We start from the raw sequence: 115,343 nt of genomic DNA, 5'->3' as shown, positions 1-115,343 counted from the left end.
AGGGATACCTGAAGTGGAAGAAACAAGGATCGAATTTTATGGCAGGTACATATTCCTTAAATCCCGGCGTGTCATACGATGAGATAATTAATAAGCTGAATAACGGTGAAGTTGTGCCAGAATCCATGGTCAAGTTTACTATTCCTGAGGGATATACCGTATTACAAATGGCAGACAAGCTGTCTGCTGAGGGCATTGTGGATCGTGAGGAATTTATCAAGCTTGCGAATGATCCGTCTGCTTTTGATATCGACATCATCAAGGACATTCCAGTGGATGAAGAACTGCGATATGTGCTGGAGGGATATCTGTTCCCAGAGACGTATGAGCTGAAAGAGGGTAGTTCTACGCAAGAGGTCATGCAGCGAATGCTTGAGGAATTCCAGAGCAAGGTTGATTCTATCCCTGATTTGGCGTCCAAGCTCAAGGAGAGAAATCTGTCTTTGCATGAAGTGTTAACGATCGCATCGCTTGTGGAGAGAGAAGTCGTGGTGGATCAGGAACGCGCACTTGTGGCAGGCGTAATCTATAATCGGATCAAGCAGGATATGAAACTGGAGATTGACGCTACAGTACAATATTTACTGGATAAGCCGAAGGCCAGATTGCTTTACAAGGATCTGAAGGTACAGAGTCCCTATAATACGTATCTGAACAAAGGGCTGCCACCGGGACCGATTGCGAGTCCAAGTCTGGCATCCATTGAAGCAGCGTTGAATCCGGAAGCTTCGGATTACCTGTTCTATGTCACCAAAAAGGACGGTACATTCGGACATCTGTTTGCCAAAACGTATAAGGAACATCAGCAAAATATAGCCAAAAGTAAGGCTGCGCAATAAGCGGAGGGGATGTATATGAGTACGAAACATGAACTGCTCGTTACGGCGGCAAATGTGAAAGAGGCAGAGGTGCTGCTTCAGGCAGGAGCAGATGCTTTGTTAATTGGGGACAATCGCTTCGGCATGCGTCTTCCCGGCAGCTTCAGTGTGGAGGAGACAGCAGAGGTGGTTGCCATTGCAGCCAAACATCAGGCGCGTGTATACGTGTCCATGAATAATCTGATGTCCAACGAGCTGCTAAAGGAAGTGGCTGAATATGTTCAGGCACTGGGTAAAATCGGTGTTCATGGAGTGGAGTTCAACGACCCGTCTGTGCTAGCCGCAATTAAGGAGCATGCTCCTCATATCCAGCTGCACTGGAATGCTGAGATGACATCAACCAACTATGCAACGGCCAACTACTGGGGAAGCAAAGGCGCGAGTCGTGTCGTGCTTGCGCGGGAGCTGAATATGGACGAGCTGACGGAGATGGTGGCATTTCTGAAGGTGGAAGCCCAGGTCCAGGTGCATGGCATGACGAATATTTATCATTCCAAACGGAGTCTGGTGCAAAGTTATATGTCCCATCAGGGGCGTCCAGTAGAGGGGCATTTGGGTAAAGAGCGAGGTTTGTTTCTGATTGAGGCTGAACGTCGGGATGAGAAGTTCCCGATCTATGAAGATGTGAACGGAACTCACATCATGAGTTCGGAAGATATCTGTATTCTTGAGGATCTTCATCTGTTGATGGAGGCCGGGGTACACAGCTTCAAAATCGAAGGCATGTTAAAACCGCTTGCGTATAACGAAGCTGTTGTACGTGCATACCGTATAGCTCTGGATAGCTATGCGGCTGATGCCGATGCTTATGCATTTTGTGAAGAATGGCTGGACGAGGTTCGTCAATTGCAGGACCCTGAACGAGAGTTGTCGTTTGGATTTTTCTATAAAGAACAGGTGTATTAATAGACGAGGTGAACGAAATGGAAACAGTGGCGGTAAAGCGGAAGTTCTCGGGTAAACGTAACCGTCTGGACAAACCGGAGCTGCTTGCTCCGGCTGGTAATCTGGAAAAGCTTAAATTTGCAATCCATTATGGAGCAGATGCTGTGTATATCGGTGGACAGGCATACGGATTGCGTTCTAACGCGGATAACTTTACCTTTGAAGAAATGCGCGAAGGCGTGGAATTTGCCAAAAAATACGGAGCCAAAGTCTTCGTTGCCACCAATATATATGCACATAATGAAGATATCGAAGGTATCCAAGCGTATTTGCAAAACTTGTATGATGCAGGAATTGCAGCCATTATCGTGGCAGATCCAGCGATTATTGAAGTAGCTCAGCGTGCAGTACCGGGTTTGGAAGTGCATTTGAGTACTCAGCAATCGACCCTGAACTGGCAAGCAGTAAAGTTTTGGAAGGATGAAGGCCTTCCACGCGTCGTTCTCGGACGTGAGACAAGCTTTGAGGAAATTGAAGAAATCAAGGCCAATGTGGATATCGAGATCGAAGCTTTTATTCATGGAGCTATGTGCTCGTCCTATTCCGGACGGTGTGTGTTGTCCAACCATTTTACGGATCGGGATTCCAACCGGGGCGGCTGCTGCCAGTCCTGCCGTTGGAAGTATGATTTGTTTGAAGATGCCCGAGAAGGCACTGTATGGGTCAGTGAAGAAGAAATGCAAATGCAGGCACCTGCACCATTCAAATTGGGAGAGAACCAGCTGCCGTTATTCCAGGAGCAGGACAATTCTTTTTCCATGGGTTCAAAGGATCTGTGCATGATTGTGCATATTCCTGAGCTGATTGATGTCGGTGTGGATAGTTTCAAAATTGAAGGACGTATGAAGTCGATCCACTATGTGGCTACCGTAGTTAACGTGTATCGTCAGGCAATTGACTCCTACATGGCTGACCCGGAGAATTATGTATTGAAGCCTGAATGGGTAGAGGAAATGAACAAGGCGGCAAATCGTCCACTGAATACCGGCTTTTTCTATGATACACCGGATCATGAGGATCACATCTATGAACCGGAAGAAAAAGCGGTGCCTTACGACTTTGCCGGATTGGTTTTCGACTATGATGCAACTACAGGGATGGCGACCATTCAACAGCGCAATCATTTCAAACCAGGACAGGAAATCGAATTTTTCGGTCCGGGGGGCCACTTTTTCAAACAGGTTGTAGGGGAATTGCAGGATGAAGAGGGCAATGTGCTCGATGCAGCTCGTCACCCGTTACAGCGTGTGAAAATGAAGGTGGATCAACCTGTTTCCTACTTTGATATGATGAGAAAAAAGAAGTAGGTTTAAATACCTAGTTTTTAACAAAATAATGCTATGTTTTAACAAAATAGTGTTATAAAATTTACAATTTGGACCTCCGTATATCGGTATATGGGGGTCTTTTTATTATAGAAAAATAGGAAAAAAGTTGTAAAAAATTTTAAAAAAACAAAAGGGGAAAGGGGAATGCTGTCGAATACTACATATTTATAGGGGAGAGAAAGAAAAATCCAACAAGTAAATTACTGGCAGGTGAATGGGATTGGTTCAAAAGAAGCAGAAAGACAGTGGGGAAGAATTGACAACACCCGAGAAAGTTAAGCCCGAGAAGGTACAGAAAGTAAAAAAAGAGAAGGTAGCAAAAAGGAAGACCGGGGATGCTCCAGACCAACAATCTTTTAAATTGGATCGGAGTAAGCTGAAGTTGGGATGGATTAAAACAAAAGCCCAATTGAAAAAGCAGAACTGGAAAAATGTTGGGGGAACAACGTTTACACAGATTAAGAAGGCCAATCCGATTAAATCGGTAGGTGTTAAACTGTTTCTGATTTTTTTTGCGGGTATCATGATTTTTGTCGTTAGCTTGGGTCTCTTATCCTATGTTAAGGCCAAAAGTACGATTGAGCAGAATGCATCCCGGTCCAATCAGGAGACGATTGAACAAACCAAGCAAAAAATGGACATTATTCTGGAGCGGTTTGTAGATACATCCACACAAATCTTCTTTGATCCGGAAATGCAGTCCTTGCTTCAAAAAATGTCTGATAAAAACTTGTCGGCATACGATACGTTTGTAAATTCAAGCTCCATCAACAAACAATTATCAAACATTGCTTTTACGAATAAATCTATGGAAGCGATTTATCTTGTGCCGACGGATGAAACAAGATCCACTATGGGTACAGGAAGCAGCAGTTCTTCTATGGGTGATATTCGTAAAGAGGCCTGGTATGACGAGTTGGTTCAAGCTGGTGGATACCGCTGGCTCCCAACGGAAACCAAAGAAGATGGCGGTACACCCACGTTCCGGATTGCACGTTCAATGAAGAATCTGCAAGGGACAACCCAGTCCTATGTATTAATCATTGAGTTGAAACTGGAAGTTCTGGAGCAGCAGTTGAAATCGCTCGATTTGGGTGAGGGAGCTGTACTTCAACTGATCGCTCCGGACAATAAAGTTGTAGCTTCAACGATAGCTGATCGTACAGGAAAAGATACTGATTTGGCTTTTGTAAAAGATTTGAAAGAAAAAGCCGGCAGCACGAATACAGAGTATACGGTGGATGGAAATTCAACCAATATGCTGGCGTCATACAGCACCATGGATACATCCGAATGGAAACTGATCGGGATGGTTCCAACTTCTGTCTTGGTGAAAGATGCCAAGGGTATTCTGACGCTTACCTTGTGGATGGCATTGATTGATGCCGCTATTGCGGTACTAATCGGTATTTGGATGGTTCGCATGATTGCCCGTCCATTGGGCAAATTGAAAGATCTGATGCAGGAAGGGTCAGAAGGTAACCTCAAGGTGCGTACACCGTATACCTCCCAGGATGAAATTGGTCAATTATCGGCCGCATTCAATCTGATGATGGAGCAAATTACAAAGCTGGTGGAGCAAACCAACCGTTCTGCACAGGAAGTATTGGATACCGCTTCTGAGCTGAGCAGTGCATCCAAGAAAACAGCAGTTTCTGCTTCCGAGATTGCCGTAGCCACTGAAGAAATTGCGGGTGGAGCAAGCAGTCTGGCAACAGAAGCGGAGCGTGGAAACGAATTGACCGACAATATCTCCCGTCAGATGGAGAGTGTGGTCGCCGCGAATGAACAAATGGGTGATTCAGCCCGTCATGTAGAGAAATCCAGTCAGACAGGTACACAGCATCTGAATCAGTTGATGACCAAAACGCAGAAGACAGAAGAAATGATCGGTGCGTTGGTCAACAAGGTAGATTCATTGAAAGAGAGTACTTCGTCTGTTCTGAAGGTGCTTGACGTCATGCAGAATATTACCAAACAAACGAATATCCTTTCTTTGAATGCAACAATTGAAGCCGCTCGTGCCGGTACAGCTGGACGTGGATTCATGGTGGTAGCGAATGAGGTTCGCCAGTTAGCTGAACAATCCAGACAGTCCATTGATATGGTCGGCGACATTACGGACAAGATTATGACCGAAATGAATGAGACCGTAGATCAATTGTCTGCAGCTTATCCGTTGTTCAAAGAACAGATGGATGCCGTGAAAGATACCAACGTTATATTTGCTTCAGTACAGCAGCAAATGGGTGCATTTGTTGAGAGCCTGAGCATGGTCACTGGCTCAATCGGAGATTTAAATCAGTCTCAAGGTACGTTGTCTGAAGCGATGAGTAATGTCAGCGCCGTAGCTGAACAATCATCTGCGACGTCTCAGGAAGTTGCTTCCTTGAGCAGTGAACAGCAAAATATCAGCAACCAGCTGGTGAATTTGTCTGCAAAACTGGAGAATGTGTCGACAGAATTGAAAGATACATTGTCTCGCTTCACAGTCTAACCCAACCATTAATGGATCTATCGAGAAACCTGTCCCTTCTAGGGGGCAGGTTTTCTTGGTGTTTACCGGATAATTCCAATATGAATAACGCATACTATGCCAAAACGTTGAACGGGGGTGGCCCAATGCATGTACAACTGAAACGGCGCATTTATATTACATGTATTCTCCTGACAAGTGTGTTTGGTTTGCTTATGTTTCGGTTGGCCTGGGTTCAGATGGTTCAGGTGAATCGCACGATGCCAGGGTTTCAACGCACCGTTCGCGAAATGTCTGTTTTGCAGCGTGAACGAGGTGTTATGCTAGACACGGGGCGAGGGCAGTTAACGGATTACAAGGGGGTGCCATTAACAGGCAAGCTGGAATGGGGGGTGGTACTTTTCCCGCATACGGATCAATCCAATCATTCATACCCATCTTCTGAAGCGCATTCGGGTATTAAGGAACTGGCAGCATTACTAGATACAGATGTGAAGTCATTACAAAAGGAATGGAATCAAGGAAATGCACCCCATTTCTGGACAGACGGTACAGACCAGCCGAGCACGTTGACCGATTCTCAGCTTACTCGACTGCGTGAATTGAAGGCAGACGGAGCGAGTGTGTATCCCATAATGACACGTTATGCACAAGGCGCTACGGGCATGCAATGGTTAGGTTATCTTGCTGAACAGCCTGAATCTATCCATGGGCATCCGCGTCACAAAAATGAGGTGAAGCAGCCTTTTGCCATGAAATCTGGAGCAGCAGGGCTGGAAAAAACATTGGAACCTTTATTAATGGGAATAGGCCCTACCCTCGTTTCCCGTATGGTTACAGGCTCAGGAGAGGTTATCCCCAGTATCCAGCCACGCGTCATCGCACCCTCCAATACACATTATCCATTGCATGCAGAGACAACGATCAATATCGATGTGCAGCAAGGGATAGAGCAGATTGTGAAGAAGTCCGGAATGAAGGAAGGGGCTATCGTTGTGCTGGATGCGGCCAATGCAGATGTGCGTGCAATGGTTTCCGCGCCGTTCTATAATCCACAGCATGTAGATCCCCAACAAACAGCTTGGGCGAATCGTGCCGTGCAGGGGGCTGTACCGGGTTCCATATTCAAAATCGTTACAGCCGCGGCCGCGCTTGAATATCACGCTGTATCCAAAGGAGAGACTTTTCATTGTGGTGGAGAATGGGGAAAATATGGCCTGTCCTGCTGGAAGGAACATGGGCATGGCACACTGAATCTGGAGCAAGGGTTTGCTGAGTCCTGCAATATTGTATTTGCTGAAACCGCCCGTCGGCTAAGTATGGAGCAGTTGGAGCGTACGGCGGATGCTTTGGGATTGGCACGTCCGATTGGCTGGGAGGAAAAACAGGTCGCCGGAATGCCCGTGCTGCATCATTTTGATCACGAGGATGCAGGACGAGTGAGACTGCCATCCGTCCCCCCTCAAGATGAGGGAGCAAAAGTACAGACAGCTATCGGTCAGCGCGACGTCCTGGTGACCCCGCTGCAAGCAGCCAATCTGATCGTTACGCTATTGCATGAGGGTAAGGTGACTGCTCCACGCCTCGTTCAGCGAATCCGGTATGCGGACGGTGATACGATGTTGGACATGCCGATGCATGATTCACCTTCTTCAGCAGGACGGATCTCTCCAGCTACGGCGCATCAGCTGTTGTCCTGGATGAAGAAGGTAGTCAGTGACGGAACGGGAAAATCCCTGCAACATGCGCGGTGGCAAGTGGCAGGGAAGTCAGGTACAGCACAGGTACAGCAGCACGGTGAGAAACGTAACCATCAATGGTTCATTGGATATGGACCTACGGAAAAACCCCAATATGCTGTAGCTGTCCTTGTCCAAAATGTGGCTCCAAGCAGCCGCCATCAAGCAACGGCGATATTCAAGAAAGTGATGGACTATTTGGCTGAATCCTCATGATCCCCGGAAGAAGCAGGTTCCTGCACCGAAGGCTCAGCGTTCATTCCAGCGGTGGCGCTAACCGGTGTGTCCATCACTAACGGGGATGACTCGAACTCATCCTTCGGCAAGTGAATCCATTGCTGGAGATATCCTTGTTGCAGCAATTCTTTGAGCAGTATCAGCAGCACCGGAGACAACACCACACCGGCCAGACCAAAGACAGAGAGCGAGATCAGCATAAAGGAAAGCATCAAATATGCGGAAGAGACCCCGATTGAATTACCCGATATTTTCGGCTCCAGCAGTTGGCGTGTCAGCATGGTTACAGCAAGGACTACTATTAAGCCAATCGCAAGGCTGCTATTCCCCACAATGAACAGATACACAATCCACGGAATGAATATGACAGGAACACCCAACAAAGGCACAAGGTCAAAAACGGCACAGATGGCTGCGATGGTGAAGGCATTGGCAGTTCCCAGAATCAACAAGCCTGCATAAATCAATACAAAAGTAATCAGCATCATCATCATCTGGGCCTTCAAATACGAACGGATCGTCTTAAATACATGATTTCGCATAAATTCAAGAGCAAGCTTCAACGTTTTTGGCGTTTTGGCCCGGGCAAATTTACGCCAGGATTCAATCTCGATACTGAGAAAGAACGCGAGAATAATGGCAATCCCGAAGTTGGTAATAAAGGAAGAAAACGAACTGAGAAAACCGATGACGAATTGTGCACCACTGGTTACCCATTTGGACAGGAATCCGGTCAGTGTAGCAAAATAGTCATTGACCTTCTCGGTTATTCCGTCAGGTAAAGCATCGGACTTGTCCTGAATGAAATAAACCAGATTGGTGAATTCACGCTGAATCATCTCGATATAATAAGGGAAGTTATCCTGCAAATTAGAAATTTGGGATACGATAATTAATCCCAATCCAAAAAAGGCAGCAACAATAACCGCAAGAAACAATAAAACCGAAATGGCAGCGCCCAGCGTTTTGGGCAATCCTTTGCGATGCAGGAATCTTGCCAGGGGTTCGATCATCCAATACACTATAAATGAAAGAAAAACTGGCGCAGCCAATTGATATAATCGACTGAAACCGTACATGATAAAGTACACGGTTAATACGAGCAGCGCAATGTCAAAGACGGTGCGCCCGTACTTTTTGTAAAGCGGCAGCATGGGCAGGGCTCCTTTGTAGTCGTTAAGGTAAAAATTAGGATGCATTTATTGTACACGATAGCTATCTTTTTGGGAAAAGAGGATTCAAGAAAAGGCTGAATTATGATAAAATTAAAGGCGGTTTATTTTGGTTAGTGCTATATTCTGGCACGGTAATTCAGCATGAGAAGCGGGGAGTTTGTAGCATGACAAATTTACTTCAGAGCATATTACTGTGGTTATTGTACATTTCATCGTTTTACGCCTTTATTCCGAGTTTAGTTAGCAGACTTTTCGGTTTTCGTGTGTTCAGGCGAGGAAGAAGTGAGAAGGAGTTTTCCTTAACTTTTGATGATGGGCCGGATCCGGAATACACACCTAGATTGCTTGATTTATTGCGTCAGTATGAGGCGAAGGCAACGTTTTTTGTAGTCGGGGAGCATGCTGCCCGTCATCCCGAACTGATTCAGCGCATACATGAGGAAGGTCATCTTCTCGGAATTCATAATTATATTCACAAAACCAATTGGTTAATGCGTCCGCGTACGGTTCGAGATCAGATTCAACGAACAGGGCAGATTATTCAGGAGGTAACGGGGGTAAGAACTTGTTATTATCGTCCACCATGGGGGATTATGAACCTGTTTGATTTTTTCAGTAAAAAAGATCGCCGAATTATCCTCTGGTCATCCATGTTTGAGGATTGGAGAAGCAGTGTGGGCGTTGAGAAATTGACGGAACGAATGTTGAAGGAGCTAAGGGGCGGAGAGGTCATGCTCCTGCATGATCGAGGGACTACCCTCGGCGCTGATGCACACGCGCCGGAGCAGATGCTCCAGGCGCTCGAAGTCGTATTGCAGGAGGCCGACAGGCAGCGATTGCATAGTGTACGCATCGATACGTTGATGGGAGGCGTTACGGTGAGCGAACCTAAAAGTACAAGTCAGCCACAAACGCATTTATCCTTTTGGAAACGGATGGTTGTTGCCCTATGGCTAGGCTGGGAGAAGTTGTTTCATTGGGTATACCATCTGCGAACAGCTTCGCCGGAAGACCCTTTGCTGCACTATCGTTCCCGTGTATACCATGGAGCATTGGTTGAAATGAACGACGGCCATGTGATTCGGAACGGAGATCCGGTAATTGAACTTCATTTTGATAATAAAAAATTATTCGATTTGGGTATGACTTCACGCTCAAGCATGCATTTGGCCATTCGTATGATTCGGGCTATGGAGCAGCAGCTTCCTGATTTGGCCCGACAGGTAATACTTGAACCTGAACTCCGTTCAGCCAAGGCTCTATACGGTGTAAGTATGATTAACCGAGGGCCGGAGAAATTTGGGTTTACGGTTCGGGAACTGGCTCCTGGGCCGTTCAGTTCTGCATCCAAAGTGTATCTGAAACTTCTGCTAAGTGTCATTCATCCGGCTGGAACGAAGCGTTTGAAGCAGCGCTCCGAACAATTGGTTCCCAAAATGATTGCCATGCCGCTTGATGTGCTGCTGGATCGATATGGACAGCACGCACTGGTGGCTGCGACGGCGGAACAGTCCTCTGAGGAATTGTTGGTTCCTGAACAGGATCTTGTACCTGAACACAACTAAAAGCGAAACGAATAAAGAAAAGGATTGCTCTCCGCCGAAGTCGGCTGAAGAGCAACCCTTTATTTATGTTCCCGATAAGGCAATTCATCGGATATCCTTACACTTGAATTAGATACTCAGTACGCCACCGTTGCTTGCATTCGTTACCAGTTTGGAGTAACGAGCGAGGTAACCGGTTTTTACTTTTGGTTCAAAGCCTTTCCAACCTGCACGACGACGTTCGAATTCTTCGTCACTGATATGCAATTCGATGATACGGTTATTCAGATCCAGTTCAATGATGTCTCCTTCTTCGACAAAAGCGATTGGACCGCCTTCAGCAGCTTCCGGAGAGATGTGTCCGATACTGATTCCGCGAGATGCGCCAGAGAAGCGTCCGTCGGTGATCAGACCGACTTTGGCACCAAGGCCCATACCTACGATCTGGGAAGTAGGCGCAAGCATCTCAGGCATACCTGGACCGCCTTTTGGTCCTTCATAACGGATAACGACAACGTGTCCTTCTTTTACTTTGCCATTCGCAATGCCTTCAAGCGCTTGTTCTTGGGAATCAAAGCAGATAGCAGGACCTTTATGATATCCGCCAACCGATGCGTCAACAGCACCGACTTTGATGATAGCTCCTTGTGGTGCAAGGTTACCAAACAATACAGCCAAGCCGCCTTTTTCGGAATGCGGGTTGTCCAGATGGTGGATGACATTCGTATCCTGGATTTCTTGTCCTTCAACGTTCTCACGGATCGTTTTACCGGTTACAGTAATGCAGTCACCGTGAATCGCACCTGGTTTCTTAAGCAATTCGTTCAGAACTGCACTTACGCCACCCGCATTGTGCACGTCTTCAATGTGAAGATCGGAAGCAGGTGCAAGTTTCGCCAGATGAGGAACGCGGTTAGCAACTTCGTTGATGCGCTCGATTGGGTATTCGATACCTGCTTCATGAGCCAATGCCAGCGTATGAAGTACCGTATTCGTAGATCCGCCCATAGCCATATCCAGTGCAAAAGCGTTGTCGATAGCTTCTACAGTAACGATATCACGTGGTTTCAGATCCATTTTGATGAGTTCCATCAGTTGCTTAGCAGATTGTTTAACAAACTCACGACGCTCAGGAGCAACAGCCAGGATGGTTCCGTTGCCTGGCATAGCCAGCCCCATCGCTTCAGCCAGACAGTTCATGGAGTTCGCTGTGAACATACCGGAACATGATCCACATGTCGGACAACCGAATTGTTCAAGCTCAAGAAGGCTCTTGTCATCGATTTTACCTGCTTGATAAGCACCTACGCCTTCAAATACGGAGGTCAGGGACAGAGCTTTACCATTGCTGTCACGACCTGCCTTCATAGGTCCACCGCTGACGAACACGGTTGGGATATTACAGCGAAGCGCACCCATCATCATACCTGGTGTGATTTTGTCACAGTTCGGGATACATACCATGCCGTCGAACCAGTGTGCAGATACAACCGTTTCCACGGAATCCGCGATAATGTCACGGCTTGGCAGCGAGTAACGCATACCAATGTGTCCCATGGCAATTCCGTCGTCAACTCCAATGGTGTTGAATTCGAATGGAACGCCACCGGCTTCACGAATAGCATCCTTAACAATTTTACCGAATTCCTGTAGGTGAACATGGCCGGGCACGATATCAATATAAGAGTTACATACGGCAATAAATGGTTTGCCAAAGTCCTCTTCTTTAACGCCCGCTGCGCGGAGCAAACTGCGGTGCGGTGCACGGTCAAAACCTTTTTTGATCATATCGGAACGCATCTTCTTGGCTGACATGGTGTATTTCCCCCCAAATTTATAATATTGAGCAACATGAATGGAAATATAAATGGCAGTGCATCTGTCGTTTAATTTCATCCGTACTCTTAAAAATAGACCAGTGATACTGGCTTCGAGCTTCCCGTAGTTTATGAAACTCTTTGCTGCTTTAAACCCGTGAACAACCCGGTTTTTCTATAGAGTCTATCACAACCGTCGTTATATTTCTACAATGAATAGAAAGAAGCTTCAATCCATTAGTGGAATGAAGCTTTCTTGATTTGAAGCACTCTCTCGGGTGTTCTTTCGCCGCTGCCCATGGGGATAGGCTAACTGCTTCCGCCTTTGCGTCCAATCTCCCGGTAGAATTCTTTATTATGTGTTTCGGAAGTTGCTTCTCCACCTTTGCGTCCAATTTCCTTATAGAACTGAGAATCGTGCGCATCTGAAGTCGCTTCTCCACCTTTTTTACCTATCATTTGGTAGAAGCTGCGATCATGATTTTTGGAGGTGGCCTTGCCACCTAATCTACCCGCTTCCTCGCGACTCATTTTGTGTTCAGACGTCTGTGGGCGTGCCATTACAAATCACTCCTTATATCATAAGTAGATTGTTGTAGCGCGTATTCCTACTTACCACAACATTTCCAGTATGAAACAAGTTGAATCTGATGGAGAGGGCAGGATTTTAGCTCATCTGAACCAGGATGCTGAGCGTTTCAATCCCCCCTGACGATTGAGGTGAAAGCGGGAAATATCGGGCTCTATGAGAGGCCGAAACGCATGACGGACGGCTGGATGAGCCAGCGTTATAGCGAACATTAACGCAATGGAGACTATCACCGGAATGTACAAACTGGTTTCCATATAATTGTAAACCCCGGACCAGATGGCCAGACGAACGAGAAATCCATGTAAAAGGAACACATAAAGAGTGCGCCGTCCCAGATCGGTCAATCTGGATGTTAATGAAGGGACCCAGGCGAGAAATAATGCTCCCGATCCGATCTCAAGGGCATAGATTCCGAGTCGGTAAATTCCGGCAAACCACTCATGGTGTCCAAGCTCTGCGTAAGTCATGCTACCCAGTAACCACCCTGGTGCAATGCTGAGTCCTCCCAGTCCGATCCAACCAAGAAGAGCAGCAGACAACGCAGCTGCAATTTTGCGGCCCCAGCCGGATCGCAAACGGGAGCGGATGGACGCTCCGTAGTCATACCCAATAACAAAGAAAGGAAGAAATACAAACGTGCGGCTGAAGCTCAGCCAGAAACCGTCAATGGGTAAATATCCGGCACATACCCCTAGCATCACGGCACCGAGCAGTCTGTATATCGGTTTCCATGAGAGTGTAAGACGAAGCAGCAGCCGCCAGCAGAAATGACTTGCCAGAAACCAGAGCAATAAATAAGGTGCAAAGAAAGACAAACGCATATGCGGTGTGTGGAATATGGTGAAATCCGTTATTGCATACAGGGACTGAAACAGAAAGTACTGTAATGCAATCTGCTTAAGCACATTACGGCCAGATGCACCTTGGAGTGAATGTCTGGCAAAGTAGCCGGTTACCCATACAAACAGCGGCATGTGAAACGTATATATCCACAGAAACAGAGCCTCTGCTCCTGCAAATCGTGTAATGATCGGTTCGAGAGCATTGCCCGCAAGTACACAGACAATGAGCATAAAGCGCAAGTTGTAAAAAAAAGAATCCTGATCTTCGTGAATTATGGTCGGTTTGTTCATGGTGTAACCCCCTTGATAACCCTTGGCAATTGCAATCTGGTTCTGTAATAAGGGTAATATGGATGTGCATCATTTATTGTGATATATTTCACAATAGAAAGCGCTATCCTTTCTCAAAACTGTGACAACAAAATGAACGCTCCGGGATTGACAACGGTTGCATAGAGGCTGACAATGGGGAAAGAAGATGAGAAATTGTAAATATAAGGAGGGGAGAATTCATGTCGACGAATACCCGCCGAAGCCCTGAAATTGTTACGTTTGGCGAAAGTATGGGTTTGCTGACGGCTAAGGATACACGAGGTCTCGAATATGCGGCGACATTAGATAAGTCATTTGGCGGAGCGGAAAGTAATCTGGCGATTGGTGTATCCCGGCTTGGGCATACCAGCGGCTGGTTTGGCCGCCTGGGCAATGATCCGATGGGTAACATGATCATGAAGGCTATTCGTGGTGAAGGTGTGGATGTATCCCGAGCAAGGATGAGCGACAAAGAGCCCACCGGTTTGATGATTCGTGAGAACGCTTCCGGGAAAGCCTCGGTACACTATTATAGGAAGCTATCCGCTGCAAGCGCGATTACTCCTGAAGATCTGGACTCGGATTATATTGCGGGTGCGCAAATCCTTCACGTGACAGGCATCACCGCAGCAATAAGCGCGTCGGGACTTGCTACGGTTGAAGCTGCTATACATATAGCCAAGCAGGCTGGTGTGAAAGTGAGTTTTGATCCGAATCTGCGTCTTAAACTGTGGTCAGCTGAAGAAGCACGACCTGTTCTGCTTCGTCTCGCTGAGCAGGCGGATTATTTCTTGCCGGGTCTGGATGAGATGAAGCTTCTGTATAACGAAGAAGATGATCAAAAAGTTCTTGAGCGTTTGTCCGCCATGAATGCAGTCTGTATCGTAAAGGGCGGCCCTGATTTGACCTATGTATTGGTGAATGGTACCCTAACGGAAGTTCCGTACTTCAAGGCAGATCATGTCCTGGATACCGTTGGGGCAGGAGATGGATTCTGTGCGGGCTTTTTGTCCGGTCTTATTAAAGGATATTCCCCACAGGAGGCGACCCGTCTCGGGAATTTGACTGGTTCCATGGTTATACAGGTTGTTGGCGATTGGGAAGCGCTCCCGACGTGGGAGCAGGTCGAGGCTAAGCTGAACAATGTAGCTCATGTTGAGCGCTAGTCGCTGCTGATATCATATATGTCTCATCTTCGTTCATTAATGTAAGGCTTGTAATACACAACCACATTGACAAGGGAGAGAATGAAATGAAGAAGCTTCAGCTGCTGCAAAAAATAACGGATAGTGGGGTTGTTGCGGTTTTGCGTGCGGATTCTGCGGACCAGGTTATCGCCATGGCCGAGCAAGCCATCGCGGGAGGCATCAAGATTATTGAGATTACCATGACCGTGCCTAGTGCCCTCAAAGCTATCGAGAAATTAAGCCGTGTATATCATTGGAACACCCAAGATCCAGAGAAGTTTGCCATTATTGGAGCCGGAACCGTGCTTGAACCCCAGACAGCGCGTGCCGCGATCATGTCAGGTGCCGAGTTTGTTGTAGGGCCTTCGCTGAATCCGGACACGGTAAAAATCTGCAACCTGTACCGGATTCCGATTCTCCCAGGGGTGATGACCATTGCCGATGTACAACGTGCATTGGAACTTGGCGTGGATATTGTGAAGTTGTTCCCGGGTAATCTCTACGATCCGTCCATTATTAAAACGATGAAGGGACCTATGCCACAAGCGAATTTTATGCCGACCGGTGGGGTGTCCTTATCCAATCTGGGTGACTGGATTAAGGGAGGCGCCGTTGCTGTAGGGATCGGTTCGGACCTCACAGCGGAAGCCGTGAAGACGGGGGACTTGAGTCATGTTCGCCGCAAAGCGGAACAATATATGGATGCTTACCGCAAGGCCAAGGCCGAATAGCGATGAATAATGGAGAAGGGGAGCCTCAGGAATGAAGGCTCCCGTTCTGCAAGCCGCGGCACCTGCGGAAGTACAGAAAGGTGATGAACGTTGAGAAATCGATATAATACAGGGCGCAAGAAGAGGGGCATTGGGAAGTTCCTGCTCGTTCTTCTGGCGCTCATTGTTATTGGGTGTGGGTTTGTGGCATGGAAGCTGTTCACGCCTTATGGACCACAGGAGATGGCTCAGACAGCCATGGAAACTGCAGATCAGGTGACTGTAACTGAAAAAGACAACTGGATTGATTTTGTACCGGACAAATCTGCTGGGGTGAGTGTTATTTTTTATCCAGGTGGATTGGTTAAACCGGAAAGTTATGCACCTCTTGCCCATGAACTTGCTGCAGCAGGACATCATACCATTGTTGCAAAAATGCCGGTCAATTTGGCGGTGCTCAAACAAAATCTCGCCGATGATATTATTAAAGCCTATCCGAATGAACCATTTGTTATGGGAGGGCATTCTCTTGGTGGATCGATGGCGGCACGTTATGCGGCTTCCCATCCGGATGCACTTCAGGGCATTTTCTTTCTCGCATCCTATCCGGATGAAAAAGGCAGTGTGAAGTCATTGGGGATACCAGCGTTGTCCATACTGGGCACGAATGATGAAGTGGTGAATGCAACAAAGTATCAGAATGGTCGGGCATATTTGCCGGAAGATACGGTGTATTACACCATTGAAGGTGGTAACCATTCGCAGTTCGGTGACTATGGCCACCAGAGCGGTGACGGCGAAGCTGGGGTCAGTGAAGAGGAACAATTGTCCCAAACGGTTAAAACGATTGTAGGCTGGCTGGATACAATCAAATAAGCTGTCAGTTCAAAGTTGAATGGGACGAATGCATAGCAGTCAGTAACTGGAGGTGATCGGGATGTCCATGCTTCAAATCCATGGTAAGCAAGTTGCCTGCCGAGGTATTCTATTTGATAAGGATGGAACGCTGCTGGATTTCTTGCAATTATGGGGGCCGTGGGCAGAGTCTCTACTGAATCAGCTGGAATTACAACTGTCAGAGCTTGGGGCCTCGTTCACGGTCGAGCGTGAGCAGGTTCTGGGTACGGTCCGCAATCGTGAAGGTCATCTAATCGGATATGATGTTCAAGGGCCTTTGGCAATTGCCACGGTGGACGAGAGTAACGGACTGCTTGCTGGGCAGTTGTATGCAGCAGGCATGCCATGGAATGAAGCAATCACTACGGTCCGCCGCTTTTCCAGTGTGGCCATGCGTGAGATAAAGCAGAGAAAAATGGCCGAACCGATGCCTGGATTAAGAGCATTTTTGCAGAGCTGCCAGGAGGCATCTATCCCCATGGCAGTCGTCACTTCGGACAACACAGCTGCTGCGGAGGAACATATGGAATGGATGGGAATTCGGTCGTATTTTACATCAATTGTAGGCAGTGACCGGGTAACCAAAGGAAAACCGGATGGAGAGGCTGCGGTTCTAGCTTGCCGGGAGTTACATATTCTTCCTGAGGAAGCTGTTGTGATCGGTGACAGCAATGGGGATATGCAGATGGGACGTAACGCAGGGGCATCCTATATGATTGGTTTCTGTCCCGAAGTCGGGGGAAGTGACTATTTGCATGAAGCTGATGACGTCATTCAGGGTTATAATGAGTTAAAGATCATCTCTGAACGTTCTTTCCAGGGATGATCTCGTAAAAGGAGGAGAGAGGATGAACGCAACAGAACAACTGGCTGCCTGGATTAAGGAAAGCTCGAACATTGTTTTTTTCGGAGGGGCCGGAACTTCAACGGAAAGCGGGATTCCCGACTTCCGCTCTGCCGCTGGCCTGTACCAGACAGAGCAGCATTCACCCTATCCACCGGAAGAGCTGCTAAGCAGACGTTTCTTCGACCAGCATGCTGATATTTTTTATGATTTTTATCGAGGCAAAATGCTTCACCCCGATGCGGTGCCCAACGGCTGCCACCGACTTCTCGCCAGATTAGAGCAGGAAGGAAGACTTCAGGCGGTCATAACGCAGAATATCGATGGGTTGCACCAGAAAGCTGGCAGCAGCAATGTCCTGGAGCTTCATGGTTCAATCCATCGAAACGCTTGTATGGATTGCAAGAGGTTCTACGCGCTGGATGACATTATTACAGCCAAAGATACGGTTCCTCGTTGTCATGCGTGCGGTGGCGTAATCAAGCCCTATGTCGTGTTATATGAAGAGGAACTGGATCAGACGATATTATATCGTTCGGTAGACGCTCTGTCTGCAGCGGATTTATTGCTGGTAGGTGGAACTTCACTGACCGTGTATCCTGCTGCACAATTGATTACGTATTTTCAGGGAAAACATACGGTCTTGCTTAACGCTACACCTACGGCTTACGACCGGCAGGCTGATTTGCTGATTACTGATCCGATTGGTGAGGTAATGAATAGGGTGGACCAGCTTCTTGGTTAAACATAAGTCAACATTGTCCGAATAACCGCATTCTCCGGCATACGGACCGGGTACAAGAGGCGGAACCTGGGGAAAGAAGGGATTCATGATGGTCTACGTAGCCAGCGATGCACGCTACGAAACAATGAAATACAACCGCGTTGGACGTTCAGGTTTGAAACTGCCAGCGATTTCACTTGGGTTATGGCATAATTTTGGTGGCATTAATAATGCGGAGAACGGCCGAAATATGATTACCCGTTCGTTTGATCTGGGCATTACGCATTTTGACCTTGCCAACAATTATGGTCCGCCGGCAGGTTCGGCAGAGCAGTTATTCGGTCAGGTATTGGCACAGGATCTGAAGCCATATCGAGATGAACTCGTTATCTCCACCAAGGCCGGGTACTATATGTGGCCTGGACCTTACGGTGAATGGGGTTCTCGTAAAAACCTTGTTTCTAGTCTCAATCAGAGCTTGAAGCGCATGGGTCTTGATTACGTAGACATCTTTTATTCTCATCGTTATGATCCCGAAACACCTCTGGAAGAAACGATGATGGCGCTGGACCATATTGTTCGTTCCGGTAAAGCACTGTATGTCGGCATTTCCAATTATCCTGCAGAGCAGACGAAGCAAGCGGCCGAGATTCTCAAAGGCTTGGGTACCCCTCTGTTGATTCATCAACCTAAATATTCGATGCTGGATCGCTGGATTGAGGATGGGCTGCAGGATGTACTTCATGAGAACGGAACGGGCAGTATTGCATTCTGTCCATTAGCGCAGGGGGTTCTTACGAATAAATATCTGAATGGTATCCCGGAAGATTCACGTGCCAAGGGACCATCTGTATTCCTGAATGAGAACAATATCTCGCCAGAGACATTGCGCAAAGTACGTGCTCTGAACCAGATTGCAGCATCTCGTGGTCAGAGTCTGGCTCAATTTGCACTCGCTTGGGTATTACGTGATGGCAAGGTAACTTCTGCACTGATTGGTGCCAGTCGTCCTTCGCAGATTGAAGAGAATGTGGCTGCACTCAGTCAGTTGGAATTCTCCACAGAGGAATTAGAGCGTATTGAATCGATTCTTCGTCCCGAACCGGATCATAAATAAAGTTCAAAAGGTGCATCTTAGCCATAATGGCGGGATGCACCTTTTTTATCATTTCTTTTCTGTATGTATGCAAGATGCAAGAAAGCATCCTTTTCGGTATAAAGAATCATCGATTGTTAGGCGGTGCTTGGCGTGTCCCTTGCGTCTGCGGCCTCTTAAGAATGTTCTCCCTGTACAGGCTGGGAGCTTCACCGTGGAATCGTTTGAACTGTTTGGAGAAATACAGCGCATCTGGCAGCCCTACAGAGGCAGATACCTGTTCAATGGACAGATCAGGACGTTCCCGCAGTAGCTGGCGCGATTTGTCGATCCGCAGTTTAAGCAGGTAGGTAACTGGTGATAGCCCGGTTTCCTGTTTGAATATGCGGGACAGGTACGCACGGTTATAGCCAAGACTTGATGACATTTGCTCAATCGAGACAGGGTAGGCATATTGGGTAGACATATATTGAATCATCTGTTTTACCGTTCGACGTATTGAAGATTCACCCGGTATTAAGGTTTGGCCTTGAGAAAGGTGATTTTGTGCTTCGGCTAGAATCATATATAACGTACCCAGCGATGTAAAATGAGAGCTTTCTTTCCGCTCGGCAAAAGCCATCTGCATGACAGATAACCAATCCGAAATTCCACAAGATGGTCCGGCATGAAAGACGGATTTCTCAGGACGGAATCCTGCTTCCTCTGTATGCTTCGCAGCCTGGCTGCCAGTAAAGGCCATCCACCGGTATTGCCAGGGTTGACGTGCATGGGATTGGTAGCTCACAAGCTGCCCCGGATGAATGAGGAAACAATCTCCTGCGGATAGTTCGTAGGTGTGCAGTTCAGTACGGAACGTACCGGACCCTTTTTCTACATAGTGCAATAGATAATAATCGTATAGCTTTGGTCCAAGGGCGTGACCGGGGAGGGTTTGGCTTGCACCTGCAAAGAGGACATGTAATGCCCCTTTTTCATAATAGACAGGATTGGAGGCAACTGAATAGCTGAGTGCTCCGCTTTTACCCGAGGGCTCCGGCGTGGTGCGTTCGGCTGGTGAACCCGTTACATCTTCCATACGTTGTTCAGTCATGATGACATTCCTTTCCTTCCTTGATGTTCCATTCATTATACGTCGAAAGGTCACATTTATCCATATGGAACACACATGGTTGCATTTCAAGTGGGACCGCCTTCTTGTATAATAACATTAAGAAAACCAACAACATTGAGATGGGGTGCAGCAGCAATGAACATAAATGAATTGAAACAAAAGTTTATTGACAAGTACGGAGAGAGTGGAGCGGACATCCGTGTATTCCATGCCCCTGGGCGGGTGAATCTGATCGGTGAGCACATTGACTATAACGGTGGATACGTGCTTCCGGCAGCGCTTGAATTCGGCACCACTTTGATTATCCGCGAGCGTGAGGACAACAAGTTGCAGTTGGCTTCCACCAATATGCCCTATGAAGGAACGCTGGATACGTCTACTATTGGCAAAGAGAAAACAGGGGAATGGACGGATTATCCGGTCGGCGTCATAGTTGAACTTCAAGGCAAAGGCGTGAAAGTAACCAAAGGTTATGACTTCCTCTACCATGGAGAAATTCCGAACGGCGCAGGACTTTCCTCTTCCGCATCGCTGGAGGTTCTCACCGGGTATGCCATCCAGTCCCTCGAAGGTGTAAAGGATATCGATACGGTTCAGCTGGCGCTTCTGTCCCAAAAGGCGGAGAACGAATTCGTCGGTGTTAACTGCGGCATCATGGATCAGTTCGCTGTAGCGAATGGCGCAGAGGATCATGCAATCCTGCTGATGTGTGACACCCTTGAGTATGAAAAAGTTCCATTCCGTACCGGCGCCTATAAGCTGGTCATTGGTAACACGAACAAACGCCGCGGTTTGGTGGACTCGGCTTACAATGAACGGCGTTCTCAATGTGAGCAGGCACTTGCCATTTTGAAAGAACAGCTGCCTACGCTGAACTACCTGGCGCAACTTACACCAGAACAGTTCATCACACTCCAGGATCATATCAAGGATGAGAAGGTAAGACAGCGTGCCCAGCACGTGGTGGAAGAGAATGCACGTGTACTTGCATCGGTGGATGCACTCCGTGATAACAATCTCGAAACCTTCGGCAAGCTGATGAATGCTTCTCATGAATCGCTTCGTTATCTCTATGAAGTGAGCTGCGAAGAGCTGGATGTGATGGTAGAGGAAGCACAACGAATTCCGGGAACTCTTGGTGCACGCATGACCGGAGCCGGATTCGGCGGATGTACGGTATCCCTTGTCCATGAGGACGATGTGGAGCGTTTTGTAACTGAAGTTGGAGCAGCCTATGAAGCACGCACCAATCTCAAAGGCGAGTTCTATGTATGCGGAGTGGGCGACGGCGTTAAAGAATTGAAGGAGGCGAAGTAAGATGGCGATTTTGGTGACAGGTGGAGCAGGATATATTGGTTCTCATACGGTAGCGGCTTTGTTGGAGCGTGGCGAAGAGGTTGTTGTTGTGGATAACTTGCAGTCAGGGCATCGTGAAGCTCTGCTGGGTGGGAAATTATATGAAGGAGATCTGCGTGACAAGGAACTTCTGGCGAAGCTGTTCGCTGAGAATTCCATTGATGCAGTCATTCACTTTGCAGCCAACTCACTGGTCGGCGAGAGCATGAAAGATCCTGTTAAATACTATGATAACAACGTGTTTGGCACACTGTGTCTGCTGGAAGCAATGAATGCAGCAAATGTACGTCGCATCGTCTTCTCCTCCACAGCTGCCACTTACGGTGAGCCGGAGAAAGTGCCGATCGAAGAGAGTGACCGCACAGAGCCTACGAACGTATACGGTGAAACCAAGCTCATGATGGAGCGCATGATGTCGTGGTTCGACAAAGTACAGGAAATCAAATACGTATCCCTGCGTTACTTCAATGCAGCCGGAGCCCATGACAGTGGCAAAATTGGTGAAGATCATCAGCCAGAGAGTCATCTCATTCCACTCGTGCTGCAAACGGCTTTAAAACAACGTCCTCACATCGCCGTGTTTGGTGACGACTACGCGACTGAAGATGGAACCTGTGTACGTGATTACATCCACGTAAGTGATCTGGCGGATGCGCATCTGCGGGCCGTAGACTATCTCCGTAAAGGCGAGAACAGCAACGTGTTCAACTTGGGTAACGGTCAAGGCTTCTCAGTTAAACAGGTTATCGAGACGGCCAAGAAAGTGACCGGTTTGGATATTCCGGTTGTTCAGGAACCACGTCGTGCGGGTGATCCGGCTGTATTGGTGGCATCGTCTGCCAAAGCTAGATCCGTACTGGGCTGGAACCCGAAATGGACGAATCTTGAAGATGTCATTCAAAGCGCATGGAGCTGGCACCAGTCTCATCCTGAAGGCTACGGAAAAAACTAGGAGGCGAATATTGATATGTCACAGACTCATATTGCAGCAGGTGCCACAGAGCGGACCCCGGAGCAGCAGGAAGCACTGCATGCCATTGAACGTCTGGTAGCATTTGCCTTGCAGAACAAACTGATTGAAGAAGCGGATCTGGATTACAGTCGTAATCTGCTGCTGGAGCAGTTCGGGTTCTCTGAGCCGTATGCCGGAGTATTAAACGAGACGGTGTTGGATGGACCACAACCGTTGCTGGATACACTGATTGACTACGGATTTGAAATTGGACTTATACCCGAAAATACGGACACGTACCGTGATTTGCTCGATGCCAAAATTATGGGTCAATTAATGGCCCGTCCATCCGAGGTGGTGCGCGCATTCCGCCATACGGAGCAGACCGAAGGCATTGAGGCGGCTACTTCCCAATTTTATGAGCTCTCGATTCACTCCAACTACATTCGGATGGACCGCATCTCCAAAAATGTGTACTGGACACAGGATACAGCTTATGGCGATATGGAGATTACAATTAACCTGTCCAAGCCGGAGAAAAGCCCGAAGGAAATCGCGATGGCAAAGCTGCTTCCGCCTCCGGTGTATCCGAAGTGCCAGCTCTGTCGTGAAAATGTGGGCTATGCCGGTCGGGTCAACCACCCGGCTCGTCAAAACCTGCGTGTCATACCATTGGAATTAAACGGTGAACCTTGGTTCTTCCAGTACTCTCCATACGTGTACTACAACGAGCACTGCATTATTTTCCATCACGATCATGTGCCGATGAAATTGACCAAGGATACACTGCGCAGGCTGCTGGCCTTCGTGGGAGAGTATCCGCATTACTTCATCGGTTCCAATGCCGATCTGCCCATCGTTGGCGGCTCCATTCTGACCCATGACCATTTCCAGGGTGGACGTCATACCTTTGCCATTCAAAATGCGAAGCCAGAGGCGGTATTCCGCCATCCAGGTTCGCCGGGACTTACGCTTAGTCTTGTGAAATGGCCAATGTCCGTACTGCGACTGGCTTCACATGATCCGGCTGAGCTGCTCGAAGCGGGCAATGCCGTTTATGAAGCGTGGAAGGTGTACAGTGATTCTACTGTGGAGATCGAGGCATTCAGTGAGGTTGACGGAGAGCTGATTCCGCACAACACGGTTACTCCGATCGTTCGCCGCAGTGCAGACGGTGGATATGAGATGGACCTCGTTCTGCGGAACAATCGCACAAATGATGAACATCCCGAAGGGATTTTCCACCCGCACCGCGAGATGCATCATCTGAAGAAGGAGAACATTGGACTCATTGAAGTGATGGGGCTTGCCATCCTGCCAGGTCGTTTGAAAGAAGAGCTGGACAGCATTGCGGATATTCTCGCTGGGGATATCAAGCTTGCCGAGGCAGCCCAAGCTTCCGATCATGTATTGAACAAGCATCTGGGCTGGGCTGAGGAATTGATTGAACGTTTCGGTCCCAACCTGAACAAGGAGCAAGCCGTTGCGCTTGTACAACAGGAAGTCGGCTTGAAATTCGCCGAAATTCTGGAACATGCAGGCGTCTACAAATATGATGAGGCAGGGCGTCAAGCCTTCCGTCGTTTTGTAAGCAGCATGGGATACATTGAATAACAACAGGTATAACAAGGAACACCAGCTCATACAAGGGCTGGTGTTTTGATTTGTTTGACTTGTGAAAATGGAAGAATACTTCTTTTCTATGCACACATGTATAATGTTAGAAGAAAAGTAATGGATACTCCTTATCATTTTGAAGAAAAGGGGATATGAAAATGGAAAAAAAGGCTTTGAATGTACCATTGGTTACCGATGTAGAGGAATTGCAGAACATGGTAGGCGAACCAAGCGAGCAAGTGCGCAACAAGGTCATTTCCTTTGTGGATTCACATGTCCAGCACTTTCTGTCCATGTCGCCATTATTTTTCCTGTCCACTTCAGACCGTTCAAGTAAAAGTGATGTATCCCCTCGCGGTGATGAAGCAGGCTTTGTGAAAGTTCTCGATCAATATCGGCTTGTTTATCCCGAACGTCCGGGTAATCGCCGAATCGACTCGCTGCTGAATATTCTGTCCAACCCAGGAGTTGGCATGATCTTTCTAATTCCAGGTATGAATGAAGTGCTGCGTATCAATGGGAGGGCTTCGATTACCAAGGATGAGGAATTTATCGCCAGTATGGGCTGGAGCGGTAAAACCATTGGGGCGGCTGTCATTGTGGATGTGGAAGAATGTTTCATTCATTGTCCACGAGCGTTTAAACAGGCGGGATTATGGTCGTCTGAGACATGGGTGGATAAGGAAAGCCTGCCTTCAACCAGCGAAATGTTCCGTGCACATTTGCAAATCAACGGGTTGATATAAAGTGAGTGGCTATCGATTTGTTTTTATATAATCGGGGTACTATAATTGGAGTTGCACTAAAAATTCTAAACTCCATTGGAGGCGACATAGATATGAGATCATTTCAATTTTATAATCCAACCCGATTGATATTCGGTAAAGGTCAGCTGGAAGCACTGAAAACCGAAGTACCGAAATACGGCAAACGGGTTCTGCTTGTATATGGTGGCGGCAGTATCAAACGCAGCGGTTTGTACGATCAGGTGATCGGATTGCTCAAGGAAGCTGGAGCTGAAGTTACGGAGCTGGCTGGTGTGGAACCAAACCCGCGTCTTTCGACTGTTCACCAAGGTGTAGACCTCTGCAAAACGAACAACATCGACCTGATCCTCGCTGTAGGCGGCGGCAGTGTACTGGATTGTGCCAAGGCAATTGCCGTAGGTGCCAAGTATGATGGCGACATGTGGGACTTTGCTCAGCGCAAAGCCGTTGCACAGGATGCTCTACCACTCGGTACCGTGCTCACAATGGCTGCAACGGGTTCGGAAATGAACTCCGGTTCGGTGATTACGAATCAGGATACACAGGAGAAATTGGGCTGGGGCAGTGCGTATTCATTCCCTGCGTTCTCGATCCTTGATCCGGTAAATACATATACCGTTCCTCTGGACCAAACGGTTTATGGTATGGTGGATATGATGTCCCACGTACTGGAGCATTACTTCCATCTAGATGCAAACACACCAGTTCAGCTTGGTTTCTGTGAGACGATTCTGCGCACCGTCATGGATGCAGCCCCTCGTCTGGTTGAAGACCTGGATAATTATGAGCTGCGTGAAACGATCCTGTACTGCGGAACGATGGCGTTAAACGGCGTACTGAACATGGGTCTCGCTGGTGACTGGGCTACTCACAATATTGAACACGCGGTATCCGCAGTATATGATATTCCGCATGGCGGAGGATTGGCGATTCTGTTCCCGCATTGGATGAAGCATAATGTGGACGTGAATGTGGATCGTTTCAAACGTCTGGCGATCAATGTGTTCGAAGTTAACCCTGAAGGTAAATCGGACAAACAGATTGCAGAAGAAGGCATCGAAGCATTGAGCAAATTCTGGACATCCATTGGTGCGCCTAATCGCCTGGCTGATTATGATATCGATGATAGCCAAATCGAAGTTATGGCTGATAAAGCTATGCTCTTCGGCCCATTTGGTAACTTCAAAAAATTGCAACGTGAAGATGTTGTATCCATCTACAAGGCTTCTCTGTAAAAACAAAACATTAAGGCACAGTAATGTGTTCTGGAACCGCATGTCTCCTTTAACGGAGATTTGCGGTTTTTTGATGTGAATAAGAGCAAATCTGAGAATGCTCAAGCAAGTGGGTCTTAGCACGATGAGAATAACCATTATCGGGTCTTGGAACCAAATGAGGAAAGATTTTGAAACATAACGGCACCTTGCTACGTATTTATTTACATGAGGAATGCCCAGTGAGTATGGAATTGCGGCAGAAGAGAGGAGGAACGGGATATGGAGTCCATCTATTGGGGGTGTCTAATCGGAGGTGCGATATTTGCGGTCGTCAGCCTTGTGCTAGGTGACTTGATTGATGGCTTGCTGGACGGGGCCTTTGAATTGCCAGGCCTTGATTTTTTCAAACCTGTTGTGCTGGCAGGTTCCATAACAACGTTTGGCGGAGCTGGTATTATGCTGACACGTTATAGCTCGATAAGTGCGATTTCGGCATTGATACTATCCCTGCTTATAGGTATTGCTGCAGCCATGCTGGTATTCTTTGCATACATCAAGCCAATGCGTAACAGTGACGTTTCCATTGCGTTTTCCATGAAAGAGCTATCCGGGAAAATTGGAGAAATTACCATTCCGGTACCGGAAAAAGGTTTTGGTGAAGTCATGATCAAGATTGCTGCCGGTAATACAGTGCACACCGCATCCAGCTTTGAACATCGTCCCATTGCGGCGGGAGCGCGTGTTGTTGTTGTGGATGTAACCGAAGGTGTGCTGCGTGTGTCAGAATGGGATGAAGATGTACTTAAAGACGTTTAAGGAAGTTTAACAGTAAGCAGTTTAAGCACTCATGAATGAATAAGGGGAGAGATGTGGAATGAATTTGAATTTGGATTGGGATGTGTTGTTAATTCCTGCAATTGTTGTCGGTGTAATTCTGATTCTTGGTTTGGCCTTCTGGGCAAGGTACAAAACGGTTGGACCGGATGAAGCGATGATCGTTACGGGATCGTTCCTTGGCAGCAAAAACATTTCTGACGATGATTCCGGTCGAAAAATTAAAATTGTTCGTGGAGGCGGCGCATTTATTTTGCCGGTGTTCCAGCAGTCGGAGTTTATCTCGCTATTGTCCCATAAGCTCGACGTCTCCACACCGGAAGTATACACGGAACAGGGTGTACCGGTCATTGCCGATGGTGTTGCGATTATCAAGGTGGGAAGCGCTGTAGAAGACGTGGCTACCGCAGCCGAGCAATTCATTGGTAAGCCCGTGGAATCGTTAAGAGGCGAAGCACAGGAGGTTCTGGAGGGGCATTTGCGGGCCATCCTCGGAACAATGACGGTGGAGGAAGTATACCGTAACCGTGATCGATTTGCGCAAGAGGTTCAAGGCGTAGCTGCCAGAGATCTGAAAAAAATGGGATTACAGATCGTCTCGTTTACGATCAAAGACGTTCGTGACAAACAAGGTTATCTGGATGCCCTCGGTAAACCGAGAATAGCAGCCGTTAAGCGGGATGCTGAAATTGCGGAAGCAGAAGCGATGCGGGATGCACGTATTCAGAAGGCTAATGCGGAAGAACAGGGCCAAAAAGCCGAGTTGCTGCGTGATACGAATATTGCTGAAGCTGCAAAAGAGAAGGAACTGAAGGTAGCAACGTTTAAGCGGGATCAGGATACAGCAAAAGCGGAAGCCGATCAGGCGTACCATATCCATGAAGCCCGTGCGAGACAGACCGTGGTGGAAGAAGAGATGAAGGTTGAGCTCGTTCGTAAAGAACGTGAGATCGATCTGCAAGAGAAAGAAATTATCGTACGTGAGAAGCAATATGATGCTGAAGTGAAGAAAAAAGCAGAAGCCGATCGTTACGCGGTGGAGCAGGCTGCCGAAGCGGATAAAGCCAAAAGAATGCGTGAAGCCGACGCGATACAGTATTCCATCGAAACGCATGCCAAGGCAACAGCGGAGCAAAAGCGGCTTGAAGGGCAAGCTATGGCGGATGCAGAACTTGCCAAAGGTACAGCGGATTCAGAGGTTATTCGTCTGAGAGGTCTTGCAGAAGCAGAAGCGAAGGAAAAGCTGGCCGAAGCGTTCCAAAAATTTGGCGAAGCTGCCGTGCTCGATATCATTGTCAAAATGCTGCCTGAACTTGCTGGTAAAATTGCGGAGCCGATCTCCGCGATTGATAAGCTGACCGTTGTGGATACAGGTAAGGGTGAAGGCGCTGCCCGTGTAAGCAATTATGTAACAGAGCTCATGGCGACGGCTCCCGAGATGCTCAAAAGTGTCTCCGGCATTGATGTGGAGCAGTTAATTAAAGGTTTCACGAAGCCTAAAACAGCAGCACCGGTTGCCATTCAACAGAGTGAGCCTGTAACGACTCCGTCTATAATTGACAAGATTGTGGAAAAAGCTGGTGTTGATGAGTAACACAACGAGTTGTAAAGCATTCATGCTCTATTGACCTTAAGGCGAATTTTTGTTACTTTTTAAGCGAGACGTCCGGCGCGGTTTGCCCGCTTTCGGATGTCTTTTCGTTCTTACTAGGGTGTGACTGAATCACACCTAAGCTGGTGTGAAAAAGAGGTGCAAACATTGAGTAGCCTGCAAGTAGCCAAAGCGCTAAATAATAATGTGATTATTGCACAGCATCCTGAACATGGAGAAGTTGTCGTGATTGGTAAAGGCATCGGCTTCAATCGGAAAACGAATGATATTATTCCTCTGATGGCTGTGGAGAAGATGTTCATTCTGAGAAACCAGCAGGAGCAAGAGCAGTATAAACAGCTTCTTCCACAAGTGGATGAAGCATTGATCGAAATCATTAACGAAGTCATTACGTATATTGCAGAACATACGGACGTTCCTTTAAACGAACATATTCATATCGCATTGACCGATCATATTTCTTTTGCATTAAAACGGAAAGAACAAGGCATTGTCATACAGAATCCTTTTTTATATGAAACCCGTGAAATTTATCCTGACGAATATCGCATGGGTGATTATGCGGTGCGTTTGATAAAGGAAAAATTGGGCGTAGATTTGGGAATGGATGAGATCGGTTTTATTGCGCTTCACATTTACAGTGCCATGACCAACCAAAATATTTCTCAAGTTCGGGAGCATTCCCAACTGATTACCGATTTGGTGAGCCTGGTGTCCACCCAACTGGATTATTCGTTTGAGACGGAGTCATTGGATTACTCCAGGTTGCTGACCCATCTTCGATTCGCCTTGGAGCGTGTCCGTCGGGGGGACAAAGTGGAAGAACTTCATAAATTGGATTCCCTATTGAAGTTGGAGTATCCTGAAATGTACTCGCTTGCATGGAAGCTAACAAAGGTGATGGAAAAAAGGTTGAATCTCCCTGTATATCCTGCTGAAGTAGGCTATCTGACCATTCATTTGCAGCGCTTGAATCAAAGGAAAGAAGAAGATAACAAGTGAATATTTTCCACAGGTGGAATCTCAATTTGATAATTTTCTTGTAAAGGCTTGCACTGATTATGAAGTGGTGCTACAATGATTTCCGTAATCAAGCAACTGAATAAACACAAACGACGTGTTACTGATTCGATCAGGCATGAGTTATATAGAGCGTGATTGTTCTTACCTTATACCGGGTATGCTATACCCGAAGGTTGGATCAATTTCCTTTATTAACTCATGCCTTTTTTGTTTTCCCTTGCTTGCTTCACAACATACAAATTTAAAAGAAAGGGTGATACGACGCAATGTTTAAAAAGCTTTTTGGTGTATTGCAAAGAGTAGGTAAAGCTCTTATGCTACCAGTGGCGATTTTGCCAGCGGCAGGTTTGCTGCTAGGAATCGGTAACATGCTTGTGAATCCTGATTTCCTTCAGTATGCTACCGTGCTAGATACCCCATGGGTGAGTTCAATCGCGACGATTATGATGAATGCGGGGCAGATCGTATTCGATAATCTGGCATTGCTGTTCGCTGTCGGGGTAGCCGTCGGGCTGGCCGGAGGTGAAGGTGTCGCAGGTCTTGCGGCCATCATCGGTTACTTGGTCATGAACGTGACTCTGGGTACGGCTGTTGGTGTTACGCCAGCGATGATCGGTGAAGTACCAGGCTATGCCAGCATCCTGGGTATCCCAACATTGAGTACGGGCGTGTTCGGAGGTATTATCATAGGTATTACCGCCGCGCTATGTTACAATCGATTTTTCAAAATCGAACTACCGTCTTACCTTGGTTTCTTTGCAGGTAAACGCTTTGTTCCGATTATCACTTCAGTCGTTTCCCTCTTAATCGGGTTGCTTCTGGTGGTCATCTGGCCTCCGATTCAAAATGGGCTGAACGCTGTATCTCACTTCATGGTAGATACAAGTCCGACATTATCAGCATTCATTTTCGGAGTCGTAGAACGGTCACTTATTCCGTTCGGTCTGCATCACATTTTCTACTCGCCATTCTGGTTTGAGTTCGGTGAATATGTGAACAAAGCTGGAGATGTCATTCGTGGCGACCAGCAAATTTTCTTCAATCAATTGCGTGATGGTGTGAACCTTACCGCGGGAACGTTCCAAGTAGGTAAATTCCCGTTCATGATGTTCGGTTTGCCAGCTGCGGCGCTTGCGATGTACCATGAAGCAAGACCGGAACACAAAAAGTATGTTGCAGGGATCATGGGATCAGCTGCGCTGACTTCGTTCCTCACAGGGATTACAGAGCCACTTGAGTTCTCATTCCTGTTTGTAGCACCCATCCTGTTTGCAGTACACTGTATCTTCGCAGGTTTGTCTTTCATGACGATGCAAATTCTTGGAGTCAAAATCGGGATGACGTTCTCCGGTGGATTTATTGACTTCCTGATCTTCGGGATTATCCCGAATCGCACACCTTGGTGGGATGTTATCATCGTAGGTTTGATTCTTGCAGTGATTTATTATTTCGGATTCCGATTCATCATTCGCAAATTCAACCTCAAAACACCGGGACGTGAAGAAGCGACTCCTGAAACAGCTTCGGGCGGTGGCTCCGGATCAACGGATGATCTGCCTCACAACATTCTTGCTGCATTCGGTGGACAAGAGAATATCAAGCATCTGGATGCCTGTATTACTCGTTTGCGGATTGAAGTAAATGAGAAATCCAGTGTAAATAAAGATCGTTTGAAACAATTGGGTGCATCTGGTGTGCTTGAGGTGGGTAATAATGTACAGGCCATCTTCGGTACACGCTCAGATACGATTAAATCCCAGATGCAGGATATCATTGCAGGACGTGTACCGGCACCAACGCCAGCAGCTGAGGTCAAACCAACTCCTGAAAAGGAGAAGGAACAGGGAGCAGAGGGCGAACGTATTGTTGCCGAGGACATCGTTATGCCTGTGAATGGTGAACTGATGGACATCACAAACGTTCCTGATCCGGTCTTTGCCGAGAAAATGACAGGTGACGGCTTTGCTGTTCTGCCTCATGATGGCAAGATTACATCGCCTGTATATGGCAAAGTGTTTAACGTATTTCCAAGCAAACATGCCGTGGGCATTATGTCTGACGGAGGCAAGGAAGTGCTTGTTCATATAGGTGTCAACACGGTGAAGCTGAAAGGTCAGGGCTTTAACGTGCTTGTGCAGGAAGGCGATCTGGTATCGGCGGGTCAACCGATCATGGAAGTCGATCTGGAGTATGTAAAAGCTAACGCTCCTTCGATCATTTCACCAGTCATCTTCACCAACCTGCCAGAAGGATCAACAGTCACCCTCAAGAAGAGTGGCGTGCTCAAAGTTGGCGATCAGCCAATTATTGAGATAAAATAAGAAGTGTTATCCCAATGGCAAGCAAGTGTAAATAGATGCAATGCCTAAACTAAATTATTGAAAGTGAGATGATTGTAATGCAACAAACATTCAGAATTACAGACGAAGATGGTATCCACGCACGTCCGGCGACAGCCCTGGTTAATACAGCAAACAAATTCAAAGGTGCAGAATCCTTTGCAGAAGCTAACGGTAAAAAAGTAACTTTGAAATCCATCCTGGGCGTACTTTCCCTTGGTCTGGAACAAGGCGACACCATCAACATCATCGTTGAAGGTGAAGGCGAAGCAGAAGCTCTTCAAGCTCTGACAGACGTTATGGTTAACGAAGGGCTGGGCGAAATTAATGCTTAATGTTTCTGGGATCGCGGCTTCGGCGGGTATTGCTATCGCCAAGGCGTTTATCTTGGAGCATCCCAACTACTCTGTAGAAAAACGCGAAATCAACGACGTTGACGCAGAGATCGCCAAACTCGACTCGGCTCTGGGCAAGTCCCAGGGCGAGCTTGAGGCGATCAAAGAGCGCACTTTACAAGAGCTTGGCGAGAAAAAAGCTGAGATTTTTGCTTCGCATTTGCTCATTTTGAATGACCCGGAACTGATTGATCCGGTTAAAGCGAAAATTGCAGATGATAAGGTTAATGCGGAATTCGCATTGAACGAAACAGCAACGCAATTTATCGAAATGTTTGAAAACATGAAGAGTGCTTACCTGCAGGAACGTGCTGCGGATATGCGTGACGTTACCAAACGTGTGCTGAATCACTTGCTTGGTATCGAATTCATGAGTCCAGCTGAGATCAGTGAAGAAGTGATCGTGCTTGCGGAGGATCTTACGCCTTCCGACACGGCTCAATTGAACCGTCAATATGTAAAAGGTTTTGCAACCAATATTGGTGGACGTACTTCGCACTCCGCAATTATGGCTCGTTCGCTTGAAATCCCGGCTGTCGTTGGAACCAAGGACATTCTGGCTCAAGCAAAACAAGGCGATATGATTATCGTTGACGGATTGGATGGTCACGTACTGGTTAATCCAACGGACGATGTTATTGCTGAGTATCGTTCCAAACAGGAGCAATACGATGCACAACGTGCAGAGTGGAGAAAACTGCGTGACGAGCCAACCGTAACGGTGGACAACGTTCATGTAGAGTTGGCTGCCAACATTGGTACGCCTAATGATGTTACTGGCGTTCTGGAGAACGGTGGCGAAGCTGTAGGCTTGTATCGTACCGAGTTCCTGTATATGGGCAGAGACAAGCTTCCTTCCGAGGACATTCAGTATAATGCTTACAAGGCTGTACTGGAGAAAATGGAAGGCAAACCTGTTGTCGTTCGTACACTCGACATTGGCGGAGACAAAGAGCTTCCATATCTGGATCTGCCAAAAGAAATGAATCCATTCCTCGGCTTCCGCGCAGTTCGTCTGTGTCTGGACCGTCTGGATATTTTCCGTACACAATTGCGCGCATTGCTGCGCGCCAGCGTACATGGTAACCTGCGTGTCATGTTCCCGATGATCGCAACACTGGGTGAATTCCGTGAAGCGAAGGCTGTCCTGCTCGAAGAGAAGGAGAAGCTGGTTACTGAAGGAATTGCTGTTTCAGACAGCATTCAACTCGGAATCATGGTTGAAATTCCTTCGACTGCAGTCCTGGCGGATCAATTTGCCAAAGAAGTGGATTTCTTCAGTATCGGAACGAACGATCTGATTCAATACACCATGGCTGCTGACCGTATGAACGAGCGTGTGGCTTATCTGTATCAACCATACAACCCTGCCATCTTGCGTTTGGTTAAAATGGTAATTGATGCAGCGCACCGTGAAGGCAAATGGGTTGGCATGTGTGGAGAGATGGCCGGAGATGAAACAGCAATTCCATTGCTGCTCGGTCTCGGACTGGATGAGTTCAGCATGAGCGCAACATCCATTCTGCCAGCTCGCAGTCAGATCACCAAGCTGTCCCGTGCAGATATGCAAGAGCTTGCTGCCAAAGCACTGGATATGCAAACGGCTGAACAAGTTGTTGAATTGGTTCAAAGCATTCAAGCGTAATGTAATTTTAAGGGGTCTCCACCCGATTTTAAGGGTTTCTTTTTCCGATAAAAAAGCTGCAGTCGTGCAGCGATTTTGCCGGTATCTGTTGTTACAGCAGATACCGGCTTTTTTTGTTGTCGATATTTCTACTAAGCATCAGGTAGTGACTTGAACATAAAGGAATAGACCCTCACTTGTTGGAAAACTTGGCGCTGGATAAACAAAAGACAGACAGACGCACGGACGGGACCAATAAAAGAAGACACCGCAGCAGACGTGTAAAGTGCGTCTGCTGCGGTGTCTTTATGAACGACTGTATTGTTTCCAAATAAGGAGTAGTACTGTTATTGTCATTACGATTCGGCTGCAGTCAGGTTAACTGCAAGCGCAGTTCAATACAGGCTTACGGGCGGCTGTTGTTTCATCCAGACGGGTAACCGGTGTGCCATAAGGGGCATTGAGTACCAGTTCAGGGGTCTCTTCTGCTTCCTTGGCAATGCGAATCATCGTATCGATGAACCCATCAAGTGTTTCTTTGCTCTCGGTTTCCGTCGGCTCGATCATGATGCATTCCTCCACGTTCAGCGGGAAGTACACGGTTGGCGGGTGATATCCAAAATCAAGCAATCGTTTGGCAACATCCAGTGTGCGTACCCCATACTGTTTCAGCCCGCGGCCAGACATTACGAATTCATGTTTGCACACGCCTGGATACGGAATCTCGTAGTAAGGCGCGAGACGGGCCATCATGTAGTTGGCGTTAAGCACCGCACATTCGGATACCCGGCGCAAGCCTTCAGGTCCATAGGTACGAATGTAGGCATAGGCACGGACTAGAATACCAAAGTTGCCGTAATACGCTTTGACCCGGCCAATGGATTGATCACCTTCGCGATCCAATGCATATATGCCCTCATCATTTTTGATAACCATCGGTTTCGGCAGAAACGGAATCAAGCGGCTCTTCACGCCAACCGGGCCGGCTCCAGGTCCACCTCCGCCGTGCGGAGTGCTCATCGTTTTATGCAAGTTTAGATGTACTACGTCGAAGCCCATATCGCCAGGCCGGGTAATGCCCATGATGGCATTGGAGTTGGCACCATCGTAGTACAGCAAACCACCTGCCTCATGCACGATGGAGGCAATCTCCTGAATGTCTTTTTCAAAAAGTCCGAGTGTGTTCGGATTGGTCAGCATCAACGCTGCGGTATCCGACCCTACAGCAGCGCGGAGTACGTCCAGATCTACCAGACCGTCTGCGCGGGAAGGGATCGTTACCGTTTCGAAACCTGCAACGGTTGCACTTGCCGGGTTGGTGCCATGAGAAGAATCCGGTACGATGACTTTGGTGCGCTGTTCACCACGACCTTCGTGGTAGGCCCGGATCATCATGAGTCCGGTCCATTCGCCGTGTGCGCCAGCGGCAGGTTGCAGTGTAACGGCATCCATACCGGTTAGGCCAGCAAGGTCATTTTGTAACGTGTAGAGCAGTTCAAGTGCACCTTGAATGCTGGATTCGTGCTGATATGGATGAATTTTGGCGAATCCGTTGTAACGGGCCACATCCTCATTAATCTTCGGATTATATTTCATCGTACAAGAACCTAGCGGATAGAATCCGTTATCTATTCCGAAATTACGACGAGACAGAGCAGTGTAGTGGCGAATGACGTCAACTTCAAAAACCTCAGGCAATGCTGCTGCTTCCGATCGAAGCATTTCCCGGGGAATCAGGGAATCGGCAGCTTGCCGGGGAACGTCGCATTCTGGCAAGGAGTACGCAACCCGACCCGGGCTGCTGAGTTCAAAAATCAATGATTGCTCCCGTGCTGAAGAGGCAGCTAGGGCAGAGATTTTTGTAACTGTTTCCGTCTGGCCCGAAGTGGAGACAGAGGTTACTGTTTCCGGTTGTCCTGTTCCTGAAGTTGTCTTTGTTGTCGTTTCCTGAGTCACAGCGATCCCTCCAATACACGTGCGAATTCGTCTATCTCTTCCTTGCTGCGTCGTTCGGTAACGGCAATGAGCATATGTCCGGCGAGCTCGGAATACTCTCTTCCAAGTTCATACCCGCCAATGAAGCCGGCATCGAGTAATTTCAGTTGCAGGGCATCCACATTTGTTCCTTCAGGCAGTTGGATAACAAATTCATTAAACGTTGGTGCAGTAAACGTAAGAGAGACCCCTGGAATTGCGGTAAGTGTGTTAAGGGCATAATGGCTCTTTTGCAAATTCAAATCAGCGACATCGATCATACCTTGTTTACCCATGATGGACATATAGACAGAGGCACTCAGTGCGAGCAAAGCCTGGTTGGAACAGATGTTTGACGTCGCCTTTTCACGACGAATATGCTGTTCACGTGCTTGCAGCGTGAGTACAAAACCACGCTTGCCGTTGCGGTCAGTGGTCTGGCCTACAATTCGGCCAGGAATCCGGCGCATATGAGCCTGGGATACGGCGAAATATCCACATGTTGGGCCGCCAAGTGAAGCGGCGATACCAAGGGGCTGTGCGTCGCCAACGACGATGTCAGCACCCAGCTTGCCTGGGGCTTCCAGCAGACCCAGCGATAGCGGGTTGGCGCTGACCACGAGCAGGCTTTTGTGCGCATGCGCAAGATCTGCGGCCTGTTTTACATTTTCCACGGCGCCGAAGAAGTTCGGGCTCTGAATCATGACAGCTGCGGTGTCATCGGACACGGCGGCTTGCAGGGCATCCCAGTCTGTTACACCATTTTGATACCCAATCTCAACAATCTCCAGATTGAGGCCGTGGGCATAAGCTTGCAATACCTGACGGGACTCGGGATGCACGGTACGTGACACAATCAGCTGTTTGCGGCGGGTTGCTGCTGCGGCCAGGTTGCCTGCTTCTGCAAATGCAGTTGCACCATCGTACATGCTGGCATTGGCTACAGCCATGCCTGTCAACTCACAGATGTAGGATTGAAACTCGAAAATCGCCTGTAATTCTCCCTGGCTGATTTCAGGTTGATAAGGTGTATAGGCGGTATAGAACTCGGAACGGGAGATGACATGATTAATGACGGAGGGAACATGATGATCATAAATGCCTGCACCCAGGAAGCTGGCGTGTGTCTCGAAGTTGGCATTCGCTGCCGCTTGCTTCGACATATGACGTGTCAGTGCATATTCATCCAGTTTGGAGGAAACAGGCAGTTCACCCTGATAGCGAATCTCCTGTGGAATGTCATGAAACAGATCCTCAATTGTTTCCACACCGATGGTTGCCAGCATGGCACTCTGATCCTGCTCGGTCATGGGAATGTAGCGGTGCTTGCTCATGCTTGATCAGCTCCTTGAGTAGGTGTCTTTGGCGCACGTGTCCGTTTATGAAAAGGGGTCTTCACGACCTCGGCTTTCAGTTTCTTGCCACGAATCTCAATCTCCAGCGGGGTACCCAGTGCAGCATATTTACTGTCAATCAAGGCCAGCCCCAAATTGCGTTTCAGCGTAGGGGATTGGGTGCCTGTGGTTACTTCACCGATCTGTACGCCTTCGGCGTATATCGGATAATGGGGGCGAGGAATACCGCGCTCCAGTACTTCGATGCCGACCAGCTTGCGGGCAGGCCCGTCATTTTTTTGCTGCAACAAGGCTTCATGTCCGATAAACGGCCCGGCATTCAGCTTCACAAACATGCCAACGCCAGCCTCCAGCGGCGAGATGGTTGCAGACAGTTCCTGTCCGTACAGGGGAAGCTTGGCTTCAAAGCGCAGCGTATCCCGGGCACCCAGTCCGGTCGGAACGAGTCCGAAACCTTCTCCCGCCTGCATCAATCCGTTCCAGACCACAGCAGCCTGTTCGGCAGGAACATAGAGCTCAAATCCGTCTTCACCCGTATATCCGGTGCGGGATAACAGCAATGTAACGCCACATACCTTTGCATTCGGTACAAAACGGAAAGGCTCAATCAAAGACACATCAGTGTCAGTCACCTTTGCGAGAATATCCACAGCAAGTGGACCTTGCAGGGCAAGCAGCGCCGTTTGTTTGGAATCATTAGTCATCGTTACGCCTGGCGACATGTGCTGCTGCAGCCATGCCCAGTCCTTGTCAATGTTGGAGGCATTAACCACCAGCATATAATGCTGGTCTTTCAGTTTATAGATCAACAGATCATCGACCACGCCGCCATCCGGATAACACATTAACGTGTATTGAGCCTGACCGGGAACGAGTGTTGTTACATCATTGGTCGTCATGTGCTGTAAAAAAGCTTCCGCGTGTTCACCTTGTACAGTGAATTCACCCATGTGGGATACATCAAATAATCCGGCACGTTCTCGCACCGCTTCATGCTCTTTCTGAATTCCGCTGAATTGTACCGGGAGCTCCCAGCCACCAAAATCAATGCATCGTACGCCTTCATACTGCTGATAGAGTGGAAAGAGTGGGGTTCTAAGCAAATCGGACATCCAATCACCTCGTCATGGGCCGTCAACAGGCCGAGTGTATAACCGTGGATCAATGAATCTGTCATCAACATTTAATTGTCAAAGTAAGGTAAGGACGCTATAGGCAGCGCCGCTCTATAACCTGTTTTCGTTTTTTTGGGAAAAAGGAAAAGGACAGGCCAAAGAACCGGCATGCCAGAAGCACGCTGTATTCTTAGGCTCTGTCCTTGGTACCTGAGAGTTACCCCGCCGCATGATGCAGCAGGTTTCCCCTTGGGTGATCCTAACGCCCACGCAGGGCGAATAGATGCTCTCCAGAGTTGCGTCCCGTAAAAGTCCTTTTGCCTGAGAGATTCACCTCCCGCTTGTCGGTGGTTTACTCCTTCGGCGTTACCGCATGTACACCCTGATTCGGGTGTCAAGGGTAATCTCTCCCTTTACATTCATCCGCGGGTATTGCATAGACCAATAAACATATTTACTACTCTCATTAAAGCCTGAATCGACTATTGATGTCAAGAACGATATCATAGAAATCAACAAAAAATCCGAATGATATTTCAAGATAATTCTGTAATGTTCGTATATTTTTAAAGAGTACGCTTACTTTTCTAATATTCACCATTATATGTAGAGAGAGTCCAATAGAGTTACAGGCATATAAGGAAGAAAATCAAATAAATTGTAAGGTATCTTGACATTTGATTCTAAAATATCATACGCTATGTTTTGGGAAAAAGGTTAAGGTCAAAGAAGCGCATGCACTCATTTAATGAAAAGCGAGGCGGATATCGATGAGCGAATTGAAAAGTGATTTCCTGTACAGTGAAGAGCACGAATGGGTGCAGACCGTAGGGGAGGATACCGTACGTATTGGCATTACCGAATTCGCGCAGCATCAGCTGGGTGACATTGTGTTTGTAGAATTGCCTGACCTAGAATCGGATGTAAAGGCGGAAGACAGCATTGGAACAATTGAATCCGTCAAAACCGTTTCGGATTTGTTTTCTCCTGTAAGTGGAACAATTGTTGCTGTAAATGAGGCATTGCAGGATTCCCCGGAGCTGGTTAATAACTCTCCATATGAGGAAGGCTGGATGATCGAAATCCGTGTTGAGGGCGATTTGACAGCGGCACTGTCCACATTGATGAATGCGGATGCGTATCGTAAACATACGGAATAAAACTAGGGTTCCATTCTCCGCTGGAGACTGAATTTCAGCCTCAGGCCCGATTCCGTGTAACTTGAAAAGAATGAATCGATTGATTATAGATCCGGATGGTAATCCTGTTAATCCGGAGAATACTTAGGCGCAATTGCCTCACCTGTAACGGGCTGAGCAATTGCGCTTTTTGTTTTAAAATAGAATAAATTTACAATTTCATTTGTCATTAAAATGGGGCAATTCGTGGGTATGATACATGAAAGGGAATAACAGGTTCTATTCCATATCCACGGTTTAAAATGGGACAATCCTTCAAATTTAAATCTTGTCATCAACGTTCATGACGGAAGTAGGTTTTCATTTCATTGTAGAAGATACCGTTTTCATTTACGATATGTCTGTGAAATCAAGATTCATTACAGATTTGTACCTTCGTTCGTCTGGATCATCGTGTCAAAATTCAGTGGAATTAAGGTTTAATATGTTGAGGAGGTTTTTAGTATGAGTTCAGTGGACGCAAAGTCCGGAAAAAGCGGAGGAATACGGGTCGGCGTTCAGAAGTTTGGACGTTTCCTGAGCGGTATGGTTATGCCGAACATGGGTGCATTTATCGCCTGGGGTTTGATTACGGCATTGTTCATTCCAAAAGGATGGTTCCCTAACGCAGATTTTGCATTGCTGGTTGATCCAATGATCAAATATTTGCTGCCTTTACTTATCGGTTACACGGGCGGTACCATGGTACACGGCCAACGTGGTGGTGTAGTCGGTGCGATTATGACCATCGGGGTTATTGTCGGTAGTGACATCCCCATGTTTCTTGGTGCCATGATTGCCGGACCATTGGGAGCCTGGGTCATTAAGAAATTTGACAAGGCTGTCGATGGCAAAATTAAATCTGGGTTTGAGATGCTGGTTAACAACTTCTCCGCTGGTATTATTGGTGGGATCTTGGCCCTTCTAGCCCTTAAAGGCATCGGGCCTTTCGTTGAAGCGATTAGCAAGGTGTTATCGGCTGGGGTAGAAACCTTGATGAATGCTGGTCTTCTCCCGCTGGTCAATCTGATCATTGAGCCAGGAAAAGTATTATTCCTGAACAATGCAATCAACCATGGGATTCTGACACCGATTGGTACGGATCAGGCAAGAGAACTGGGACAATCGGTATTATTCATGCTTGAATCCAATCCAGGTCCTGGACTCGGCATTTTGCTGGCCTACTGCTTCTTTGGTCGGGGATCAGCTAAATCTTCCGCTCCAGGTGCTGTAATTATCCATTTCTTTGGCGGGATTCACGAGATTTATTTCCCTTATATTCTGATGAGACCGATACTGATTCTGGCTGCGATGGCTGGTGGTGTAGCGGGTACATTGACTTTTATGCTGACAGGAGCTGGTTTGGTTTCAGCACCGTCACCGGGTAGTATCATTGCCTACTCTTTGTTAACACCTAAGGGTGGATATCTTGGCATGTTTGCAGGGGTAGCCGTAGCTGCGATCATCTCCTTCCTTGTGGCATCTGTGCTGCTCAAAACAGGCAAACAGAAGGATGACGAAGATCTGGATACTGCATCCAGTCGTATGAAAGATATGAAAAATCAGGGCAAAACGGGTAACCTCACCGTTGATAAAGACAATCGGGAAGCTGACCGTGCGGCTGATATTGCTTCTGCGGCCGTAAAAACGGACATAAACAAAATTGTCTTCTCCTGTGATGCAGGAATGGGTTCGAGTGCCATGGGTGCATCAATTCTGCGGAAGAAAATGAAGGCAGCCGGTGTGGATGTCGCTGTAACGAACACGGCGATCAGTGAGATTCCGCAAGATGCCGACATCGTCATCACACAGAAAACATTGACAGACCGGGCCAAATCCGTGGCTCCAAATGCAGAGCATATTTCCATCGATAACTTCCTGAAGAGTCCTGAATACGAGGCACTGGTGGAGCGCCTCAAATCCGACTCCTGATGAGTAATATTACAAGGAGACAGCGTGAGATCGTGGAGTTCCTGCTGGAGCATCCGCATGAGGTAACTGCTGGCGAAATAGCTGTTGCGGTCAAAGTAAGTACCCGTACCGTACATCGGGAGTTGCAGATGATTGAACAATGGCTTGAGCCCCTTGGCATGAGATTGGAAAAAAAATCGGGAACCGGGGTCCGAATTGATCCCGGTTCCGATGATTTGGCCGTATTGCGCCAACAACTTGAGCTTAACGAATATGTAGAGTTTACGCCCGAAGAGCGTAAACTCTTCATGCTTTGTATTTTGCTGGATGAGTCCGAGCCTGTGAAGCTGCTTGCGCTGGCCTCAGATCTTAAGGTAACCGTGTCTACGGCGAGCAATGATCTGGACGATCTGGAGCCACGCATTCATCTGGCAGGCTTGAAGCTGGTTCGCAGGCGCGGATATGGGGTCAAGATCAATGGAAGCGAGTGGGCTCATCGCATGGCTATTTCTGCGCTCGCTCTTGAATATCTGGATGAATCTGATTTGTTCGGTAGGCAAGCGGAGCAGGGCGTTTCCAAAGTAAACAGTAAACTATTGGAAATGATTGGACATGAGGATGTACTTACGGTCGAAAATGCGTTGTGGCAGCCGGATATTGAGTGGTTGGAAAATATTCCGGAGCGTCAATACATGAAGCTGCTGATTCAATTGTCTGTAGCGGTTGTGCGTATCCGTAAGGGCTTTGGTATTGGTCGGGGCTCTCAACTGGATAAAAAAGACGTTGGAAATTCGCTGCAAGGCGACAAGGGGAAGGTACCAGAATATTTGGCTTCCCGTTTGTGCGGTGTTCTGTCTGCCCAGCTTGGAATTGATTTTGTGGGCGAGGAGCAGGCTTATTTTCACAAACTGCTGATTGAAATCGAGCAATCGATTCATTCCTCACGTCTGCTGCCCATAGACGACCTGGTCTTACTCGACATGGTTCGTTCTCTCACAGATCGAATGCAAGAGAATACCCATTATTCGTTTCATGAGGATCGGCTGCTGCGTGAGGGTCTAATTGCTCACATGGAGCCGGTACTGGAACGAATGGATGGACGGCAGCTCATCCGTAATCCGTTGCTTCAGCAGATCCGCAAGGATTATGAATCATTATTTGAGGATGTAAAGAAAGCGGTGCGAGAGGCTTGGCCCAATACGGATGTGCCGGATGAGGAGATTGGATTTTTGGTGATGCACTTCGGTGCTTCCATTGAACGGCTGCGGGTGCTGAAGAGAGAAATCAGGGCTGTCGTCGTTTGTACCAGCGGAATCGGATCTTCGCGAATGTTATCGAGCCGTCTGTCCAAGGAAATTCCCGAGATTCGGATTGTGGACAGCGTGTCATGGTATGAAGCCGCACGTATACCGAAGACGGAATATGATTTGGTTCTCTCTACCGTGGATCTGCCAATGGATAAACATCAATACTACAAGGTGAGCCCACTACTGACGGCAGAAGAAAGTGAACGTTTAAGGCACTTCATCAGGACAACGACGCTTCAGCGGGAACATAGTCCCCCACCTGAAGCAGAGTCAAGGTCAACAGGTCGATTTAACGATCCGGTTGGGCTTGAAGCCACCCTGATTGAAATTGTACAGATTATCGGCAAGTTTCAGGTGTTCCCACTGGATAATCAAGAGATCGGATTTTTCAAAACGGCCTACGCCATGTGCAGCGTTTTGCATCAATCTGGTGTGTTGAACAATCCAGAAGAGATTGCTAGGCTGCTGGAGGAGCGTGAAGCGGTTGGAAGCCAGAAAATTCCCGGGACTTCCCTCGCGCTGTTTCATACACGCAGTGACGGCATTCACAGTCCTTCAATCACGCTTTTCCAACTGACAGAGCCGCTTCTGCGCACGCCGGAAGACCCAGCAGGTGTTAGCCATGTGCTCTTGATGCTTGGACCGAGACAGCTATCGAAGGAAAGTTTGGAGGTACTGAGTGAGATCAGTGCGCTATTGTTGCAGGAAGAAATGATTACATTACTTGAAAAAGGCAACCGGGATGACCTTATTCATTACTTGTCCCAAGAACTTGCGGGATTTTACCGCAGCAAAACCGAAATTGGAGGTATTCAAACATGAGTGTGTTAACTAAAGATAAAGTCATCATGAATGCAACGGCTCAGGACAAATACGAAGCGATTCGTATGGCAGGTCAGATTTTGAAAGACGCGGGACATATCACCGCAGAATACATTGACAAAATGCTGGAGCGTGAAGAGATTGTTTCCACGTATGTAGGCAACGGACTGGCGATTCCACACGGCACGAAGGAATCCAAATCATTCATCCTGTCCACAGGTATATCGGTTATTCAGTTCCCGCAAGGTGTTGATTTTGGGGAAGAAAAAGCGTATATGGTAATTGGGATCGCCGCTCAGGGCGGAGAACATATGGAGATCCTGACCAGCATCGCAGTCATCTGTGCTGAGGAAGAGAACATGGAAGCTCTACGTCATGCTCAAACCGCTGAAGAAGTCATTACTATTTTGGAAAGTGAAATGGAACTATGAAGGCCCTTCACTTCGGAGCAGGGAATATTGGACGTGGTTTCATCGGTTTGATCCTGTCCCGTGCTGGCTACAATGTCGTTTTCTCGGACGTTAACCAGGAGCTGGTTAAGGCTCTAGAGCAGCGTGGAGAGTACACGGTTGAGCTGGCTAACGAGGCCAAGGACCTGGAGACCGTTACCGGTGTGAGTGCAATCGATGGAACGAATCTGGATACCGTTGCTCAAAACGTTGCAGAAGCGGAACTGATCACAACGGCAGTAGGTGTAGGCATACTGAAACATATTGCTCCCGGTATTGCCAAAGGACTTACAGCCAGACTGGGAACAGGTGATGTCTTCCAGCCGCTTCACATTATTGCCTGTGAAAATGCAATTGGAGCCAGCACTCAACTGAAAGAACATGTATATGGTCTGCTTGATGAGCGTACTCGCCTACTTGCGGATCAGTACGTGTATTTCCCGGATTCAGCCGTAGACCGTATTGTGCCGATTCAGCATCATGAGGATCCATTACATGTACAGGTAGAGCCTTTCTATGAATGGGTCGTTGACCGTTCACAAATGGCTCCAGCGTTCAAACCGGTTGAGGGTATAATGTATGTGGATGATCTGGAGCCTTATATTGAACGGAAGCTGTTCACCGTAAATACAGGACATTGTATTGCCGCTTATATTGGATATGTGAACGGGTATGATACGATTCAGAAGGCTATCGCCGATGAAAAAGTCAAATCCATCGTATATGGGGCTTTGCAGGAAACCGGAGCAGTTTTGGTGAAACGTTTTGGATTCAATTCGGATGACCATCAGCTGTACATTGCCAAAATATTGGAACGGTTCGTGAACCCGCATCTGACGGATGAGGTCACTCGTGTAGGGCGTTCTCCGCTGCGTAAACTGTCCCCGAATGACCGTCTGGTTCGCCCGGCTCTCCAGGCTTACGAGTATGGAACGGAGACAAATCATCTGGCGATGGGAATGGCGGCTGCCTGCAAGTTTGACATTTCCGAAGATCCGGAAGCGGTGGAACTTCAGACTACGATCCAGCAAAAAGGGATTGAAGCAGCACTCAGCCAGTATACGTCCATGGACGAGAACCATCCTGTACTGAAGCAAGCGGTAGCGCATTATCAACAAATGCAGAAGTAACGTTCTTCATTTCAATACAACGTAATATCGACAGAAGAAGAGCCTCACAGTTTAACTGTGGGGCTCTTTATTTTGCTCTGCCTTCTTCTTAAACGTATCCAGACATACCTCGCATATACAAGACTTCCTGCGTTGTTCTGCCGGAATGGGGTCAAATACGCCTTCTGGAAACACGGCCTGATTACACCAGCATTCTGAATGAGGACGGCCTGCTGCATAGGAACAGCCATTGGCTTCACCGCATAAAGGACATACAAGAACTTCTGGAGTCACCTTCTTTGTATCCTGCTCAACAGACATACGTATCTTCCTTCCTCACCCGTTGAATTTCTTAACCACGAACGATCGATAGGTTTATTAAAGTATAGCAACTCAACCCATTATATCAATCCTGTAGTTATTCTTCAGGAGGCAATTCAATCGTCAGTCCTTCCACATGCTTGCGTCCCATCAGTTTGCGCTTCTTCCGGTTTTCCTTGGTCTCCAGCACAATGTCGAGGTCATAGTCGTCGCCTGGATAAAGTTCCTGTGCAGTTATATGCAAAGTCAGGCGTTTCTTGTGAATTTTGACTTTGCGTCCGCGCAGCATGACCCCGATATTCCCACGACTGTCCTCCACATCACAGACAATTCCTGACTGGTTCAGATAGGCTGCATACACGCGATCTCCTTTACGGAATGCTTTGACAGGTGAAGTGGGCTCTAATGTTTCAGACCTATCGGATAGCTTTCTTGTTCCGGTTTGTGCGGACGGGTTGACAGATTCCAGAGTGTGCCTTGTTTTATTCAAATGCTCTTGTTCAGCCGGGCTGCTTTTTGGTGATGGTGAAGAATTCACGTTGGGCACAGCTGATGTAAAGTTTGGAGAGACACGTTGCGAGACACCCTGATCTGAAATGAGCTTGGAGCGCTCAATAATGCGCTGTGGCATACCCAGCTTCAATGCAATGGAATAGGCGTAGCTTTCCCCGGCTTCTCCAATCCTCAATCGATAGAGTGGCTGGAGCGAGACCGTATCAAATTCCATTCGTGCATTCTCAAATCCAGGCGTGGCTGCTGCAAAATGTTTGATTTCCCCAAAATGGGTCGTGGCGACAACGGTAGCTCCTCGGCTGTGCAGCTCCTCCAGCATAGCAATGGAGAGTCCCACTCCCTCACCGGGATCAGTACCTGAAGCCATCTCATCAATCAGCACAAGCGTCGATGAATTGGCCTGCTCCAGGATGCCAATCATGTTGCGAATATGTGCAGAAAAGGTGCTGAGTGCTTGCTCCAAGCTCTGTCCATCACCGATATCGACGGCAACCTCACGATACACGGCCATCTCGCCCGCTTCAGCGACAGGGACAAGCAGACCGGATTGCATCATCAGGGTGAGCAGACCTAATGTCTTGAGGGCAACCGTTTTGCCGCCTGTATTCGGCCCTGTAATGATCAGTGAGGAATACGTGTGACCAATTGCAAAATCAAGGGGAACCATGGATGCGCCCATTAATGGATGGCGTGCCCCTTGAAGGCGAATTCGCCCATTGGCATTGACACGTACAGTTCGTCCGTCCATGGTCGCCGCATATTTGGCTTTGGCAAACAGAAAATCTAAAATCCCTACCGTTTCCGTATTTAGCGCAATTTCGTGATGATAAGACTCTGCCATGGAGGTTAAGTCGCCTAGGATTTTCATCTCTTCCCGAGATTCCTCCGCTTGCAGCGATGCCAGCTCCATTTGCAAACCTACTAATTCCGCTGGCTCAATGTATACGGTTTGGCCGCTGCCTGACTCATCCAGCACACTGCCCTTAACATGCTTGCGGAATTCTTTCTTGATGGGCAGTACCGTTCTTCCACCCCGCTGACTAATGACGTTCTCCTGCATGATGGAGCGGTGTTTGCTTACGAGAGAATCCAGCTTGCGCTTCATGCGTTCCTCATTCACCGTCATTTTTTTACGAATACGTATCAGCTCCTTGCTTGCCTGATCCTGAATGCGACCATTATGGATGCATCGTTCAATCTCGCTCAGAAGGGACTCCATCCATATCATGGATGAAGCATATCGGCTGACTGTAGGAGCAGCTTCGGATTTGCCCTCCATGTATTTCATAAGCTGTGCGCAACTGCGCAGAAATTGGGCGAGATGGCTGAAATCTCGCTCCGTGAATAAATAACCGGTGCCGAGCAGATCCATAATCGTCTCCATGCCGTCCAGTGAAGGGATGGGCACACTGGCGCCGTAACGAATCAAAGCAGCAGCTTCAGCTGTTTCGTCCAGGCGTATTTGAATCAGAGGAGCGTCCATCATTGGCTTCATTTCTCTTGCATATCGTTTGCCCAAATAGGATAGGGCACAGGCTGCAACGTTGTTTTGGATTTGGGGATAACCCAGATTGGTTAATGTGTTTTCATTCATTCGTGATCTCTCCTTGGTAATAAAATGGAATTTCGTTTAGGCGATGGAGCATATTCCCGGAAAACGCAAAAAGGGCGGAGAATGAACAAACGTCATTCTCCGCCCTTAACGTAGGGGAAAGCAGGGTCCGTTACAGGTCTATACAAAAAAAATCCACGCTGAACACAGCGCGGAAATAGACCCGGACACGTACAATCCCGGAGGCGATTTATGATATCCGCTGTTCTTAACTAAGTACAGGGGTTACAGCGCATCAAGAAATACACATATGCCAAAAGGCACAAGCGAATCGAAGGCCAAACTCCTGAATATGAAACTTGGTTAGTTAAGAACGCTCACCGACATCAAAATCTCTCCTTTGATTGAGGAATATGCAACCAATATAAACCTGAAACGACCTTAAAGTCAACCTTAAGAATAAATAGTGGACTTGAATAACAATGGGTTTTAAAATAACAATAGTAAATTAATCCAATGAAGGCGATATTATACATACGTTTTGCATGAGATCGGGGAAGCGATTCCGAAAGCGTTCTCGTTCAAATAACGCAAAATGCACACAAAGGAGGATGCTCATTTTGCCTAAATACCTGCTGCGTTTGCTCTGTTTTACTATGATTCTCGGAGCCCTTCCGGTCATTGTTATTGGTTCAGTCTCTTATTCCATTGCTTCACGTGACATTGAGCAGAAGGTGCGTGAGAGTAATTTGCAGATTCTGCATCAGACCCAAATGCGGGTAGAGCAAGTGCTGCGCAGCCTGCAATTGTCGTCCATCCAATATGTGAACTCTCCACTGGTATTACAAGCGATGAAAAAACCGCTGGACAGCAGCGAATTTCAGGAAATTCGTGATCTGACCTCCGGATTTAATAATTTGCAATCGGTTACAAATATTGATCAGGCCTATCTCGTGAATCTCGATGAAGACTGGGTCGTTTCGATGAGATCCTTTGGAAAGTTGGATGATTTCAGTATTCGGGACCGGATTGGCTCCTATTTGAAATATACCAACAGCCTGTTCTGGGTGACGCAAAATGTGAGTTCAACTAAAGAAAGTGTGCCAGTATCGGCCGGAGTGGGTGAAGCGGCACAAGAACCCGCGCCTACCCTTATTTCATCCGACAATGTGGTCAGCATGGTATTCAAGATTCCGATGATCCCAACCAATGTGAAACCAAAGGGATTTCTGGTTATTGACATAGCCGATACAGAGCTAAGTACATTTCTGAGTCGAAATCCAAATTCAGGAGATATGTACGTCCTTGATCGGGAGCAGAAATATTTTCTCAACGATACACAGCAAGATGGGAAATACGACACGCTGAATCAGGAAATCCACGAGAAAGTACAAACGACGGGACAGTCGGAGGGCTTCTTCAGTGCAGAGGTGGAAGGAAGCCAGGTGGCGGTTAGCTACAGGCAATCTCCACTCAACGGCTGGTTGTATGTGTCCGTTGTATCGCTGGGTCAGATAACCGCTCAGTCGCAGAAAATTGCATTGGTGACGGGAGTGGCTACACTGGTCATGTTATGTGTGACGGGATTAGTAGCCATCTATGGCAGTCGCAAGATGTATTCTCCAATTTCCAGACTTCTGCAATTTACAAAAGGACTGGATTCCCCGGTGGTCCCGTCAGGACGCCGTCAGGATGAATTTATCTACATCGAAGAGCGATTAACGACCTTATTTAGCTCGGAAAAAACGATGCGCGAGCAAATGAAGGGTCAGCATATTCATTTGCAGGAATTCTTTATGACCAAACTGCTTACAGGCAAAATATCGGAAGAGGACTTCAGATATCAGGGAGAGCTGTATGATTTTCCAACATCATGGGCACGGCTGGGGGTGCTTACGCTTCAAATCGATACCCTTGAAGGGACAAGGTATGAAGAGCAGGACCGGGATCTGCTGTTGTTCGCGTTAAACAACATGGTCGGTGAACTGCTGCCTTCAGATATTCGATTTGCCCCTGTCATGATTGATGACGCTCAGGTTACGGTGCTTGCATCCGTGCTGGATGATGAAGTACAGCTCAAAGAATGGATGCATTCCCAAGCTGAATTGATCCGCGAGCGGGTCGCAACCTACCTGAATCTGCCCGTAAGTATCGGTATTAGCCGCTCCTATTCTACAATAGGTGATTCACCAAGGGCTTACCAGGAGAGTCGTGAGGCTCTTCAAGGCAGGGTAAGTCTGGGCAGCCGTATTATTTTGCACTACGAGGATATCCAGCCGCGTGGTCAGACGGAGGCAGCGTTATATACACAGCTCAGGATGATCGAAGACCAGTTGGCTTCTGCGCTCAAGCAAGGAGACGAGGAGAAAACCGATGCGTACTTTAAGCGCTATCTCGGATTGCTCGCAGACAAGAAGCTGCACTTTAGCGAGTACCCCGTAATTATGGTCCAGCTGTTGTCCCGCGTATATCAGCTTGTGCAGGAGCAGGGTGGGAATGTTGCGGAAGTGTTGGGCGAAAAGGCCTCCATGGCTCGACTCCTGAAGTTGTCCACATTGGATGAGATGACGAACTGGTTCCGCAAATGTTTATTTCACCCTGTCATTCGATTCTGGCGTGAACAGGAAGAGTCTCAATATCTGAATATTGCCCGCCGCATGATTCGGCTGATCGAGGAGCGGTATGATCGCGAATTGTCGTTGGAAGCATGTGCAGAAGAACTGAATTTTCATCCAGTCTATCTGAGCCGTGTGTTCAAGAAGGAGGCTGGTGTGAATTTTACGGAATATCTTGCCGAATATCGGATGGAAAAAGCCAAGACTTGGCTGCAGACGACCAATCTGAAAATATCGGAGATTGCCGAGAAACTCAATTACACGAATCCTACCGCTTTTATCCGAACCTTTCGTAAAATTACAGGAACAACCCCCGGAAAATACCGGGAGCAGCAGCGATAAAAGCAACCTGCTCTGCCTGCCATGGCAGGCAGGTTTTTCTTTGTTTCAGAGCCACCCCTTGTTCTTAGTTTGGAGCAGAGTTAAGACGGGAATATCGGAGGTTAAATGGGGTTCATTGAGGGGAGCGGCCCAGTGATACAAATGCCTTAAACCCTTGATACATAAGGAAAAACAAGAAGCTAAAACGAGACGATAGCCAGTTACCCGTTTATCCTCCACAATGAAGACATGAATTCAGGAAGTGATATTTTGTAATCGTTTCCAATGTGGGGAGGAAGACACTATGAAAGCCGAAACGGCGGCTCGGACACGACCCGCTACCCGCAGTGACAAAAACCTGCTGTGGAGGGACATCATCAAAAACCGGTGGCTATATATTATGTTGATACCGGGCGTGCTCTACTTTGTTATTTTCAAATACATACCCATGTACGGCATTACGATGGCTTTTCAGGATTACACGCCTTACAAGGGTATTCTGGGCAGTGACTGGGTGGGGTTCAAGCACTTCCAGCGTTTCTTCGGGGAACCGCAGTTCTGGACCTTGTTCCGGAATACGTTTTTGCTAGCGATTTATAATATGGTGTTCTTCTTCCCGCTGCCCATTGTATTGGCGCTTATGATGAATGAAGTTCGCCGTGAACGGTTCAAACGATTTGTACAGACGCTCGTATATGTTCCGCACTTTGTTTCCTGGGTTGTGGTGGTGGGTGTGTTCTACATGCTGTTCACAACCGAGGGTGGCGCTATCAACGAATTACTTTATAACCTGACGGGACAAAAAGTGGCTTTTCTGCTGGAGCCCGGCTGGTTTCGAACGATGATTGTTGGACAATCCATCTGGAAAGAGGTCGGTTGGGGCACGATTATTTTCCTGGCGGCACTCTCCGGTGTAGATACACAGCTCTATGAGGCTGCACGGATGGATGGTGCCAATCGCTGGCGTCAGACCTGGCATATTACGCTGCCTGCCATCCGCAGCACGATCATTATTTTGCTCATTCTGCGTCTGGGCAACTTCCTGGATACAGGCTTTGAACAGATCTTCCTGATGCTGACGCCGACGAACCGGGATGTGGGTGAGGTATTTGATACCTATGTCTACACGAAAGGTCTCACGCAGGCCCAGTACAGTTATAGTGCTGCTGTCGGTTTGTTCAAGTCGGTGGTCGGACTGGCGCTTGTATTGGGTGCCAATACGATGGCCAAAAAATTCGGGGAGGAAGGCGTCTACTAACGCTTGGCAGCAGACGTTCTTTACCAGACAGGAGTGAACATTAAGATGCAGCAGGATAAAACATGGGGCAACCGGATCTTTGATATCCTCAATCATGGCTTTCTATTATTAATCGGAATCGTGACCGTTATCCCGTTCATTTATATTTTGGCCGTCTCGTTTACCAGCCCGCATGAAGTGGCCAAGGGAGGATTCATTCTTTTTCCGAAAGAATTCTCCCTTGCCGCTTACCGTTACATCTTCTCTACAGACACATTGATTCGCAGTCTGGGTGTATCGATCTATATCACCGTAATTGGTACACTGCTTAACCTGTTGTTTACGTCACTTATGGCGTATCCGCTCTCCAGAAGATATTTGCGTGGACGTAAGCCCATCTTGCTGGGTGTACTGTTCACGATGCTGTTCAGCGGCGGGATGATTCCTACCTACTTTGTCGTCAAATCATTGCACCTGACCGATACGTTATGGTCTCTGATGCTGCCTACCGCGATCAGCGCGTTCAACCTGATCGTACTTAAGAACTTCTTTCAGGCCATTCCCGATGAACTGGAGGATGCCGCCAAAATCGATGGATGTAACGATGTGGGCGTATTGTTCCGAATTGTTCTGCCTTTGTCGATGCCAGCAATGGCTACATTCTCTCTCTTTTACGCGGTGGCTCACTGGAACAGCTTCTTCAACGCTGTCATTTATATCAACGATAGTGAAAAGTGGCCCGTACAAGTGTGGCTGCGTGAGATTGTCATCCTGGCTCAGAGCCGAATCGGGGATACCAGTATCGAAGAGACCGAGATTCAGCCGCTTACCATTCGAATGGCGGTTATCGTATTCTCCACGATTCCCATCATGCTGGTCTATCCGTTCCTGCAAAAGCACTTTGCCAAAGGAGTGATGCTGGGATCGGTAAAAGGTTGAAATTGCACACATTTGAATATCGGAACGGGTTCATGACTGTATAAAAAGGGGAGGTTTTCGTTTGATGAAAGCAACAAAAAAGAAAGCCGTAGCTGTCTTGAGCACACTGGCACTGATAACAGGTCTGCTGGCAGGATGCGGATCGGATGAAGGTCAGGCTGCCGAGGGCGGCGTACAGAACGTGTCCATTGCAATCGCACAGGTGGGTGATGTACCGAGCAAGGGCAATGAGGTCCAGCAAAAAATTGAGGCGTATACCAATACTAAACTGGACATTCAGTGGATTCCGGCCTCGGCTTACAATGACAAAATTAATGTCATGATTGCATCCAGCGATATGCCCAAAATTGTGAAAGTACAGTATAACCCAACCGTAACCAGTGCGATGCGTAACGATGTATTCTGGGAAGTTGGACCTTTGCTGAAGGATTATAAAAATCTGTCTGCACAAAACGAGCGTTTCTTTGACAATATCAAGGTGGAGGGCAAAATCTACGGGGTACCGGTATTCTCCGATATTGCCCGTGCAACGGTGATTTACCGTAAAGACTGGTTCGATAAGTTGAATCTCAAGGTACCGACGACACCGGATGAATGGTATGAAACAGTTAAGACGTTGGCGACCTCCGATCCGGATGGAGACGGTCAGGATAATACGTTTGGGCTGATGCTTTTCAAAAAGTATAACGAGGATCAATACTCCTTCACTACGCGCCTTGGCGTAAGCTTTGGTGCACCAAACAAGTGGAAGGTAGAGGATGACGGCAGTTTTACACCGGAATTCATGACACCGGAATATATGCAGGTGCTGGATTTGCTGAAACGTTTGTATAGCGAGAAGCTGCTGAATCAAGACTTTGCTGTATTTGACTCCACCGAAGCGGAGAAGAAATATGATACAGGTGTTGTCGGCATGCGTATCGGTGTTGCCCAGAACGGGAAGAGCCAGCAAGAGCGTCTGTCCAAGAACGACCCGGATGGCGTAGTAGACATTGCAGGTTTGCTTGGCGTGAGCGGCGACCGTGTGGCGGGGCAGACGGGTAACTCCGGTATTCTGGCCTTCCCGAAAGCGACGGTGAAATCGGAAGAAGAGTTGAAAAACCTGTTGTCTTTCCTGGATAAACTGATGGACCCGGAGATGGCGACGCTGCTGATGCGCGGTATTGAAGACAAACATTACAAGAAGGCTGGCGAGGACCAGGTGGAGATGAGCGACTTCGATGCATTCCAGCGTGAAGTGAAGCCATATCGGGATAACCTGCCTTACGTGGAAGGATATAATGTGCCGAAATTGAAAGATACCGAACTGGGTGAAAAAGGTACGAATCTTGCCAAAGAGCTGGCAGAACATGCCGTGCCAAACCCTGCATTAACCTTATATTCGTCTACTTATGGTGATCGCGGAGCAGATCTGGATCAGATGATTGCCGATGCACAGACCAAATATATTATGGGCAAGATCGATGAAAATGGCTGGAAACAAGAGATCGAGAATTGGGGCAATGCGGGCGGTACCAAAATTCGTGAGGAATATGCCGAAGACTACAAAAAACAGGCTAAATAAAAAGCCGGAAGCGGAGGAATCCCATGAAAGAAACACTGCAATTTACACCGGTACGGATGGCCGAACAGTTCATGGAAAGTTATCGCAATCATGAATTGTATCCGACCTGGCATTACGAGAATGGTTGTCTGCTGAAAGCGCTGGAAGAGCTGTACATCCAGACCGGAGAACAAAAATATTTCGATTACATCCGGGAGCTGATGGATAACTTCATTCAGGAGGATGGATCGATTCGCTCCTATGCGGTCGAGGAATATAACCTGGACCAGATTAACCAGGGAAAATCACTGTTCCTGTTGCTGGATAAAACCGGTGAAGAGAAGTACCGTAAAGCTGCGGATTTGCTCATGGTACAGCTTAAGGGACAGCCCCGTACGAGTGAAGGCGGATTCTGGCACAAGAAGATTTATCCGTTCCAGATGTGGCTGGATGGGTTGTATATGGCCACACCGTTCCTAACGCAGTATGGTGCGGTTACTGGCGAGGAGAAGTGGTTTGACAAGGCGGCATTGCAGCTGCTGCTGGTGGAGAAGCGTACACGCGATCCACGCAGTGGTCTGTTGTACCATGCCTGGGATGAGAGCAAGGAGCAGCGCTGGAGCTCGGGAGAAACCGGTTGTTCCCCGCATGTGTGGAGCCGGGCGATGGGCTGGTATGTGATGGCGGTGGTGGATACACTGGATCATCTGCCTGTAGATCATGAGCAGCGCGGACAGATTGTGGGGATCTTCGAACGTGTGTCGAATGCGCTTGTACATGTTCAGGATCAACAATCCGGATTATGGCCTCATTTGCTCGATCAGCCAGGGCGTGAACGCAATTATCTGGAGGCTTCGGGAACCTCCATGTTTGTGTACGCACTGGCGAAGGGGGTACGGAAGGGTTACCTGAGTGGCAAGTTTAAAGCGATTGCAGAAAAGGGGTATCAGGGTCTGCTGCAGCATCTGCTGCAAACGGATCGCGAAGGTGTATTGTCCCTGACGCAATGTAACGGCGGTGCAGGTCTGGGCGGTACTCCGTATCGTGACGGGTCATACGAGTATTATGTGACTGAATCGATTCGGATTAATGATCCGAAATCGGTTGCTCCGTTTATTTTGGCAGGAGTGGAGATGGAACTTTACAAGCCCAACTAACATGTACATGAGAACGGAGAGGACAGAAATAACCTGAAGAAGCGGAGCTGAAAGCTTTCTGAAAGAAAGCTGCATCGGAAGCATACACCTCGCCTTTATCCCCGGATTTTCCCCTTTATTTAAAAGGGAATCAAAAAAAAATCTGGGGATAACAGCGATCAGAAGGTTGTTCTGTCATCGGAGTGCTTATGTACATAACCTTTATCCAAAGGAGAGATGGTTCATGAGTCCAAAAGGTCGGATGTCCCGTTTAGGCGGATTAGTTGTGGTTGGTGCAATGTCCGCTGGACTGCTTGCAGGCTGTGGGGGAGAAAAAGCGCCTGCGGCAGGGGAAGGCAAGCTTCCCATTTCGATTTCTTTGATGCAGGTAGGTGATGTGCCGGCCAAAGAGAACCGGATTGAACAAAAGATTGAGGAATATACGAATACGGATGTTAGTGTACAGTGGATTCCGCAGTCTGCTTTTGATGATAAAGTGAATGTCATGGTTGCTTCCGGCGAGATGCCGACCATCATGCGCGTGAATTATGTACCCACAACGTTCAATGCGGCCAAAACAGGGCTGTTCTGGGAAATTGGACCTTACCTGAAGGATTATAAAAACCTGTCTGCCCAATCCGAGGCTTATTTTGACAACATCAAGATCGAAGGTAAGGTCTATGGGGTACCCAACTTCCGCGATATCGGGCGAACAGCCATGGTGTACCGCAAGGACTGGTTCGACAAGCTGAAGCTGGATGTACCGAAAACGCTTGATGACTGGTATGAAGTGATGCGCTCCATTCGCAAGGATGATCCTGATGGTAACGGCAAGGAAGATACGTATGGAACGGTGCTGTTCAAAAAGTACAACGAAGGTGTATCCTCTCCGCTGACACGGATCGCCGTAAGTATTGGTGGGGTGAACAAGTGGGGTATGGACGATGCTGGCAAACTTACGCCTGAATTCCTGACCACAGAATATATGGACACGATGAAGCTGTTCAAGCGTCTGTTCAGTGAGGGATTAATCAACAGTGACTTCCCTGCCTTGGACCCTTCCGATGCGGACAAAAAAATCGACTCCGGTCTGGTAGCCATGAAGCTGAACGGTGTAGCTCAGAACGGAAAGTCGTTCCAACAGCGGCTGACGCCAAACGTGCCTGATGGCGAAATTGATGTGGCCCCATTCCAGGGACCGGATGGTATTCGAATTGCAGGGGAGCCAGGGAACTATGGCATGCTTGTCATTCCTAAAGCTTCCGTACCGGACGAGGAACAGTTAAAACAAGTGCTGACGTTCTTGGATCAACTGATGGATGAACCGCTCAGTACGCTCCAACTGCGGGGTCTGGAAGATGTACACTATACGAAGACTTCGGATGGCAAAACCGAGTTCAAGGACTTCGACGGGTATCAGCGCGAAGTGAAGCCTTATCGTGACAATTTACTAAGCGTTGAAGGTTATAACGTGGCTGAACTTGTTGATGTGCCGATTGGCATGAAGGGCACAAAGATGGCACGTGAAAATGAGCAGTACGCCATTCCGAATCCGGCATTGACGTTGTCCTCTGCCATCTATACCGAACGCGGTCAGGAGCTGGATCAGATGATCTGGGATGCACAGACTAAGTACATTATGGGCAAAATCGATGATGCTGGATGGGAGCAGGAAGTGGCGAACTGGAGAAAATCCGGCGGAGACCAGCTGATTTCCGAATTGGAAGCATCGTATGCCGAGCTGAACGGGAAGTAGTGATACTTTTTTTAAAAAAAGTGGTCAAATGGAATGGAATCGTTTATTCTATGAAAGAGTGATGTTTTTACAAAATTAAACAGTGATTGCACCTTAAAGAATAGGGCTATGAATCTGCGGATTCGTGGCCTTTTTTTGTGCATTAAGAGGTGAAATAGTTCTTAGGGAGGAGGTGTGTCTTGAAAAAACAATACCATTTGCCTAGATTGACATGGTAGAATATTGATTATTATGACAAATTTAGGTTTTGGTGTGAAAAGAAATACGAGAGTACAGAACAAGCAGCATTAAGCAGAAGTTTACCCCATATTAAGGTACATAGGAGGAAAGAAAATGAAAAAAGTAATATTAACAGGAGTGGCTGCACTAACTCTACTTTCCGCACAAGCATCTATCAGCCCACAACCCGTAAAAGCTGCAATTACCGACGACATCAAGGTTGTACAAAAATTCAAAGACATTACTGGCCATTGGGCAGAGTCCAGTATCCTTCAGGCTATTCAGCGAGGCTATGTCGATGGTTTCCCAGATGGGAAATTCCTGCCCAACAATATAGTTACCAGGGCAGAATTCGTGAAAATGACGGTATCTGCTTTAGATCTGGAGGTCGGTTCTACATCCGGGAGTTGGTACACCTCGTACGTCAATGCTGCCCAAACAGCAGGGATCTATAAAGCAGGCGACTTTTCAAATTCGGATTGGACAAAGCCGATGTCTCGGGAGGAAATGTCAAAAGTAGCTGTCCGAGCACTTGGGGTTACCGATGTAGAAGACAAACAATGGATGTACTTGGCCACCAAGAACGGTATTATCACAGGCACGGCACCAGGTGAAATCTCGCCAGAGGGAACTACAACTCGCGCTCAAGCAATTGCTGTTATTGAACGGGTTTTGTCAATAAAGGATGGTAAGACATTGGCATCTGATAAGTATGCTGTCTCGGCTGCGGAACTGTACTGGCACAAGACCAATATTTTCACTGTTGCAGAAGAAATCTTTAATGGTCCGAAAAACTCCAATCACAGATTTGGTATTGAATCATGGAAACAGTCGAACCTTACCGTTTCAGCCCCTAACGGCTCTGTTCAGGGTCGCGTAAACAGTCTGATTGCAATTGATTGGAATGACCCGAAAGACCCTAATCGAAAACTGCTCCCATCCAAAGATAAGTTCTTCTGGCTCTACGGGGGACAAGAAATGAAATTCGCTGACAATGCTGAGTGTTATATCTTGTTACTTGACTCCGAACTGACAGTTAATAAGAATCCACAAGGATATAGAACGAACCGACTTGCCCTTTCTGTTCGAGGATATAATGGAACATCAAGTAAAGAAAGACTTACCGAAGCAATGCCTATTCGCTCAAAGGATTCTAATAAGGAAATATACGGTTTAGTGATTCCAAAAGGTAGATTTTCCCATGATGGATTATTGGAAGTTGGAGTTGAAACAATTACTGCTGGATCTCCTGTCTATCAAAGTAGACTAGCAGTATCCAAGCTTTAATAGGTAAGGATGTGGTCCTTTGAAAACCAGAATTCTTCCCATAGTTTTGCTCTCAGTTTTCATTTTTCAACTTCTGCCACCAAGCTATTTTCTTAATACCGCATTAGCTGCTGGAGAAGTTACTGAAATTATTGATTATAAGATGAATGGGAACGGATATGTATATGGCGGGCTTCTTTTCTCAGATAAGCCTTCACTATCGACAGAACCAATCATTATTCCTGAAAAAGCTGGAAAAATCATAAAGAAATTAGAGTGGTTGAGCAAGTCTGGCGACGTACTCCGTTCAGTTTCCATACCTTCTGGGAAAATTAAATTTACTGAAACTGATAAGTTAACTGACACATTAAATGGAACGAGGTATAAAGTAAGCTCTATAAATAATACAAATTATGGCGGTGTCTACTATTGGGACAGATGGACAGCTGGCGATTCAGGAAACTTTAACGGAAAATATTGGCGTGCTGGTGGAGGACGAGTATCAGTGACTACCAGTCAACCCAGCCAATACTGTCCAAGCGGAGCTCTAACGGAAAACAAAAACCCTAACACGGGCGTAAGTTTTGGTGCCGATTTACCGAAATTTCCAGGATGTACAGATCCTAACCTAGCAGCTGATATTCCACGTTCCAAGGGTTTTTATATCGTTGCTGATGGAAATTCACTGGATGGAATATGGGTTCAAGATGCAGGGATTTCCAAAATCGATGTAGTAGCATCTAAAATTACTATCGACAAAACGTCTCCAATAGATGATGTACATGGCTCTCAGGGCTACACTGATGCAAGTACCATTGCAGGTCAAGTCGTTGACGTTCCAAGCTTGAATTTGATTACGATCAGTTTTCAGCAAACATTTAACAATGATACTTATAGAAAATACTGGGCCAATCCAGGAGCAAAACAAGTATGGTACTTTTCGAAATTCATAGCCGACTTTGATTCTTACACCTACGTTTACAAGGATAAGAAATTGAAAGTTACGTATGCGGATGGGACATCCGGTCTCGAGATCAGCGGTAACACTTGCGTAGCTCCAAACGGAACAACTCAGTTAACAGCAACTTTGACAAAGGTAGATGGAAGTGTTTGGCCCCTACAGAGCCATGCCAAGCTCAAGTGGTCAAGTTCTAACACATCTACGATGACGGTCAATAGTTCTGGATTAGTAGCAGCGGTTGCCCCAACTGGCACAGCAACGATTACTGCACACTTTATTGACGCTACCCAAGCGCTTGATGAAGAGGATAGCTTTGAGATGACAGTTGGCTCGGGTGCTTCATGCACCGACAGTGGCGGAGGAGGCAATCAACCCGAAATTCCTGAAGGCAATGGATCGGGACAATGCAGTTGGACGATTGGAAGTCCTTCTCCAGGGACAGTTATGAGGCAAAGTGACATGGACCCAGGTGCCAATGGAGTTATTCGGGCTGACGACAGGGATTCCGAAAAATTCGATGTTCTTAAAGGGATTCCAACAACTGAATCTCTTTATACCAACGCGTTAGCTGATGAATATTTGTTCAAACAGGATTGGGGAAAAATGTCTGGAAAGACCACATATGACTGTACTGTTGAAGTTACGTATGCACGTCAATGGACAGTACCCGGTCCTCAAGTGTGTACTGAAACTGGTTGTACTCCAGGACCTCCGGTGACAAAAACGGATACTCAGTCCAAAACATATACATTCCAATTATTCAGGGATTATTCATACTGGCAAATTAATAATTTGGAAGTATACAAGATAAATCAGGCTGAAATGAGTAACTATGCCTTGCCTGGTGGGAAGGTCACCATGACACCTTCAGGGTATACGCCACCATTACTTGATTCGATTAATGATGCGGATGTTAATAGTCACGTTAGACCAGCTAATACATCATCAATCACTTTTTCTCCACCACTTCTAACAGGGGGATTGAACTCTCCACCATCTCTTCCGGATCACACATCCACGCTTAAAGGGATGGCTGAAAGCAATACGCCCCAAAGCAAAGTGAGTAATGATATGGTCAATTTTAATGGTTCAACGATCATGAGTTCTTCGGAAACGACGAAGGATGGGCCAATTCCGTCTAATATTCCTAATCCGACTACTATTAACCGTGATGTACTGTATAAGCCTAATAACATGATCAGCAATACGCTCATAAACAAGGCAAATACCACGAGTTCCGGCGAAATTTATTACGATTTGTTGCCGGGCAATGTAAATGGGGGAATCAACAAAGTTTTTCCAATCAACAGCATAAATACGGTCACGGTACATACACCTGTCGTGAACTACGCCTGGGTATCGGATGACCAGCCGCATAACCAGAAGACGACGCCGAATATAAACCGGGCAGCGCTCATTCTGGAGCGTCCGTTTATCGTAAGAATCCCGACCTCGGGGCAGCATCTGGATGCTGCAAGTTACCCCGGCTACGGAAACCGGGACTACGCCAAGTATTTTCGTATCAAGCAGGTGCGCTTCCCGTTTGATGTCTATAACGAAGGTCGCAGCCAGTTCATCCCCGCCAAGACGTGGGTGGATATTCCAGTTAATCAGCTGGATACTCCCTTTTATCTTCCGGTTTGGGTGGACGAGGGGGACTATGAAGTCGAGTTCCGCAATATCGCCGAAAATGCACCAGCGAACTTCACTGAACAGCAGGATGCCAATACGAATCTGGCGCATCATGTAGCGTCAGACACGGTACCTGTGGAAGTCATCGGACGGTTGTATGATTTTCGCGTGACCGATATTTCCGACTATAACTGGGAGAATGTATTTCGTAAGCAGATGGGCAGTCCAGAGCCTACAGGAGTCGGCTACTGGACGGGCCTTAACGGTATAGATGGGGACCCTAGAGGGAATTTAGCTCCGTTCATTCTTCCGATTCGTCCAGGCAGTCATTCTGTGCAGGGGTTCAAAAATGTGGCAGTCAAAACAGGATACCATATCAAGTTTGGCCTCAAAACAAAGGGTAATATGTTTGGCAAGCAGGATGGTGTACGAATTACACCGAGTTTCCATTTTGTGAGTCGGGATGGTTCTTCGCGCCAGGAAGTGGATCTGTACTATCACCGGGGCCAGGAGCGTCTCATTCGTATCGGATCGGCGCAGGATTTGGAGAAACGCTTTGTTGTTCTGAACGCGCGGCTTCGGAATGTACCCAGTACGGAGCTGGGGGATGCGGCTAGGTATCGCTATACCTACGAGCTGACACCGCAGGAGCAAAGCCAGAGCACCCTTGCAGAATACATGGTCCGTTTCGTGGATCAGACTTCTCACGAGAAAACATGGGTAGGTCGTTATGACTGGCTGATCCTGTCCTCGCCTATCCGCACACTGATAGGACCAAAGACGGACATCCCCCCTGGCGTCAATTTGGACCGGGTCAATGCAGCCATCCAGCGCTGGTATGGTGAGTACAGTCTGCCGGCCGATGTGTACGCTGTACAGAAGGGAGCCGATCTCGAAGCACTCGCCAGACAACATCCTCTCGATGAGAAGTCGGCCACCTTCCTGAAGGATGGGTATATCGTGGTCAACTTCAATATTGAGAGTTTGCGAGGTGGCAATACCGAAGCCCCCCACTTGCAATATATTCATGCCCCTTTGATGAATCAATGGCAGATAGAGGGCTTTAACCGAAGTCCGGTAAACAGTCAAGGCAGTAACTGGCCGCTGAAGGATGGTGATGTTGTGTTTTACCATGCGGATCAGTCCAGCCGGAACGATTTTCAGTCCCAGGTGCCGCATTAGAGAAAAAGGGCTAATCCCTCAACAAGCTGTGTTTTACGTGAAACGACGTGAAGCATGGCTTGTTTTTTTATGGTCTTTTTCATCCCCAAGATTATGGTTAAGTGACAGAAGGGGTATAAAAAGTAAGGAGCATTCGTTCCGCATTTATTTTATTGTCATTGAGAGGGGAATACACAGCATGATTGAAGACCAGCACAAGCTTGCGACATGGGATTTGGAGGATACATACCAAGGAAGAGATCTGGGTGTCACGATGGAACCACAAGCCTGTAGTTTCAAAGTGTGGACGCCTGCGGCAAAGCAGGTGGATGTACTGATCTACCCGCCTTCAACAGGGGGAATTCCCAATGAACTGAAGAATCAGGCGGTACAGAAAGAAATACCTATGAACAGGCAGGATCAGGGCATCTGGTTCTTGAGGCTCGAAGGCGAGTGGAACGGTTATCGTTATATGTACAGGGTCACCTTTGATGACGGACGGCAGGAGATTGCGGTTGATCCTTATGCACGGGCTGTGACCATGAATGGAGAGATGGGTGTAATTGTCAGACTGGAACAGACCGATCCGAATGGGTGGAATGCGGATATCCGTCCAGAACTGGTGAGTCCGGTAGATGCGGTCTTATATGAGCTGCATGTGCGCGATTTTTCGATCCATAAGTCATCCGGCATGAGACACAAAGGAAAGTACCTTGCTTTTACCGAGACAGGTCTGCGTGATTCAAACGGGAATACGCTGGGGATCGATCATTTGGCTGAGCTGGGCATTACCCATGTGCATCTGCTTCCCGTATTTGATTTTGCGACGGTGGATGAAACCGGGACACATGACAATGCTTCGGATGATTCCAGCTATAACTGGGGATATGACCCGCTCCACTACAACGTTCCAGAAGGTTCCTATGCTTCACGTGCAGATGAACCGGAGACCAGAATTCGTGAGTTCAAATCGATGGTGCTCGCCCTCCACGAGAAGGGAATCGGAGTCATTATGGATGTGGTGTACAATCATACGTTTGACACCGCTGGCAGCTCATTTGAAAAGCTTGTCCCAGGGTATTACTACCGTCAGAATCCAGATGGCACGTACAGCAATGGATCGGGTACAGGTAATGAAGTGGCTACCGAACGCCCGATGGTTCGCAAGTTCATCATCGACTCCGTACGGTACTGGGCAGAGGAGTACCATATGGACGGGTTCCGTTTTGACCTGATGGGTCTGATCGACACGGCAACAATGAAAGAGCTCACAGCGGAACTGCATGCCACGGTTTCTCCGTCCATTCTCTTATACGGTGAACCCTGGGGAGCGCTGGAATCACCGCTCGGGGATCAGATGACACTTAAGGGAGATCAGCGTGAAGCCGGATTTGCTGTATTTAATGATAACTTCCGTGGAACGATCAAAGGTGATAGCGATGGAACAGGAGCCGGTTTTGCTACAGGAGCGGAAGGAAAGGAAGACGATATATGGACAGGCGTACGGGGAGCCATTACCGATTTTACGGCTGCCCCATCCGAAACAATTAATTATGTAACCGTACATGATAACCTCAACCTGTGGGACAAAGTTGCACGGACTCAAGGGTTGGACGATTCACTTGGGTTTATCACATATAGCGAGGATGGCCGTGTAAAAGGCTACGACAACGTGGAAGAGGCTGTAAAGCATGCGAAGCCCTACATGCACGTTGATCCGGATCGCATACTGGAGAACGAGACGGTCCGGCGCAGTCTGCTTGCTAGTGGCATCGTGTTGACTTCCCAGGGTGTTCCATTATTTGCGGCTGGAGATGAATTCCTGCGAAGTAAATACGGCGATGCCAACAGCCATAAGAGCGGGGATTCAATCAATGCCATTCGATGGGAGCAAAAGCAAACGTTTAAGCCTGTATATAATTATTATCGTGGGCTGACTCGACTTCGGCGCGAGCATCCTGCGTTTCGTCTTCGTACCAGGGAAGAGATTGAGGCGTATATTCGATTGCTTGAAAAAGGAAAAGGAATGTTAGCCTATGAACTTGTAGGAACGGCTGTCGGAGATTCATGGGGACGGATGATCATTATCTATAATGCTTCCAATGTAACCCGTACAACCTCCGTCCCTTCAGGTATATGGAATGTGGTTGTAGAGCAGGGGCAAGCCGGCACCGATGTGCTGCGGACGGTCAAGGACAGTCAGGTCAGCGTTCCCGCGATATCCATAATGGTTATGTATTCAAACGAATAAACCTTGTTCTTCGCTAACGAAGCCAACGCGCCATAGATGACTGATTACCACTACCATGGAATGCAAATTTTTTTAACGAACTTCAGCCTCAGATCCGTGAATTAGGAGCTAATAGCGTATCCTCGATTCGTTAGACTGGAATAAGGCTACAAAGGGGTGTTCCCGTCATGCTGATGACTTATGGGACACCCCATTTGGTGTGCTCTCCTTCTTTTTTTTCATCAGGACAGGTACAAATGCTGTCAATCTATGGCGCTTGTTTACATATGCTATATCTTGAAAGCGATTGCTATCAGGATTTGCCTTACTTTCACCATGCTAATTGAAAGCCTCTGTTCAACCGATATGTTGAGTACAGACAACCCCGGGTTGACAAATGACGTCCTGCTCCGTAACATCGGGACAACACGAAATCAATGGATATAAAGGCGGTGGGAACGATGCCGGAATGGACAGCTTTTCGTTATGAAGGCAACGATCTTGGCTTAACATATACTCGTGCGGCAAGCACATTCAAGCTGTGGGCACCTACAGCACAGCAGGTTTCCTTACTCATTTTTGATGATGAGGGACGTTATAATACAAATGGGAAAGTAACCGAACATGAGGATGGACAGATACGGTCGATGACCCGTGACCCGGACGGAGTATGGAGTGTACAGCTTGAAGGGGATTGGGCCGGACATTATTATATGTATTCCATTACACATGATGATCAGCATACTTCAGTGGCACCCGATCCTTACGCTCGTGCTGTATCCGCGAATGGGCAGCGAACAGCCATCATTGACCTGGATATAACCGATCCAGTGGATTGGGAAGAGGATGTGAAGCCCGTATTTCTGCGTCCGGCAGATGCTGTTCTATATGAATTGCATGTGCGAGACTTCTCCTCTGACCCTCATGCCGATATTCCTTATAAGGGCAAATATTTGGCATTTACGGCCTCCGGGTTGACGGACAGAGGTGGCAACTCCATCGGCGTAGATCATCTTGTCGAACTTGGCATTACGCATGTGCATCTTCTGCCTGTAGCCGATTATCAGACGGTTGATGAATTGGCAACGACAACGGATGCCGGTTCGAATGCCAAATTGCCATACAACTGGGGGTATGATCCTCAGCACTACAACGTGCCGGAAGGTTCCTATGCCACCGATCCGCGTGATCCTGCGGTTCGGATCCGGGAGTTCAAGGCACTTGTGCATTCCCTGCACCGACAAGGTATTCGTGTCGTGCTTGATGTGGTCTATAACCATACGTATAGCGTCGATGATGGACCTTTTGAACGGATTGTACCGGGTTACTATTATCGTTATCGTGAGGACGGCACATTGAGCAATGGCTCAGGTGTAGGCAATGAATTGGCTACAGAACGCCCGATGGTGCGAAAATATATTTTGGACTCTTTACTGTATTGGGCAGAGGAATATCATGTAGACGGATTTCGTTTCGACCTCATGGGTCTAATTGATACGGACACGATGAACGAATTGACCCGCGAGCTGAGAGAACAGATTGATCCGGCCTTTCTGATCTACGGAGAGCCTTGGACAGGCGGAGATTCGCCACTGGAGCGTAAAACGTTAAAAGGAACACAACGCGGTCAGGGATTTGCCGTATTTAACGACCATTTCCGAAGTGCGATTAAAGGGGATAGCGATGGCTTCGGCAAGGGCTTTGTTACCGGAGCAGATGGCAAGGAGCATGAGATTGCCATGGGTGCAGCCGGAGCACTGGATGATTTTACAGCTTCACCTGTGGAATCCGTCAATTATGTGACAGCTCATGATAATCTCAATCTGTGGGACAAAATCGCAACAACGATGTACCTCAGGCATGATCTCGGTTTTCCGGTATGGAGAGACGGTCAGCCTGTGGAAGGGGGCAGTGCGGAATCGGCGGTTAAAGCAGCGGACCCTTATCGTTATGTTAATGCAGATGATGTACTTGACCATGAGATGGTCCGCCGTTCCTTGCTCTCAACAGGGATTTTGCTTACCTCACAGGGGATTCCATTCCTCCATGCAGGGGATGAGATACTGAGGTCCAAAGCAGGAGATCACAACAGTTATCGCAGCGGGGACGCCGTGAATACGATCACTTGGGCCAACAAATCTCGCTTCAGACCTGTTTTTGACTATTATCGCGGCCTGATCCATCTGCGCCGCACACATCCGGCTTTTCGCATGATGAACGCCGAGCAGGTACGGCATCATTTTCGCATAATGCGTGCAGAAGGAAATGTGGTTGCATTTACACTGGAGGACGGAGCCAATCAGGATAGCTGGAATCAGATCGTGGTGATCTACAATGGAACAGGTCAGCAGCAGCAAGTGAGTCTGCCGGAGGGTGACTGGCATATCGTGGTGAATGATCATCAGGCAGGTACAGATCTCATTGAGACGGTGAGCGGAACCGTAATGGTAGAACGGTGGTCATTAATGGTACTGTATGATACGGAGTATGGTGGCGGTGCTGAACCCGCTGTGATGGAGATTCATTCGCCGCGTCTTGTGTACAGTGTAGGAGAGATTGCTGGCTTGCGAGCATCGGTCAGAGACCGTTTTGGTAATGTGGTGGAGAACGCATCGGTGACCTGGAGCTCTTCGAACCCGGACATTATTGCGATTCAATCCGATGGGACCATTCACACAGGGGAGACCGGAGAAGCGACCATTAGCGTCCATTGTGGCACGATTACCTCAGAGTGCACGTTGCAGGTGGAGCACCTCCATCCGGAACGAATCGAAATTGTAGGGGAGTCTGTGATGTATACGACACGTGTCAATCGATTCCGAGCCCTGGTTCTGGATCAATTCGGCCAGCCTCTACAAGGGATGAATGTACGGTGGAGCTCGTCTCATCCGGATCATGCAGCTGTCAGTACAGCAGGAATCGTGCGTGCTTTAACACCAGGGTCAACGCAGATAATGGCGGAGTCTGGAGGGATTCAGGCCTCACTGAATATCAAAATCCACAAATCCATTTCCCGAATTGTCACTCTGCGATATGAACGGGAAGATCAGTGTTATGAGGGATGGGATGTCTGGGTATGGGGCACAGGTATGGAGGATGGGGCTGTCCCGCTTGAGCGAGTGGGCACTGCAGCAGAAGCCCGTTTTCGGGTGGCTCCAGGGCTGCATCATCTGGGCTTAATCATACGGCTGAATCAGTGGGAAGCCAAGGATACCTGCGGAGATCGTTACGTTGATATCGGTCCTGAAGACGGAGATGTACAGATTCTGGTTCACAGTGGGTCGGATCAGATGCAGGTCATCCGTGAAAGTGATGAAGAGGATGATCGTAACAGTGCATAATTTTGCTTAAGTTATAACGTTCATACAACTAGTTGAGAAGTGTACGCTTAACAAGCGGTCGGAAGGTATTCCGGCTGCTTTTTTGTTCATCAGAAAGATACATTTTCACCTGGAAAATAAAAAAACTGTACAAGTCAGTGTTTGAGATGGCCTTTCATTGGGGTAAATATAGATATGGCCCCAGATTCGGCCACGCATGAACAAGGCCATTCTGGTCTAAGAGAGAAGCTTATGGCTTCCTAACAAATATGAAGTAAGGATCCCTTGAAGGAGGATGTTCAATCATGAAATCCAACGGAAAAATGGCTCAACTTACGGCAACACCAAGAACTGAAAAGAAAGGTGCAGCATTGCGCCTGTTAAGACAAGGCGGACGCGTTCCGGCAGTCGTTTATGGCCCGGGATTGGAAGGTGCCGCGATACATGTAGATGAAAAAGAAATGCTGAAAGTAGCACGTACAGGTCGCTCCGAGATGTTCAACCTCAATCTGGAGGGGGGCAAAACGGTTCCAGTGCTGATCAAGGATCAGCAGGAACGTAACGGACGTCTGCTGCATGTGGACTTCCTGCAGATTTCGAAGAACAAGCCGATCAGCGTTAGTGTATCGATCGACTTCCAAGGCACCGCAGCCGGCTCGAAGGCAGGCGGTGTGTTCCAGACGCAGGAAACTCAACTGGAGGTCGAGGGACTGCCAGCGGATCTGCCAACCTCCATTGAGGTGGATGTCAGCGGACTGGAAATTGGTGATCGATTGACGGCTGCGGATATCAAGCTGGATAAAGGTTTGACACTGGTGACGGCAGCTGATTCCATCATCGCTTCCGTAATGCCGCCACAAGCGGCTGAGGCAGAGCCTACGGCTTCTGCGGATGATGCGGAACAGGCAGCATCAGAAGAGCCAGCTAAAGAAGAATAAGGGATCAGAATATTCAATATTTTGACCTCAACCAAGCCCGGTCGTAATGACCGGGCTTTTTTATATTGGAAAGGTTCTGTCTTTAGTAGGGGGCTGGGGAAGATGTGGTATGGTATGCCGTTTTATTTATGAGAGATTGCCGCATAGTGGCGTTATTCGTTATGATGGTAAGGCCGAATGAGCCTCTCGTTCAAGTTGCGCAGTTAGGCAAATTGGCAAGCTATTTGCCTCGGAAAAGCAACTAATCGGAATAAATTGCATAAGAAGGCAGGTTTCGCATCATGTTTGATCCGACGATTTATGACAATTTGAAAGTAGGATTTGAAAACCACCTGTATGATCTTGATAATTTGGATGAACTTATTTCCATAACGGACCGGAAGGATCAGCTGGAGATGGCGCGTATGTCCAGAGAGTTCGTGTTGCAATTCTGCCTGAGAGATTGCCCTCACATAACAGGTGAAGTGGTCCTGAGCACATCGCTTGAGGAGCTTGCAGCTGAAATTCTGGAAACACCGGGTGGTCACTTAGGTTGTCGTTTGCGACTTCGGTTCAGGATGGTTATTAAGGAGCCTGAGACACAATGTCCGGCGATTAGCTCCATAATACAGCAGAGCTGGCCGGAACAACGAAAGCAGCAGCATATTCATTATATTTTTGAAGATAAGCCAGCAACGTATGCTGTCACAGCTGAAGTACATTTTGATCGCAGTGTAAATGAAGATCAGATGGGAGATATTCCTGAACTGTGCGACCATATGGTCAATGTGCTGACTAAATTATTGCAATTGCACAAATAAACATGAAAAAGAGTCTTGTCTCTGGTCAAAGAGGCAAGATTTTTTTTCGTTTTTTTTGAATGCCAAGTAGGCTATCTGGCGTAGGTATATGGACTTGAGGTTAAAATTTTACGCAAGCAAGTAAGAGATTGTATATTTAGTAAGCCGAACAAGTGCGATTGGACTATACATATAAGGTGAAAGTGCGAAAACAAGTTTGGGACTAAAGATTTAGTACCGGACTAAAGGAACTAGTTTTCCTTGCCGATAAAATATCGAAGGGGAGAAACTACATGACAGAGAAATTAATTCGTCTTCTGCGTATACTTCAGGCTATACAAGCGAATCCCGGAATTTCCGCCAAAGAATTGGCGTTGAAATGTGGTACAACTGTGCGCACGATTTATCGCGATCTCCGAATTTTGGACAGGGTTGCCCCTATCATGAATGAAGGTTATGGCAAAGGGTATCGGTTCATAGGTGAATTTGCCATGTATCCTCTGGATTTTACCGAACAGGAAGCCATGGTATTCTCCATGCTTCCATCCGTGGTGGATACTTCGCAACTCCCGGCTGAATTTGATTCAGCTTTTGATAAGGTGATGACGGCCCATACCAAAATGAAATCGAGAAACAGTGACATTGTAGAAAATATTGCAGGTATTATTCGTATGGGCACACCTGCATACCGGGAAGAAGGGAAGTATCCCAATTTGCTTATTCCAGTCATTGAAGCCATTCTGGATCAACAAACGATTCGAACTCAATATCACACACTTACGAAAAATGAAATCACGGTCCGCGACATTGACCCCTATTACCTCATTCCGCGCGACCAGCGTTTTTATTTGATTGGTTATTGTCACTTGCTGAAGAAAGTTTGTTTGTTTCGGATCAGTCGCTTTCTGGACGTTATACAAACTAATACCCATTTTGTTATGGGGGATTTCAACATAACGCAGTTCATGAAAAACACGTGGTCCATTGATCGTGGGGATAAACTGATTCATTTTAAAGTAAGGTTCAGTAAAGAGGTGGCCCCCTACATAAAAGAAGAAGAGATGTTTGTTCGTCCACGAATGACGGATATGCCTGATGGCGGATTGTTATTTGAAGTAACGCTGAACAGTAGTCGTGAATTCCTGAAATGGTTATATCAATTTGGCCCCGAAGCGGAGGTAATTGAACCCCGTGAATATCGTAAAGAAATTCGTGAACAACTCATAGAGTGGATGAAGCATTATGAGGAAGATCAATAATTTCGACCCTTTCAAATTAAAAAAAATGTGTAAAAGGAGCTTTTGTGATGAGAACCAAAATATTTGCCGCCATGTATGGAATGGAACATTATCATGGCGTAGAAGCTTTAAATGTGGGGGATACCTTATTTCTGGTCAAAGATCCCGACAATCGGGTAGATTCTCAAGCCATTAGGGTTGTCGTTCCTCCCATCGGGACGGTTGGATATATTGTTAATAACCCTCTGCTCGCTCCTCACGGCTGCTGGACAGGCTCAGGAATCTATGATGCTTTCCACCAACAGACCTGTGCTAAAGTGAGGTTTACCATGAAAGAGATGATAATTGTGGAATTAATTGAAATGGTGTATGTCCCTGTTCCGCATATGGATAGCTTTATTGCAGACTGGCAGTCACGTGAAAAAGCCTGACGGAAAGCGCGGCCTTAACCAGATCTATCCCCGGATGAGTCTTGTATAAGCTGCTTCGAGATGCATCGCTGTCCTAGCCCAACTGAACTGTTCAACTGCACTTGCACGACCGGCTTCTCCGAGAGAGCGTGCGAGAGAAGGATTGTCTGCCAGTTTATACAGGTAAGCAGCGAAACTTCGGGGGTTGTGATACTGTCTCACAAGGTATCCATTATTCCCGGAGACAATGATTTCACGAATGCCCCCATTGTCTGAAGCAATGACGGGTAGTCCAGAAGCCATAGCTTCAACATTCACCAGTCCGAAGGCTTCATGTTCTTGGGAAGGGCACACCAGGCAGTCCACAGCCCGGTACAAACGGTCAATGTGTTCATGGGCGATCTGACCTCGGAAGGCGGCCTCAACCTTTAATTTTCGGGCAAGCTGTCGAAGTTTGCGGACGTAGACCTGAGGTCCTTTCCCTGCAATGATCAGTTGCACGGGTACCTGCTGCTGAAGAATAGCTACGGCACGAATCAGTACATCCACACCTTTGCCAGGAATAAGTCGGCCTACATACAGAATGGAGAAAGGCCCTGAAAGGCCGAACTGCTTGCGCAGAAGCTGCTGCTCTCCTTTTATTGCTGGCAAAAAGCGGCTTAGGTCCACGCCAAGCGGCACCACGCCCATCCGTCGTTTCAAGGATGGGAATCTGCGACCCAGCCTTTGCCTGAGGGATTGACTGTTGACGGCAATCCAATTCGCTTTTTTTAGCAGTGCTAATCTTGCTGGCCCAGGTTGTGCAAAGGTTAACGAGTGAAGATAGAGCACCACGGGGATCGAAGGGAAAGCGCGTTTAATTGCAGCCATACTATGGGGTCTGTTGTCTACCTGAATAAAATCGAAGGGTTGAATTTTCAGAAAACGAATAACGGCCCTTGTGTACTCGTTGGGGCTGGATGCTGGCACACGCCGGATCGTAATGCCATCGATTTGCTCTGTGATGGCAAGGGCGGGCATCTGACGGCTTATGATCGTCACCTGGTGACGAAGCGCAAGTTCGCGAGCGATGCCCAGAATGCAGATTTCGACTGATCCGTTACCTGGGACTGGCAATTTTTCAGGTGCTATTAGGGCTATTTTCATCAACAGGATCCTCCTTGTCCATATTCGCAACAATCTTAGTCATATATCCTATGTGTTTCGGCTGGGTTTGGCTCCTGTGGAACTGCGCGTGAGGGTAAATTTCGTTTTTGTGATATACTGTACGGGTTGCAGTGAACTCATTGCGCGTATTTAGAAGCAGGAGGAAAAAAATGTTACATTCTACACTTGGTCGCTTTCGACTGCTGCTGTGGTTGCAGGGGCTTTCATATGTGCTGTTGTTATTTGTTGCTTTTCCATTGCGAAATGCGGGGATCATGCCGCAGGCGGTCACATGGTTTGGGAACATTTATGGTTTTTTATTTCTGATGTATTTATTATTTATGGTGAGTATGTATACCACGCAAAAATGGCGCTTACGTCGTCCGATCGCTTTATTTTTTGTATCGTTTATCCCTTTGGGCAATTTCATCTATGATCTGCTGGTCTTTCGCAAGCTGGATCGCAGACTGTCAAATAAAGCTTGACTTTGCTTATCGTTATGAATATGATGAGAACAGGTTATTGAACCCGTTCCAACTAAAAACCGCATATTCCTTATGTTAAAGGGGAGTAGCTTTCACAGTAAAGTCGTCAGTTCGGGATTCCATCCCCGGCTTTATTGGCAGCAATTTTGTTGTTAGCGAGACCTTTACCAAGTTTTCATACTGGGTAAAGGTCTCTTTTTGTGAATAAAAAGGACCTTACCAGTAATGGTAAAGGTCCTTTTTTTTGTACATCATAAGGATACTAAGGAGGAGTCAATTTTGGAGTTGTCATTATTATTGGAGTATGGGTGGGTTCTCGCCGTATTAGTAGTCCTTGAGGGATTACTTGCAGCTGATAATGCATTGGTTCTCGCTATTATGGTTAAGCACTTGCCTGACGAAAAACGCAAAAAAGCGTTATTTTATGGTTTGTTGGGTGCATTCATTTTCCGATTGGGTTCGTTGTTCCTAATCTCGTTCCTGGTGGACGTATGGCAGGTTCAAGCGATTGGAGCCCTGTACCTCTTGTACATCTCCATAAATCACATTGTCAAAAAGGTTATGGGCAGCCGAAACAAAACAGATGAAGCAGCGGATTCCACACCCAAAAAACCAAAAAGACAATCTGGTTTCTGGATGACTGTATTTAAAGTGGAAGTGGCAGATATCGCGTTCGCGGTCGATTCGATTCTCGCAGCTGTGGCGTTGGCTGTTGCTTTGCCACCAAGTGGATTGCCTCCGATCGGCGGACTTGATGGTGGACAGTTTATCGTTATCTTCCTCGGCGGATTCATCGGTCTGGTAATTATGAGATTTGCGGCTTCCTTCTTCGTTAAGCTGCTCCATTCACGTCCAGGGCTTGAAGTTGCAGCCTTCGTTATCGTGGGATGGGTTGGGGTTAAATTGGCTGTTATTACACTGGCACACCCTTCATTGGGCGTTCTGGATGAGCATTTCCCGGAAAATAAAATTTGGAAATTCGGGTTCTACATTGTACTGATTACGATTGCGGTATGCGGTTGGTTCTTGTCCTCTAAGGTTCCTGCAAAAGAAGATGAGAATCCGGTGGAAGAACTGGAACAACAAGCAGGGAAATGACGAAAACATGGTCAACCCTGTCAAAGTAATAATCAATATCTAATATCATGATATGCTTGAGTAAGCAGGGTCTGTTCCTTCAGACCCTGCTTTTTTTATAAAATTTATTAGTATGAAGTTTAATCTAACGCATATGCACAATGGGGATTTTCCAAGAAAAGGGTTGACACATTGAAACGAGTCCGCTTAATATAAACATAATATTTACGAAGGGAGGCCGAGAGACATGATGGTTGGTTATGATTTGAAACTCACAATGACACTACGAAGCACAGACACAATTGTATACCCAGTTCATCGTCTCTTTGGCCTCATACGGGCGACATAGGGGAAGATGCATATCGTTTATCATTGGAACGTTATTAATCGATATGCTACTCTCAGCTATAGCAATGGAGAACAGACGCGGCATGTTCATGCTGCTTTTGTTTTCTGTTATTGTCATGAAGGAGTCACGGGCGAACTGTCCGTGGCTTCTTTTTTTGTTTAACTGAATATGGATATGAATTAACAAAGAATTAGCGTTCGATTTTTGAATTGAACTGAATTAGCTGAACGTACGGAAAGGAAAAAAACATTTATGAATACTCAACCCAATTTATTTACAAGCCAAAACGAACTCGCAGGTGGATACCGACATAAAGTCAAATTGCCTGCTGGGGACTTAACGGTATATGCGGCACAACAGCTGTTCTCCTCATTGGATTATAAGGTGTTCGAAATGGCGAACAACAATCTTCAAATCCCGGGTATTTCCTACATGAGTTACACGCCTGATGTGCATGTCGGTGTAGGTACCTGCATCGGCACAACAGCGGTATGGGATGCCAAGAGTGGATTTGTATCTCCATCCATCGTAGGCAGCGACATCGGCTGTGGCATGCGGGTGCATATGACCAATTTGCATAAGGACGACCTGAAAGACGTGAAGCTGCGCCGTAAACTTGTGAAAGCTATTGAGAAGGTGCTGCCGATGGAGGCAAATCAGCGCGGTCATTACTCGGATATTCGTCTGGAGCATATCGTGCGCAAAGGCTTGCATGGCTTACCCAAGAAATATATCCCGGACAGCTACACACCGAAAAAATCAACTTCCATTACTCATGTCGAGAGCAGCAAGTTTGCCTTTGACGAGGAAGTATTGAATATGGTACAAGATATGACATGGCATCGGGCTCATCGCCAGTTAGGGACTTTGGGTGGAGGTAATCATTTTGCAGAGATTCAAGCGATTGAGATTGCCGAGGAAAACCGGGAAATTGCGGAAACCTGGGGACTGTACGATGGCCAAATTGTTGTTATGATTCATTCCGGTTCCCGGGCTTGGGGCGGGTATGTAAGCCAAACCAGTTCATCGGCGATTGCCAAAGTGATGCAGCGAAATGGTCTGGGAACAGCCGATCCAAGACTCGTTTTTGCTCCGCTTGATCATGCGGAAGGTCGCCATTACGTCAATTTGATGTACTCTGCATTAAATTATGCCGTAGTGAATCGCCATCTGATTGCGTATGCGATTCGCGAAGCTTTTCGGGATGTGTTTGGTCCGAAGTGCGAATTCCGCACCCTCTATGACCTGATGCACAACTATGCATGGGAGGAATCTCACGCGGATCAGGGCTCCGTCTTTGTACACCGCAAAGGGGCAACACGTGCATTGCCTGCAGGTCATCCGGATAATCCAAAGCCATACCTGGCAACAGGTCATCCCGCGCTCATACCCGGTTCAATGGGGACTGCTTCATATATCATGGTAGGCCAACCCGGGGGGAAGGATAATTATTATTCAATCTGTCATGGGGCAGGACGCATTCGTTCGCGTACAGCAACAAAGCGCCTGGTTACCGTGGAGGATTTTGCCTCGGCGCTGGGCGTAGGGACTGAAGATGAGATTGTGGTGAACCAGCGTTCGCTTGAATCCATTATAGATGAATCGCCGCAAGCGTATAAAAATGTCGATGAAATTATGGATAGTGTTACCGGTGCAGGTCTGGCTCAAGTTGTAGCCAAATGTAAACCACTTGCCGCTGTGAAGGGAGCTAAGTAATGACCATAGAGAAAGAACAAATGAATCCTAATGGAGTTATCTATTCCTATGAGCAACAAGACAGTCAAATTCGAAACGAAGGTTATGCCATATATGCCCGCTTGATTCGCGGCATTATTGAAGCGTTAGGCAATCGATATGGTGTTCGTTATGAACTCTATGCCAGCGATGATCCAAACAGTGAATACTGGGATCTGCTTAAAGAAGATCTGCAAAGCAACAGTACCGAAGTGGAGCTGGTTGCCCGGATTTTCGAAGATCTGGAGCTGCGCACACTGCATTATGAAGACGATGGAGATGCGCCAACCTATGGTATACATTATTCGATTCGCAACAATGTATTTGCCTATCCCCACTGGGGCGTAGCACTTGTCCGCATTCCGTTCTTCCGGGAGAACGGGATCTACAATGAGGATTTTGTTTTTGCTACAGGAGAAGAGGAATTGAAGCAGTTTCTGGGCAGTGTAAGAGAACGGGAACGGCAGCAAAATATGAAAAAGGTTACAGTATACACAGATGCCCGCAATGGCAGTGACCGTCATGTCGAATCCATTACCCGCTCTGTGGGGAGAGACGAGGTCGTGCTATCTCCGCAAATTAAACAGGATATTTTTCGTTCCCTGGACCAGTTTTTCGAGGCGGATCGCTCCTTTTATCGAGATTACGATATCCCATATAAACGGGGGATTCTGCTCTATGGACACCCGGGGAACGGTAAGACGACCCTTGTGAAATCCATTGCCGGGAGCATTCCGGGTCCTGCTGCATATTGGCAAATTACCGAATACACCAATAGCGAATCGGTACGTGAAGTATTTGAAGCAGCCAAACGTCTTGCGCCGATGGTGCTGATTATTGAAGATATCGATTCTATGCCGGATGAAGTCCGTTCCTTTTTCCTAAATACACTGGATGGGGCAACATCCAAAGAGGGCATTTTCCTCATTGGCACAACGAATTATCCGGAGAAAATAGACCCGGGGCTCATGAACCGTGCCGGACGGTTCGATCGGGCGTATGAAATACCGCTGCCGGATGAAGGGCTCCGCCTGCAATATTTGAACCAGCGAGGCTTTGCGGTCTTCGCAGGGGAAGAAGGCACGCTGGAAGCTGCGCGACTGACGGATACCTTTTCACTTGCACAGCTGGGAGAGCTGTATGTCAGCGCAGCGCTGGAATGGCATCAGAATGGACAGACAGACATTGTGCAGATCATTCAATCGATGCGAGGAGAGTTGGACAAGAGCCATAAACACAACTGGCTGGCCCAGCCAGGCAAGGGGCGTGCAGGGTTTTATTAATCGAATATAGTCATTAAAATATTCTCACCTCAATTGGTTATACTAAGGCGGTCTGATCTAACATACAATGACTTTCGGGAGGTACATAACGCAGTCTTGAGCTGTGTAAGATGCCGGGAAGTGACGCGATCTGTTTTCAATCCTGTGTTAAGGGCTGTTTGGCAGAGAAGAGGGCATATGAACAAAAGGTAATATACAACAATTTTTATGCCAACTGTTTAAATGCTTCTGTAGCGGTTAATAGTAGACAGACAACAACAAAAACTTTAATTAGAGGTGATTGATATGGGTTGGTTATGGTCATTAATTATCGGTGGTATCATTGGTTGGTTGGCAGGTCTGATTGTTGGTCGTGACATTCCCGGCGGCGTTATCGGTAACATCATTGCCGGTTTTATCGGCGGATGGTTAGGCGGAGTGATTCTGGGAGATATGGGTCCTGAAATGGGCGGATTCTACATTGTGCCGGCATTAATCGGTGCCATCGTACTTGTAGCGATCGTAAGCTTGATCTTCCGTTCCATGGGTCGCAGCCGCGGGTAACTCATTCAAGATCTCTTGAATATATATCAAGTCGGCAACGAGCAATTCGAATGACGGTTCATCTTACAAATGATCTTAAGAGGTTGATGGAAGTCCACGAGGTGGCTTTCCATCAACCTCTTTTTGTTTTAAGATATAGATGTACAAAAGAAAGGGATGAATCTGAATGGAAAAAGCTACATTTGCCGGCGGATGCTTCTGGTGTATGGTTACACCGTTTGAAGAGCAGCCAGGCATTCATGGTATTGTATCCGGCTATACCGGCGGTCACGTCGATAATCCAACATATGAGCAGGTCAAAACCGGGGAGACCGGTCATGTCGAAGTCGTTGAGATTACCTTTGATCCAGAGATATTCCCGTACGAAAGACTGTTGGAGCTCTACTGGCCTCAGATTGACCCAACGGATGATGGAGGGCAATTTCAAGATCGTGGTACTCAGTACCGGACAGCAATCTTTGTCCATAATGAACGTCAACGTGAGCTCGCAGAGCAGTCCAAGCAAGAGCTGGCAGCAAGCGGGCGATTCAGCCAACCGATTGTGACGGAGATACGGGATGCAGTTGTGTTCTATCCGGCAGAAGACTACCATCAGGATTACCACAAGAAAAATGAGAAGCATTATAAAGAAGACCGCGCGTTATCCGGACGGGATGAATTTATTGAAGAAAACTGGAAATAATTGATTTCAATACTTCAGATGAGGTGCCCTCAGATCACATTGAAAAGCCGGGAAACGTTCCAACAGGAACTTCCCCGGCTTTTTTGATTGGTCAATCCATTCCTATTTAGCTGTGGCTGTCTTCAACACATACTTGGATAATGAATCATCATTGATCTGATAGATGATATGATCGCTGTATGTTGAGTAACCATCGAGCACTCCAGGAGTTGATGCGAATGCATATTCATGGACCGTTTCCAATGTTTGCGGATCAAGAATATAGCCAGATTTGGCAAAATTCAGTTTGTAATTTTCATCCTGTGTACGCTCAACGACCATCAACGCTTCCTGCTGATCTTTGAACGTACGCTCTGTAACTTTGCCTTTCATGGTGTACAGCTCCAGCTTCTGACCTGTAAACACGGTATATCCGTTGCCAGCAGTTTGAACATAGGCATCACCGGCAATGGCACGGCCCCAGGCCATCTTGCCATCGGCGCCAAAGCCCATCAGCTTGTTGCCCGTGTTAGCAAAATTGGCACGCATAATCACGGAGCCATCGTCGAGAATGGCCAACGATTCACCGCCACCGTCTCCCAGGGTGTTGGCATTGCTTGGGAACTGATAGAAGGAAAGACGATTCAAAGTGCGATCGTAAATCTCCACTTTGGGATTGGCCGCCGCTTGCCAGTAGTTGCCGACTTTGGTTTGTTTGCTGGCGTCTACAACGATTCGATTACTGCCGGCCTTGAGTACAGCACCGTTAATGGTTTTTTCCGTAATCAATTTGCCCTTTTTGTCATATAGCGAGATGGCCGAACGCACGGAACCGTTCGATTGCACACCTGCGCTTGAGGCAACCAGTAATGTATCATTGTCCAGAAGGTAGATGGATGATGAATTATTTACGGTTTTGACCCAGTTGGTTTTGCCGGATGTATTATACGAATATACTTTCTTAGTTCCATCGGAATATTCCATATATACATAGGCTGTGCCATAGCTGGAATAGAGGGAGTTGGAGTAAGTCGTATAAGGGCCGCTTTTCTCATGGAAAATAACGTTCCACTTCAATTGTCCGGTCGTGGCATCCAGTGCCTGGAGCGAATCCAGCTGCCAATCCAGCTTGGTATTGCTGCTTGTTTTGATCACGGGTTGTGAAGAATGAACGTATACCAGGTTTTTGGAAGGCACAGCATTCAATTCCTTGATGATGACGTCCTTCTCCGTGTTCACTTCATTGAGTGCCAGGGATGATGAGGTCCATGCAGCCTTGGGCAGTGGGGCATTTGACTCTGCTGCATAGCTTGGTGTATGCAGGCTGAAGAGGAGCATGCCACTGAGAATGAGCGCAGCCCAAGTTTTGGACTTTCGTTTGTTGGATGTATGCAAGTTATAAACCACCTTTCTTCGATTCAAAATAGAACCGATTGTTGAATTCTACCATTTCATACATGTGAAATTCAACCTGAGTGTCTGTAACCTTTTATGATTGATATATAATATTATTGTTGTTTGGGGAAGTTCGAGGGTTACAGGGAATTCATCTTCTTTCTGTTAAGAGTGAAGTCTGCTATATTTAGTCGGGTGACGTGGGCTGATAAGGGTACGAGTCTGCCAGATTAGAGGAACGACAAGGAGAACAGCTATGAACTGGAATGAAAATATGACCACTGTGGGTATAGGCCTTATTGTCCTTTTACTGCTCATCGCCTGGATCATTCGTCGAGTCATTCGTCGAGGGCAGCGCATACGAAGTGAGGCCAATCCACGTAAGATTACAATTAAGGATATCGATAAAATGCAGGATGGATCGGAATTTGAACTGTACCTGTATCATTTATTCCAACAGCTCGGTTATGCCGAAGTACATAAGACCACAAGCAGCCGTGATTTTGGTGCGGATCTTGTATTTGTGGATAGAGCAGGTAGACGTAATGTCATTCAGGCCAAACGTTACGGAGCGAATCATCCGGTTGGACTCAGCGCAGTGCAGGAGATTTACACGTCCATGCGTTATTATGAGGCAGATCGATCCATCGTGCTCACCTCAGCCAGATATACGGAAGCATGCCGGACGCTGGCGGCGGTCAACGGGGTGAAGCTGCTGGATCGGGAAGATCTGATGGACTTGATCACGCTGTTTAAATCCAGAAGAATGGAAGAAGCACTGGAATTGATTGAGGAAGATGATCAGGAGCCAGTGGAGACTTGGCAGTCGCGACGAAAAAGAGTTCCGCGTTAGTGGATAAACTGGGGTTGAATCCGCGTAGATCACCTTCACTTGTCTGCCTGCACATGATATATTGAGTGCATACCAACCAAGGGAGTGTGTCCATTCTATGGCACGTACACAAACGCAAAAAACATTGCGCAAAGCAGAGCGGTCTGGACAATGGTGTCCGGAACAAGGTCGAAGAGTAAATGGAGATTATGGAGCGTTATCCCAGCATGTTCGACTCATGCCCACGAAACAGGAAAAACTGCAAAAGGTCAAACACAAGAAGCGGACCCAGGATGGTGGTGCTTCTTTTTATTTTGTCTCTAGTGTGCGGAGTATTGCATAAGCATCATATTGAAAAAAAGATTTTCCTTTGGTTGGAATGAGTTCCCCTGGACTGTTAAAATCAATATATCTCTTTTGAATTGGATTGCTATCACTACACATCCTTCTATCTTCAATGAAAGGAAGAATTCTACATATGACAACAGCGCTTCGCATGAATAAGAAAATCGTTCGGCGATTTTTGCTGCAAACGCAATCTTTATTGGCACGTTGGCCCGCCGCTTCCTTGCCTTCAGGTCCTGAACAGGTCATGCAGCTCATTCGCTCCCTTGGCTGTGTCCAGATTGATCCTGTCGCTGCCGTAACCGGAAACCAGCATTTGGTGCTGAGTGCCCGTGATCCGGGATATACGTCCGAGTATTTACATACCTTGCTGAGTGATCACAGAGTGTTTGAATATTTTGCCAACGCCGCATGTGTTATTCCAATGGAAGACTATGCACTGTTCGAACCTGTGCGTGCCCGTTTACGGGATCGCTTGGCTCCTTCCCTACAAGGGCTGGAGAGTACTGTGCAGCATGTGCTGAAGCGTTTGGAAGAAGAGGGACCGCTGCCTTCAAGAGCTTTCCGTGCGGTCGAACGGGTAAGCGGATATTGGGACAGTGCGGATGTACCGAAAACGAAGGATACCACGCTAGCGTTAAACTTGCTGCTGGATTCGGCCGCCATTCGTGTCGTGGCGAGACAGGGGAACGAACGTTATTTTCATATTACGGAATCCGGACTGCTGGAGCAGGGTCAATCCATGACAGCGGAGATCGATCTTTTGACTCAAAAGCAGGCGCTGATGGACAAGTACATTCACGCCTATCGGGTCGTGGATGCCAGAGATCCGCGGTTGGGTTGGATGAAATCCACCGCTGTTGAACGTCGGAATGATATAGCTGCACGTGTAGCAGATGGGCGAATGATCCCGCTGGAGGTGGAGGATGTTGCCACGCCTTATTACATCCGTGCCGAAGATGAAGATTTGCTGCTGGAGATGGAAAGGGAAGCACCGCATTATGATCCATCAGGCCCGGTACGATTCCTGCCCCCGCTGGACAACCTGCTGTGGAGACGGGAACGGATTGTGGATTTATTTGATTTTCATTATAAGTGGGAGATATACACCCCAGAGGTGAAACGAACCTACGGATATTACGCGATGCCCATTCTTCACGGAGATCGGCTGATTGGACGCATGGACCCCCGATTGGATCGCAAAACGGGCGTGCTAACGGTTCGGTTGTTATCGATGGAAGAGGCTGCCCCGCCTGTGGAAGAATGGATTGCGGATTTTCGGGAGGGGCTACAATTCTTTGCAACGATGCATGGAGCACGTTCCATCAAGGTAGAGAAGACGGTCCCGAATGAACTGAAAAAGCTGCTCAAATCAGTCTGATGTAAGTAGCGGAAAACAAGAAGGCAGGATGAAGACAGTGTACACCAGTCCTGTAAAATGAAATTAAAAAGGGAGCCATGTCGGCTCCCTCTAATTAAGCTGTTGCACCATGAAACGCAAACCTTGTTTTTTCCATACCACGTAGGGTAATATCCATTTCAATTAACGCAGATGTGGTACTTCAACGTTTGGATCAACATCTGCTTCGTAATCCACGCCGTCGGTTTCGAAACCAAACAGTTGGAAGAATTCACGGCGATAACCTTCCAGATCGGACAGATCATAGATATTCTCTGTGGTCAGCTCGTTCCAGAGCTTCGCCACTTCTTCCTGAACGTCTGCTCTCATCTCCCAATCATCAATACGAATGCGGCCTGCTTCATCGGTTGGAACTTCTCCTCCCGCATACAGGCGGTCAGCGAACAAGCGTTGTAACTGCTCCACACAGCCCTCGTGCAAGCCTTTTTCCTTCATGACTTTGTACAATGCAGAGATATACAACGGTACCACTGGAATTGCAGAGCTCGATTGGGTTACCAGCGCTTTGGCTACAGTGAGGTAAGCACGTCCACCCTTTGCACTCAGGCGATCATTCAGCTTGCGTGCTGTCGCTTCCAGATGGTTCTTGGCTTGGCCGATGGAACCATCACGATAGATTGCATGCGTAAGTTCAGGGCCGATATAAGAAAAGGCAACGGTTGTTGCATTGTCGGCGAGTACACCACCTTGTTGCAAGGCATCCATCCACAGTTCCCAATCATCTCCGCCCATCACGGCCACAGTCTGGCGGATTTCTTCATCGGATGCCGGATCAATCGTAACGGATGTCACTTCTCCTGTGTGGAAATTGACTGTTTTGTTCGTGTACGATTGCCCAATCGGTTTGAGCACGGAGTTGAATACTTCACCCGTGTTTGGATCGGTACGGCGTGCGGACGCTACGCTGTAGACAACCAGATCCACCTGACCGAGTTCACTGCGAATCAGTTCAACGGTTTTTTCTCTTGTTTCGTTGGCAAAGGCATCACCTGTGATGCTGTACGATTTCAGTCCTGCTTCTTCCGCAGCTTTCTCAAATGCAGCGGAGTTGTACCAGCCTGCTGAAGCCGTACGTTTTTCAGTGGAGCTGCTCGGGCGGTAAATGCCAATGGTATTGGCTCCGGCACCAAATGCGGATACGACGCGCGAAGCGAGTCCATATCCAGTGGAGGCTCCAATGACGAGGACGTTACGTGGTCCGTTCAATTGCGGTTTGGATTTTACATAATCAATTTGTTCCTGCACTTGTGCAGCACAGCCTACAGGATGGGAAGTTGTACAAATAAAACCACGTGTTCTTGGTTTGATAATCATTCATTTGCATCCTTTCATATTCAACTCTTGTTCATCATTAATGGATCATGCTCTTGTACATACCTTCTTATTGTAAAACAATTGCCTCCGAAACGGAAACCGTTTCGATGGATTTGGCTATAAGGCGGTATTTCGACTTCGCATCCGGGATGCTATTATATAATTTGAACTAAACATTTACACGATAACGGTGAGGGCAGAACAAAACTGGAGAAGCGAAGGGTTCGCCTTCATTCTGAAAGGGAGACTAGCCATGCTGAAGGAACGGATTGAATTTTTGAGCAAAAGAAAGCAAATCTCCCGCAAAGACCTCGTGGAAGGTCTGGTCACGCAGGCTCACTTTGCCAATATTCTGGCTGATCGTTATCCACTCCCTGAAGACTTGGCTGCAGCTATTGCTGAGCGCCTGGAAGTTAAACCAGCCTATTTGGTGAATACTTCAGCGCAGGATGATGAAACATTGGAACGGGCTGAAGTAATATTTGAACAAATGTCAGTTCCGGCTTCCGCTATATCCGAAGAATCGGTCCATGCACTGGAAGATCGGGATGATGCGCTAACCATAGAGCTGACCACGTCCTTAATGAAGGCGGTCTATTATCAGCAACTAAATGATGCAGCAGCTCATGAGTATATACATACCTCCTATTTGAATTTTTATCTGGAGAAATACGGTCGTCCGGACGATGTAGATCTGCCGCATCCGCTGGCAAAGGCGTTATTATATTACAAAGTGCAATACTATCGTTCCAAGCTCGCCTATGTGGATGTGTTAACGCATGCAACCAGACTGAGTGAGCTGGCCCTTCCTGGAAGTGAATTCTGGCTGTCTGTGCAAAATATCAAGATGGAGGCCTACATTCAGGTCAAACAGTACGAAGAGGCCAAGCAGGTGTTCGATCTCATCATGAGACATGTCTATGATCAGCGGCTGTTTCATCGGTTGTCCGGATTATATGTGGCGTACAGCGGATATTGCTTTGCGATGGGACTGGTGCAGGAGGCGCTCTCGGCATTGACAATGGCAGAAGCGAATCTGGTGTATGCCGGCAATCAGGGAGATCTGGTTACAGCCATTGCGAATAATCGGATTGTCATGTTAACCATGACGGGGGAACTGGATCAGGCGCAGTCGGAGATCGAGCGATTCGAATCCCTGTTGCAGCAGGAACCCGAAGAAACCCAGCAGGCCATGAAGCCGTTAGTGAGTGTGTATCGGTGTGAAGTGGCTCTGGCACGAAAGAACTGGGGTGTACTTGCGCAGAGTATAGATCAACTGCTCCAATGTGCATCGACTCCGGATCAGCAGATGAGTGCAACGTTCTACCAGAGCCAGCTGGCTCTTGCGCATGGAGATCGTGAAGTGTTCATGGAGCGTGCTCTCGCGTGTCTGCCTTATTTTGAGTCCGTACAGCATGTCATGCGACTTGAACCTTTATATGAGGGAATGGCTGTGGTATCCGAGGATCAGCGAAAATATAAGGAAGCCGCCATGTATTATCGGAAGCTGGTTTATCTGTTACGCAAAAAATAAATGGAAAAGCAGCTTGGAAAGGCTATTTTCAGGGTGGATTTTGTACGTCAACAACGGATCTGGCACAAAATATAGTTGCTGATCCTTCATTTAAGAGCCCTTTAGCGGCTCTTTTTTTGCGGAATTAACTCCACTGTATACAAAAGAGACGATCATTCTGTGATTCATTTGCCGAATTTTTCGTTTCTTTTGTATGCGGCCAGAAGGGTATTCAAGGACAAGCCCTCGTGATTATAATTTAACTATAACTAACAATAAAACAAATGAGGTGTTCACAATGGGATGGTTTGGTAAAAAGAACAAACAGGAAGATGCGATTGCCAAGGCGGATAAAATGATGAATAAAGGACTCACCGGTATGATGATGAAAGGTTTTGTATCGAAGGAACATCGGGAGGCCATCAATCAGAGTCTGGATTCAGCGAAGCAGGCGCAACTGGCAGCAAGTGGTGCTCTTCCATTAACTGCAACTGCCACAGTACTCACGATTACGGATACAGGTAAACTGATCAATTTTGATCCGATTGTTGTGCTTGTTCTGGATGTGACAGAGACGAACGGCAATCAGTATCAGCGAACACTGGAGACTCTGGTGTCCAAGATGCAGATTCCACGAGTGGGAGATCGGGTGGGATTGGGCCAAAATCCAGCGAATCCCTCTGAGCTGATCTATATGGGGCTGTTATCCGTTTAGAAGGTGCTCGGGTTACGAGAGGGTAGTCTACTATTTCAATACTACAATTAACAACGGGTAATAGAGAGATAGAGAGGGTGGGGGATATGGTAGGATTCCTGAGATTCATTGGCGTATTGACTGTATTTGGGGTAGGGTTCTCCCCGTTTCTGGCACAGCAGTTGTGGAATGATCCTTTTATTATCATGCAGGCATGGTGGTATAAACCGGCCATTTTTGCCGGATTCGGGCTGATCTTTATTCCTGCCATTTTGGGTAATATCTTCGGCGTAGGGCGGGTGAAGTCAGGATTACCGGCGGTTGGAGTCATTCAGAGCGTCCAGCAGACGGGAACGTATATTAATGAACAGCCGGAAGTCCGATTGGGTCTGACCGTTTCGCGCAAAGGCCGTGAGAAATACGTTACCGAGTTGAGAACCATTATACCGTTGACATCCATGGCCCAGTTCCAGCCAGGCAGCTTCGTCCCGTTAGTGGTCTCCGTGAAGGATGAGCGCAAGGTAGGGCTTGATCTGAAAGGCCATCTGTCGCAGGAACATATGCAGCAATTGCTGAATGAGAAGATGATGCAGCAAGGTGTGGCCCCTGAGATGATGGATATTGCACGAACGGGCGAGAAAGCGATGGCCAAAATTCTCGACGTAACCCCGCTTGGCAGCGGAGGCAACAATAAAATCAAACTTCAGCTCACGCTCAGCGTAACGAAGTCGAATGGCGACACCTTTAATGTGACGACACAAAAAGAGATCTTACCGTCTGCGCTGCCTCAAGTGCAGCAGGGTCATATCATTAACGTGATCTATTCAAAACAAGACCCGTCAAAATTGGTGCTGGCACTAAATGTACAAGAGGGGCAATTAAGTGACCTGTTCTCCTCCTGATGTGATCAATGTATTGTCTTCGAGAGCGTCAGCTTATACTACTCCTGCACAACCAATGCAATTCATGAGAAGAGCCGCCCTGCATAGGGCGGCTTCTTCGGGTCTTTAGCAGCGCTGATTCCCTGCTGGACATGAATGAGAGAGCGAATCATTGCTGCCCGGGAAGCTGAAAATCATGTTGTTCCATATAATAGGTCATTGCTTGATGAAGCCATTCCTCTTCTTCCGGTGTGAAGGGGGAAGGAGACAAACTTGTCAGTGCTTCCAGGCTATCTTCCTCCATCTCGGCCAGCGGTGCGTAATCCGCAAGCGAAGCACTTCCGAGCATGTCCATATTCATCTGCAGCTGCATACGGATCAACTCCTGAACTTCAGGAAGCTCCAAAGGGCAACCGGCCAGTTTCTTCACTTCCTGGGTCAGTCGAATAAATTGTTGATCCAGTTCAGTTTGTGCTTCAGTGGTCCGTTCAAACAAAGAATCAATGACGCTTGAGTCCAGCTGCTGATAAAGCCAATCTTTTTGCTCCTGCTCTGTTTGCATGCCGTGAATAAGACTTAGAAGCGCTGAGCGATCCACCTCCTGTTCCGAGGCAATCAGTTTCAATATGCGATCCATGGTATGCAGGGTAAGTTCGATTTCTTTTTGTTTCTGCTCCAGCATGTTTTTCTGCAACTGGAGGGTATCTGCCCAGTTAGAATCGAACGTTGGTTTGCGAATAAGTTCCGAGATATGTTCAAGGCTGTAGCCCAATGTCTTCAAACAGAGTATGTGCTGAAGACGCATCATCTCATTGTAGTCATAAAGCCGATGTCCTGACTTGGGATCTTTATGTGGTGTTAGCAATCCAATTTCATCGTAATAGCGGAGAGTTCGCACAGATACACCCGTTTTTTTGGAAAAAAGCCCGATGGTAAGTGGCACAAGATCCTTGGACATCGCGTTTTGTCCTCCTTTGACGTGGTACCCTGCAGGGGATGAATTCATCATATCCCCTGACGTAACTGGAGGTGCAAGTGTTTTTTTTGGCTAGCGTCAAACGATCCCAAGGCGCATCCGATAAGAGAACAAAACTTCTCTTGATTCACCGGCAAATATGCGGGCAGCCAGCTGTCTGAACTCGTCTGCGATTGTGAGCAAATCAGTGGCTCCGAGTTTCACTGCCGTTTGCAAGCCGCCTTGGCTCAGGGCCAAATTGACATAACGATCTGCATCGAACGTTTCATGGTGATGAAACACAATTTCACGCGAATAACGGAACAAGCCAGATTGCTCTATTTGCTGCAAATGCCCGTCTTTACTCCATTTATGTGCCTGATTTTCCTGAGGGGCCAGACTTGCTGCCCGATGATCTGCCTCCGTATTCAGATGCAGATAGGCTTGTTCCAGTTGCCAATCGATCACTGGCGGCCAGTCACAGTCGTAGGCTGCAAATATGCCTCCTGGACGCAGTACACGTGCAAATTCATGCAGTGTGGATTGGGGCTCCATCCAGTGGAACGACTGTGAACAAGTCACGATATCGACACTGCCATCCGGTAGTCCCAGTTCGTGGGACAGGCCGGATACAAAGCGGAGATGGTCCGGCTTGCCCGCAGCTTCCCATTTGGACTGCGCCACAGCTCTCATGTCGTCGCTTGGTTCCACGCCAATCACACGTTCTGCCTCATTTAACCAAATCCACGAGGATAATCCGGTACCACAGCCAACATCCGCGACCATGCGAGGTTTGCTGCCCAAATAGTTCGTCAGAATATCCACGACTTCGGTGGGCGCAGCAGGTCGGTTCTGGTCATATAATGTACCGAATCCTTTGAATCGTTCCACATTATTACGTCTAATGTCTTGCATGGACAAACCTCCTTCAGAGTCTGAACGGATAGGAAAGCAAAAGATTCAAAAGATGATCAGAGCTCCATTATATCATTCATTTTTCAACTCGTTGTTAACGACCTGTTGCAAATGTTCTACCGCTTTGATATGTCGTCTGAGCAATTCCTGTCCGATGTGAGGAGGTTTAACTACGGTCAGGTCTGAACCGAACGACATCAGGAAGGAATACAGCCATTCGCCTTCATTCAGTTCAAGAGCGACGCGAAGCCTGCCGTCAGGCACTTTTTCAACGCGGGACGGCTCAAAAACATCATATACCCTGTACGAAATGGCACTGGAAAACAGCATTTCCATGGAAACCTGCGTGTTGGGCACAGGCTGCTCGCTGTCTGTAGGTCCGGTGGTTGTATGCTGATCGAGTTTACGTTGCAACAGTGTAAGCTCGGAAACGCGCTTCATCTTAAAGGTCAGGGCTTCCGTCTGACCTGGCCTCTTCTGATCCGTTCCTTTGAAATACCAGGTATTGTTTTTAAATATTAATTTGATGGGGGCGATCGTCTCAACGCTGGGTTCCCCGTTGGAGTCCACGTAGTGAAACGTTATCCATTGCTTGGTGAAGATCGCCTGCTTGACCTTATTAAACAGTTCCCTCTCCTGCAGTGGAATGCTGCCCCATGGCGAAAAATCAAACTCGATCCAATCCAGCTTGTGATCAAACAGGGTGGTTAAACGTTTGAGCATATGGGCAGTGTTGAGGTGAGGGATGGCGCTAACGCTATATAATCCAAGCAAAATTTCATTCTGATCATCTTCGGACAACAGGGACTTGTCCATGACAAAGTTGTCCATCAGATGAATGCCGCCATGCTTTCCGGTCGTCGTGTATACGGGAATACCCGCTGCACTCAGTCTGTCGATATCACGGTATACCGTGCGGACGGATATCTCGAACATACGCGCGAGCTCGGGGGCGGTAGCTTTCTTTTTCTCCAATAACAGCAATAGCATTCTGAATAATCGGTTATTTTCCATGCCGACATTATACCATGACAATAGGTGTCAGGGTATGGGTGGTACACTGGATGTACAGTGTTACGAAGATGATAAGGAGGAATGGATGATGTCGATGAAAGACGGATTTTTCTGGGGTGGCGCAACGGCTGCCAATCAGTTTGAAGGTGGATGGGACAAGGGTGGCAAAGGCCCAAGTACTTCCGATATGATGACAGGTGGAACACACACGACACCGCGGCGGATTACGCCTGTACTGGAAGAGGGCACGTATTATCCGAGCCATGAAGCGGTTGATTTCTACGGTCATTACAAAGAGGATATTGCCCTGATGGCCGAAATGGGCTTCAAAATGTTTCGCATGTCCATTAACTGGTCACGTATCTATCCGAATGGTTATGATCTGGAGCCAAACGAAGAGGGATTGCAGTTCTATGACAACGTCTTTGCCGAGCTGAAAAAGTACAATATTGAGCCGCTTGTGACCATTTCTCACTATGAGACGCCGTTCGGTCTAACCGAGAAATACAACGGCTGGGCCTCCCGTGAAGTCATTGATTGTTATATTCGATATTGTACAACCCTCTTCAACCGATACAAAGATCAGGTGAAATACTGGCTGACCTTCAACGAGATCAACTGTCTGACGATGCCAATGGGCGCTTATATGGCTGCAGGCATTCTGTTTGAAGGAAAAGAAACGCTGGTCGACGGCGTTGATGATCCACAGACCCGCTTCCAGGCACTGCATCACCAATTTGTCGCAAGTGCAAAAGCGGTGAAGCTGGGACATGAGATCAATCCTGATTTCCAAATCGGCTGTATGGTCGCTTTCATGACGACCTATCCGAACACATGCAACCCGGACGATATTTTGCTGGCACAGAAGAAGGACCAGATTTCGAACATGATCTGCGGGGATGTACAAGTTAGAGGAGCGTATCCCGGCTTCGCCAAACGGTTCTTTGCGGAACAGGGTATCCAGATCGAGATGCAGCCGGAAGATGCACAGACTCTGCGTGAAGGCTGCGTGGACTTCTATTCCTTCAGCTATTATATGTCCTTGGTTGAGAGTGCGGATGAGTCGTTGGATAGAGCAGAGGGAAATCTTCTTGGCGGCATCAAAAATCCGTATCTGGAGGCTTCTGACTGGGGCTGGCAGATTGATCCGAAAGGATTGCGTTACACACTGAACCACCTGTATGACCGTTACCAGATTCCATTGATGGTCGTGGAGAACGGGCTGGGTGCAGTGGATGTGGTCGAGAAAGATGGCTCCATTCAGGATGATTATCGTATTGATTATTTGAGAGGTCACATTGAACAAATGAAAGAAGCCGTTGCTGATGGTGTGGAGCTTATCGCTTACACGATGTGGGGATGTATCGATCTGGTTAGCGCATCCACGGGCGAGATGAAGAAGCGTTATGGCTTCATTCATGTGAACAAGGACAATGACGGTAATGGTGATCTGAGCAGAACACCGAAGAAGAGCTTCTACTGGTACAAAAAAGTCATTGCATCCAATGGCGAAGAGCTCTAAGTTGCCACTGTAAAATGGATTCATATTGACATAAAAGAACTTCACTGGCGCAGGATGCACCCGTGAGGTTCTTTTGTATTCGACAAGGGTGTAATCAAGGATGTGCGCTGGCGGATTAGCGCAAAACCTTCTGAAAAGTGCTTGTGAAAAAACAACCTTTCACGTGAGATGGACTCCCTGTCTCGGATGTTCTCAGTTATCTGCTGACGCCCAGTCGGCAAATTCCTTGGGTTAAATGGTCTAGGCCAGCTTCCTGGACTGTAGCAGGGAGATTCGCTCCAAATAGCGCTGGTAGAACCATATGCATGTGGCAAGCCAGCATCCACTTAAAAAGTAACCTCCGACTACATCACTGGGATAATGCACGCCCAGATAAATACGGCTCATGCCAATGGTCAGGATGAAAGCTGCACTCACAATGATCATGAATACACGCCCGGCTGCTGTAGGTATATGCTTCCAGATCAGAAAGGCCAATCCCCCGTACAGGCTGAAGGCTGCCATGGAGTGTCCGCTGGGGAAGCTGTATCCGGTTACTTCAATGATACGGTGAATGGTTGGTCGCGTACGTTGAAACATGAGCTTCAGCAGGGTGTTCAGTATCGCTGAACCTGCGATGACACAGCCCAGAAACAGAAGTTCCCGTCGGTGCCTCAAAAAGACATACAACACGATCATTGAAATGATTGTAATAACGATGACGGGCAAGCCGCTTCCAATCCAGGTAAAGAACTCCATCCACCGAGTCATGCTTTTGGATTCCATGCCCTGAATCCACGCAATCAGAGAATCGTCAAATTGATGGATCTGGTTATCGCTGATGGACAGGGCAATGATTGCAAATACAGCAAGGCTCAGTGCTGCGAAGAGCAGTGGGATGGAAATGGTCTTTTTCAAATTTTGCATCAATAGTTATGTTCCTCCAGGATGTTTGTTTTCTTAGCGTTTTCTAATTTTCCCTTAAAGCTGTTCCCAGAAAAGAGCGCTATGATCAAATGCAGGTTCTTTAAATTGGGAAAAGGGGATTGTCTATGTCTTTCATATTATTCGATTACGAACTTTTTCACTGGATTAACCAGCAGGCGGGACAGCTCACATACTTGAATGGCATCATGATATTTTTAGCGCAAATTTCACTTTTTATGTTCCCGATGGGAATGATTGTGTATTGGATATCGGAGAGTCAAAGAAACCGCATGATTGTGCTGCAAGCCATTGTGGCAGCATGTTCCGGTACCGCCGTCAGTTTCATTGCAGGTCACTTGTTATACAGAGATCGACCATTTGTGACCCACTCGGTCATTCAATTAATCAGCCATAGCGCAGACGCTTCCTTTCCAAGTGATCATGCGACGGTTGCCTTTGCGTGTGCCACTGTCTTTTGGCTGGGTCATGTCAGGTACCGATGGGGTTGGGTTCTCGTTGCTACTTGTATTGCATTTGCCCGAGTATGGTCTGGAGTACACTACCCTTCAGATGTAGTCGCAGGTGCGCTCGTTGGTGTGGCAAGTGCTTGGGGAGTCAGACAGATCTTCATCCGGTTGAAACTTCCAGCGCTGGTCATCCATTCACAGGCCAAAACATCCCATTCAAAAAAAAGCAAATAAAATGCTGTTCATCCAAAGCTTCAGATCAGTTGTTCCAGATTCAGGATGTCACGCTGCTGTGGTGGAAGAGAGGGCTATTGTACTATTGTATAGCCCTCTATATCCATGTCCAATTCCGTTTCATCTTTATTCAGAAGGCGGGTATACGGGAAGCAGAATGGTCACGGTAGTTCCTTCATCTTCCCGGCTATCGATGAATATCTTTCCGTTGTACCGTTTGACGAGACGTTCCGCAATGGCGAGTCCCAAGCCCGTACCGCCTTGTTCACGGGTGCGGGCTTTATCCACACGGTAGAAACGGTCAAAAACATACGGCAAATCCGCTATTGGAATGCCCATGCCTTTATCAGATACCTGAATAGATACATCGTTGGCACGTTGCATTCCACAGACCCGAATCTCTTTGGTCAGCGGTGAATATTTAACAGCATTATCAACCAAAATCCGCAGAATCTGCTCCAGATGTTGAGGAAGGATCTCCACTTCAATACCGGATAGGTGTTCCAGATCAATGTCAAACGTAGTGTCCGGGTGCAGCTGTACAACGTTGGTGAGCGCATGCTGGACTGTTTGGTGAAGATCGACCGCAGCTTCTACTGCAATGTGCCCGGATTCGGATTGACTAAGCATTAACAGTTCATTCAGGATGGTTTTTAACCGTTTAAGTTCCTGGGCCGATACATCCAGGGACTCATTCAAGATGTCCGGGTCATGCTTGCCCCAACGGTTCAACAGGGATATGTGTCCTTCAATGATGGCAACGGGTGTACGGAGCTCATGCGAAGCATCTTCGACAAACTGCTTTTGTTGCTGAAACGAAAGCTCCAGTTCATCCATCAGGCGATTGAACATCCGAGCGAGATTAGACAGTTCATCATGTTGATTGGGCACATTAACGCGCTCATGAAGTCCTTTCTGCTGGATCTGGATCATCGTTGCATTCATAGTCATAATGGGCTTGACGAATTGGCGTGATAACAGAAACGCGCCCAGAATGCTTAACCCTACAGCTGCAATCCCCCCGGCAAACATCACCAGCGTAAGCATATCGCTTAATTTATCCGTATTTTCCAGGTTGGTCACGATTTCAATCGTCCCGCTGAAATTCGTGGTTATCAGGGGGGATCTCATAATAAGCAGGTGATCCTCGTAATGCCATGCAGTGATCAGAATGCGTTTTTTCACCGTTTGCGGCTCAACCCACTGTTCAGGAAGGCCCTTGGTTACTTCAAGCAGTGCAGTTCCTTTCTGGTCCAGAATGCGGATCATCTGATTCTCCTGATTTAACTTGGTAATCAAAGAACGGTTATCTGCAATTTGCGCTGCTGACACTTCTTTCTCCTGCAGGTAACTTTCGATCTCATTCATGCTTTTCTCAATGTTTTGCTTTTCCTGAACAATGAGCCATTCGTTGATGACAAAGTATTGGACAATGTTATAGACAATAAACAACGCGCCAAGCAAGAGCGAAATCCAGATCGTCAGTTTCCAGCGAATAGACCCATGGGCACGGGGGAGATATTTTCGAATCCGGCGAATCATTTCTGAATCCCGTAACCCAAACCGCGTATCGTCTGAACAAAGCTGGGGGAACCCGGAGCATCGATTTTACTGCGCAAATAACTGATATACACATCCACTACATTCGTCTCCACGTCGGCATCGTATCCCCACACCAGATCAAGCAGCATTTCCCGGGTCATGACACGGCCGATATTTTGCATGAGGATCACTAACAGGTCAAATTCGCGTCTCGTTAATTCAACAGCCTCTCCGTATTTCTGAAAAGTTCGTCCCTCCAGATCCAGCTGCAATCCTTGATGTATAAGTAAAGAATGTTCGCTGACCGTGCTGGAACGACGAAATAAGGATCTCATCCGTGCCAGCAATTCTTCAATGGCAAAAGGCTTCGGAATATAATCATCGGCTCCGCTGTCGAGTCCCATGACCCGATCCATCACACCATCCCGTGCCGTAATCATGATGATGGGTGTTTGTTTGACGTTGCGTATTCTTCGGCACACTTCTACGCCATTAATGCCGGGCAACATGAGATCGAGCAGGATCAGATCCCACTCCTTTTCGAGTGCCAGTTCAAGTCCGTTTCTTCCATCGTAGGCTACACTTACCGTGTAGGCTTCATGCTGCAGTTCCAGTTCTATAAAGCGAGCCAGGTTTTTCTCATCTTCAATCAGCAATATGTTTTTCATTAGAATCGGTCCAATCCTTTAATTTGGAGGCAGCCAGATCAAGCTTACAGGTTAAGCTTGCCAAGTCCAGTGTACAACATTCAAATTGGAAAAGATTAAAAAATGTGATCCGGTTTTCTTATCAAATTTTAATGAAGAAGGTATAGACTGGGTTTTAACCTCCAGTACGAGAAAGAAGTGATCATGATGAGCCGGCCGAATCGGGTTCAACCCATTAGTTCAACAACATATGCCAAAACACCTAATAACGAGATCAAATCTGAGCCAGCCAAAATCACTCCAAAAGCATCGCCTAAAAAGAAATCATCGGGGATGGGGTGGCTTGTTGCCTTAATCTGCATTGGCGCTGCCGGAGCATCAACATTTTTTCTGGTTCCGTCTGTCAAGGGCACCGTACTGCATGCCGTGGAGAAAGTGACTGGAGTTCATGCAACACCGACTGTTGCATCTGCCAATCCAGTCAGTCAAGCTCAGGCATCATCCATGGCTTCGTTGAAAGCACAGAAATCCGTTCAACCACAGGCCACAGCTTCCACAATTTCGGTGGTTCCGGCTGTACAGTCAACGGATCATATGGCTGCGGCCAAGGACGTTGCCAAGACTTATGTCGGTATGCCTCCAAACAAGGCCGCTGCTGCACTCGCACAATTGACCGATCTGGAGATCGTGTATGCCATGACCGAAATGTCCCCAGAACAAAGGGCGCTGATTTGGAGTAAAATGGACCCGGACCGGGTTGCCAGCCTTTCCATGCAAATGAAGCCTCGCTCTGTAGTTACGGATCATGATCTTGCGCTCATTCAGCGTAAAATCAAAAAACAAAACAGCAACATAGCTAACCAATCGGTCAAGGAACTGGTTCAAACCTTCTCCAAAATGTCTTCCCCAAGTGCAGCCCTGCTGATCCAAAAATTGTTCCAGGCCGACTCTGCCAAAACGATAGATGTACTGAAGAAGATGGATGTGAATACACGAGCGAGTATTTTAACGGTGATGTCCAGCAATTCGGTCATGATGGATACGGCAAAACAAATTTCCCAGTCATTTCTGAAATAATAAAAGGCAGCTGGATCACAAACCAAGTGATAGCTCCAAAAAATCCCCATTCTGAGGATTGTCATTATGTTATAATAATTTATAATTATGGAATTTGGAGGAATTCAGCAATTACATATCAAGGCATGTTCAATTCAGGAAGAAGGAGAACGGAAATGAAACGTTTAGTCTTGATAACGTTGGTTCTGTTAGTCATTTCAACTGGATTCACGGGATTTTGGGAAGAGAAAGCTTATGCTTGCAGCTGTGTAGAAGCGAATGCCCAAGAGAAACTGAAGACGTCCACATCGGTTTTTACAGGTAAAGTGGTGAAAAGGGGTGGGGTGCAAATATTTAGCACTGAGCGATTGAGAGCATATACCTTTGAAGTGGATACCGCATGGAAGGGTGTTTCTTCTAAACGAATGATTGTCATGGGAAATGATGCCGGGTCGGAATCTTGCGGGGTGCAATTTGAAAAAAAACAATCCTATCTGATCTTTGCCTACCAGGATGAAGAGGGAAGTACGTTGCATACGAATCTTTGCAGTGGAAATGTTTCCGTTGATCAAGCTGGAGACGCGTTAAAGCTGTTGGGTGCAGGAAAAGTAGTGAGTCAGAATGATTTTGGAGAAACCATTCATGGACGAAGTTGGTCATTGTATCTCATGATATATGGTGGACTTACTTTATTGCTTGTATTGGTCATTGGCTCGATCTGGAGAAGAAAGAGACGTACATGATTGAAGGTCTAATTAAGGAGACACATCATTACGGCAAATGAAAGAAAAAAATCAAATCCCCGCATGGAACGTAGAGGTATACTCTCGTTTACATGCGGGGATTTTCTGCATACGGTCGGATAAATCTTACCGATTCAATTAGTTTAGTTGCAGCATGTATTCATAAGCCGTAATACCAAATACCCGTTTAAAGTGTCTGTTCAGATGGGTCAGGTCGACAAAACCGCATTCGGCTACAGCGGAGTAGATATCCTTATGTTTTTCAATGGATTGCCGTGCACGTTCTACCTTGCAGTTCAGGAAAAACTGGTAAGGAGATATACCGGCATGTGACTTGAACTCACGAATGAACTGAAACTTGGACATGTTGAATTCCGCACTCAGGTCATCCAGTTTCAGCACATCTTCGATGCTGCCAAACATCATTTCTTTGGCTTTGCAGACCAGATTATCTTGAGGTTGCCAAAGCTTCGCATCCATTTCTGAGCGTGAGAGCAATTGCACCAGATCAAAGAGCAGTCCACTGCACATCGCTTCATCCTGTCCGTGCTGAACAGCCTCGTTCAGCATCAGAATGCTTCGTGCGAGTTGAGGATCATAGACGATGGGAGTGGTAAATCGCAATTCTTTCTTCCCGAGAATCTCCTCGATTAAATCCGGCTTCAAATACAGCATCACATAGTCTATGCCAGCCTTGTCATAGGAGCTGCCGTCATGGGATTGTTCCCGGTTGAACAGCATCACGCCGTTTTTGTGGGAGGCCTGATAATGACCGTCCAGATGGTATTGCTGAATACCACGCAGGGTTACTCCAATTGCATATTCCTCGTGACAATGCTTTTTATAGGCGAAATCCGTAAAGCTGGCGGATAGAGCCAGTACATCCTGTGATTTTTTATAGTTGAAACATTCCACGCGCTACGCACCTCCCATACCTTAAATGATTCCCGATACCATAATGGCTGAGTATAACAAAAAGAGGGCCATAAGGATACTCAGTACTTTTTGATGACGATTCAGCAGCGTTCTGAACATGGAGCCAAAGACGGCCCAACTAGAGTATGCCAGAAAACCGATGAGGGTAATGAGCAGCACGAACAGTAACGATGACAGCGAACTGTCGCAATAGGGCAGAACATAGCTGGGGATGACCGTGAACGTGAACAGTACCACTTTTGGATTCAAAAACTGCATGATTAAACCGTTCCAAAATCCGGTAACCTGCTTTGTTGCTGTTTCGGTAGAACCCATTTTGTAGACCTGATACGCCAGATACACCATATATAGGCCGCCAACAATCTGCATCACACGGAGAATGCCAGGCAAAATGCCAGCAAGAACATGATTGAGAAAAGCTGAAGCGGCAAGCAGCAGCCCGAATGCAAGTGTGGCTCCCCACACATATTTCATCGTTTTCTTAGCACCAACCTGTTGCGAAGAAGAAAGAATCACAATATTGCTGGGGCCTGGTGTGAAGGTAACGACAATGCAATAGATCAAAAATGAAGTAAAATTCATGGTGAACGCCTCTTTTCTGGCTCGTCTTATTCCATGAATGATACGATGTGAAGGGATGATCTTATAGTACATTATTGCAGCAGTTAACATTAGAGCAGGAAAAAAATGATGAATTCGGAATAGGTAAAACGGTTTCCTTTTTATATGATTGCGTTTACAATTTAAGCAGAATGTTATAGCTGACAGACGACTTGAGGAAGTGAACGGATGAAAAAACTGCTGCTGGTCTATATTTTGTTAATCTCAGCGTTTGTGTTGTATGTGTTTCGGTTCGAATACGCCGGTCAGGTGAATGGTACCTGGGAAGACCGGGGGCTGCGTGGAGATATTGGCGAAACTTACATGATGATTACTTTCCAGTCCGGACTGGAATATTGGAAGAGTCCCCTGAAAGGCTTCGAGGATGCCGGGGATGCGCTTGGTGTAACCGTGGAATACCGCGGAGCTACCCGGTATGATGCGAAGGAACAGACGACGGTTATCGAGCAGGCCATTGCTCGCAAGCCAGCAGGAATGGCCATATCGGCCATCGACCCGCAATCGCTGATTCCGGTGATTAGCAAAGCAATGGACGCGGGCATACCTGTCGTGTTGTTCGATGCCGATGCACCAGGAAGTCGGGCATATTCTTTTCTCGGGACGGACAATTACAAGGCAGGCGTAATGGCTGCTGACAAAATGGCTGAACTGATGGCTCGGGAAGGGGAAGTTGCAGTGTTGACCCTTCCTGACCAGCAGAATCATGAAGAGCGAACAAAGGGGTTCCGCGATACGATTCAGCAACGTTTTCCTTTGATGAAAATTGTTGAAGTCGCCGATGGACATGGAGACGCAATGGTATCAAGAGACGAAACGATCAGGCTGCTGAAGGCTCATCCGAAGCTGGCTGGCATTTTCGTGACCGAGGCGACCGGAGGAGCAGGTGCGGGTGAAGCGGTACAGAATTTGAAGGGGGCTCGTTCGCTCGCAATTATATCCTTCGATACCAATAAAGCCACACTGGACATGATCAAGGGAGGCACGATTTCCGCAACCATCGCACAGGGAACCTGGAACATGGGATATTGGTCACTTCAATATTTGTTCCATCTGCATCACCAGTTGACGGTACCCGCTCCATCCTCTCTGGATGAGAATGCACCGCTTCCGGTCACGGTGGATACCGGAATTTCCGTGGTGACCCGAACGAATGTGGATGATTATTATGCCAAATAACGCTGATCCACAGGAGAATTCTCGGGGCAGGGAAGCAAGACGCATTCGAAGGGTGGGGAGAATGCAGCGTTTGCGTTTGCGCAATATGCCGCTGCGTTATCAGTTAATGCTGCTGTTTTTACTATTTGCCATCGTGCCTTCCGTAGGACTGGGCGTGCTGGTGAACTGGACCGTGGAACGGATTGTCGAGCGACAGGTTGAAGGGCATACGATGCAGCTCATTGGCAAAGTGAATGAAGCGCTCGACAGCAAGATGGAGAACCTGCAAAACATGACGTATCTGATTGCGTTTGATCGGGACGTGGATGCCTTTATGCGAGGAAAAACGGCATCGGATAAAGATACACGCACAGATTCATCGAGCAAGGAAGGGATTTCGGAAGCGGATCAGGATCAGCTGTATGGCATCAAACAAACCTTGCAGGGTTTTACGACGCTTTATCCGGAAATTGCCGGCATCGTTCTCGTCAATGGAAGCGGTGACTATATCAGCAATGAGATGTACCCCCGAGCAACGAAAAGTCTGACCCGGGAAAACTGGTATGTGAGGGCTTCTCAAAATCCAGGTATTTTTACCGTGTTGGGGCAGCCGCTGGATCGCAATATAACCACACATGTGAGGTACAAGGATAATGAGATTGTATCTGTTGCGCGTTCCATTACGGATGAAGCATCGGGACGTATACTTGGCGTTATTATGATTGATCTCAAGCTTCGGTCTGTCTCTCAGGCTGCCAGAAATGTAACCCTGGGTAAATCCGGTTATGTGATGGTAACTGATGAGGAAGGGAGGAGCGTATATATGCCTGAACATCCTTTGGTAGAACAGATTCCGGCGGAATGGTTCCAATCCGGCGACAGCGGAACGTTCAATGCTGAGGCGGGTGGGAAGGAGCTTTTATTCATGTACCAGTCCTCTACGTTTACGGGCTGGAGAACGGTGGGCGTATTTCCTGCACGGGAATCGATCACGGAAGTGCGACAGATCCAGTTTTATGTGGTCAGCTTTGTGTTCGTGGTATGTTTGTTCGGTCTGAGCGCCTCCTCTTGGTTCTCGCGTTCCATCGCGCAGCCCATTTTTCGGCTGATGTCTTATATGCGCAGGGCGGAGACGGGAAATCTCAGGGCTGGCCGCTGGAGCGACAGGGCGGATGAAATTGGCATGCTAGGTAGAAGTTTTAACCGGATGCTTGCACAGATCCGTCAGCTCATCTCCCTGAATGAATTAAAGGAACGGCAGAAGCGTGAGGCTGAAATGCGCAGCTTGCAAGAGCATATCAAACCCCATTTTCTATACAATACACTGGATACAATTCATTGGATGGCCCGTAAGGAAGGAGCGGACGATGTATCGAACATGGTTGGCGCTCTTTCCAGACTGTTTCGCATCGGACTCAGCAAAGGGGATGATTTTATTCCTCTGCATTCCGAGCTTGAGCACATAACCAGTTATCTGCAAATTCAACAGACCCGGTACCGTGACCGGCTGCAATACGAGCTCATCGTTCCAGACGATCTGCGTGATTTGTTCGTACTCAAACTGCTGCTTCAGCCCCTTGTTGAAAATGCGATTTATCATGGCATCAAGGGAAGACGAGGGCCAGGCAAGATTCGGGTGGAGGCCAAAACAGAACAAGGAAGACTGCTGCTGCGGATTCAGGACGATGGAGCGGGCATGTCGAGTGAGCGGCTTGCAGAGATGGAAGGGCTGTTGGCAGCACCTTTGGAAAGTCTTGAAACGGCATCCTTGTCCGATAAGGCTGGCAAAAGCTACGGCATGTTGAACGTACAGGCACGTATACAGTTGGTTTATGGTATCAAATATGGCATTGTGCTGGACAGCAGGGAAGGTGTGGGTACCTGTGTGCAGGTCATTCTTCCGCTGTTGAGAGAGATTCCGGCAGGAAAGTCATTTGATAGGGAAAGGAGGCAGGAGAGCGAATGAAGAAATTCATATCAACGACAACAAACACCGCAGAGGATAAAAGGTCGGCTCCGTTAACTGCGACGGAGAACAGGCATGCGGAGAAGCTTTACCAGGTACTGATTGCCGATGACGAGCCGATCATTCGTGAGGGCATTCGGGATTCAATCGACTGGATGGCCTTGGGCATGGAGGTTGCCGGAGAAGCAGAGGACGGGGAGGAAGCGCTGGAACTGGCTGCCAGCCTGAATGTGGATATCGTACTGGTTGATATGAATATGCCTTTTCTGAACGGAATCGAGCTGATTCGTCGTCTTCAGGACGATTGCCCGAATTGCCGCTGTCTCATTATATCCGGACATGATGAATTTGCTTATGCCCAAGAAGCCGTTCGGCTTGGGGTAGAGGATTATATATTGAAGCCTGTTCAGGCAGAACAGCTGTATGCTGCCCTGGCGCGACTGCGCCAGCATATGGATGAAGAACATATGCGAACCACGTATGTGCAACAGGCAGCCGACCAGATTGAACGGAATATCCCGCTGCTGCGACAGCGTTTTTGCCTGGATTGGCTGGAAGGATCAGTCAGGGGGACGGAGCTGACGGGGCAACTCGCGTTTTTGCGTCTGCCACCTGCGCCGCCTGTACAGATTGGAATCGTCCGCTGGCCTGCTGCAGAAGCACGTCAGACGGTGATGCATGAGAGTGACCGCCAATTGTTTCTTTTTGCAGCAGAGAATATTGTTGACGAATTGCTGGGACAGCTTCCACATGTCCTGTTCAGGGAAGTGAATGGATTGATTGGCATATGTCTATGGCAGAAGGCGCCGGAAGGGATTGAGTCCACAATGGAGCAGAAAATCAGTTCTTGCCTGAATATCGCTGTTCATGCCTATATGGAGCAACACGCAGGAACGTTGGAGGAGGCGCCGGACACATATCGACGATGCCGTGAGAAGGTATTTGGAGAAGCACGGTTGTCTCCGCTGGTTCGCCGGGCACGTCAGCTCATTCAAGAGAATTATGCGGATCGGGAGCTGACATTGGAATCGCTCGCTGTCCGTCTGAATGTATCTGCGGTGTATTTGGGCCGGGTGCTCAAGAAAGAACTGAACGATTCCTTTGTTACTCTGGTTACACACGCCCGCATCCGCAAGGCGGTACAACTGCTCGATGCTACAGCGTGGTCTATCCACGACATTGCAGAGCAGGTAGGGTACGATACGCAGCATTATTTCAGCACCGCATTCAAAAAAACGATGGGCATGTCGCCTGTACAATATCGCAAAAGCGGGGGAACAGGCAGCAGCAACGATACAGCTAATCAATCTTGGGAAAAGACAGAGAGATAAAATTGGATCAAGAGGATATGTCCTACTTCCATAAAGGAGGGCATATCCTCTTTTTGTTTACAGATGTCTTTCAATGCTAGGTCACAGCCACCCACCCTAATTAGAGCGTCTCAACCAATTTCTGAATCTTTGAGCGGGAAATTAAATATATAGGACCCATTATTTCTATTTTGCCGTCCTTTACACGTATAGCGCTCTCCTGTTCTGCCGCATAAACATCAATCTCTTCAGACAAGGGGAACAGGTAGCCTTGAACAAACGTGGCGTAGTCGCGTTGAGAATGAGATTCATAGGCAAAATAATCAAAGCCAATACCATCATAAATAGTACTTGTTTCAACTTCATCAGTGTTATTCAAGCTTAACCATTTTGCAGCCATATTTAACGCACCGGCGCTGGCACCCATTATAACGGCATTGCTGTTCTTAATAACATCCGATAATTCATAATTCGCCAAAAAATCGTTCTGCAAAACAGGATATCCACCGCATAAAAAAATAACAGAAGCGTTTTGAATGAATCGCTGGGCATCTTCCTTCTGCATGCGGTAATCAATGAAATGATATTCATCAAAAATAATATTAGCCTGATTCAACCATGTCCATTCAGAAACATCATCAAAGTTAATTTGCTCACCTGTATAACCAGACGGATCAGCGCTAATCATAACAAGCGATTTTCTGTCTTGTATATCCTCTTGCAAACAATGGACCAGCTTCTCTGGAAAAAAATGATTAAACCAACTGAAATAGTAGTGAGTCTTCAAACTTAATTACCTCCATATGTACTATTCCATTCATCCATTCTTAACGATAAAACAGATTATACATGCTAGAAAGATGAACGGTTCTTCAGCCATTTCGTTTACAAATCTTTGTACACTTTTCATAAACCAACTCTATATTACCATAACATGGAATTAGAGTATGAGAAAAGGTTACCTGGGAGCTTTAATTGAGCGTATTCAAAAGTTGAAATTTTATAAAAAAAGTTCAAATGCAGCAAAGACCATACTGTTCCCGAATGCTACGATGGGTTCAGACAGGATTTACAGCTTGGATGTACCCGACATATTGTAAGCGTTATCTTATAATTCGTTCAAGTCTGTATGATTTGAGGAAAGGGGAACTTCATATGAAAAAAGGAGCACTGTTCATCTGGCTTCTGGTGATGACTTTGGTCCTCTCTGCCTGCAATCTGGCCGAGAGTGAGACAGGCAGCAAGGCCAAAGGGTATGTCGGCATTTCAATGCCAACCAAATCCTCCGAACGTTGGGTAGGGGACGGGGAAAACATGGTCCGCCTGTTCCAGGAACAGGGGTACAAGACTGATTTACAGTACGCTGAGGACGTCGTCGAAAATCAAATCTCTCAGATTGAGAACATGATTACCAAGGGTGTGGATGTCATGGTGGTTGCTTCCGTGGACGGCAATACACTGACGGACGTGATCAAGAAGGCGCATGATCAGGGCATACAGATCATTTCGTACGATCGCCTGATTCGCAACACCCCTTACTTAACGTATTACGCCACATTCGACAATTTCAAGGTGGGTGTGCTTCAAGCCTCTTACATTGAGCAGAAACTTGGGCTTAAAGAAGGCAAGGGACCTTACAACATTGAGCTGTTTGGCGGATCTCCCGATGACAATAACGCATATTTTTTCTTTGACGGAGCTATGTCTGTCCTGAAGCCATACATGGATTCCGGCAAGCTAGTCGTGCGAAGCAAGCAGATGACGATGGCCCAGATTGCGACGCTGCGTTGGGACGGAGCTTTGGCCCAATCACGAATGGATAATCTGCTCAGTGCCTATTACTCGGGAGACAATCTGGATGCGGTGTTATCCCCGTATGATGGGATCAGTATCGGGATCATCTCATCGTTAAAAGGCGTGGGATATGGTAAAGCGAACAAGCCGCTGCCGGTGATCACGGGTCAGGATGCCGAGCTGGCATCAATCAAATCGATAGTGGCGGGGGAACAGACCCAGACTGTATTCAAGGATACCCGCAAGCTGGCGGAACAGACGGTAGAGATGGCCAACAGCATTTTGCAAGGGAAACCGGCGGAAGTGAATGATGAAAAATCATATAACAACGGAATTAAGATCATTCCGGCTTATCTGCTTGATCCCATTTCAGTGGACCGAACCAATGTGGAGAAGGATATTGTGGGCAGTCAATATTACACCAAAGAAGAAATTGGACTGAAATAACCGAGTGAAAGGAGCGGGTCCCATGGCCGGAATTATTCTGGAGATGAAAGGAATCACCAAAACCTTCCCTGGCGTCAAAGCGCTGGAAAACGTCAATCTCAAGGTCAGAGAAGGCGAAATTCATTCGCTATGCGGTGAAAACGGTGCAGGCAAATCGACGCTGATGAAGGTGCTGAGCGGTGTATATCCGCATGGAACATACGACGGGGACATTTTGTTTGAGGGAAAGACATGTGAATTCAGGGACATTAAGCAGAGCGAGGAACTGGGAATTGTCATTATCCATCAGGAGTTGGCTCTTATTCCCTACCTCTCCATTGCAGAAAACATCTATCTGGGCAACGAGCGTGCCAGCAAGGGCATCATTGACTGGAAAGAAACGTATGTGGGTACCCGGGAATTGCTGGGCAAGGTAGGGCTAACCGAAAATCCGAATACGCTTGTATCCAATATCGGTGTGGGCAAGCAGCAGCTGGTCGAAATAGCGAAAGCGCTCTCCAAAAAGGTGCGGCTGCTCATTCTGGATGAACCCACCGCTGCCTTGAACGAGGATGACAGCGAGAATCTGCTTCAATTAATGCTGGAATTCAAGAAGCAGGGCATTGCCTGTATCCTGATTTCTCACAAGCTGAATGAGGTGTCGAAGGTGTCGGATTCAGTAACCATTTTGCGGGACGGCAAGACGATTGAGACGCTGGATATGAGGAAGGACAACGTAACTGAAGACCGGATTATTAGTGGAATGGTAGGCCGTGATCTCACCAGCCGTTATCCGGAGCGCCATGCGAACATCGGTGAAGTCATCCTGGAGGTGAAGGACTGGACGGTCTATCACGAGCATCATGCTGATCGCAAGGTGCTGAATCAGGTCAACATGAACATCAGACGAGGAGAGATCGTAGGCATTGCCGGTTTGATGGGGGCCGGACGCACAGAGCTGGCCATGAGTATTTTTGGCAAATCCTATGGACGCAACATCACGGGACAGCTCATCAAAGATGGCAAACCCATTCAGAACAACAGCGTAACAGAAGCCATTCAGAATGGCTTTGCCTATGTGACAGAGGATCGCAAGGAGTATGGCCTCATTTTAATGGATGATATCAAGCGCAATATTTCGCTGACGGGTCTTAACAAGCTGACTCGAGGCGTCGTTGTAAACGAGCGTGAAGAAGTAGTTGTTGCCGAAGAGATGAAAAAAAGCATGAATATCAAAGCGCCGAGCATTTTGCAGAAAACGGGCAATCTGAGCGGCGGTAACCAGCAGAAAGTAGTGCTCAGCAAATGGATATTTGCCGGGCCGGATATTCTTATTCTGGATGAACCAACGCGCGGCATCGATGTCGGCGCCAAATTCGAAATTTATACGATTATTCATCGGCTTGCTGCAGAGGGCAAGGGTGTCCTGGTGATTTCGTCCGAACTGCCGGAGGTATTGGGCCTGTGCGACCGAATTTACGTGATGAATGCCGGGCGAATTACGGGAGAGGTCAACCGGGAAGAAGCGTCGCAGGAAACGTTGATGAGATATATGACCAAGTCAGGAGGCGAGAAGCATGGAAATGTTAACTAGACTGTTCAAAAACAATATACGCCAGTATGGCATGATTATCGCGCTGGTCGTAATTATGCTGTTGTTCGAGGTGTTGACGGGCGGGCTGCTGCTCAAGCCGATCAACATTACCAATCTGATTTTGCAAAACAGCTACATTCTGGTACTGGCCATTGGGATGGTGCTGGTCATTATTACCGGACATATCGATCTGTCGGTAGGTTCAATCGCCGCCTTTGTCGGGGCGGTTGCCGCGATTATGATGGTTGATTGGCAGCTTCCGGCCTGGCTGGCGGTCATTGCCTCACTCGTGGTTGGGGCATTAATCGGGGCGTGGCAGGGTTTCTGGATCGCGTACGTGCGAATTCCGGCATTTATTGTGACCCTGGCGGGCATGCTGCTCTTCCGCGGTTTGACGATGATTGTGCTGGAAGGTCAGTCCATCTCACCTTTTCCGGGCGGATTCCAGAAAATTAGCTCAGGCTTCCTGCCGGATATCCAATTTTCAGGCCTCAGTCTTGTTTCCATCATCGTCGGTCTTGTGCTCACGGTCTGGTATATTGTGAATGAATTGCGCGAACGACGTTCCCAGCGAAAATACGGTTTTGAGGTGGTGTCTCAGGGCCTGTTCCTACTCAAGCTGGTGGTGGTGGCTGCGGTTACGAATCTGTTTACGTTTATGCTGGCGAGCTACGCAGGCATTCCGAATATTCTGATTCTGCTGTTTGTACTGATCATCGTTTACTCTTTTGTCATGAATCGTACTGTCATGGGTCGTCATGTTTACGCGCTCGGAGGCAATGAGAAGGCTGCAGGCTTATCCGGGGTCAAAACAAAAAAAGTGACCTTCTGGGTATTCGTCAACATGGGCGTGATGGCCGCCATTTCCGGACTGATCTTTGCGGCCCGGCTGAATGCAGCGACGCCAAGAGCCGGTACCAACTTCGAGCTGGATGCCATTGCAGCATGCTTTATTGGCGGCGCTTCTGCTTCTGGCGGCATCGGAACGGTATTTGGCGCCATTATCGGCGGGCTGGTCATGGGGGTTCTGAATAACGGAATGTCCCTCATTGGTCTGGGTATTGATTGGCAGCAAGGGATCAAGGGATTGGTGCTGCTGCTGGCGGTAGCGTTTGACATTTATAACAAAAACAAAAGATCGGCATAATCCGGTGTTGTAATGCTGGATGGAGGCAGAGTTCTCCGTAATACATCCTTTGGATGCATCGGAAGGCTAGATGAATTGAACTAAACATTTACACGATAACGGAGAGGACAGAAATAACCTGAAGAAGCGGAGCGTTCGCCTTTATCCCCGGATTTTCCCCTTTGAAAAAGGGAATTCAAAAAAATCTGGGGATAACAGCGATCGGAAGGTTGTTCTGTCATCGGAGTGGCAAGTGTACATATTCTTTAGTTCAATTTATATAGATGAAAAGAATACTTTGAAACAACAAATGAAAAAGCAGAAACAGACCTTCATCCGCCGGATTAGGTCTGTTTTCTGTTTTTTACGTTATTCACATCAAGGCATCCAGAAAACGGGTTGCGATGCCGAAATAGATAAACAACGACAAAATATCATTCAGCGTTGTAATTAATGGGCCGGAGGCGACCGCAGGGTCTACTTTGAACCGACTGAGCAGAAGGGGAATGCAAGTGCCAGTCAGTGTTCCGATGACGAGAGTGAAGAAGAGTGATACGCCGATAATCGCTCCAAGCAGCCAGTCACCTTGCCAGAAATAGGCGATGACCGTAATCATCAAGCCGCATACAAGTCCAATCATTAGGCCTACCTTAATCTCCCGGCCAATCAGCGCGAGCACTGTGGCCTTGTCCAGCTTGCGTCCAATCAGTCCACGCACAACGACAGCGAGGGATTGTGTCCCCGTATTCCCCGTCATGCCGGCTATCATGGGCATGAAGAACGCCAGGGCCACAACCTGATTCAGTGTGTCCTCGAAAAAATCCACAATGCTTCCCGAGATCAGTCCGATGAATAACAGTAAAATCAGCCAAGGAAGGCGACGTCTGACAGCAACCAGCGGTTTGGTATCAAAATCGATGTCTTTGCTGCCGCCACCCATTTTGGCGATGTCTTCACTGGCCTCGTCCATAATAATATCAATGACATCATCCATTTGGATCACGCCGCATAATCTGCGATTCTCATCCACGACAGGCAGAGCCATAAACTCATAACGCTGCAACAGCTGTGCGGCTTCTTCCTGGTCCATATCGACGGTTGCATGGATGACACGCCGCGTCATCAGCTCTTCCACTTTGGTCTTGTCATCTGCCTGAGCAAGGGATTGATAACTCACGACTCCGACCAGTTTGCCTTCATCATCCGTGACATATAAGTAACTGGTCGCTGGAATGAGCAGCGATGCCTGCGATTCTCTTAGCGCTTCTTTTGCTGTTTCATGAGATAACAGGGTGCGGTAACGATCGGTCATGATTCGCCCTGCCGTCTCCGGTGGATAGTTCAACACGGCGCGGATAATCGAAGAGTGATCCAGGTTCATCGTAGACAACAGTTCTTCCCTGCGTTTGAGAGGCAGATCATGCATGAAGCGAATCAGATCACTTTTGTCCATCTGCTGCATGACTTCAAGGGTGCGTTCTGGGCCTAATTGTTCGAATAGATGTACCTGTTCTTGAAGTGTGAGCGCTTCTGCCATATCGGCGAGAACGTCAGGCTTGAATAAAAGCAAGAAGCGTTTCGTCTCTTGTTCAGGGAACTTTTTATATATGAGAGAAAGGTCGTATGGATGCAGCTCTTTGGCCCATTTATAAAATTCGGTCAGGTTTTGGGTTTGCACAAATTGCACAAGGAGCTCCGTAATCTCTTCAACCGAAAAATCTTTTTTGAGATGGGATCGGTTCATATGTAGTCTCCTTTCTAGATGGGTTCAACTCCGTATTCTTAAACGAAATGGGATGGAAGTTAAACAGCGACCAAGGGAAATGGATATTGTAATCTTGCTAATGCATTCGATATGGGCTTACAAATGAATGCTGCCGGGATATACTTGATGTAGAAAACCCGATGAGGAGGAGACATGTGGAAACGGTTGTAAGAACACAATTGTTATCTCTGGTCGAACCGGAATATCAGAAATTCTCGGCTGCGCTCATTCCGAATATCACGAATCTGTTAGGTGTGAGACTGCCTGAAATACGCAAGATGGCGAAACAAATTGTCAAAGAGGACTGGCGAGCCTATCTAAAAACCGCTGATGATGATTATTTTGAAGAAGTCATGCTGCAAGCGATGGTCATCGGTCATGCTCAAGCAGATATTGAAGAATTGCTGCATCATATCGCCTGGTTTGTCCCCAAAATAGATAACTGGTCCGTATGCGACAGCTTCTGCGGTGGATTGAAATATACGAAGGCACATCTGGATCAGGTGTGGCAATTCTTGCAGCCCTATTTGGTATCCAATCAGGAGTATGACATTCGCTTCGGTGTTGTGATGCTGTTGAACTTTTATATGGAAGAAAAATATATCAGCGAAGTTCTTGTCTCATTAGATCGCATTCGTCACGATGGTTATTATGTGAAAATGGCAGTGGCCTGGGCTATCTCCATCGCTTATGTGAAACAACCTGAAGCCACGCTACGTTATTTGCAGGACAATACATTGGACGACTTTACGTATAATAAGGCTCTTCAGAAAATAACAGAGTCCTATCGTGTTGATTCGGAGACCAAACAGATCATTCGCAGCATGAAACGAAAATCGAAGAAACCGGTTCGTGTGTAGTATGTGTGCATAACGTGAAAAGAAATCAGATATAAACCTACGAGGGAAAGGACGATACACGTATGAGAAAGAGCATCATGTGGACCAAAATGGAACTGGACGGTCGTCCGTGGGTATTGCTTGGCACCGAAAAAGGGTTATGCCGTGTCATTATGCCCAATGAAACCCTGGAGGATTGGGGCAGCTGGATTGGTCGAATTGCACCTGGCGTGGAGCTGGAAGAGAATGAAGCAGCGTTGAAGCAGACAGGTATGATGGATTGGCTGCAATCCTATTTTGCCGGAGACAAAGTGGCTTTCACCGATGAAATCCCGCTTGATCTGATCGGAACAACATTCCAACAACAGGTATGGACAGAGCTGGGTCGTGTTCCTTATGGTGAGACAAGAACCTATGGCGACATTGCTGCTGCGGTGGGAAGACCTTCTGCGGTGCGAGCTGTTGGGGCTGCCAATGGAGCCAACCCCATTCCGGTACTGCTGCCGTGTCACCGCATCATCGGTGCCAACCGCAAGCTGACCGGATTTCGCGGCGGACTGGAAATGAAGCGAAGACTTCTGGATATCGAGCAAATTGAAGGTGTGACCGATGGCGGGCATGCGCGTTTTAATTTTTGATTAATTATATGAAAACGAAGCGGTAAAACTACTGCGGCCAAGGCTTCGCACAGTTCTAACTATGTACAGGCACTCTCTAGTGCCTGTTTTTGCATTCTCTATTATTAGAAGAATGGAGGATAAACGGAAATATCGCGGAAATTGTCTTTCCCTTCTGGAACATGGCGCTAACGAATCTCCTACACCTTATTGTGAGGAATAACGTGACATGTAAAATCTAACGAACCTCAGCCGTCTTATTCCAGTAAAAACCTGCAGAATGATGCGCAAAGGCTCACAGAGCAAGGGAATGGGACCTCTGTCAAGAAAGTAGACACTTACACTACGGATTTTTCGGAAAATTGCTGTGCAAAACGGACAGGGGAAAGGTACCCCAGTGCGCCATGCATTCGCTTGCGGTTGTAATAAAACTCAATGTATTGGTAGATGGCCATGTAGGCCTCTTCCGGTGTTTTAAAGCGCGGATTACAGTAAATGAGTTCCTTCTTTAAAATACTGTGCCAAGACTCGATACAGGCGTTATCGTAACAGTTTCCCCGGCGGCTCATGCTGGATTCCATACCGTAGGCACTTAACTGCTCGACGTACTCTTTGGAGGTGTATTGGGAGCCACGATCCGAGTGATGGAGCAAACCCTGACCAGGTCGTTTGGTAGTGTAAGCAGCCTTTAAAGCATCCAGCACCAAGCTAGTTTCCATATGGTTCGACAAACGCCAACCAACAATTTCACGCGTGCACAGATCCAGGACACTGGCGAGATATAAGCGTCCTCCTCGGCACGGGATGTATGTGATGTCTGTAACCCAGACGGTGTTCGGTTTGAGCGTTTTAAACTGTTGATTTAGCGTGTTGGGTGCGACCGGATGGTTATGCTTGGAGTCCGTGGTTTGGACATGATATATGCGGCTAACGACGGAGCGAAGCTTCATTTGACGCATGTACACACTCACCGTACGTTCGGTGATCCTAAACCCCTCCAGATGAAGCAACCGGGTAATTTTGGGGCTACCATATCGCTTGTTGTGGTCGGCAAAATGGTACTGAATTCGCTTCATGATCCGGGATTTCCGAAGCTCCTGCATGCTTGTTTCGTTTTTCCGCCATTTGTAGTACCCGCTCCGTGAGACCTGCAGGGTTTCGCACATCTTCTCCAAGTGGAACTCGGAGCGATGATTCTCCACGAACTGGAATCTCAGTTCTTTGGTTTGCTGAAGATGTGCACCGCTTTTTTTACAATAGCCAGTTCCTCTTCCGTATCGGCAAGTCGATGTTCTTTCTCTTGGAGCATGCGACGCATCTCTTTCAGCTCTGCTTCGAGTTCCTTAACTCGGTCCATACTGGCAGCCGGTTCGTTTTTGAGCTCACGATATTGGCTCATCCATTGATGTAACGTACTTTTCGGGATGTTAAGCTCTTCCGCCAGATCACTGAGTGTCTTCGTCTGTTCTTGAATAAACTTGACCGTTTGCTTTTTGAATTCTTCATTGTATCGTTGCCGTTGTTCTCCCATGTGGACACACCTCCGTTAGTCTTATTATCCTTCTGTCCGTTAATGGGTGTCCACTTTTTATTCTAGCTCCAAATATGGTGTCTACGGTTCGTTACGATGACTGACCCGTTGAACTTCGTCAAATAGAGTGTGGTCGATTCGTTAAAATAATAACGATTGTCTGAGAGCTGTTACGGTCACTTGCTCAAACGATCATAAGATGTTCGCATATACCACATTTTGGGTTATGATTGACGTGGATTACTAGGAAGGTGTAGTAACGGTTCGTTTTATGAAATCGATGATTAGGTGATCGGGACTGCTCAGGCATACCACCAAGGAAAGGGAAATCGGAGCGAAGAAATGAACAATAATAAAAATACAATTTATTTGAAAATGAGTAGTGTTTTACTCGTTGCTACCATATGTTGTCTACTTGTTGCTGTCTACTTGCGTACCAAAACAAACACGAACATGTATCAATTTTTAACGTGGGACATATTCTTGGCATGGGTTCCATTCATCATTTCATCAACAATTAGTTATGTATGCCATAAAAAACTTACAAGAATGAGTATCGCATTGGTTGGAGTGATGTGTGCAGGCTGGCTGTTCTTTCTACCGAATTCGGCATATCTTTTCACAGAAATCCTGCATGCATTCAGATACTTTGACCCTCAAGGGGAAACTAAGTTTTGGGTTAATATTGATTTTTGGTATAGTCTCACCCTGACGTTTGTCGTAGCTATACTGGGTTTAGTGCTGTCCATTTGTTCGATACATCAAATCCATGGAATGTTAAATAAACGACTAAGCCAATTAAGCAGCATGGTCGTTGTAGGTGTTATTTTACTCCTGAGCAGTCTAGGGGTATACATTGGGCGATTTAATCGGTGGAATAGCTGGGATGTCCTGAAGCGGCCTGGCCTCATTTTGAAGGATATTATGACTGACTTAAGTGCAGGTAACAGCATTCTGGTTGAATTTGTGGCTATGGTATTTGTGATTCAAATGTTTGGATATATAGCTCTTCGTATACTAATGGGGAAGTCCAGCAATATCTAAACGATAATCGTATGGAACACCAACGTTTTAACTATTTTTGCTGAATGAACTCCTATGGTACCATTGACCACATAGACCGAGTGGAAAGAGGGAGTGACCATGCTGAAGCAGAAATATTGGTTAACCAACGTATCATTAGAGCAAAGTTATGTAATGGAAGACGGGCAGGTAACTGGCACCCGAACAAACCTTGGTCATCTGCGGATTGAAGATGGAGTCATTGCAGCTATTGTGAATGGGGAAACGGATTTAACAAGCGAGTTGCCGCAGGTTGATGGTAAAGGACTTCTGCTGTTGCCTTCCTTCGAGGAAGCCCATATTCATCTGGATAAAACGTATTATGATGCACCATGGAAAGCGGTTCGACGCATCTCCAGCATTTTCGAACGTATCGAAGAAGAGAAAGTATTGCTGCCCAAGCTTTTACCCGATGCGAAGCGTCAAGCGGAAAGTATTCTGACCTTGATTCAGAGGTATGGGTCCACCCATGTGCGCACTCATTGCAATATTGAGCCGGTCAGCGGGTTGAAACGGCTGGAAGCGACGAAGCTGGCATTGGAGACATTTTCGGGCAAAATCTCCTCTGAAATCGTCGCTTTCCCGCAGCATGGGCTGCTCCGCTCTAATTCGGTAGAACTGATGCGTCAAGCCATGGCAGAAGGGAGCACTCATGTAGGTGGACTTGATCCTCACGCCGTGGACGGGCATATTGAGAAATCGCTAAATGCAATGGTCGAACTGGCTGTTCAGTATAAGGCAGGCATCGATATTCATCTGCATGAAGCTGGAGAATCAGGTGAACAAACATTATTGCAATTGGCTGATTTGACTGAAGAGGCGGGGCTTCAAGGTAAAGTTACTGTGAGTCATGCATTCTGGTTTGCTCATGCGGAGCAGCAGGAAGCGGAAGACATGGCCAAGCGAATGGCTTCCCTTGGTATGGGAATCGCCTCGACCGTGCCTATAGGCAGAATGATGATGCCACTCCCGATGCTGCATAAACATGGGGTGAAGGTGAAGCTGGCGACAGACAGTTTGACGGATCATTGGTCTCCTTTTGGTAATGGAGATCAACTGGAAAAAGCGGGCCGTTTCGCCGAACTGTACGGGTATAACGATGAACGGTCCTTGTCTCAATCGCTTGCATTTGTAACAAATGGCATCACTCCGCTGGATTTGGAGGGGCAACAGGTATGGCCGAAGGTAGGAGACACAGCTAGCTTTGTACTGGTAGAAGCAAGCTGCTCGGCAGAGGCGGTTGCCAGAAGGTCTGCGCGACAAGCGGTATGGTTTGAAGGAAGACTGGTAAGTGGATCGGTAGAATAGAGCATACTGGAATGGATGGACCACGGGAAACCGTGGTTTTTTGTTATGGCTTTAGCCTGTTGAGTGCGTGAAACGCGCGAAACAAAAAACCACCCGCTATGCGGGTGGAGGGATCGAGGG

The 115,343-nt window shown here is 47.5% G+C and carries 92 protein-coding genes, 1 pseudogene and 2 riboswitches (1 of these 95 running past the window's edge); of the genes and pseudogenes, 68 read left to right on the top strand and 25 right to left on the bottom strand.

Translation table 11 applies throughout. From position 1 onward, the window contains the following. The 5 genes from mltG to P5G61_RS26185 all read left to right on the top strand — a co-directional run. Positions 1–839, top strand: partial view of an endolytic transglycosylase MltG gene (gene mltG, locus P5G61_RS26205; RefSeq protein WP_301249152.1) — the 3' portion only. It extends 202 nt beyond the left edge of the window; 839 of the gene's 1,041 nt are visible here — the last part of the coding sequence; the start codon falls outside the window, past its left edge; it ends in the stop codon at positions 837–839. Between the two features lie 15 nt (positions 840–854). Then, positions 855–1,784 carry a peptidase U32 family protein gene (locus P5G61_RS26200; protein WP_301249151.1) on the top strand — a complete coding sequence of 310 codons (930 nt, stop codon included), beginning with the start codon at positions 855–857 and terminating at the stop codon, positions 1,782–1,784. A 17-nt stretch (positions 1,785–1,801) separates the two neighbouring features. After that, positions 1,802–3,130, top strand: coding sequence for a peptidase U32 family protein (locus P5G61_RS26195; RefSeq protein ID WP_301249150.1), 1,329 nt, complete (start codon positions 1,802–1,804; stop codon positions 3,128–3,130). Positions 3,131–3,365: 235 nt separating this feature from the next. After that, complete coding sequence (locus tag P5G61_RS26190) at positions 3,366–5,648, top strand: methyl-accepting chemotaxis protein (RefSeq protein WP_301249149.1); 2,283 nt, start codon at positions 3,366–3,368, stop codon at positions 5,646–5,648. Positions 5,649–5,728: 80 nt separating this feature from the next. Next, on the top strand, positions 5,729–7,582 hold the full coding sequence (locus tag P5G61_RS26185; protein WP_301249148.1) for a peptidoglycan D,D-transpeptidase FtsI family protein: 1,854 nt from the start codon (positions 5,729–5,731) through the stop codon (positions 7,580–7,582). Here P5G61_RS26185 and P5G61_RS26180 read toward each other — a convergent pair. Next, entirely contained in the window at positions 7,561–8,757 is a 1,197-nt protein-coding gene (locus tag P5G61_RS26180; RefSeq protein WP_301249147.1) for an AI-2E family transporter, read from the bottom strand. The genes P5G61_RS26185 and P5G61_RS26180 overlap by 22 nt on opposite strands. A gap of 185 nt (positions 8,758–8,942) precedes the next feature. Between P5G61_RS26180 and P5G61_RS26175 the strand changes: the two genes are divergently transcribed. Then, positions 8,943–10,343, top strand: a complete 1,401-nt coding sequence (locus tag P5G61_RS26175) for a polysaccharide deacetylase family protein (protein WP_301249146.1) — start codon at positions 8,943–8,945, stop codon at positions 10,341–10,343. 108 nt (positions 10,344–10,451) lie between these two features. Here P5G61_RS26175 and ilvD read toward each other — a convergent pair whose 3' ends face one another. From ilvD to P5G61_RS26160, 3 genes and pseudogenes are all read right to left on the bottom strand, one after another. Next, on the bottom strand, positions 10,452–12,137 hold the full coding sequence (ilvD, locus tag P5G61_RS26170; RefSeq protein WP_024633084.1) for a dihydroxy-acid dehydratase: 1,686 nt from the start codon (positions 12,135–12,137) through the stop codon (positions 10,452–10,454). Between the two features lie 314 nt (positions 12,138–12,451). Further along, a pseudogene (locus P5G61_RS26165) lies at positions 12,452–12,700 on the bottom strand (KGG domain-containing protein); the annotation flags it as partial. 111 nt (positions 12,701–12,811) lie between these two features. Continuing rightward, positions 12,812–13,864 (bottom strand): acyltransferase family protein, encoded by a 1,053-nt coding sequence (locus tag P5G61_RS26160; RefSeq protein WP_301249145.1) that lies wholly within the window; start codon positions 13,862–13,864, stop codon positions 12,812–12,814. 221 nt (positions 13,865–14,085) lie between these two features. On the opposite strand from P5G61_RS26160, the gene P5G61_RS26155 reads away from it, so the two are divergent. The 6 genes from P5G61_RS26155 to mgrA all read left to right on the top strand — a co-directional run bounded on the left by P5G61_RS26155 (position 14,086) and on the right by mgrA (position 19,364). Next, positions 14,086–15,051, top strand: coding sequence for a sugar kinase (locus P5G61_RS26155; protein ID WP_301249144.1), 966 nt, complete (start codon positions 14,086–14,088; stop codon positions 15,049–15,051). 86 nt (positions 15,052–15,137) lie between these two features. Further along, positions 15,138–15,803, top strand: coding sequence for a bifunctional 2-keto-4-hydroxyglutarate aldolase/2-keto-3-deoxy-6-phosphogluconate aldolase (locus P5G61_RS26150; protein ID WP_063566860.1), 666 nt, complete (start codon positions 15,138–15,140; stop codon positions 15,801–15,803). 90 nt (positions 15,804–15,893) lie between these two features. Next, entirely contained in the window at positions 15,894–16,658 is a 765-nt protein-coding gene (locus P5G61_RS26145; protein WP_301249143.1) for an alpha/beta fold hydrolase, read from the top strand. Positions 16,659–16,719: 61 nt separating this feature from the next. Then, complete coding sequence (locus P5G61_RS26140; protein ID WP_301249142.1) at positions 16,720–17,505, top strand: HAD family hydrolase; 786 nt, start codon at positions 16,720–16,722, stop codon at positions 17,503–17,505. A 22-nt stretch (positions 17,506–17,527) separates the two neighbouring features. After that, entirely contained in the window at positions 17,528–18,268 is a 741-nt protein-coding gene (locus tag P5G61_RS26135) for an NAD-dependent protein deacylase (RefSeq protein ID WP_301249141.1), read from the top strand. 88 nt (positions 18,269–18,356) lie between these two features. After that, a complete protein-coding gene (gene mgrA / locus P5G61_RS26130; RefSeq protein ID WP_079350667.1) occupies positions 18,357–19,364 on the top strand; it encodes an L-glyceraldehyde 3-phosphate reductase in 1,008 nt (335 codons plus the stop codon). 106 nt (positions 19,365–19,470) lie between these two features. On the opposite strand, the gene P5G61_RS26125 is transcribed toward mgrA, so the two are convergent. Next, a complete protein-coding gene (locus P5G61_RS26125) occupies positions 19,471–20,436 on the bottom strand; it encodes an AraC family transcriptional regulator (RefSeq protein ID WP_435874295.1) in 966 nt (321 codons plus the stop codon). Between the two features lie 156 nt (positions 20,437–20,592). On the opposite strand from P5G61_RS26125, the gene P5G61_RS26120 reads away from it, so the two are divergent. From P5G61_RS26120 to ptsP, 11 genes are all read left to right on the top strand, one after another. Continuing rightward, positions 20,593–21,774 (top strand): galactokinase, encoded by a 1,182-nt coding sequence (locus P5G61_RS26120; protein WP_301249139.1) that lies wholly within the window; start codon positions 20,593–20,595, stop codon positions 21,772–21,774. A gap of 1 nt (position 21,775) precedes the next feature. Further along, positions 21,776–22,765 (top strand): UDP-glucose 4-epimerase GalE, encoded by a 990-nt coding sequence (galE, locus tag P5G61_RS26115; RefSeq protein ID WP_301249138.1) that lies wholly within the window; start codon positions 21,776–21,778, stop codon positions 22,763–22,765. A 15-nt stretch (positions 22,766–22,780) separates the two neighbouring features. Then, positions 22,781–24,379 (top strand): UDP-glucose--hexose-1-phosphate uridylyltransferase, encoded by a 1,599-nt coding sequence (locus tag P5G61_RS26110; protein ID WP_301249136.1) that lies wholly within the window; start codon positions 22,781–22,783, stop codon positions 24,377–24,379. 155 nt (positions 24,380–24,534) lie between these two features. Beyond that, positions 24,535–25,128 (top strand): MSMEG_1061 family FMN-dependent PPOX-type flavoprotein, encoded by a 594-nt coding sequence (locus P5G61_RS26105; protein WP_301249135.1) that lies wholly within the window; start codon positions 24,535–24,537, stop codon positions 25,126–25,128. Between the two features lie 92 nt (positions 25,129–25,220). After that, positions 25,221–26,384, top strand: coding sequence for an iron-containing alcohol dehydrogenase (locus P5G61_RS26100; protein WP_301249134.1), 1,164 nt, complete (start codon positions 25,221–25,223; stop codon positions 26,382–26,384). A 261-nt stretch (positions 26,385–26,645) separates the two neighbouring features. Next, positions 26,646–27,182 (top strand): NfeD family membrane protein, encoded by a 537-nt coding sequence (locus P5G61_RS26095; protein ID WP_063566870.1) that lies wholly within the window; start codon positions 26,646–26,648, stop codon positions 27,180–27,182. Between the two features lie 58 nt (positions 27,183–27,240). Next, complete coding sequence (floT, locus tag P5G61_RS26090) at positions 27,241–28,794, top strand: flotillin lipid rafts scaffold protein FloT (protein WP_301249133.1); 1,554 nt, start codon at positions 27,241–27,243, stop codon at positions 28,792–28,794. 165 nt (positions 28,795–28,959) lie between these two features. After that, positions 28,960–29,814 carry a glucose PTS transporter transcription antiterminator GlcT gene (glcT, locus tag P5G61_RS26085; RefSeq protein WP_301249132.1) on the top strand — a complete coding sequence of 285 codons (855 nt, stop codon included), beginning with the start codon at positions 28,960–28,962 and terminating at the stop codon, positions 29,812–29,814. Positions 29,815–30,101: 287 nt separating this feature from the next. Beyond that, the gene (gene ptsG, locus P5G61_RS26080; RefSeq protein ID WP_301249131.1) at positions 30,102–32,156 is read left to right on the top strand and encodes a glucose-specific PTS transporter subunit IIBC; all 2,055 of its coding nucleotides are present in this window, start codon (positions 30,102–30,104) and stop codon (positions 32,154–32,156) included. A 77-nt stretch (positions 32,157–32,233) separates the two neighbouring features. Next, a complete protein-coding gene (locus P5G61_RS26075) occupies positions 32,234–32,509 on the top strand; it encodes an HPr family phosphocarrier protein (protein WP_024633102.1) in 276 nt (91 codons plus the stop codon). Continuing rightward, complete coding sequence (ptsP, locus tag P5G61_RS26070; RefSeq protein WP_301249130.1) at positions 32,502–34,214, top strand: phosphoenolpyruvate--protein phosphotransferase; 1,713 nt, start codon at positions 32,502–32,504, stop codon at positions 34,212–34,214. The genes P5G61_RS26075 and ptsP overlap by 8 nt, the downstream gene beginning before the upstream one ends. A 357-nt stretch (positions 34,215–34,571) precedes the next feature. Here the strand turns inward: ptsP and gcvPB are convergent, their stop codons facing one another. The 3 genes from gcvPB to gcvT all read right to left on the bottom strand — a co-directional run bounded on the left by gcvPB (position 34,572) and on the right by gcvT (position 38,634). Continuing rightward, positions 34,572–36,050, bottom strand: a complete 1,479-nt coding sequence (gene gcvPB / locus P5G61_RS26065) for an aminomethyl-transferring glycine dehydrogenase subunit GcvPB (protein WP_301249198.1) — start codon at positions 36,048–36,050, stop codon at positions 34,572–34,574. Between the two features lie 95 nt (positions 36,051–36,145). Continuing rightward, positions 36,146–37,501, bottom strand: a complete 1,356-nt coding sequence (gene gcvPA / locus P5G61_RS26060) for an aminomethyl-transferring glycine dehydrogenase subunit GcvPA (protein WP_079350657.1) — start codon at positions 37,499–37,501, stop codon at positions 36,146–36,148. Continuing rightward, a complete protein-coding gene (gene gcvT, locus P5G61_RS26055) occupies positions 37,498–38,634 on the bottom strand; it encodes a glycine cleavage system aminomethyltransferase GcvT (protein WP_301249129.1) in 1,137 nt (378 codons plus the stop codon). Before gcvT ends, gcvPA begins: the two co-directional genes overlap by 4 nt. Positions 38,635–38,832: 198 nt before the next feature. After that, positions 38,833–38,933: riboswitch (glycine riboswitch) on the bottom strand. Between the two features lie 3 nt (positions 38,934–38,936). After that, positions 38,937–39,060: riboswitch (glycine riboswitch) on the bottom strand. A 347-nt stretch (positions 39,061–39,407) separates the two neighbouring features. Between gcvT and gcvH the strand changes: the two genes are divergently transcribed. From gcvH to P5G61_RS26030, 5 genes are all read left to right on the top strand, one after another. Then, positions 39,408–39,797: a glycine cleavage system protein GcvH gene (gene gcvH, locus P5G61_RS26050; RefSeq protein ID WP_024633107.1), complete on the top strand. Its 390-nt coding sequence runs from the start codon at positions 39,408–39,410 to the stop codon at positions 39,795–39,797. Positions 39,798–40,280: 483 nt separating this feature from the next. Beyond that, positions 40,281–41,747: a PTS mannitol transporter subunit IIBC gene (locus P5G61_RS26045; RefSeq protein WP_024633108.1), complete on the top strand. Its 1,467-nt coding sequence runs from the start codon at positions 40,281–40,283 to the stop codon at positions 41,745–41,747. Then, the gene (locus P5G61_RS26040) at positions 41,747–43,855 is read left to right on the top strand and encodes a BglG family transcription antiterminator (RefSeq protein ID WP_301249128.1); all 2,109 of its coding nucleotides are present in this window, start codon (positions 41,747–41,749) and stop codon (positions 43,853–43,855) included. The genes P5G61_RS26045 and P5G61_RS26040 overlap by 1 nt, the downstream gene beginning before the upstream one ends. Continuing rightward, the gene (locus tag P5G61_RS26035; RefSeq protein WP_024633110.1) at positions 43,852–44,286 is read left to right on the top strand and encodes a PTS mannitol transporter subunit IIA; all 435 of its coding nucleotides are present in this window, start codon (positions 43,852–43,854) and stop codon (positions 44,284–44,286) included. The genes P5G61_RS26040 and P5G61_RS26035 overlap by 4 nt, the downstream gene beginning before the upstream one ends. Continuing rightward, positions 44,283–45,434 carry a mannitol-1-phosphate 5-dehydrogenase gene (locus P5G61_RS26030; protein ID WP_301249126.1) on the top strand — a complete coding sequence of 384 codons (1,152 nt, stop codon included), beginning with the start codon at positions 44,283–44,285 and terminating at the stop codon, positions 45,432–45,434. Before P5G61_RS26035 ends, P5G61_RS26030 begins: the two co-directional genes overlap by 4 nt. Before the next feature lie 51 nt (positions 45,435–45,485). Here P5G61_RS26030 and P5G61_RS26025 read toward each other — a convergent pair whose 3' ends face one another. Beyond that, positions 45,486–45,734: a cysteine-rich CWC family protein gene (locus tag P5G61_RS26025; protein ID WP_301249125.1), complete on the bottom strand. Its 249-nt coding sequence runs from the start codon at positions 45,732–45,734 to the stop codon at positions 45,486–45,488. A 97-nt stretch (positions 45,735–45,831) separates the two neighbouring features. Further along, entirely contained in the window at positions 45,832–47,841 is a 2,010-nt protein-coding gene (locus P5G61_RS26020) for an endonuclease MutS2 (RefSeq protein WP_301249123.1), read from the bottom strand. A gap of 578 nt (positions 47,842–48,419) precedes the next feature. Here P5G61_RS26020 and P5G61_RS26015 point away from each other — a divergent pair. The 14 genes from P5G61_RS26015 to P5G61_RS25950 all read left to right on the top strand — a co-directional run bounded on the left by P5G61_RS26015 (position 48,420) and on the right by P5G61_RS25950 (position 71,521). Beyond that, positions 48,420–50,756 carry a helix-turn-helix domain-containing protein gene (locus tag P5G61_RS26015; RefSeq protein WP_301249121.1) on the top strand — a complete coding sequence of 779 codons (2,337 nt, stop codon included), beginning with the start codon at positions 48,420–48,422 and terminating at the stop codon, positions 50,754–50,756. 283 nt (positions 50,757–51,039) lie between these two features. Beyond that, a complete protein-coding gene (locus tag P5G61_RS26010) occupies positions 51,040–51,993 on the top strand; it encodes an ABC transporter permease (RefSeq protein WP_063566889.1) in 954 nt (317 codons plus the stop codon). 45 nt (positions 51,994–52,038) lie between these two features. Beyond that, entirely contained in the window at positions 52,039–52,911 is an 873-nt protein-coding gene (locus P5G61_RS26005; RefSeq protein WP_301249196.1) for a carbohydrate ABC transporter permease, read from the top strand. Positions 52,912–52,975: 64 nt separating this feature from the next. Beyond that, complete coding sequence (locus P5G61_RS26000) at positions 52,976–54,475, top strand: extracellular solute-binding protein (RefSeq protein ID WP_301249120.1); 1,500 nt, start codon at positions 52,976–52,978, stop codon at positions 54,473–54,475. A 23-nt stretch (positions 54,476–54,498) separates the two neighbouring features. Continuing rightward, on the top strand, positions 54,499–55,611 hold the full coding sequence (locus P5G61_RS25995; protein ID WP_301249118.1) for a glycoside hydrolase family 88/105 protein: 1,113 nt from the start codon (positions 54,499–54,501) through the stop codon (positions 55,609–55,611). 223 nt (positions 55,612–55,834) lie between these two features. Then, positions 55,835–57,346, top strand: coding sequence for an extracellular solute-binding protein (locus P5G61_RS25990; RefSeq protein ID WP_301249117.1), 1,512 nt, complete (start codon positions 55,835–55,837; stop codon positions 57,344–57,346). 333 nt (positions 57,347–57,679) lie between these two features. Continuing rightward, entirely contained in the window at positions 57,680–58,852 is a 1,173-nt protein-coding gene (locus P5G61_RS25985) for an S-layer homology domain-containing protein (RefSeq protein ID WP_301249116.1), read from the top strand. A gap of 484 nt (positions 58,853–59,336) precedes the next feature. Further along, entirely contained in the window at positions 59,337–62,606 is a 3,270-nt protein-coding gene (locus P5G61_RS25980) for a DUF5704 domain-containing protein (protein WP_301249115.1), read from the top strand. A 178-nt stretch (positions 62,607–62,784) separates the two neighbouring features. After that, positions 62,785–64,836, top strand: coding sequence for a type I pullulanase (gene pulA / locus P5G61_RS25975; protein ID WP_301249114.1), 2,052 nt, complete (start codon positions 62,785–62,787; stop codon positions 64,834–64,836). A 440-nt stretch (positions 64,837–65,276) separates the two neighbouring features. Beyond that, entirely contained in the window at positions 65,277–68,156 is a 2,880-nt protein-coding gene (gene pulA, locus P5G61_RS25970; RefSeq protein ID WP_301249113.1) for a type I pullulanase, read from the top strand. 284 nt (positions 68,157–68,440) lie between these two features. Beyond that, complete coding sequence (locus P5G61_RS25965) at positions 68,441–69,073, top strand: 50S ribosomal protein L25 (protein ID WP_301249112.1); 633 nt, start codon at positions 68,441–68,443, stop codon at positions 69,071–69,073. A 281-nt stretch (positions 69,074–69,354) separates the two neighbouring features. Then, a complete protein-coding gene (locus tag P5G61_RS25960; RefSeq protein WP_301249110.1) occupies positions 69,355–69,873 on the top strand; it encodes a hypothetical protein in 519 nt (172 codons plus the stop codon). Between the two features lie 272 nt (positions 69,874–70,145). Then, the gene (locus P5G61_RS25955) at positions 70,146–71,111 is read left to right on the top strand and encodes a helix-turn-helix transcriptional regulator (RefSeq protein ID WP_079350638.1); all 966 of its coding nucleotides are present in this window, start codon (positions 70,146–70,148) and stop codon (positions 71,109–71,111) included. Positions 71,112–71,158: 47 nt separating this feature from the next. Further along, a complete protein-coding gene (locus tag P5G61_RS25950) occupies positions 71,159–71,521 on the top strand; it encodes an HIRAN domain-containing protein (protein ID WP_301249109.1) in 363 nt (120 codons plus the stop codon). A 24-nt stretch (positions 71,522–71,545) separates the two neighbouring features. On the opposite strand, the gene P5G61_RS25945 is transcribed toward P5G61_RS25950, so the two are convergent. Then, positions 71,546–72,646, bottom strand: coding sequence for a glycosyltransferase family 4 protein (locus tag P5G61_RS25945; protein WP_301249107.1), 1,101 nt, complete (start codon positions 72,644–72,646; stop codon positions 71,546–71,548). A 170-nt stretch (positions 72,647–72,816) separates the two neighbouring features. Here P5G61_RS25945 and P5G61_RS25940 point away from each other — a divergent pair, with 170 nt between their 5' ends. From P5G61_RS25940 to msrA, 6 genes are all read left to right on the top strand, one after another. Next, positions 72,817–73,131 (top strand): DUF3817 domain-containing protein, encoded by a 315-nt coding sequence (locus P5G61_RS25940; RefSeq protein WP_079350635.1) that lies wholly within the window; start codon positions 72,817–72,819, stop codon positions 73,129–73,131. A gap of 279 nt (positions 73,132–73,410) precedes the next feature. Beyond that, complete coding sequence (locus P5G61_RS25935; RefSeq protein WP_024633128.1) at positions 73,411–74,229, top strand: TerC family protein; 819 nt, start codon at positions 73,411–73,413, stop codon at positions 74,227–74,229. Between the two features lie 580 nt (positions 74,230–74,809). Further along, positions 74,810–76,273 (top strand): RtcB family protein, encoded by a 1,464-nt coding sequence (locus P5G61_RS25930; RefSeq protein WP_301249106.1) that lies wholly within the window; start codon positions 74,810–74,812, stop codon positions 76,271–76,273. Next, a complete protein-coding gene (locus P5G61_RS25925; RefSeq protein WP_301249105.1) occupies positions 76,273–77,574 on the top strand; it encodes an ATP-binding protein in 1,302 nt (433 codons plus the stop codon). Before P5G61_RS25930 ends, P5G61_RS25925 begins: the two co-directional genes overlap by 1 nt. Before the next feature lie 285 nt (positions 77,575–77,859). After that, positions 77,860–78,117, top strand: a complete 258-nt coding sequence (locus P5G61_RS25920; RefSeq protein ID WP_017686880.1) for a GlsB/YeaQ/YmgE family stress response membrane protein — start codon at positions 77,860–77,862, stop codon at positions 78,115–78,117. A 166-nt stretch (positions 78,118–78,283) separates the two neighbouring features. Beyond that, positions 78,284–78,799 (top strand): peptide-methionine (S)-S-oxide reductase MsrA, encoded by a 516-nt coding sequence (gene msrA / locus P5G61_RS25915; RefSeq protein WP_301249104.1) that lies wholly within the window; start codon positions 78,284–78,286, stop codon positions 78,797–78,799. Positions 78,800–78,901: 102 nt separating this feature from the next. Here the strand turns inward: msrA and P5G61_RS25910 are convergent, their stop codons facing one another. Then, a complete protein-coding gene (locus P5G61_RS25910; protein ID WP_301249103.1) occupies positions 78,902–80,173 on the bottom strand; it encodes a hypothetical protein in 1,272 nt (423 codons plus the stop codon). 256 nt (positions 80,174–80,429) lie between these two features. On the opposite strand from P5G61_RS25910, the gene P5G61_RS25905 reads away from it, so the two are divergent. From P5G61_RS25905 to P5G61_RS25895, 3 genes are all read left to right on the top strand, one after another. Then, on the top strand, positions 80,430–81,026 hold the full coding sequence (locus P5G61_RS25905) for a restriction endonuclease (RefSeq protein ID WP_301249101.1): 597 nt from the start codon (positions 80,430–80,432) through the stop codon (positions 81,024–81,026). A gap of 97 nt (positions 81,027–81,123) precedes the next feature. Further along, complete coding sequence (locus tag P5G61_RS25900; protein WP_301249099.1) at positions 81,124–81,348, top strand: hypothetical protein; 225 nt, start codon at positions 81,124–81,126, stop codon at positions 81,346–81,348. A 135-nt stretch (positions 81,349–81,483) separates the two neighbouring features. Beyond that, positions 81,484–82,731 carry a DNA glycosylase AlkZ-like family protein gene (locus P5G61_RS25895; RefSeq protein WP_301249098.1) on the top strand — a complete coding sequence of 416 codons (1,248 nt, stop codon included), beginning with the start codon at positions 81,484–81,486 and terminating at the stop codon, positions 82,729–82,731. A 162-nt stretch (positions 82,732–82,893) separates the two neighbouring features. Here the strand turns inward: P5G61_RS25895 and fabV are convergent, their stop codons facing one another. Then, complete coding sequence (fabV, locus tag P5G61_RS25890) at positions 82,894–84,084, bottom strand: enoyl-ACP reductase FabV (RefSeq protein WP_301249097.1); 1,191 nt, start codon at positions 84,082–84,084, stop codon at positions 82,894–82,896. Between the two features lie 253 nt (positions 84,085–84,337). On the opposite strand from fabV, the gene P5G61_RS25885 reads away from it, so the two are divergent. The 3 genes from P5G61_RS25885 (at position 84,338) to P5G61_RS25875 (ending at position 87,193) form a co-directional block, all read left to right on the top strand. Next, the gene (locus tag P5G61_RS25885; protein ID WP_301249096.1) at positions 84,338–85,618 is read left to right on the top strand and encodes an XRE family transcriptional regulator; all 1,281 of its coding nucleotides are present in this window, start codon (positions 84,338–84,340) and stop codon (positions 85,616–85,618) included. Positions 85,619–85,895: 277 nt separating this feature from the next. Beyond that, a complete protein-coding gene (locus tag P5G61_RS25880) occupies positions 85,896–86,312 on the top strand; it encodes a hypothetical protein (RefSeq protein ID WP_192270031.1) in 417 nt (138 codons plus the stop codon). A gap of 86 nt (positions 86,313–86,398) precedes the next feature. Then, on the top strand, positions 86,399–87,193 hold the full coding sequence (locus tag P5G61_RS25875; RefSeq protein ID WP_301249195.1) for a hypothetical protein: 795 nt from the start codon (positions 86,399–86,401) through the stop codon (positions 87,191–87,193). Positions 87,194–87,341: 148 nt separating this feature from the next. Here the strand turns inward: P5G61_RS25875 and P5G61_RS25870 are convergent, their stop codons facing one another. The 3 genes from P5G61_RS25870 to P5G61_RS25860 form a co-directional block, all read right to left on the bottom strand. Continuing rightward, positions 87,342–88,130, bottom strand: a complete 789-nt coding sequence (locus tag P5G61_RS25870; protein WP_301249093.1) for a MerR family transcriptional regulator — start codon at positions 88,128–88,130, stop codon at positions 87,342–87,344. A 96-nt stretch (positions 88,131–88,226) separates the two neighbouring features. After that, positions 88,227–89,042, bottom strand: a complete 816-nt coding sequence (locus P5G61_RS25865; protein WP_301249092.1) for a class I SAM-dependent methyltransferase — start codon at positions 89,040–89,042, stop codon at positions 88,227–88,229. Between the two features lie 72 nt (positions 89,043–89,114). Then, positions 89,115–90,032 (bottom strand): helix-turn-helix transcriptional regulator, encoded by a 918-nt coding sequence (locus tag P5G61_RS25860; RefSeq protein ID WP_301249090.1) that lies wholly within the window; start codon positions 90,030–90,032, stop codon positions 89,115–89,117. Positions 90,033–90,144: 112 nt separating this feature from the next. Here P5G61_RS25860 and P5G61_RS25855 point away from each other — a divergent pair, with 112 nt between their 5' ends. Next, positions 90,145–91,578 carry a glycoside hydrolase family 1 protein gene (locus P5G61_RS25855; RefSeq protein WP_435874294.1) on the top strand — a complete coding sequence of 478 codons (1,434 nt, stop codon included), beginning with the start codon at positions 90,145–90,147 and terminating at the stop codon, positions 91,576–91,578. 240 nt (positions 91,579–91,818) lie between these two features. Here the strand turns inward: P5G61_RS25855 and P5G61_RS25850 are convergent, their stop codons facing one another. Then, positions 91,819–92,484, bottom strand: coding sequence for a phosphatase PAP2 family protein (locus P5G61_RS25850; protein ID WP_301249192.1), 666 nt, complete (start codon positions 92,482–92,484; stop codon positions 91,819–91,821). A 125-nt stretch (positions 92,485–92,609) separates the two neighbouring features. Between P5G61_RS25850 and P5G61_RS25845 the strand changes: the two genes are divergently transcribed. After that, positions 92,610–93,185 carry an undecaprenyl-diphosphatase gene (locus P5G61_RS25845; RefSeq protein ID WP_301249089.1) on the top strand — a complete coding sequence of 192 codons (576 nt, stop codon included), beginning with the start codon at positions 92,610–92,612 and terminating at the stop codon, positions 93,183–93,185. Between the two features lie 126 nt (positions 93,186–93,311). Here P5G61_RS25845 and P5G61_RS25840 read toward each other — a convergent pair whose 3' ends face one another. Both P5G61_RS25840 and P5G61_RS25835 read right to left on the bottom strand, forming a co-directional pair. Further along, positions 93,312–94,727 carry a HAMP domain-containing sensor histidine kinase gene (locus P5G61_RS25840; RefSeq protein ID WP_301249088.1) on the bottom strand — a complete coding sequence of 472 codons (1,416 nt, stop codon included), beginning with the start codon at positions 94,725–94,727 and terminating at the stop codon, positions 93,312–93,314. After that, entirely contained in the window at positions 94,724–95,395 is a 672-nt protein-coding gene (locus P5G61_RS25835; protein ID WP_301249087.1) for a response regulator transcription factor, read from the bottom strand. Before P5G61_RS25835 ends, P5G61_RS25840 begins: the two co-directional genes overlap by 4 nt. A gap of 183 nt (positions 95,396–95,578) precedes the next feature. On the opposite strand from P5G61_RS25835, the gene P5G61_RS25830 reads away from it, so the two are divergent. After that, entirely contained in the window at positions 95,579–96,451 is an 873-nt protein-coding gene (locus tag P5G61_RS25830; protein WP_301249086.1) for a hypothetical protein, read from the top strand. 155 nt (positions 96,452–96,606) lie between these two features. Beyond that, complete coding sequence (locus tag P5G61_RS25825) at positions 96,607–97,173, top strand: hypothetical protein (protein WP_301249085.1); 567 nt, start codon at positions 96,607–96,609, stop codon at positions 97,171–97,173. A 138-nt stretch (positions 97,174–97,311) separates the two neighbouring features. Here P5G61_RS25825 and P5G61_RS25820 read toward each other — a convergent pair whose 3' ends face one another. Both P5G61_RS25820 and P5G61_RS25815 read right to left on the bottom strand, forming a co-directional pair. After that, on the bottom strand, positions 97,312–98,088 hold the full coding sequence (locus P5G61_RS25820) for an AraC family ligand binding domain-containing protein (RefSeq protein WP_301249084.1): 777 nt from the start codon (positions 98,086–98,088) through the stop codon (positions 97,312–97,314). Positions 98,089–98,109: 21 nt separating this feature from the next. Then, positions 98,110–98,691, bottom strand: coding sequence for a LysE family translocator (locus P5G61_RS25815; protein ID WP_301249083.1), 582 nt, complete (start codon positions 98,689–98,691; stop codon positions 98,110–98,112). 207 nt (positions 98,692–98,898) lie between these two features. Between P5G61_RS25815 and P5G61_RS25810 the strand changes: the two genes are divergently transcribed. From P5G61_RS25810 to P5G61_RS25800, 3 genes are all read left to right on the top strand, one after another. Beyond that, positions 98,899–99,906: a substrate-binding domain-containing protein gene (locus P5G61_RS25810; protein WP_301249082.1), complete on the top strand. Its 1,008-nt coding sequence runs from the start codon at positions 98,899–98,901 to the stop codon at positions 99,904–99,906. Positions 99,907–99,967: 61 nt separating this feature from the next. Next, positions 99,968–101,851: a cache domain-containing sensor histidine kinase gene (locus P5G61_RS25805; RefSeq protein ID WP_301249080.1), complete on the top strand. Its 1,884-nt coding sequence runs from the start codon at positions 99,968–99,970 to the stop codon at positions 101,849–101,851. Continuing rightward, positions 101,848–103,182 (top strand): response regulator transcription factor, encoded by a 1,335-nt coding sequence (locus P5G61_RS25800; RefSeq protein ID WP_301249079.1) that lies wholly within the window; start codon positions 101,848–101,850, stop codon positions 103,180–103,182. The genes P5G61_RS25805 and P5G61_RS25800 overlap by 4 nt, the downstream gene beginning before the upstream one ends. A gap of 100 nt (positions 103,183–103,282) precedes the next feature. On the opposite strand, the gene P5G61_RS25795 is transcribed toward P5G61_RS25800, so the two are convergent. Further along, positions 103,283–103,948 (bottom strand): type 1 glutamine amidotransferase family protein, encoded by a 666-nt coding sequence (locus P5G61_RS25795; RefSeq protein ID WP_301249077.1) that lies wholly within the window; start codon positions 103,946–103,948, stop codon positions 103,283–103,285. A 368-nt stretch (positions 103,949–104,316) separates the two neighbouring features. Between P5G61_RS25795 and chvE the strand changes: the two genes are divergently transcribed. From chvE to mmsB, 3 genes are read left to right on the top strand one after another with little or no spacing between them, the layout of a single operon-like run. After that, positions 104,317–105,402, top strand: coding sequence for a multiple monosaccharide ABC transporter substrate-binding protein (chvE, locus tag P5G61_RS25790; RefSeq protein ID WP_094938693.1), 1,086 nt, complete (start codon positions 104,317–104,319; stop codon positions 105,400–105,402). 22 nt (positions 105,403–105,424) lie between these two features. After that, on the top strand, positions 105,425–106,975 hold the full coding sequence (mmsA, locus tag P5G61_RS25785) for a multiple monosaccharide ABC transporter ATP-binding protein (protein ID WP_301249075.1): 1,551 nt from the start codon (positions 105,425–105,427) through the stop codon (positions 106,973–106,975). Then, positions 106,959–108,122, top strand: coding sequence for a multiple monosaccharide ABC transporter permease (gene mmsB, locus P5G61_RS25780; protein ID WP_024633156.1), 1,164 nt, complete (start codon positions 106,959–106,961; stop codon positions 108,120–108,122). Before mmsA ends, mmsB begins: the two co-directional genes overlap by 17 nt. A 352-nt stretch (positions 108,123–108,474) precedes the next feature. Here mmsB and mgtE read toward each other — a convergent pair whose 3' ends face one another. After that, positions 108,475–109,845, bottom strand: a complete 1,371-nt coding sequence (mgtE, locus tag P5G61_RS25775) for a magnesium transporter (RefSeq protein WP_301249073.1) — start codon at positions 109,843–109,845, stop codon at positions 108,475–108,477. 176 nt (positions 109,846–110,021) lie between these two features. Between mgtE and P5G61_RS25770 the strand changes: the two genes are divergently transcribed. Both P5G61_RS25770 and P5G61_RS25765 read left to right on the top strand, forming a co-directional pair. Continuing rightward, complete coding sequence (locus P5G61_RS25770; protein WP_301249072.1) at positions 110,022–110,726, top strand: DNA alkylation repair protein; 705 nt, start codon at positions 110,022–110,024, stop codon at positions 110,724–110,726. 77 nt (positions 110,727–110,803) lie between these two features. Continuing rightward, positions 110,804–111,343: a methylated-DNA--[protein]-cysteine S-methyltransferase gene (locus P5G61_RS25765; protein ID WP_301249071.1), complete on the top strand. Its 540-nt coding sequence runs from the start codon at positions 110,804–110,806 to the stop codon at positions 111,341–111,343. A gap of 317 nt (positions 111,344–111,660) precedes the next feature. Here P5G61_RS25765 and P5G61_RS25760 read toward each other — a convergent pair whose 3' ends face one another. Beyond that, entirely contained in the window at positions 111,661–112,524 is an 864-nt protein-coding gene (locus P5G61_RS25760; protein ID WP_301249070.1) for an IS3 family transposase, read from the bottom strand. Positions 112,525–112,535: 11 nt separating this feature from the next. Continuing rightward, entirely contained in the window at positions 112,536–112,853 is a 318-nt protein-coding gene (locus P5G61_RS25755) for a transposase (RefSeq protein WP_301249069.1), read from the bottom strand. A 288-nt stretch (positions 112,854–113,141) separates the two neighbouring features. Between P5G61_RS25755 and P5G61_RS25750 the strand changes: the two genes are divergently transcribed. Together P5G61_RS25750 and P5G61_RS25745 are read left to right on the top strand one after the other, a co-directional pair. Beyond that, positions 113,142–113,897 (top strand): DUF1361 domain-containing protein, encoded by a 756-nt coding sequence (locus P5G61_RS25750; RefSeq protein ID WP_301249068.1) that lies wholly within the window; start codon positions 113,142–113,144, stop codon positions 113,895–113,897. A gap of 99 nt (positions 113,898–113,996) precedes the next feature. Further along, the gene (locus tag P5G61_RS25745; RefSeq protein ID WP_301249067.1) at positions 113,997–115,223 is read left to right on the top strand and encodes an amidohydrolase; all 1,227 of its coding nucleotides are present in this window, start codon (positions 113,997–113,999) and stop codon (positions 115,221–115,223) included. The last annotated feature ends 120 nt before the right edge of the window (positions 115,224–115,343 follow it).

This window comes from Paenibacillus vandeheii (assembly GCF_030433635.1).
In the GTDB taxonomy this organism is placed as follows: Bacteria; Bacillota; Bacilli; order Paenibacillales; family Paenibacillaceae; genus Paenibacillus; species Paenibacillus vandeheii.
Note: the sequence above shows the minus strand (reverse complement) of the source record. Positions and strands in the feature narration are given on the sequence as shown.

Coding starts and splice junctions, on each gene's coding strand:
- P5G61_RS26200 (WP_301249151.1), top strand. CDS start 855: ATGAGTACGAAACATGAACTGCTCGTTACGGCGGCAAATGTGAAAGAG.
- P5G61_RS26195 (WP_301249150.1), top strand. CDS start 1,802: ATGGAAACAGTGGCGGTAAAGCGGAAGTTCTCGGGTAAACGTAACCGT.
- P5G61_RS26190 (WP_301249149.1), top strand. CDS start 3,366: ATGGGATTGGTTCAAAAGAAGCAGAAAGACAGTGGGGAAGAATTGACA.
- P5G61_RS26185 (WP_301249148.1), top strand. CDS start 5,729: ATGAATAACGCATACTATGCCAAAACGTTGAACGGGGGTGGCCCAATG.
- P5G61_RS26180 (WP_301249147.1), bottom strand. CDS start 8,757: ATGCTGCCGCTTTACAAAAAGTACGGGCGCACCGTCTTTGACATTGCG.
- P5G61_RS26175 (WP_301249146.1), top strand. CDS start 8,943: ATGACAAATTTACTTCAGAGCATATTACTGTGGTTATTGTACATTTCA.
- ilvD (WP_024633084.1), bottom strand. CDS start 12,137: ATGTCAGCCAAGAAGATGCGTTCCGATATGATCAAAAAAGGTTTTGAC.
- P5G61_RS26160 (WP_301249145.1), bottom strand. CDS start 13,864: ATGAACAAACCGACCATAATTCACGAAGATCAGGATTCTTTTTTTTAC.
- P5G61_RS26155 (WP_301249144.1), top strand. CDS start 14,086: ATGTCGACGAATACCCGCCGAAGCCCTGAAATTGTTACGTTTGGCGAA.
- P5G61_RS26150 (WP_063566860.1), top strand. CDS start 15,138: ATGAAGAAGCTTCAGCTGCTGCAAAAAATAACGGATAGTGGGGTTGTT.
- P5G61_RS26140 (WP_301249142.1), top strand. CDS start 16,720: ATGTCCATGCTTCAAATCCATGGTAAGCAAGTTGCCTGCCGAGGTATT.
- P5G61_RS26135 (WP_301249141.1), top strand. CDS start 17,528: ATGAACGCAACAGAACAACTGGCTGCCTGGATTAAGGAAAGCTCGAAC.
- mgrA (WP_079350667.1), top strand. CDS start 18,357: ATGGTCTACGTAGCCAGCGATGCACGCTACGAAACAATGAAATACAAC.
- P5G61_RS26125 (WP_435874295.1), bottom strand. CDS start 20,436: ATGACTGAACAACGTATGGAAGATGTAACGGGTTCACCAGCCGAACGC.
- P5G61_RS26120 (WP_301249139.1), top strand. CDS start 20,593: ATGAACATAAATGAATTGAAACAAAAGTTTATTGACAAGTACGGAGAG.
- galE (WP_301249138.1), top strand. CDS start 21,776: ATGGCGATTTTGGTGACAGGTGGAGCAGGATATATTGGTTCTCATACG.
- P5G61_RS26110 (WP_301249136.1), top strand. CDS start 22,781: ATGTCACAGACTCATATTGCAGCAGGTGCCACAGAGCGGACCCCGGAG.
- P5G61_RS26105 (WP_301249135.1), top strand. CDS start 24,535: ATGAAAATGGAAAAAAAGGCTTTGAATGTACCATTGGTTACCGATGTA.
- P5G61_RS26100 (WP_301249134.1), top strand. CDS start 25,221: ATGAGATCATTTCAATTTTATAATCCAACCCGATTGATATTCGGTAAA.
- P5G61_RS26095 (WP_063566870.1), top strand. CDS start 26,646: ATGGAGTCCATCTATTGGGGGTGTCTAATCGGAGGTGCGATATTTGCG.
- floT (WP_301249133.1), top strand. CDS start 27,241: ATGAATTTGAATTTGGATTGGGATGTGTTGTTAATTCCTGCAATTGTT.
- ptsG (WP_301249131.1), top strand. CDS start 30,102: ATGTTTAAAAAGCTTTTTGGTGTATTGCAAAGAGTAGGTAAAGCTCTT.
- P5G61_RS26075 (WP_024633102.1), top strand. CDS start 32,234: ATGCAACAAACATTCAGAATTACAGACGAAGATGGTATCCACGCACGT.
- ptsP (WP_301249130.1), top strand. CDS start 32,502: ATGCTTAATGTTTCTGGGATCGCGGCTTCGGCGGGTATTGCTATCGCC.
- gcvPA (WP_079350657.1), bottom strand. CDS start 37,501: ATGAGCAAGCACCGCTACATTCCCATGACCGAGCAGGATCAGAGTGCC.
- gcvT (WP_301249129.1), bottom strand. CDS start 38,634: ATGTCCGATTTGCTTAGAACCCCACTCTTTCCACTCTATCAGCAGTAT.
- gcvH (WP_024633107.1), top strand. CDS start 39,408: ATGAGCGAATTGAAAAGTGATTTCCTGTACAGTGAAGAGCACGAATGG.
- P5G61_RS26045 (WP_024633108.1), top strand. CDS start 40,281: ATGAGTTCAGTGGACGCAAAGTCCGGAAAAAGCGGAGGAATACGGGTC.
- P5G61_RS26040 (WP_301249128.1), top strand. CDS start 41,747: ATGAGTAATATTACAAGGAGACAGCGTGAGATCGTGGAGTTCCTGCTG.
- P5G61_RS26035 (WP_024633110.1), top strand. CDS start 43,852: ATGAGTGTGTTAACTAAAGATAAAGTCATCATGAATGCAACGGCTCAG.
- P5G61_RS26030 (WP_301249126.1), top strand. CDS start 44,283: ATGAAGGCCCTTCACTTCGGAGCAGGGAATATTGGACGTGGTTTCATC.
- P5G61_RS26025 (WP_301249125.1), bottom strand. CDS start 45,734: ATGTCTGTTGAGCAGGATACAAAGAAGGTGACTCCAGAAGTTCTTGTA.
- P5G61_RS26020 (WP_301249123.1), bottom strand. CDS start 47,841: ATGAATGAAAACACATTAACCAATCTGGGTTATCCCCAAATCCAAAAC.
- P5G61_RS26010 (WP_063566889.1), top strand. CDS start 51,040: ATGAAAGCCGAAACGGCGGCTCGGACACGACCCGCTACCCGCAGTGAC.
- P5G61_RS26005 (WP_301249196.1), top strand. CDS start 52,039: ATGCAGCAGGATAAAACATGGGGCAACCGGATCTTTGATATCCTCAAT.
- P5G61_RS26000 (WP_301249120.1), top strand. CDS start 52,976: ATGAAAGCAACAAAAAAGAAAGCCGTAGCTGTCTTGAGCACACTGGCA.
- P5G61_RS25995 (WP_301249118.1), top strand. CDS start 54,499: ATGAAAGAAACACTGCAATTTACACCGGTACGGATGGCCGAACAGTTC.
- P5G61_RS25990 (WP_301249117.1), top strand. CDS start 55,835: ATGAGTCCAAAAGGTCGGATGTCCCGTTTAGGCGGATTAGTTGTGGTT.
- P5G61_RS25985 (WP_301249116.1), top strand. CDS start 57,680: ATGAAAAAAGTAATATTAACAGGAGTGGCTGCACTAACTCTACTTTCC.
- pulA (WP_301249114.1), top strand. CDS start 62,785: ATGATTGAAGACCAGCACAAGCTTGCGACATGGGATTTGGAGGATACA.
- pulA (WP_301249113.1), top strand. CDS start 65,277: ATGCCGGAATGGACAGCTTTTCGTTATGAAGGCAACGATCTTGGCTTA.
- P5G61_RS25965 (WP_301249112.1), top strand. CDS start 68,441: ATGAAATCCAACGGAAAAATGGCTCAACTTACGGCAACACCAAGAACT.
- P5G61_RS25960 (WP_301249110.1), top strand. CDS start 69,355: ATGTTTGATCCGACGATTTATGACAATTTGAAAGTAGGATTTGAAAAC.
- P5G61_RS25955 (WP_079350638.1), top strand. CDS start 70,146: ATGACAGAGAAATTAATTCGTCTTCTGCGTATACTTCAGGCTATACAA.
- P5G61_RS25950 (WP_301249109.1), top strand. CDS start 71,159: ATGAGAACCAAAATATTTGCCGCCATGTATGGAATGGAACATTATCAT.
- P5G61_RS25945 (WP_301249107.1), bottom strand. CDS start 72,646: ATGAAAATAGCCCTAATAGCACCTGAAAAATTGCCAGTCCCAGGTAAC.
- P5G61_RS25940 (WP_079350635.1), top strand. CDS start 72,817: ATGTTACATTCTACACTTGGTCGCTTTCGACTGCTGCTGTGGTTGCAG.
- P5G61_RS25930 (WP_301249106.1), top strand. CDS start 74,810: ATGAATACTCAACCCAATTTATTTACAAGCCAAAACGAACTCGCAGGT.
- P5G61_RS25925 (WP_301249105.1), top strand. CDS start 76,273: ATGACCATAGAGAAAGAACAAATGAATCCTAATGGAGTTATCTATTCC.
- P5G61_RS25920 (WP_017686880.1), top strand. CDS start 77,860: ATGGGTTGGTTATGGTCATTAATTATCGGTGGTATCATTGGTTGGTTG.
- msrA (WP_301249104.1), top strand. CDS start 78,284: ATGGAAAAAGCTACATTTGCCGGCGGATGCTTCTGGTGTATGGTTACA.
- P5G61_RS25905 (WP_301249101.1), top strand. CDS start 80,430: ATGAACTGGAATGAAAATATGACCACTGTGGGTATAGGCCTTATTGTC.
- P5G61_RS25900 (WP_301249099.1), top strand. CDS start 81,124: ATGGCACGTACACAAACGCAAAAAACATTGCGCAAAGCAGAGCGGTCT.
- P5G61_RS25895 (WP_301249098.1), top strand. CDS start 81,484: ATGACAACAGCGCTTCGCATGAATAAGAAAATCGTTCGGCGATTTTTG.
- fabV (WP_301249097.1), bottom strand. CDS start 84,084: ATGATTATCAAACCAAGAACACGTGGTTTTATTTGTACAACTTCCCAT.
- P5G61_RS25885 (WP_301249096.1), top strand. CDS start 84,338: ATGCTGAAGGAACGGATTGAATTTTTGAGCAAAAGAAAGCAAATCTCC.
- P5G61_RS25880 (WP_192270031.1), top strand. CDS start 85,896: ATGGGATGGTTTGGTAAAAAGAACAAACAGGAAGATGCGATTGCCAAG.
- P5G61_RS25875 (WP_301249195.1), top strand. CDS start 86,399: ATGGTAGGATTCCTGAGATTCATTGGCGTATTGACTGTATTTGGGGTA.
- P5G61_RS25870 (WP_301249093.1), bottom strand. CDS start 88,130: ATGTCCAAGGATCTTGTGCCACTTACCATCGGGCTTTTTTCCAAAAAA.
- P5G61_RS25865 (WP_301249092.1), bottom strand. CDS start 89,042: ATGCAAGACATTAGACGTAATAATGTGGAACGATTCAAAGGATTCGGT.
- P5G61_RS25860 (WP_301249090.1), bottom strand. CDS start 90,032: ATGCTATTGCTGTTATTGGAGAAAAAGAAAGCTACCGCCCCCGAGCTC.
- P5G61_RS25855 (WP_435874294.1), top strand. CDS start 90,145: ATGTCGATGAAAGACGGATTTTTCTGGGGTGGCGCAACGGCTGCCAAT.
- P5G61_RS25850 (WP_301249192.1), bottom strand. CDS start 92,484: ATGCAAAATTTGAAAAAGACCATTTCCATCCCACTGCTCTTCGCAGCA.
- P5G61_RS25845 (WP_301249089.1), top strand. CDS start 92,610: ATGTCTTTCATATTATTCGATTACGAACTTTTTCACTGGATTAACCAG.
- P5G61_RS25840 (WP_301249088.1), bottom strand. CDS start 94,727: ATGATTCGCCGGATTCGAAAATATCTCCCCCGTGCCCATGGGTCTATT.
- P5G61_RS25835 (WP_301249087.1), bottom strand. CDS start 95,395: ATGAAAAACATATTGCTGATTGAAGATGAGAAAAACCTGGCTCGCTTT.
- P5G61_RS25830 (WP_301249086.1), top strand. CDS start 95,579: ATGATGAGCCGGCCGAATCGGGTTCAACCCATTAGTTCAACAACATAT.
- P5G61_RS25825 (WP_301249085.1), top strand. CDS start 96,607: ATGAAACGTTTAGTCTTGATAACGTTGGTTCTGTTAGTCATTTCAACT.
- P5G61_RS25815 (WP_301249083.1), bottom strand. CDS start 98,691: ATGAATTTTACTTCATTTTTGATCTATTGCATTGTCGTTACCTTCACA.
- P5G61_RS25810 (WP_301249082.1), top strand. CDS start 98,899: ATGAAAAAACTGCTGCTGGTCTATATTTTGTTAATCTCAGCGTTTGTG.
- P5G61_RS25805 (WP_301249080.1), top strand. CDS start 99,968: ATGCAGCGTTTGCGTTTGCGCAATATGCCGCTGCGTTATCAGTTAATG.
- P5G61_RS25800 (WP_301249079.1), top strand. CDS start 101,848: ATGAAGAAATTCATATCAACGACAACAAACACCGCAGAGGATAAAAGG.
- chvE (WP_094938693.1), top strand. CDS start 104,317: ATGAAAAAAGGAGCACTGTTCATCTGGCTTCTGGTGATGACTTTGGTC.
- mmsA (WP_301249075.1), top strand. CDS start 105,425: ATGGCCGGAATTATTCTGGAGATGAAAGGAATCACCAAAACCTTCCCT.
- mmsB (WP_024633156.1), top strand. CDS start 106,959: ATGGAAATGTTAACTAGACTGTTCAAAAACAATATACGCCAGTATGGC.
- mgtE (WP_301249073.1), bottom strand. CDS start 109,845: ATGAACCGATCCCATCTCAAAAAAGATTTTTCGGTTGAAGAGATTACG.
- P5G61_RS25765 (WP_301249071.1), top strand. CDS start 110,804: ATGTGGACCAAAATGGAACTGGACGGTCGTCCGTGGGTATTGCTTGGC.
- P5G61_RS25755 (WP_301249069.1), bottom strand. CDS start 112,853: ATGGGAGAACAACGGCAACGATACAATGAAGAATTCAAAAAGCAAACG.
- P5G61_RS25745 (WP_301249067.1), top strand. CDS start 113,997: ATGCTGAAGCAGAAATATTGGTTAACCAACGTATCATTAGAGCAAAGT.